The 113229-nt window shown below is 61.4% G+C and carries 113 protein-coding genes, 3 pseudogenes and 2 riboswitches (1 of these 118 only partly in view); of the genes and pseudogenes, 44 read left to right on the top strand and 72 right to left on the bottom strand.

What is annotated here, in order from left to right:
* On the top strand, positions 1-1936 hold the 3' portion of the coding sequence (locus tag QM600_RS06820) for an ATP-dependent Clp protease ATP-binding subunit (RefSeq protein WP_283260705.1). 488 nt of this gene lie to the left of the window's left edge; 1936 of the gene's 2424 nt are visible here — the last part of the coding sequence; its start codon lies beyond the left edge, outside the window; the stop codon is at positions 1934-1936.
* A 103-nt stretch (positions 1937-2039) separates the two neighbouring features.
* Here the strand turns inward: QM600_RS06820 and QM600_RS06815 are convergent, their stop codons facing one another.
* The 6 genes from QM600_RS06815 to QM600_RS06790 form a co-directional block, all read right to left on the bottom strand.
* Complete coding sequence (locus QM600_RS06815) at positions 2040-2528, bottom strand: nuclear transport factor 2 family protein (RefSeq protein ID WP_283260704.1); 489 nt, start codon at positions 2526-2528, stop codon at positions 2040-2042.
* Between the two features lie 31 nt (positions 2529-2559).
* Positions 2560-3873, bottom strand: coding sequence for an MFS transporter (locus QM600_RS06810; RefSeq protein ID WP_283260703.1), 1314 nt, complete (start codon positions 3871-3873; stop codon positions 2560-2562).
* 64 nt (positions 3874-3937) lie between these two features.
* On the bottom strand, positions 3938-5395 hold the full coding sequence (locus QM600_RS06805) for an FAD-dependent oxidoreductase (protein WP_283260702.1): 1458 nt from the start codon (positions 5393-5395) through the stop codon (positions 3938-3940).
* The gene (locus QM600_RS06800; RefSeq protein ID WP_283260701.1) at positions 5392-6174 is read right to left on the bottom strand and encodes an SDR family NAD(P)-dependent oxidoreductase; all 783 of its coding nucleotides are present in this window, start codon (positions 6172-6174) and stop codon (positions 5392-5394) included. The genes QM600_RS06805 and QM600_RS06800 overlap by 4 nt, the downstream gene beginning before the upstream one ends.
* Positions 6167-7003: an SDR family NAD(P)-dependent oxidoreductase gene (locus QM600_RS06795; RefSeq protein ID WP_283260700.1), complete on the bottom strand. Its 837-nt coding sequence runs from the start codon at positions 7001-7003 to the stop codon at positions 6167-6169. The genes QM600_RS06800 and QM600_RS06795 overlap by 8 nt, the downstream gene beginning before the upstream one ends.
* Positions 7004-7051: 48 nt before the next feature.
* Positions 7052-7531, bottom strand: coding sequence for a nuclear transport factor 2 family protein (locus QM600_RS06790; protein WP_283260699.1), 480 nt, complete (start codon positions 7529-7531; stop codon positions 7052-7054).
* A 143-nt stretch (positions 7532-7674) separates the two neighbouring features.
* Between QM600_RS06790 and QM600_RS06785 the strand changes: the two genes are divergently transcribed.
* Positions 7675-8397 (top strand): IclR family transcriptional regulator, encoded by a 723-nt coding sequence (locus QM600_RS06785; protein WP_283260698.1) that lies wholly within the window; start codon positions 7675-7677, stop codon positions 8395-8397.
* Positions 8398-8506: 109 nt separating this feature from the next.
* Here the strand turns inward: QM600_RS06785 and fahA are convergent, their stop codons facing one another.
* From fahA to QM600_RS06765, 4 genes are all read right to left on the bottom strand, one after another.
* Positions 8507-9700, bottom strand: coding sequence for a fumarylacetoacetase (gene fahA / locus QM600_RS06780; protein WP_283260697.1), 1194 nt, complete (start codon positions 9698-9700; stop codon positions 8507-8509).
* A complete protein-coding gene (locus tag QM600_RS06775) occupies positions 9697-10566 on the bottom strand; it encodes a hypothetical protein (protein WP_283260696.1) in 870 nt (289 codons plus the stop codon). Before QM600_RS06775 ends, fahA begins: the two co-directional genes overlap by 4 nt.
* Positions 10563-11762, bottom strand: a complete 1200-nt coding sequence (locus QM600_RS06770; protein WP_283260695.1) for a homogentisate 1,2-dioxygenase — start codon at positions 11760-11762, stop codon at positions 10563-10565. Before QM600_RS06770 ends, QM600_RS06775 begins: the two co-directional genes overlap by 4 nt.
* A 109-nt stretch (positions 11763-11871) precedes the next feature.
* Positions 11872-12408, bottom strand: a complete 537-nt coding sequence (locus QM600_RS06765; RefSeq protein WP_283260694.1) for a MarR family winged helix-turn-helix transcriptional regulator — start codon at positions 12406-12408, stop codon at positions 11872-11874.
* A 185-nt stretch (positions 12409-12593) separates the two neighbouring features.
* Between QM600_RS06765 and QM600_RS06760 the strand changes: the two genes are divergently transcribed.
* From QM600_RS06760 to QM600_RS06750, 3 genes are all read left to right on the top strand, one after another.
* Positions 12594-13361, top strand: coding sequence for an NAD(P)-dependent oxidoreductase (locus QM600_RS06760; protein WP_502942903.1), 768 nt, complete (start codon positions 12594-12596; stop codon positions 13359-13361).
* A 129-nt stretch (positions 13362-13490) separates the two neighbouring features.
* On the top strand, positions 13491-14084 hold the full coding sequence (locus QM600_RS06755; protein ID WP_283260760.1) for a TetR/AcrR family transcriptional regulator: 594 nt from the start codon (positions 13491-13493) through the stop codon (positions 14082-14084).
* Positions 14085-14330: 246 nt separating this feature from the next.
* Entirely contained in the window at positions 14331-15929 is a 1599-nt protein-coding gene (locus QM600_RS06750; RefSeq protein ID WP_283260692.1) for an ABC transporter substrate-binding protein, read from the top strand.
* A 60-nt stretch (positions 15930-15989) separates the two neighbouring features.
* Here the strand turns inward: QM600_RS06750 and metE are convergent, their stop codons facing one another.
* From metE to QM600_RS06720, 6 genes are all read right to left on the bottom strand, one after another.
* The gene (gene metE / locus QM600_RS06745) at positions 15990-18254 is read right to left on the bottom strand and encodes a 5-methyltetrahydropteroyltriglutamate--homocysteine S-methyltransferase (RefSeq protein WP_283260691.1); all 2265 of its coding nucleotides are present in this window, start codon (positions 18252-18254) and stop codon (positions 15990-15992) included.
* A 133-nt stretch (positions 18255-18387) separates the two neighbouring features.
* Positions 18388-18596: riboswitch (cobalamin riboswitch) on the bottom strand.
* A gap of 103 nt (positions 18597-18699) precedes the next feature.
* Positions 18700-19134 (bottom strand): helix-turn-helix domain-containing protein, encoded by a 435-nt coding sequence (locus QM600_RS06740; RefSeq protein WP_283260690.1) that lies wholly within the window; start codon positions 19132-19134, stop codon positions 18700-18702.
* A 206-nt stretch (positions 19135-19340) separates the two neighbouring features.
* Positions 19341-19949 carry a response regulator transcription factor gene (locus QM600_RS06735; RefSeq protein WP_283260689.1) on the bottom strand — a complete coding sequence of 203 codons (609 nt, stop codon included), beginning with the start codon at positions 19947-19949 and terminating at the stop codon, positions 19341-19343.
* Positions 19946-21070, bottom strand: coding sequence for a sensor histidine kinase (locus QM600_RS06730; protein ID WP_283260688.1), 1125 nt, complete (start codon positions 21068-21070; stop codon positions 19946-19948). Before QM600_RS06730 ends, QM600_RS06735 begins: the two co-directional genes overlap by 4 nt.
* Positions 21071-21865 carry an ABC transporter permease gene (locus QM600_RS06725; RefSeq protein WP_283260687.1) on the bottom strand — a complete coding sequence of 265 codons (795 nt, stop codon included), beginning with the start codon at positions 21863-21865 and terminating at the stop codon, positions 21071-21073.
* Positions 21865-22803 carry an ABC transporter ATP-binding protein gene (locus QM600_RS06720; protein WP_283260686.1) on the bottom strand — a complete coding sequence of 313 codons (939 nt, stop codon included), beginning with the start codon at positions 22801-22803 and terminating at the stop codon, positions 21865-21867. The genes QM600_RS06725 and QM600_RS06720 overlap by 1 nt, the downstream gene beginning before the upstream one ends.
* A 146-nt stretch (positions 22804-22949) precedes the next feature.
* On the opposite strand from QM600_RS06720, the gene QM600_RS06715 reads away from it, so the two are divergent.
* Positions 22950-24044 (top strand): DNA alkylation repair protein, encoded by a 1095-nt coding sequence (locus QM600_RS06715; RefSeq protein ID WP_283260685.1) that lies wholly within the window; start codon positions 22950-22952, stop codon positions 24042-24044.
* 130 nt (positions 24045-24174) lie between these two features.
* Here QM600_RS06715 and QM600_RS06710 read toward each other — a convergent pair whose 3' ends face one another.
* Together QM600_RS06710 and QM600_RS06705 are read right to left on the bottom strand one after the other, a co-directional pair.
* On the bottom strand, positions 24175-24597 hold the full coding sequence (locus QM600_RS06710; RefSeq protein WP_283260684.1) for a DUF2752 domain-containing protein: 423 nt from the start codon (positions 24595-24597) through the stop codon (positions 24175-24177).
* A complete protein-coding gene (locus tag QM600_RS06705; protein WP_283260683.1) occupies positions 24594-24887 on the bottom strand; it encodes a CD225/dispanin family protein in 294 nt (97 codons plus the stop codon). The genes QM600_RS06710 and QM600_RS06705 overlap by 4 nt, the downstream gene beginning before the upstream one ends.
* Positions 24888-25276: 389 nt before the next feature.
* Here QM600_RS06705 and QM600_RS06700 point away from each other — a divergent pair, with 389 nt between their 5' ends.
* A complete protein-coding gene (locus tag QM600_RS06700; RefSeq protein WP_283260682.1) occupies positions 25277-26365 on the top strand; it encodes a 3-deoxy-7-phosphoheptulonate synthase in 1089 nt (362 codons plus the stop codon).
* Between the two features lie 56 nt (positions 26366-26421).
* On the opposite strand, the gene QM600_RS06695 is transcribed toward QM600_RS06700, so the two are convergent.
* From QM600_RS06695 to QM600_RS06660, 8 genes are all read right to left on the bottom strand, one after another.
* Positions 26422-27225: a sugar phosphate isomerase/epimerase family protein gene (locus QM600_RS06695; protein ID WP_283260681.1), complete on the bottom strand. Its 804-nt coding sequence runs from the start codon at positions 27223-27225 to the stop codon at positions 26422-26424.
* Complete coding sequence (locus QM600_RS06690) at positions 27222-28949, bottom strand: FAD-dependent oxidoreductase (protein ID WP_283260680.1); 1728 nt, start codon at positions 28947-28949, stop codon at positions 27222-27224. Before QM600_RS06690 ends, QM600_RS06695 begins: the two co-directional genes overlap by 4 nt.
* On the bottom strand, positions 28946-30040 hold the full coding sequence (locus QM600_RS06685; RefSeq protein WP_283260679.1) for a Gfo/Idh/MocA family protein: 1095 nt from the start codon (positions 30038-30040) through the stop codon (positions 28946-28948). Before QM600_RS06685 ends, QM600_RS06690 begins: the two co-directional genes overlap by 4 nt.
* Complete coding sequence (locus QM600_RS06680) at positions 30040-30864, bottom strand: aldo/keto reductase (RefSeq protein ID WP_283260678.1); 825 nt, start codon at positions 30862-30864, stop codon at positions 30040-30042. Before QM600_RS06680 ends, QM600_RS06685 begins: the two co-directional genes overlap by 1 nt.
* Entirely contained in the window at positions 30861-32819 is a 1959-nt protein-coding gene (locus QM600_RS06675; protein ID WP_283260677.1) for an oxidoreductase, read from the bottom strand. The genes QM600_RS06680 and QM600_RS06675 overlap by 4 nt, the downstream gene beginning before the upstream one ends.
* 62 nt (positions 32820-32881) lie before the next feature.
* Positions 32882-33763: a shikimate dehydrogenase gene (locus QM600_RS06670; RefSeq protein ID WP_283260676.1), complete on the bottom strand. Its 882-nt coding sequence runs from the start codon at positions 33761-33763 to the stop codon at positions 32882-32884.
* A 63-nt stretch (positions 33764-33826) separates the two neighbouring features.
* Entirely contained in the window at positions 33827-35203 is a 1377-nt protein-coding gene (locus tag QM600_RS06665) for an MFS transporter (protein WP_283260675.1), read from the bottom strand.
* A gap of 139 nt (positions 35204-35342) precedes the next feature.
* Complete coding sequence (locus QM600_RS06660) at positions 35343-36260, bottom strand: LysR family transcriptional regulator (protein ID WP_283260674.1); 918 nt, start codon at positions 36258-36260, stop codon at positions 35343-35345.
* A 137-nt stretch (positions 36261-36397) separates the two neighbouring features.
* On the opposite strand from QM600_RS06660, the gene QM600_RS06655 reads away from it, so the two are divergent.
* Entirely contained in the window at positions 36398-37090 is a 693-nt protein-coding gene (locus QM600_RS06655) for an SDR family NAD(P)-dependent oxidoreductase (RefSeq protein ID WP_283260673.1), read from the top strand.
* Between the two features lie 38 nt (positions 37091-37128).
* Here QM600_RS06655 and QM600_RS06650 read toward each other — a convergent pair whose 3' ends face one another.
* The gene (locus tag QM600_RS06650) at positions 37129-37923 is read right to left on the bottom strand and encodes a hypothetical protein (RefSeq protein WP_283260672.1); all 795 of its coding nucleotides are present in this window, start codon (positions 37921-37923) and stop codon (positions 37129-37131) included.
* Positions 37924-38007: 84 nt separating this feature from the next.
* Here QM600_RS06650 and QM600_RS06645 point away from each other — a divergent pair, with 84 nt between their 5' ends.
* Together QM600_RS06645 and QM600_RS06640 are read left to right on the top strand one after the other, a co-directional pair.
* A complete protein-coding gene (locus tag QM600_RS06645) occupies positions 38008-38832 on the top strand; it encodes a crotonase/enoyl-CoA hydratase family protein (protein WP_283260671.1) in 825 nt (274 codons plus the stop codon).
* Positions 38829-40364, top strand: a complete 1536-nt coding sequence (locus QM600_RS06640) for a class I adenylate-forming enzyme family protein (protein ID WP_283260670.1) — start codon at positions 38829-38831, stop codon at positions 40362-40364. The genes QM600_RS06645 and QM600_RS06640 overlap by 4 nt, the downstream gene beginning before the upstream one ends.
* Before the next feature lie 46 nt (positions 40365-40410).
* Here the strand turns inward: QM600_RS06640 and QM600_RS06635 are convergent, their stop codons facing one another.
* From QM600_RS06635 to pcaH, 6 genes are read right to left on the bottom strand one after another with little or no spacing between them, the layout of a single operon-like run.
* Positions 40411-41622 (bottom strand): acetyl-CoA C-acetyltransferase, encoded by a 1212-nt coding sequence (locus QM600_RS06635; protein WP_283260669.1) that lies wholly within the window; start codon positions 41620-41622, stop codon positions 40411-40413.
* A gap of 25 nt (positions 41623-41647) precedes the next feature.
* Positions 41648-42466 (bottom strand): IclR family transcriptional regulator domain-containing protein, encoded by an 819-nt coding sequence (locus tag QM600_RS06630; RefSeq protein WP_283260668.1) that lies wholly within the window; start codon positions 42464-42466, stop codon positions 41648-41650.
* Positions 42463-43644, bottom strand: a complete 1182-nt coding sequence (gene pcaDC, locus QM600_RS06625; protein ID WP_283260667.1) for a bifunctional 3-oxoadipate enol-lactonase/4-carboxymuconolactone decarboxylase PcaDC — start codon at positions 43642-43644, stop codon at positions 42463-42465. Before pcaDC ends, QM600_RS06630 begins: the two co-directional genes overlap by 4 nt.
* Positions 43641-44969 (bottom strand): 3-carboxy-cis,cis-muconate cycloisomerase, encoded by a 1329-nt coding sequence (pcaB, locus tag QM600_RS06620; RefSeq protein ID WP_283260666.1) that lies wholly within the window; start codon positions 44967-44969, stop codon positions 43641-43643. Before pcaB ends, pcaDC begins: the two co-directional genes overlap by 4 nt.
* An 11-nt stretch (positions 44970-44980) precedes the next feature.
* Positions 44981-45631, bottom strand: a complete 651-nt coding sequence (gene pcaG, locus QM600_RS06615) for a protocatechuate 3,4-dioxygenase subunit alpha (RefSeq protein WP_283260759.1) — start codon at positions 45629-45631, stop codon at positions 44981-44983.
* Positions 45632-45641: 10 nt separating this feature from the next.
* Positions 45642-46361 (bottom strand): protocatechuate 3,4-dioxygenase subunit beta, encoded by a 720-nt coding sequence (pcaH, locus tag QM600_RS06610; protein ID WP_094271333.1) that lies wholly within the window; start codon positions 46359-46361, stop codon positions 45642-45644.
* A gap of 83 nt (positions 46362-46444) precedes the next feature.
* Here pcaH and QM600_RS06605 point away from each other — a divergent pair, with 83 nt between their 5' ends.
* Positions 46445-47191, top strand: a complete 747-nt coding sequence (locus QM600_RS06605) for a CoA transferase subunit A (protein ID WP_283260758.1) — start codon at positions 46445-46447, stop codon at positions 47189-47191.
* Positions 47188-47835, top strand: coding sequence for a CoA transferase subunit B (locus tag QM600_RS06600; RefSeq protein WP_283260665.1), 648 nt, complete (start codon positions 47188-47190; stop codon positions 47833-47835). Before QM600_RS06605 ends, QM600_RS06600 begins: the two co-directional genes overlap by 4 nt.
* 43 nt (positions 47836-47878) lie before the next feature.
* Here the strand turns inward: QM600_RS06600 and QM600_RS06595 are convergent, their stop codons facing one another.
* The 9 genes from QM600_RS06595 to QM600_RS06555 form a co-directional block, all read right to left on the bottom strand.
* On the bottom strand, positions 47879-48631 hold the full coding sequence (locus QM600_RS06595) for an IclR family transcriptional regulator (RefSeq protein ID WP_283260664.1): 753 nt from the start codon (positions 48629-48631) through the stop codon (positions 47879-47881).
* Between the two features lie 42 nt (positions 48632-48673).
* Complete coding sequence (locus QM600_RS06590; RefSeq protein ID WP_283260663.1) at positions 48674-49864, bottom strand: 4-hydroxybenzoate 3-monooxygenase; 1191 nt, start codon at positions 49862-49864, stop codon at positions 48674-48676.
* 255 nt (positions 49865-50119) lie between these two features.
* A complete protein-coding gene (locus tag QM600_RS06585; protein ID WP_283260662.1) occupies positions 50120-51409 on the bottom strand; it encodes an MFS transporter in 1290 nt (429 codons plus the stop codon).
* Between the two features lie 229 nt (positions 51410-51638).
* Positions 51639-52271: an alpha-ketoglutarate-dependent dioxygenase AlkB gene (locus tag QM600_RS06580; protein ID WP_283260661.1), complete on the bottom strand. Its 633-nt coding sequence runs from the start codon at positions 52269-52271 to the stop codon at positions 51639-51641.
* An 83-nt stretch (positions 52272-52354) separates the two neighbouring features.
* Positions 52355-52822 (bottom strand): VOC family protein, encoded by a 468-nt coding sequence (locus tag QM600_RS06575; protein WP_502942897.1) that lies wholly within the window; start codon positions 52820-52822, stop codon positions 52355-52357.
* Between the two features lie 45 nt (positions 52823-52867).
* Positions 52868-53008 (bottom strand): hypothetical protein, encoded by a 141-nt coding sequence (locus tag QM600_RS06570; protein ID WP_283260660.1) that lies wholly within the window; start codon positions 53006-53008, stop codon positions 52868-52870.
* Between the two features lie 179 nt (positions 53009-53187).
* Positions 53188-54306 (bottom strand): Nickel transporter NicT, encoded by a 1119-nt coding sequence (nicT, locus tag QM600_RS06565; protein WP_502942896.1) that lies wholly within the window; start codon positions 54304-54306, stop codon positions 53188-53190.
* A gap of 139 nt (positions 54307-54445) precedes the next feature.
* Positions 54446-54775 carry a branched-chain amino acid transporter permease gene (locus QM600_RS06560; RefSeq protein ID WP_283260659.1) on the bottom strand — a complete coding sequence of 110 codons (330 nt, stop codon included), beginning with the start codon at positions 54773-54775 and terminating at the stop codon, positions 54446-54448.
* Positions 54768-55520 (bottom strand): AzlC family ABC transporter permease, encoded by a 753-nt coding sequence (locus tag QM600_RS06555; RefSeq protein WP_283260658.1) that lies wholly within the window; start codon positions 55518-55520, stop codon positions 54768-54770. Before QM600_RS06555 ends, QM600_RS06560 begins: the two co-directional genes overlap by 8 nt.
* Before the next feature lie 76 nt (positions 55521-55596).
* On the opposite strand from QM600_RS06555, the gene QM600_RS06550 reads away from it, so the two are divergent.
* On the top strand, positions 55597-56037 hold the full coding sequence (locus QM600_RS06550) for an Lrp/AsnC family transcriptional regulator (RefSeq protein WP_283260657.1): 441 nt from the start codon (positions 55597-55599) through the stop codon (positions 56035-56037).
* 112 nt (positions 56038-56149) lie between these two features.
* Positions 56150-56575, top strand: a complete 426-nt coding sequence (locus tag QM600_RS06545) for a VOC family protein (RefSeq protein WP_283260656.1) — start codon at positions 56150-56152, stop codon at positions 56573-56575.
* Here the strand turns inward: QM600_RS06545 and QM600_RS06540 are convergent.
* Positions 56572-57582, bottom strand: a complete 1011-nt coding sequence (locus tag QM600_RS06540; RefSeq protein WP_283260655.1) for an AraC family transcriptional regulator — start codon at positions 57580-57582, stop codon at positions 56572-56574. The two genes, QM600_RS06545 and QM600_RS06540, sit on opposite strands and share 4 nt — an antisense overlap.
* On the bottom strand, positions 57579-58769 hold the full coding sequence (locus tag QM600_RS06535) for a pyridoxal phosphate-dependent aminotransferase (protein ID WP_283260654.1): 1191 nt from the start codon (positions 58767-58769) through the stop codon (positions 57579-57581). Before QM600_RS06535 ends, QM600_RS06540 begins: the two co-directional genes overlap by 4 nt.
* A gap of 242 nt (positions 58770-59011) precedes the next feature.
* Between QM600_RS06535 and QM600_RS06530 the strand changes: the two genes are divergently transcribed.
* The 6 genes and pseudogenes from QM600_RS06530 to QM600_RS06505 all read left to right on the top strand — a co-directional run bounded on the left by QM600_RS06530 (position 59012) and on the right by QM600_RS06505 (position 63558).
* Positions 59012-60235, top strand: coding sequence for an RNA-guided endonuclease InsQ/TnpB family protein (locus tag QM600_RS06530; protein WP_283260652.1), 1224 nt, complete (start codon positions 59012-59014; stop codon positions 60233-60235).
* A 41-nt stretch (positions 60236-60276) separates the two neighbouring features.
* Positions 60277-60387: pseudogene (locus QM600_RS06525) on the top strand (carboxymuconolactone decarboxylase family protein); the annotation flags it as partial.
* A gap of 99 nt (positions 60388-60486) precedes the next feature.
* Positions 60487-60882, top strand: coding sequence for a TOBE domain-containing protein (locus tag QM600_RS06520; protein ID WP_283260651.1), 396 nt, complete (start codon positions 60487-60489; stop codon positions 60880-60882).
* 8 nt (positions 60883-60890) lie between these two features.
* Positions 60891-61670, top strand: a complete 780-nt coding sequence (gene modA / locus QM600_RS06515; protein ID WP_283260650.1) for a molybdate ABC transporter substrate-binding protein — start codon at positions 60891-60893, stop codon at positions 61668-61670.
* Positions 61670-62476, top strand: a complete 807-nt coding sequence (locus tag QM600_RS06510; RefSeq protein WP_283260755.1) for an ABC transporter permease — start codon at positions 61670-61672, stop codon at positions 62474-62476. Before modA ends, QM600_RS06510 begins: the two co-directional genes overlap by 1 nt.
* The gene (locus QM600_RS06505) at positions 62473-63558 is read left to right on the top strand and encodes a sulfate/molybdate ABC transporter ATP-binding protein (protein WP_283260649.1); all 1086 of its coding nucleotides are present in this window, start codon (positions 62473-62475) and stop codon (positions 63556-63558) included. Before QM600_RS06510 ends, QM600_RS06505 begins: the two co-directional genes overlap by 4 nt.
* On the opposite strand, the gene fadD11 is transcribed toward QM600_RS06505, so the two are convergent.
* From fadD11 to QM600_RS06470, 7 genes are read right to left on the bottom strand one after another with little or no spacing between them, the layout of a single operon-like run.
* Positions 63534-65336, bottom strand: coding sequence for a fatty acid--CoA ligase FadD11 (fadD11, locus tag QM600_RS06500; RefSeq protein ID WP_283260648.1), 1803 nt, complete (start codon positions 65334-65336; stop codon positions 63534-63536). The genes QM600_RS06505 and fadD11 overlap by 25 nt on opposite strands.
* Positions 65333-66271, bottom strand: a complete 939-nt coding sequence (locus QM600_RS06495) for an SDR family oxidoreductase (RefSeq protein ID WP_283260647.1) — start codon at positions 66269-66271, stop codon at positions 65333-65335. Before QM600_RS06495 ends, fadD11 begins: the two co-directional genes overlap by 4 nt.
* A 4-nt stretch (positions 66272-66275) precedes the next feature.
* Positions 66276-67691 carry an aldehyde dehydrogenase family protein gene (locus QM600_RS06490; RefSeq protein WP_283260646.1) on the bottom strand — a complete coding sequence of 472 codons (1416 nt, stop codon included), beginning with the start codon at positions 67689-67691 and terminating at the stop codon, positions 66276-66278.
* Positions 67688-68191 (bottom strand): SRPBCC family protein, encoded by a 504-nt coding sequence (locus QM600_RS06485; protein ID WP_283260644.1) that lies wholly within the window; start codon positions 68189-68191, stop codon positions 67688-67690. Before QM600_RS06485 ends, QM600_RS06490 begins: the two co-directional genes overlap by 4 nt.
* On the bottom strand, positions 68188-69270 hold the full coding sequence (locus QM600_RS06480) for a PDR/VanB family oxidoreductase (RefSeq protein WP_283260643.1): 1083 nt from the start codon (positions 69268-69270) through the stop codon (positions 68188-68190). Before QM600_RS06480 ends, QM600_RS06485 begins: the two co-directional genes overlap by 4 nt.
* A gap of 13 nt (positions 69271-69283) precedes the next feature.
* On the bottom strand, positions 69284-70201 hold the full coding sequence (locus QM600_RS06475; RefSeq protein ID WP_283260642.1) for a metal-dependent hydrolase: 918 nt from the start codon (positions 70199-70201) through the stop codon (positions 69284-69286).
* On the bottom strand, positions 70201-71847 hold the full coding sequence (locus QM600_RS06470) for a flavin-containing monooxygenase (RefSeq protein ID WP_283260641.1): 1647 nt from the start codon (positions 71845-71847) through the stop codon (positions 70201-70203). Before QM600_RS06470 ends, QM600_RS06475 begins: the two co-directional genes overlap by 1 nt.
* Before the next feature lie 172 nt (positions 71848-72019).
* Here QM600_RS06470 and QM600_RS06465 point away from each other — a divergent pair, with 172 nt between their 5' ends.
* The 3 genes from QM600_RS06465 to QM600_RS06455 are packed head-to-tail and all read left to right on the top strand — an operon-like array spanning position 72020 to position 73280.
* On the top strand, positions 72020-72676 hold the full coding sequence (locus QM600_RS06465) for a TetR/AcrR family transcriptional regulator (RefSeq protein ID WP_283260640.1): 657 nt from the start codon (positions 72020-72022) through the stop codon (positions 72674-72676).
* Positions 72673-72939 carry a TetR/AcrR family transcriptional regulator gene (locus QM600_RS06460; protein WP_283260639.1) on the top strand — a complete coding sequence of 89 codons (267 nt, stop codon included), beginning with the start codon at positions 72673-72675 and terminating at the stop codon, positions 72937-72939. The genes QM600_RS06465 and QM600_RS06460 overlap by 4 nt, the downstream gene beginning before the upstream one ends.
* Positions 72936-73280, top strand: coding sequence for a hypothetical protein (locus QM600_RS06455; RefSeq protein WP_283260638.1), 345 nt, complete (start codon positions 72936-72938; stop codon positions 73278-73280). The genes QM600_RS06460 and QM600_RS06455 overlap by 4 nt, the downstream gene beginning before the upstream one ends.
* Positions 73281-73286: 6 nt before the next feature.
* Here the strand turns inward: QM600_RS06455 and QM600_RS06450 are convergent.
* A pseudogene (locus QM600_RS06450) lies at positions 73287-73379 on the bottom strand (acyl-CoA dehydrogenase family protein); the annotation flags it as partial.
* Positions 73380-73662: 283 nt separating this feature from the next.
* On the opposite strand from QM600_RS06450, the gene QM600_RS06445 reads away from it, so the two are divergent.
* Genes QM600_RS06445 through QM600_RS06435 form a run of 3 tightly spaced genes read left to right on the top strand, consistent with a single transcriptional unit; the run spans position 73663 to position 75030 of the window.
* On the top strand, positions 73663-74385 hold the full coding sequence (locus QM600_RS06445) for a helix-turn-helix domain-containing protein (protein ID WP_283260637.1): 723 nt from the start codon (positions 73663-73665) through the stop codon (positions 74383-74385).
* Positions 74351-74704, top strand: a complete 354-nt coding sequence (locus QM600_RS06440) for a zinc ribbon domain-containing protein (RefSeq protein ID WP_283260636.1) — start codon at positions 74351-74353, stop codon at positions 74702-74704. Before QM600_RS06445 ends, QM600_RS06440 begins: the two co-directional genes overlap by 35 nt.
* Complete coding sequence (locus QM600_RS06435) at positions 74701-75030, top strand: hypothetical protein (RefSeq protein ID WP_283260635.1); 330 nt, start codon at positions 74701-74703, stop codon at positions 75028-75030. Before QM600_RS06440 ends, QM600_RS06435 begins: the two co-directional genes overlap by 4 nt.
* Here QM600_RS06435 and QM600_RS06430 read toward each other — a convergent pair.
* On the bottom strand, positions 75006-75953 hold the full coding sequence (locus tag QM600_RS06430) for a sigma-70 family RNA polymerase sigma factor (RefSeq protein WP_283260634.1): 948 nt from the start codon (positions 75951-75953) through the stop codon (positions 75006-75008). The genes QM600_RS06435 and QM600_RS06430 overlap by 25 nt on opposite strands.
* A gap of 60 nt (positions 75954-76013) precedes the next feature.
* Between QM600_RS06430 and QM600_RS06425 the strand changes: the two genes are divergently transcribed.
* Positions 76014-77000, top strand: a complete 987-nt coding sequence (locus tag QM600_RS06425; RefSeq protein WP_283260633.1) for an LLM class F420-dependent oxidoreductase — start codon at positions 76014-76016, stop codon at positions 76998-77000.
* A gap of 12 nt (positions 77001-77012) precedes the next feature.
* Here the strand turns inward: QM600_RS06425 and QM600_RS06420 are convergent, their stop codons facing one another.
* From QM600_RS06420 to QM600_RS06400, 5 genes are all read right to left on the bottom strand, one after another.
* Positions 77013-77675 (bottom strand): DUF3239 domain-containing protein, encoded by a 663-nt coding sequence (locus QM600_RS06420; protein WP_283260632.1) that lies wholly within the window; start codon positions 77673-77675, stop codon positions 77013-77015.
* A 70-nt stretch (positions 77676-77745) separates the two neighbouring features.
* Complete coding sequence (locus tag QM600_RS06415; protein WP_283260631.1) at positions 77746-79833, bottom strand: amidohydrolase family protein; 2088 nt, start codon at positions 79831-79833, stop codon at positions 77746-77748.
* A 100-nt stretch (positions 79834-79933) separates the two neighbouring features.
* Positions 79934-81592 carry a DNA repair helicase XPB gene (locus QM600_RS06410; RefSeq protein ID WP_283260630.1) on the bottom strand — a complete coding sequence of 553 codons (1659 nt, stop codon included), beginning with the start codon at positions 81590-81592 and terminating at the stop codon, positions 79934-79936.
* A gap of 606 nt (positions 81593-82198) precedes the next feature.
* Positions 82199-82324, bottom strand: a complete 126-nt coding sequence (locus tag QM600_RS06405) for a hypothetical protein (protein ID WP_254922770.1) — start codon at positions 82322-82324, stop codon at positions 82199-82201.
* A gap of 76 nt (positions 82325-82400) precedes the next feature.
* Positions 82401-84725, bottom strand: coding sequence for a helicase-associated domain-containing protein (locus QM600_RS06400; protein WP_283260629.1), 2325 nt, complete (start codon positions 84723-84725; stop codon positions 82401-82403).
* A gap of 60 nt (positions 84726-84785) precedes the next feature.
* Here QM600_RS06400 and QM600_RS06395 point away from each other — a divergent pair, with 60 nt between their 5' ends.
* Positions 84786-84974, top strand: a complete 189-nt coding sequence (locus QM600_RS06395) for a hypothetical protein (protein WP_283260628.1) — start codon at positions 84786-84788, stop codon at positions 84972-84974.
* Positions 84975-85075: 101 nt separating this feature from the next.
* On the opposite strand, the gene QM600_RS06390 is transcribed toward QM600_RS06395, so the two are convergent.
* The 3 genes from QM600_RS06390 to QM600_RS06380 form a co-directional block, all read right to left on the bottom strand.
* Positions 85076-85642, bottom strand: coding sequence for a transglycosylase family protein (locus QM600_RS06390; protein ID WP_283260627.1), 567 nt, complete (start codon positions 85640-85642; stop codon positions 85076-85078).
* Positions 85643-85649: 7 nt separating this feature from the next.
* Positions 85650-85835, bottom strand: a riboswitch (cyclic di-AMP (ydaO/yuaA leader).
* 264 nt (positions 85836-86099) lie between these two features.
* Positions 86100-86489 carry a YccF domain-containing protein gene (locus QM600_RS06385; protein WP_283260626.1) on the bottom strand — a complete coding sequence of 130 codons (390 nt, stop codon included), beginning with the start codon at positions 86487-86489 and terminating at the stop codon, positions 86100-86102.
* 34 nt (positions 86490-86523) lie between these two features.
* Positions 86524-86751 (bottom strand): hypothetical protein, encoded by a 228-nt coding sequence (locus QM600_RS06380; protein ID WP_283260625.1) that lies wholly within the window; start codon positions 86749-86751, stop codon positions 86524-86526.
* A gap of 223 nt (positions 86752-86974) precedes the next feature.
* On the opposite strand from QM600_RS06380, the gene QM600_RS06375 reads away from it, so the two are divergent.
* Entirely contained in the window at positions 86975-87388 is a 414-nt protein-coding gene (locus tag QM600_RS06375; protein ID WP_283260754.1) for a cold-shock protein, read from the top strand.
* Between the two features lie 71 nt (positions 87389-87459).
* Here QM600_RS06375 and QM600_RS06370 read toward each other — a convergent pair whose 3' ends face one another.
* The 3 genes from QM600_RS06370 to QM600_RS06360 all read right to left on the bottom strand — a co-directional run bounded on the left by QM600_RS06370 (position 87460) and on the right by QM600_RS06360 (position 90552).
* Positions 87460-87945 carry a DUF2771 family protein gene (locus QM600_RS06370; protein WP_283260624.1) on the bottom strand — a complete coding sequence of 162 codons (486 nt, stop codon included), beginning with the start codon at positions 87943-87945 and terminating at the stop codon, positions 87460-87462.
* Positions 87946-87947: 2 nt separating this feature from the next.
* The gene (locus QM600_RS06365) at positions 87948-89645 is read right to left on the bottom strand and encodes an MFS transporter (protein WP_283260623.1); all 1698 of its coding nucleotides are present in this window, start codon (positions 89643-89645) and stop codon (positions 87948-87950) included.
* Positions 89646-89715: 70 nt separating this feature from the next.
* Positions 89716-90552, bottom strand: a complete 837-nt coding sequence (locus QM600_RS06360) for a glutaminyl-peptide cyclotransferase (RefSeq protein ID WP_283260622.1) — start codon at positions 90550-90552, stop codon at positions 89716-89718.
* 38 nt (positions 90553-90590) lie between these two features.
* On the opposite strand from QM600_RS06360, the gene QM600_RS06355 reads away from it, so the two are divergent.
* The 3 genes from QM600_RS06355 to QM600_RS06345 all read left to right on the top strand — a co-directional run bounded on the left by QM600_RS06355 (position 90591) and on the right by QM600_RS06345 (position 94745).
* Entirely contained in the window at positions 90591-91418 is an 828-nt protein-coding gene (locus QM600_RS06355; protein ID WP_283260621.1) for a DUF3027 domain-containing protein, read from the top strand.
* A 176-nt stretch (positions 91419-91594) separates the two neighbouring features.
* Positions 91595-94159 (top strand): ATP-binding protein, encoded by a 2565-nt coding sequence (locus QM600_RS06350; protein WP_283260753.1) that lies wholly within the window; start codon positions 91595-91597, stop codon positions 94157-94159.
* A gap of 7 nt (positions 94160-94166) precedes the next feature.
* Positions 94167-94745: a phosphatase PAP2 family protein gene (locus tag QM600_RS06345; RefSeq protein ID WP_283260620.1), complete on the top strand. Its 579-nt coding sequence runs from the start codon at positions 94167-94169 to the stop codon at positions 94743-94745.
* 1 nt (position 94746) lies between these two features.
* Here QM600_RS06345 and QM600_RS06340 read toward each other — a convergent pair whose 3' ends face one another.
* Positions 94747-95004 carry a DUF2530 domain-containing protein gene (locus QM600_RS06340; protein WP_283260619.1) on the bottom strand — a complete coding sequence of 86 codons (258 nt, stop codon included), beginning with the start codon at positions 95002-95004 and terminating at the stop codon, positions 94747-94749.
* 102 nt (positions 95005-95106) lie between these two features.
* Here QM600_RS06340 and QM600_RS06335 point away from each other — a divergent pair, with 102 nt between their 5' ends.
* The 3 genes from QM600_RS06335 (at position 95107) to QM600_RS06325 (ending at position 98454) form a co-directional block, all read left to right on the top strand.
* Positions 95107-96561, top strand: a complete 1455-nt coding sequence (locus QM600_RS06335) for an NCS2 family permease (RefSeq protein ID WP_283260618.1) — start codon at positions 95107-95109, stop codon at positions 96559-96561.
* Positions 96562-96624: 63 nt separating this feature from the next.
* The gene (locus tag QM600_RS06330; RefSeq protein ID WP_283260617.1) at positions 96625-97056 is read left to right on the top strand and encodes an Rv0880 family HTH-type transcriptional regulator; all 432 of its coding nucleotides are present in this window, start codon (positions 96625-96627) and stop codon (positions 97054-97056) included.
* Between the two features lie 90 nt (positions 97057-97146).
* The gene (locus QM600_RS06325; RefSeq protein ID WP_283260752.1) at positions 97147-98454 is read left to right on the top strand and encodes an MFS transporter; all 1308 of its coding nucleotides are present in this window, start codon (positions 97147-97149) and stop codon (positions 98452-98454) included.
* Here QM600_RS06325 and QM600_RS06320 read toward each other — a convergent pair.
* A complete protein-coding gene (locus QM600_RS06320) occupies positions 98438-98986 on the bottom strand; it encodes a hypothetical protein (protein ID WP_283260616.1) in 549 nt (182 codons plus the stop codon). The two genes, QM600_RS06325 and QM600_RS06320, sit on opposite strands and share 17 nt — an antisense overlap.
* A gap of 79 nt (positions 98987-99065) precedes the next feature.
* On the opposite strand from QM600_RS06320, the gene QM600_RS06315 reads away from it, so the two are divergent.
* Genes QM600_RS06315 through QM600_RS06305 form a run of 3 tightly spaced genes read left to right on the top strand, consistent with a single transcriptional unit; the run spans position 99066 to position 100756 of the window.
* Positions 99066-99662 (top strand): TetR/AcrR family transcriptional regulator, encoded by a 597-nt coding sequence (locus tag QM600_RS06315; RefSeq protein WP_283260615.1) that lies wholly within the window; start codon positions 99066-99068, stop codon positions 99660-99662.
* A 30-nt stretch (positions 99663-99692) separates the two neighbouring features.
* On the top strand, positions 99693-100499 hold the full coding sequence (locus tag QM600_RS06310; RefSeq protein WP_283260614.1) for a TrmH family RNA methyltransferase: 807 nt from the start codon (positions 99693-99695) through the stop codon (positions 100497-100499).
* On the top strand, positions 100499-100756 hold the full coding sequence (locus tag QM600_RS06305) for a DUF2537 domain-containing protein (protein WP_283260613.1): 258 nt from the start codon (positions 100499-100501) through the stop codon (positions 100754-100756). The genes QM600_RS06310 and QM600_RS06305 overlap by 1 nt, the downstream gene beginning before the upstream one ends.
* A 25-nt stretch (positions 100757-100781) precedes the next feature.
* On the opposite strand, the gene QM600_RS06300 is transcribed toward QM600_RS06305, so the two are convergent.
* The 5 genes from QM600_RS06300 to QM600_RS06280 all read right to left on the bottom strand — a co-directional run bounded on the left by QM600_RS06300 (position 100782) and on the right by QM600_RS06280 (position 105816).
* Positions 100782-101741 carry a DUF6928 family protein gene (locus tag QM600_RS06300; protein ID WP_283260612.1) on the bottom strand — a complete coding sequence of 320 codons (960 nt, stop codon included), beginning with the start codon at positions 101739-101741 and terminating at the stop codon, positions 100782-100784.
* An 87-nt stretch (positions 101742-101828) separates the two neighbouring features.
* Positions 101829-102758: a septation protein SepH gene (gene sepH / locus QM600_RS06295; RefSeq protein WP_283260611.1), complete on the bottom strand. Its 930-nt coding sequence runs from the start codon at positions 102756-102758 to the stop codon at positions 101829-101831.
* Between the two features lie 113 nt (positions 102759-102871).
* Positions 102872-103336, bottom strand: a complete 465-nt coding sequence (locus QM600_RS06290) for a DUF4234 domain-containing protein (RefSeq protein WP_283260610.1) — start codon at positions 103334-103336, stop codon at positions 102872-102874.
* A 169-nt stretch (positions 103337-103505) separates the two neighbouring features.
* A complete protein-coding gene (gene serC / locus QM600_RS06285) occupies positions 103506-104627 on the bottom strand; it encodes a phosphoserine transaminase (RefSeq protein ID WP_283260751.1) in 1122 nt (373 codons plus the stop codon).
* Between the two features lie 61 nt (positions 104628-104688).
* Complete coding sequence (locus QM600_RS06280; protein WP_283260609.1) at positions 104689-105816, bottom strand: citrate synthase 2; 1128 nt, start codon at positions 105814-105816, stop codon at positions 104689-104691.
* 245 nt (positions 105817-106061) lie between these two features.
* Here QM600_RS06280 and pdxH point away from each other — a divergent pair, with 245 nt between their 5' ends.
* The 5 genes from pdxH (at position 106062) to QM600_RS06255 (ending at position 111110) form a co-directional block, all read left to right on the top strand.
* Entirely contained in the window at positions 106062-106775 is a 714-nt protein-coding gene (pdxH, locus tag QM600_RS06275) for a pyridoxamine 5'-phosphate oxidase (RefSeq protein ID WP_283260750.1), read from the top strand.
* Entirely contained in the window at positions 106772-108037 is a 1266-nt protein-coding gene (locus QM600_RS06270) for an MFS transporter (RefSeq protein ID WP_283260608.1), read from the top strand. Before pdxH ends, QM600_RS06270 begins: the two co-directional genes overlap by 4 nt.
* Positions 108038-108078: 41 nt before the next feature.
* Positions 108079-109026: an aldose 1-epimerase family protein gene (locus QM600_RS06265; protein ID WP_283260607.1), complete on the top strand. Its 948-nt coding sequence runs from the start codon at positions 108079-108081 to the stop codon at positions 109024-109026.
* Positions 109027-109382: 356 nt separating this feature from the next.
* Complete coding sequence (locus QM600_RS06260) at positions 109383-110681, top strand: citrate synthase (protein ID WP_283260606.1); 1299 nt, start codon at positions 109383-109385, stop codon at positions 110679-110681.
* A 66-nt stretch (positions 110682-110747) separates the two neighbouring features.
* Entirely contained in the window at positions 110748-111110 is a 363-nt protein-coding gene (locus tag QM600_RS06255; RefSeq protein ID WP_003940440.1) for an FKBP-type peptidyl-prolyl cis-trans isomerase, read from the top strand.
* A gap of 231 nt (positions 111111-111341) precedes the next feature.
* Here QM600_RS06255 and QM600_RS06250 read toward each other — a convergent pair whose 3' ends face one another.
* On the bottom strand, positions 111342-112325 hold the full coding sequence (locus tag QM600_RS06250) for a sugar-binding transcriptional regulator (protein WP_283260605.1): 984 nt from the start codon (positions 112323-112325) through the stop codon (positions 111342-111344).
* A gap of 238 nt (positions 112326-112563) precedes the next feature.
* On the opposite strand from QM600_RS06250, the pseudogene QM600_RS06245 reads away from it, so the two are divergent.
* Positions 112564-113175 (top strand): annotated as a pseudogene (locus QM600_RS06245) (MIP/aquaporin family protein); the annotation flags it as partial.
* Positions 113176-113229: the final 54 nt, after the last annotated feature.

The following is a 113229-nucleotide window of genomic DNA, read 5'->3' as shown; positions in this document are numbered from 1 at the left end:
CACTACGCCGATGCTCGACAAGTTCGGCGTCGACCTCACCGACCGCGCACGCAACGGTGGTGTCGATCCGGTGATCGGCCGCGCCGACGAGATCGAGCAGACTATCGAGATCCTCTCGCGTCGTACCAAGAACAACCCTGTTCTGGTTGGCGAGGCGGGCGTCGGTAAGACCGCCATCGTCGAAGGCTTGGCTCAGCGCATCGTCGACGGTGAAGTGCCGGATTCCTTGGTGGGCAAGAGAATTGTCCAACTCGAGCTCTCCAGTATGGTCTCGGGTACTCGCTACCGCGGTGATTTCGAGGAGCGACTCACCAAGGTCCTCGACGAGATCACGGCGCACTCCGGCGAACTGATCGTCTTCATCGACGAGATGCACACCATCGCTGGTGCCGGCGGCGGCGCTGAAGGTGCGATGGATGCCGGAAACATCCTCAAGCCCAAGCTCGCTCGCGGTGAACTGCACATTGTCGGTGCCACCACGCTCGACGAATACCGCAAGCACATCGAGAAGGATCCCGCGCTCGAGCGGCGCTTCCAGCCTGTTCAGGTGGGGGAGCCGTCGATCGAGGACGCGATCGCGATCTTGAGTGGTTTGCGCAGTCGCTACGAGGATCACCACAAGGTTCATTACACCGACGAGGCGATCACCGCTGCGGTAGAACTGTCTGCACGCTACATCGGCGATCGGTTCTTGCCGGACAAGGCAATTGACCTCATCGACCAGGCGGGCGCACGATTGCGGCTGAAGACCGCGACCGTCGATACCGCAGCGCTGCAGCAGCGTCTCGAGCAACTCGAAGCCGACAAGGAGAAAGCCGTCGCCGACGAGTTGTACGAGAAGGCTTCCACTTTGCGTGACGAAATCAACGTCGTGACGCAGCGCCTCGAGAAGGCAGGATCCGCGGCTCCGGCCGAGGAGGCACCTGACGTGACTGCCGAGCAGATCGCCGAAGTTGTCGCCCGCGCAACGGGTATCCCGGCCAGCCAGATGACTCAGGCAGAGAAGGATCGCTTGCGTCGTCTGGAAGAGGAACTGCACAGTCGTGTCGTCGGACAGGACGATGCTGTTCGCGCGATTGCGCGGGCAGTGCGTCGTAGCCGCACCGGCATGAGTGACCCGAATCGTCCGGTGGGTAGCTTCTTGTTCCTGGGTCCGACCGGTGTGGGTAAGACAGAGCTTGCAAAAGCTTTGGCCGCTACACTCTTCGGCGACGAGAACAAGATGCTGCGGTTCGACATGAGTGAATTCGGCGAAAGGCACACGGTCAGCAGGTTGGTCGGTGCACCTCCCGGATACGTCGGATACGGCGAGGCCGGACAGCTCACGGAACAAGTGCGTCGTAACCCGTACTCGGTGATCCTGCTCGACGAGATCGAGAAGGCGCACCCGGACGTGTTCAACACCTTGCTTCAGGTGCTCGACGACGGACGTCTGACCGACGGTCAGGGTCGCACGGTGGACTTCAAGAATGCCGTTGTGATCATGACCAGTAATCTCGGCTCGGACATCATCTCGAGCAAGTCCGGTGGGCTCGGCTTCATTACCGGCGACGCGGAATCGGCTGAAAAGCCTTTGCGTGATCGTGTGATGGCGCGCCTGCGTGAGTCGATGCGTCCGGAGTTCCTGAACCGGATCGACGAGATCGTGATCTTCCGCAAACTCGATGCCGAGCAGTTGCACCGGATCACGGACTTACTGCTCGACGACAGCCGTAAGCGCTTGCAGTCCAAGGGTATCGAGATCGAGTTCACGGCTGATGCTGTGGATTGGATTGCCGAACATGGTCACCAGCCAGAGTTCGGGGCGCGTCCGTTGCGTCGTTCGATCCAGCGGGTAGTCGACGACAAGATCGCCGACATGCTGCTCGACGATCTCCTCGAAGAAGGCGGCAGCATTACTGTTGGCGTCGACGAGGGTGAGTTGGTGTTCAGCTAGTTAGGCACACAGAATCCGAACGAACGTACCTTTCGACGCCTTAGATGCGACGGAAGGTACGTTCGCTCGGATGGGGGTGGTGAAAACCCATTCGCGTCGAGGCTCAGGGGACCCTTGTGTACACCGGGTCCTCGGAGGATCGGCGTGACGTGACCCAACCCAGGGGGAGGATGTTCTCGATCACATCTTCACGTGACTCGTCGAAAACCACGATGCGATCGGCAATTCGCCATTCGCCTTGTCGTCTTTCGAACCGGTCGACGTAACGGCACTTGATCGTGGCAAGTGTCTGCGCGGTGTTCGTGCTCGAGCGTTCTTGACGCAGGTAGCACAGACAGTACGACTCCGCTTGCGCGACATCGCCGTTGACGTCGATCAAGATGTTGGAAATGACATGCATCGACGAGTCGATGGTCTTGTGGCGGATCTTCATGTCTTCGATCAGGCCGTCGACGGTTCCGATGTAACCACCGTGATTGTCGATCGCGTCGTCGAAGTAACAGAGGGCGACGCTGTCGAAGTCCTTTCGATCGACCGCTCGGGCATACCGGTACAGAACTTCGGTGATTGCTTGCTTGTCAGCGAAGGTCACAGTGAAATCTCCTGTCCTGGAATCGGTGTGATCAGTCGACCTGCAGGGCAATGCCCTTGGTTTCCTTGATGAAGAACACGGTGACGAAGGTGATCACGGCACAGAATACGAAGTATCCGGCCGGGGCGAGCGAGTTTCCGGTCAGGCTGATGAGGTACGTCGCAATGAAAGGTGCAGTGCCGCCGAGGAACATGTTGGTGACATTGTTGCCGAGTGCCAGACCGCTGTATCGCACAGAGGCTTTCAGCATTTCCACGTAGGTCACGTACGAGGCTCCGTTGACGACAGAGACGCAGATGAACAGAACGGATTGCCCGACCACGGCCTGCCAGACGCTTCCGCCGGCCATCATCATGAACATCGGGATTCCGAGCAGTACTGCTGCGGCGCTACCGGCGAACAGCACCGGACGGCGTCCGTACTTGTCGGCCAGGTATCCGGAGGTGGGCAGCGTGATGACACCGAGTACCAGTGCGAGAGAAGTCGAAAGGAATGCGACTCGCGAGGAGTGACCGCCGGTGGTCTGGAGGTAAGTAGCCGCGTAGACGGATGCGATGTAGTAGCCGCCGGTGATGAGTGCGCCGAGCAGAATGATCTTGACGACGCTGCCGCCGGAGGTGCTGAGCAGTTCCCGGATGGGGAGCTTCTTCGTCTCACCCTTGTCCTGGAGCTCTGTGAACTGCGGGGTGTCTTCCATCTGGCTACGGATCCAGATGCCGATGCCACCGATCAGGAGGCTGAGCAGGAACGGAATGCGCCAGGCCCATTCCAGGATCTGCTCGTGGGTGAAGACGGACGTCAGGCCAAGTGCCATCAGCGATGCTGCCAACGAACCCAGGTAGGTTCCGGTGTTGACCATCGAGGTTTGCGTGGCGCGCCAGCGGGCGGGTGCAGATTCGGAGACGAAAGCGTTGGCGCCACCGAGTTCTCCGCCGGCTGCAAAACCCTGGAGACAGCGAGCGAGCACCAAAATCGAAGTCGCCCAGACGCCCAACGTGGCGTACGTCGGCAGTAGACCCATGCCTGCGGTGGCCAGCACCATCAGCAGAATGGTCCACGATAGGGCGTTCTTTCGCCCGTACTTGTCACCGATGTGGCCGAAGAAGATGCCACCGGGAACGCGTAGGAAGAATGCGACGGCAAACGCCGCGAACGTGCCGAGGAGCGCAGCGTTCGGGTCATGCGATACGAAGAACAGTGCCGCAATGGTTGTCGCCATGTATCCGTAGATGCCGAAGTCGTAATACTCGACGACGGTACCGACCACAGCCGCGCGAATGACCTTCGTGGTCGACTGACCCAGAGGTGCCGCTTCGCTGATCTCGCTGTCCTCGGCTCGCGCCATGGTCTCATTCTCTAACATTTTGGTCCCTACTGACTTGGGTTCGGTGCTGCGCAGACGATGACCGTCAGGCGTGAGCAAAGGAATGGACTGCTGCGTCGGAAACGCTGGTCCGGGTGAATTTCGCCGCATTACGTCCCGCGATGCGGCCCATGGTCAGAGCGTTGGCAACTGCGTTGCCCCCGCCTACATATCGCAATCCGAGGATTCCGGCGCCGGCCTCACCGGCTGCATAGAGACCCTCGACGGGGTTTCCCTCCCTGCCGAGTACAGCCGCATTAGAGTCGATTTCCATACCCGCGTGAGTGCAGACCAGCTCTGCGGGAAGGATTTTCGCCGCATAGAACGGCGCTGCCGAGATGCTGTCGGGATTACCGATCGCACCCTTGTTGCGCAGCGTCCGATGACGAAGGTAGTCGTCGTCACGGCCATTCGGGAGTTGTTGGTTCCACTTGTTCAGTGTCGACGCCAGCGTCTCGACTGGGACGTCGATCAGTGCAGCAAGTTCTTCGATGGTGTCGGCACGATAGGTGTTACCGGCGGCAACTTCCTGCTCGACGCGTTCGGGGTTCCAATCCGCGTATCCGGGAGCAAGACCGACGCGAGCAGTCTCGTCGAAGATCATCCAGCCGTAACCACCCTGTTGGTCGATGATTCCGGTGGAGACCGCATACGATGCGTCTTCGTCCATGAACCGGCGACCGTTCTGGTTGACGTAGATGCGCGACTTCGGTGGGAAACCGGACTGCCAGTGATGGAACCGCTGGAAGTACACGGTGGGCATGATCAGGCCCCAGTCGTCGCCGATGACGGGCGCATCCAGTTCACGCGCGAACCGAATATGGTCTCCGCGACTACCTTCCGCCGCGACGACGAACAAGGCGTCGCCCGCTTTGTTAGCGACGGGGAAGTACCGATCAACCAGTTCTGGGTTCTGCGCGAATCCGCCCGTGGCAACCACGACGGCTCCGGCGTGAACCTCGATGTCGTCGGCAACGACACCGACAACTCGACCGTCTTCCTTGATCAGCTTCTGCACCCGCGTGCCGAGGATGGCTTCGATACCGTGCTTACGACGCGCCCGGTCCAGTGTCTGAACAAGGCCATAGCCCTGGTCTTTCGGGACGTGGCCACGCCAGACATCTTCGACGCCGGCTTGCGCAAGCCCAGGTTGGTGAGCATTGCCGGAGATCGAGGTGGGGATCTCGACGCCCAGTTCGATGAGCCATTCCAGTGTCGGACCGGCATTTTCGCAGAAGGCGCGGATCAGTCCAGGCGCGAGGAGCCATTGGTTGAGGTCCATGTAGTGCTGGAAAAACTTCTCCGCGGAGTCCTCGATGCCGAGGCCGGCCTGCACGCTGGTGCCTGCTGCGGTGAAGATTCCGGCAGAAAGTTGTGTGGAGCCGCCGAGTTCGGTTTCGGACTCGAACAGGAGCACCGACGCGCCTTCTTCGGCGGCCGATACGGCAGCCGCCAGTCCGGCCCCGCCGCCACCGATGACAATGACGTCCCAGTCGTCACTCATGAAAGTTCTCCAGTCTCCGCAATGACGCGGTGGTACAAGCCATTCGAGACCAGTCCGCCGTCCACCGTCATTCCCGTTCCGGTGGTGTACGTCGACTTGTCCGACAGCAGAAAGAGCACGGCTTCGGTAATTTCATCCAGGGTTCCCATGCGCGCGAGGGGAACTGACTTCAGCGACGCGTCGATGAAGTCGCTCGTGGTACCGAGCAGTGCGGTTCCGACCATTCCCGGGTGTACCGAGTTGACGCGGATGCCCCACTGGGCGAAGTTGCCGGCAGCCGATTTCGACAGGCCGGTGAGGCCCCACTTGCTCGAGGAGTACGCGGGTGAGAAGTAACCGATCTGACCGGCGATGGACGAGATGTTGACGATGGAACCGCCACCGCTCTCGCGCATCAACGGCGCCACGGCCTTCATTCCGTAGAACGGCCCGAACAGGTTGATCTTCATGGTCAGTTCCCAGATGTCGTCCGGGGTGTCCATGAAGTCGAGTCGACGGGAGATGCCGGCATTATTGACCAAGCCGCCGAGTTCGCCATGGGTGGTACGGATGTCGTCGACCAGACTCGTCCACGCTGCGGCGTCGGTGACGTCGAGGGCATGTCCCGAAGCTGATCCGCCTGCGGCGGTGATCTCTTCGATCAGTTCCGAAGAATCGGCAACGTCTGCAACACAGACGTGCGACCCACGCGCTGCGAGGGTGCGCGCATGATGCGCACCCATGCCGGCAGCGCCACCGGTGACGAGAACAACTCCGGGGTAAGACGTTTGATCAGACATGCCGTGAACCGCCGTCGACTGCGATGCTGTGGCCGGTGACGTAGCGCGAGCTGTCCGAGAGCAGGAACAGCAGCGGGCCGAAGACTTCCTCGGGCGAGCCCAGGCGGTGCAGCGGCACTGCGTCGAGAGCGTTGGCGAGTGCGATCGGGTCTTCCTGTACCCACTTCGTCATGGCGGTGTCGATGTAGCCGGGAGCGATGGAGTTGACACGAATTCCCTTGTCGCCGAACTCTACTGCCAGCGATTCGGAGAGGTGCGCGACCGCCGCCTTGGAGGTGCAGTACGCACCGCGACCCTTACGCACACGCAGAGCGGACACGGAAGACATGTTCACGATGGCGCCGCCGGGCTTGATGTGGCGGGCCGCAGCCTGAGCGCCGTACAGCACGCCTTCGACGTTGACGCTCAGCGTTGCGCCGATCTGTTCGGGAGTGATCTCCTCGGCGAGTGCAAACGGGAAGATGCCCGCGTTGTTGATCCAGAAGTCCACCTGGCCGAATTCCTTCAGGGCCAGCTGGGCGAGCAGTTCGTGCTCGTCGGGCTTGGTGACGTCGACGCGAGCGCCGACTACACGGCCGGGCTTGTCTGCCAAGGATGTCGAGGCCAGGGCCGCATTGATGGTTTCAGCGGTGGCGAGCATCTGCTCTTCGTTGATGTCGGCGCCGACTACGTTGATGCCGCGCGTTGCCAAGCCTTCGGCGAACGTCGCGCCCATACCTTGCGCCGCACCGGTCACGACGGCGACCTTGCCGGCCAACTCGGGATACAGCACCAACAGTGGGGTGGCGACGGTACGGCCGGGATTGGACTGGTCAGCAACTGCGGTCATGATTGATTCTCCTACTGAAAATGGTCATGTACTAAAAGTTTTGGTTGCTCAGGAATGGGTCGAAGAGCGCGGTGCGTGTGCAGTGATGCTGTGCTGCGCAACAGTGTCGTCGCGGGAGACGACGCGCCGGTCAATCCGCCACCCTTCGTTCACTCGGACCACCCGATCGGTGATCGTTGTCATCCGCACCAATCGCGATTCGCCGCCGATGGCGGTTGCCACGATCTGCAAGTAGCCCCGCACAGTGACGACGCCGGGTTCGTGCGACTCGATCGCCAGGTTGGTCAATACGTGCCGGTGAACTTCACCCGCTGCTGATGCTCCCGAGAAGAAGCGGTCGGCAAAGGCTGTCAGCTCCGCGAATCCGACGACCGGTTCGGGATAGCTGGGTGAATGGAACTCGCCGTCGATTGTGAAAGTCTTTGCCCAGGAATCGGACTGACCGGTATCGATGAGGTGGCTCTGCATTCCGTAGAGCTGGTGAATCGAGGTAACGACCTCTGGTGCCAAGGAGCAGTGATCACTCATCAGACAAACTTCTTTCCGGACACGATTCGCTGCATTTGCCGAAACATGTGCAACTCGTTCGTTGGTGTGCGATAATCGCACGTGGTGTGCGATATAAACAAAGCGTAGGTGGCACACCTCACATACGTCAAGAAGGGGATTCCATGTCGGAACTCAACGAGGAGCATCGACCGCGCAAAAGCGCAGTTCAGGTGGACTCGAGCATGTCGAAAACGCTGCATCACGGACTTGCGGTTCTGGAGCTCTTGACGTCGTATCCGCATGGTCTCTCGGTCACCGACATCGCGGACGGCATCGGTGTTCACCGCACCGTGGCGCACAGGCTGATTCGCACGCTCGAGGCTCATCACCTGTGCCGCAAGGACTCCTTCAAGCGCGTCACGCTGGGCGCCGGGCTGGTCACTCTGGCGGAACCTGTCGAGCAGGATCTGCGGACCCTGGCTCGCCCCGTCCTTGAAGCGCTCGCCGACGCCACCGAGGCCACTGCTCACCTCGTGGTCCGTGAGAGCGAGGGGGTGGTGCGCGCACTGATGGTTGTCGAACCGCGCCGCGCCAAGGTTCATGTGGCGTTCCACCCAGGTCAGGTCGACCCGATCAATCGGGGGTCGGCAGGCCTGTCGATCCTTGCCTCGCTGCCACCCGTCGACGGGGAGCGTCAAGAGATCACTGCGGCGCGTGCTCGCGGCTACGCGATGACCGACGGGGAGGTCATTCCTTCTGTGCTTGGCATTTCGGCCGTTATTCCCGGCCGGCGCGGTGACGCTCTCGCCAGCCTCGGAATCTCGGTATTCGACACGGATGACCGCGAGGCTTTGGGTGCAGAGGTCGTCGCGGCGGCGCGCAACCTCGGCAGCATGTTGCGCTGATATCGTTGTGTGTCAATAATTTTCAGTTCTTCGGCTCTGGGCACGACAATACGGACCAACGCCCTCATCGCGTTGGTCCGCATTGTCGTGCGTAGGCCTTTCGGGCGTCTCAGTGAGTCGCTGAGAACCTCGCGGGCAGGATGCCGGCCGTAACCTCGCCGAACCCGATACGCGATCCACCGATGCCCGGTGCGGTCGCCGAGATGGAAATGGTGTCGCCGTCCTCGAGGAAGGTGCGCGTCTCGCTGCCCACTGCGACGGGTTCCTTTCCACCCCAGGTTAATTCGATGAAGGCGCCGCGCTGATTCTTCTCGGGACCGGAGATCGTTCCGGAAGCGAAGAGATCACCGGTGCTGGCGGTGGCTCCGTTGACGGTGGTGTGGGCAAGCATCTGTGCCGGCGACCAGTACATCTGTGCATATGGCGGCCGTGAGACTACGTGGCCATTCCACTCGACGGCCAAATTGATGTCCAGGCCCCACTTCTCGTTACCGCGCAGGTAGGGCAGAGGTTCCGGATCCTGGATGGGGGTATCGATCCGTGCCGCCTCGAGGGCGAGAAGCGGCACGACCCACGGGGAGATTGACGTCGCGAAACTTTTGCCGAGGTTGGGGCCGAGTGGGACGTATTCCCACGCCTGAATGTCGCGGGCAGACCAGTCGTTGACGACAACTGCGCCGAAGACGTGCTCGGAGAACTCGTCCGGAGTGATGCGATCCCCCATTTTCGACGGAGTTCCGACGATGAAACCCATCTCGGCTTCGATGTCCAGTCGACGGGACGGTCCGAAGTCAGGGTTTTCCTGATCGGGCGCCTTGCGCTGACCGCACGGACGGATGATGTCGGTGCCGGAGACGACGATGGTGCTCGAACGACCGTGGTATCCGACGGGGAGGTGCTTCCAGTTGGGCATCAGGGGAGCGGCGTCCGGGCGGAACAACCGTCCGAGATTGGTGGCGTGGTTCTCCGACGCGTAGAAATCGACGTAGTCGGCAACGGAGATGGGGAGATGCAGCGTCACGGTATCGACGGAAAATACTGCTTCCGTGGGGATTTCACCGGATACGAGTTCCGTGATCTGCTGGCGTACGGACACCCAACGTTCCCGGCCCTGAGCCATGAAGGCGTTCAAGGTCGGCTCCGCGAAGACGGAATCACCCAGCGCTACAGCCAGATCGATGACCACCTCGCCTACCCGCACGCCGACGCGCGGCGCTCCGCCGGCAGGCGAGAACACTCCGTAAGGAAGGTTGTTGATACCGAACAAGGAGTCGGCGGGAATGTCGATAGTTGTGGTGGTCATACGAGTGTTCCTTCTGTCTTCGGGCCGACGGAGATCAGTCCGAGGCTTTCGAGTTCGGTCAGGGGGTCCGTGATGCTGCAGGTGCCGAACGAGAGGAAGCGTCGACGGACGTCCACGGCGGCGTCGTTGGTCACATCGCTCAACGCGCTGGCGATCTTTGATTCGTTCCGCTCGGCAAGTGCTGCAACGACATCCGACCGCTCACCGCCGGCGGCTGCGACGGTGACAGCTGTCAGGATGTTGAGGAAGCCGTGTTGCTCGAATCCTGTTTCGGGATCCGTATTGCGTACGGCATGGTGTAGTCCGGCAGTTGCCTTGAACGGAATGCCCGCGCGGACAACAAAAATAATGGCGTCGGCAAGCTCGTCCTCATCCGGATACGCCTCGGCGACGATGCCTCCGGTCCGAAACTTTGCGGAGTATCCGGCCGCCGTCAGCGCGGCAAGATAGTCACCGCGCCGATCGTCACGTGGAACTTCCACAAAAATCTCGATGTCGGGATATGTGGAACGAATGCGTGCGAGTTCCGCGAAGGCCTCGGCGGCGTCGACACCGGGAGGTGTTCCCACCTCGACGGCGACAACACGAACACCGGGGAGTTCGACTGCGCTCGCCAGCGCGGCCGCTGTGTCGGCCGGACCCGTCGGAACCGTGAGACTCAAAGATAAGGAACTGTCTCCGGACAGGTGATCAGCCAGTTCGCCCAATCGCGGTGCCGGAAAGATGAACGGACCGACAAGCTCGGCGTAGTCGGCTCGGCGGTAGGCCGCGTGAGCCGGAACCGCGTCGGCCAGAGGCGCATTACCTGGCGGGAACAGGGCGGCATCGTCGCAGAGGCCTTGTAGGAGTGGGGAAATCACCGTCATTTCTGCGGCCCCCTTCCAGCCCAACTCCACGCGTACGAGTCGTCCTCGCACGCGAGTGCGCCTTCGCCGAGCTCGAGCGGTCTGAACGTATCGACCATCACGGCCAGCTCGTCGAAGAACTCGGCGCCGATGCTGCGTTCGTATGCACCCGGCTGCGGGCCGTGCGCGTGGCCACCGGGGTGAACCGAGATGGAACCCTGGCCGATCCCGGATCCCTTGCGCGCCTCGTAGTCTCCACCGCAGTAGAACATGATCTCGTCGGAATCGACATTCGAGTGGTAGTACGGAACCGGGATCGACAGTGGGTGGTAGTCGACCTTGCGGGGGACGAAGTTGCAGATCACGAAGTTGTTGCCCTCGAACGCCTGATGTGCCGGCGGCGGTTGGTGAACCCGACCCGTGATGGGCTCGTAGTCAGAGATGTTGAACGTGTACGGGTACAGACATCCGTCCCAGCCGACGACGTCGAAAGGATGGGTGGGATAGACCATTCGAGTCCCGACTATGCCCTGTGAGGTGCGGTGCTTCACCAGGACCTCGACGTCTGTGCCTTCGGCAATCATCGGCGCAGTGGGTCCGTGAAGGTCTCGTTCGCAGAACGGCGCATTCTCGAGCAGTTGGCCGAACCGTGAGAGGTACCGCTTGGGCGGAACGATGTGACTGTTGGCTTCGATCGCGTATGCCCGCAGCGGCTTGTCGCCCTTGGGGATCCAACGATGGGTGGTGGACATCGGAATGAGGACGTAGTCGCCTTCGCGTGCTTCGAGTGCGCCGAAGACGGTTTCGACGGTCGCCTCACCTGATTCGATGTAGACCATCTCGTCGCCGATTGCATTGCGGTACAGGGGAGATGCGGCGGCTGCGACGACGTAGGACAGTCGAACATCGGCGTTACCAAGGATCAGTCGACGGCCGGTCACGACATCGGTGTGTTCCCAGGCGCTTTCGGGAAACAGGGTGTGCAGTTTCAGGTGTCGCGGCTTGAGCGGGTGGTTGGGAGTGGTGCTCTGGTCGCGCAGTTCCCAGACTGTGGCATCGACGATCGACGACGGAATCTCGCGGTGGTAGAGCAGCGACGAGTCGGAGGAGAATCCCTCTTCGCCCATCAGTTCCTCGAAGTAGAGGTTGCCCATCTCGTCACGGTGTTGGGTGTGACGCTTCGGTGGGATGTTGCCGAGTTGTCGGTAGAACGCCATGACTGGGCTCCTTCTGTGGTGTTTCCGTCTGACTCACATCAACTAGATAGTAAATACATTAACTAAAATGATGTGACAGGCGCAACCGTTGAAGGCGATCGGATCTATGTCAGTTGCGTCCGCGGACGTCGAACTGGCTGCGATTGGTGATCAGTTTGTCCAGGAGCATGACAAGGATGCGCTGCTCAGCCTCGCTGAGCACGCTGACCCAGGCGTGTTCACGTTCGTTCTGCTCGCGAAACGCCTCGACCATGGCTTCTCGGCCCTTGTCGGTCAGGTAGAGCTGGACGGATCGGCCGTCGTTCTCGGTGGGGCGTCGGTCGATCATGCCGTCGGTGACCAGTGACTTGGACAGATTGGAGACCGCGGCCCGGCTCATTCCGGTGAGCTCAGCAGCGGCTTTCGGTTCGATCGGCCCGGCCAGCCAAGTCACGAACAGTAGGCGGAACGACGACCACGACCATCCCCGCGGCCGATGGATCGACGACTCGAGATCGTAGGTGACCACGTTGGATGCGCGATTGAGCGTCAACAAGACCTCGGTGGCCATGTGATGGCGAAAGCCGTGTTCGTCAGCGAGTCGTTTGTTCGCCAACTCGATGAACGACCAAAAGTTGAGTTCGCCGGTGCTCTCCTGGGCTTTCATCCCGTCACTCTATCTCGACCGGAAGGCGATCTTTGTACATCAGTTAATTAACTTGTGTACTAGTTTGTGGGTTTGCGAACGCCCGGTACCTCGAAGTGGCCCCCCTTGTGTGTGGCAGCTCAGTCGCTACGGTGGAAGAGGTGTGAACGAATGCAGCATGAGCCGATTGCGGCCGGGCTACGAGCATCGTCGAATGCGGTGGCACAGAGGTATTCGACGCATCGGAAGCATTGGCGAATGACATCGTGATGAGCATGCTGGCCAACGATCATGCCTTCGAAGACAACGTCTTGAACGAGCAGGCGTTGGGCACGCTGCCGGCAGGCGCTGTCTACGTCAATCTCGCTACTGTGAGCCCGGCTCTAGCTCGCACGGCGGCAGCAACTCTTGCGGTACACGGGGTGCAGTATCTGTCCGCGCCGGTTTTCGGGCGGGCCGACGCAGCGGACGCTGCTGCCCTCACGGTGCTGGTGGCGGGAGATGTAGGTGCGATCGCCAAGGTCGACTCGCTGCCCGCAGTTATCGGACGCCGGATGTGGAATGTGGGTGATGAACCAGCGCAGGCCAACGTATTCAAGATTCTCGGAAACTATCTGATTGCCAACGCGATTCAAGCGATATCCGAAGCAACTACGTTGGCCGAGAAGCTCGGGGGTTCACCGGAGATGTTAATGGAGATCATGAACGACAGCCTGTTTCCCGGCGCGGTCTACGGCGGATACGGATCGATGATTGCCAAACGTGACTACGAGCCGGTCGGATTCAGTGTGGAGTTGGGTCTCAAGGACGTAAGACTCGCGCTCGCGGAGGCGCGAGATCAGCAGGTACCAATGGCGTTCGGTTCCCAGTTGGAGAATATATTTGTCGACGCTTTGGCTCATGGTCACGGTGCGCTCGACTGGGCATCGGTGGCCGAGGCGACGCGTCGTCGCGCCGGTGTCGACCCGAAATAGGATTTGGCCTCACGAATCGACAGAGCGTCGGATCTCCGGATCGCTGCGACGAATATCGCTGGTTCGCCACCGATCAGCAATTTTGTGAATTATCGTGACTCCGTGATTTCACATAGCGATGAACTTCCGATGGGTGTGGAACTCATGAACGCCGGTCAACTAGAGCGGCGTCATCGCTTGACGTGCAACGTAATCGAGATGCTGACGCAAATTCCTTCGGATCGTATTCAGATGAAGGACGTATCCGAGCGGTCAGGCGTGGCTCTCGGAACTCTGTACCGCTACTTTCCGAAGAAGCAACAACTGCTCGCGGCGGCAATGGTCGAGTGGAGTGGTCTTCACGTGGAACGTCTTGTGGTGCAGGAGGACCCCCGGATGCGCCAGGTCGGCGTCCGCGAGCGTGTACTTCTCTTGCATCGCCGTGAAATGAAGGCATTTCAACGTCGGCCGAACTTTGCGCGGCTGGAGATCGAGCTTCATTCGTCAGCAGACGATTTTGTGATCGAGACGTTGGATCAACGTGCGGCAGCACATCGAACCGTGCTGTTCGAACTGATGGATGGTATTCCAGCTGAAGTTGCGCGGGTTACGTCTCTGGCGGTGGGCGGCACGATGTTGACTGCGCTGGCGCTGTGGAGCAGTGGGCGAATCGGATTCGCCGAGGCGCAGCGCAATGTCGAAGACGTCATCTCGCTGGTTCTTCGCGACTGCCAAAACTTTTAGAATTTGATTTCATTTTTTCGAAACGCTCCTTGATGACGATCGTTGCCGAGTCGACCGATATTGGCTGCTAGCAGGATCTTGGCACAGTGTTTCCTGGCGTGTTGGCCGTCGGGCTGGATCTGCACGATTTGGCCAGCTTTTAGAATTCGTATACAAAAACTGCGTTGGTCGTCTATCAATGGACTGATGACCAATTGGGGTGGACGGCAGTGACGAGCCGAAATCCGGGAAGTGAAAGTAGGTCGAATGAGAAGCTCGTACGGGGTTCGTGCTCGAATCTGGATGGTCGTACTCGCGTCGGCGACACTCGTCGTGACGTCTTGCGCCGGCAACAGTGACGGAGAGACGACAGATGCGTCTGACGTCACGATCGGTGTCGTCGGCAATCAAGGTGACGGCGGGGATCCGAAGTCCGGTGGCGTGGTGTCCTTTGCGACCTACAACGGAATCAGTAGCCTCGATCCTGCAGACAGGCAGGACGGTGGGGCCTCCGGCGGCAGTGAAATGGCTGCAATCTACGACCTCTTGATGCGCTTCGATACTGAAGCTGGACAATATGTTCCGCAGTTGGCGCAGTCTTTGTCCGCGAACACCGACAACACCGTGTGGACGCTGAAGCTTCGAGACGGCGCCACGTTCAGTGACGGTACCCCGGTGGACAGTGCAGCTGTTCTCTGGAGCATCGACCACTACCTGCAGAAGAAGGGCACTCACTCGCAGGTCTGGAAAACGACTGTCCGAGAGACGAATGCACCCGATTCGAGCACGATCGTGTTCACGCTCGTGCAGCCGTGGGACGAGTTCCCGATCATGTTCACCACCGGTCCCGGCATGATCGTTGCGCCGTCGTCGATGGCTACCGGTACCTTTGTTCCGATCGGAGCCGGTCCGTTCACTGTCGAGAAGTTTGCGTCTCAGGACGAACTCGTTCTTGATGCGCGGCCGACGTATTGGGACGGCGCACCGTATCTCGAGAAGCTTCGCTTCCCGGCAATCGTGAACGAGCAGGCCAAACTTGAAGGCCTGCATACGGACGGACTTCAGGTCGCGTATCTGCGATCACCGGACTACATGCACGAAGCTCTCGAGGCCGGCGATCCAGGATTTGTGACGTCGGCGAGCATGGCCGGTGCGTTGGCCATCAACCAGCGCGAGGACCGCGCGGCGAAGGACGTGCGTGTCCGTCAGGCGATTGTTGCTGCAGTGGATCCGAATTCGTTCAACGAGCGAGTTCAAGGCGGATTCGGGGCTCCGGGAACCGACATGTTTGCGCCGTGGTCCAAGTGGCACGGATCCGTACCGGGCAACGGCTACGATCCCGAGGCCGCAAAGAAGTATCTGGCCGAGGCGAAAGCTGACGGTTACGACGGCAAGCTCACCTACGTCGGGATGAATGATCCAGGGACGCAACGAAGTGCGCTGGCTTTCCAGTCGATGTTGCAGGCAGTCGGTTTCACCGTCGACATCTCCTATGCCACCAGCATCAACGATTTGATCTCGCGACAGTTCGCAAAACACGATTTCGACATCTCGTACACAGGGTTCAACGTCTTGGAGCAGTCGCCCTACACGCGGATGTACGGCAACCTGTTCAGTGAATCACCGTCAAACATCCTGGGGTACAAGAACGCTCAGATGGACGAGTTGTTGGGCAAGTTGCAGGCAGCAGCGGGTGTCGAGCAACGTACGGCTGTCCTCGACGACATCCAGAAATTGGTCAACGACACGGCTCCGATGGCAGTAGTCAACTCCAGCAAGGTGTTCATTGCGTGGGGACAGAACGTCCATGGTGTGACACCGAGCGTGGACGGCATCATGCTCTTCGGTAATACTTGGTTGAACTGACCACCATGCGCCCTTGTGGTAGTGCGAACCACCACAAGGGCGCACCGTGGCGTAGCCCCCCTACAGTTCTGCTCGGACCAGCTTTGCTGCCTCGACGAGGTTACGAAGAGACGCTTCCACTTCGAGAGGTCCGCGCGTTTTCAGTCCGCAGTCCGGATTGACCCACAGTCGCTCTACCGGAACGGCGTTGAGTGCTTCGCGCAGGGAACCTGCAATTTCGTCGACGCTCGGGACGCGCGGCGAATGAATGTCATAGACACCCGGACCCACACCCAGATCGAATCCGACGGCACTGAGGTCGTCGAGTACCTCCATATGTGAGCGGGCGGCCTCGATCGAGGTGACATCGGCATCGAGGCTGGCGATCGCGCTGATCACTGCGCCGAATTCCGAATAGCACAGGTGCGTATGGATAGCGGTTGAATCCGCTACGCCCGAGGTGGCCAATCGGAATGATCCCACCGACCAGTCGAGGTATGCGGGCCGGTCGGCGGCACGCAGCGGAAGAAGTTCGCGCAGGGCGGGTTCGTCGACCTGGATGATTCTGATTCCGGCAGCCTGCAGATCGATTGTCTCGTCTCGAATCGACAGTGCTACTTGGTTTGCCGAGTCCGAGAGTGGCTGGTCGTCACGAACGAACGACCATGCCAGAATGGTGACGGGTCCTGTGAGCATTCCCTTGACGGGCTTGTCGGTCAGAGACTGCGCATAAGTGATCCAGTCGACGGTCATCGGCTTCGGACGAGAAACGTCGCCGTAGAGGATCGGCGGTCGCACGCAGCGCGTCCCGTACGACTGAACCCAGCCACTGGCGGTTGCGAAGAATCCTTCGAGTTGTTCGGCGAAGTACTGAACCATGTCATTGCGTTCAGGTTCACCATGGACCAGTACATCGAGGTCCAGCTTCTCCTGCAGAGCAACAACGTCCGCGATCTCGGCGCGCATACGGGCAACATACTCGGTCTCGCCGATCTCCCCCTTTCGTAGCGCTGCCCTGGCCACTCGAATCTTCGACGTCTGCGGGTATGAACCGATCGTGGTCGTGGGAAGCGGAGGGAGGGAGAGCAATTCGGCTTGGATCTTGCGTCGCTGCGCTGCCGGAGCGCGACCGGTGGCTGAACGGAGAACCGCATCGAGGCGCCCGCGGAGTGCTGCGTCGTTGAGTCGTTTGTCGTTCCCGCGGGTCGATGCAGCGGCACGCGCGAGCCCGAAATCGTCCTCGACGGATTCGCGACCCTGAGTCAGAGCAGTCGCCAGTGTGACTACCTCCCGAACCTTCTCGGTGCCGAAGGCAAGCCAAGAACGCAGGGCCTTGTCGAGGCCGGACTCGGCAGCCAAGGTGTAAGGAACGTGTAGGAGTGAGCATGACGAGGAGACTGCGAGCGTGTCGACGCTGCCGAGTAGCGATCCCAACGTCGACAATGCGGAATCGAGATCGGTTCGCCAGACGTTCCGTCCGTCTACGACACCGGCGACCACGAACTTGCGAGCCAGGTCCGGCACCGAACCGATTGAATCCTGTCCTGCGACAAGGTCGATCGCAAAACCTTCGACATCGGTGGACGCGAGTGCTGGCAATGCGTCGCCCAGAGAACCGAAGTACGAGGTCAAGAGGATCGCCGGGCGGTGGCCGAGTGACGAAAGATGTTCGTACGCAGTCCGTGCAGCTTCGATCTCCTCGTCGGTGCGATCACAGACGAGTGCGGGTTCGTCGATCTGGACCCACGATGCGTCGGCGTCGGCAAGCTTGCCGAGCAGATCGCCGTAGAGCGGTAGGAGTTCGTCGAGACGTGTGAGAAGCGGTTCGTCCGTTCCGATGGCCTTCGAGAGCAGGAGGAAGGTGACGGGTCCGATGAGGACCGGGCGTGCCGGGATGCCGTCGGAGTGTGCTTCTGCCAGTTCGGCGAGCACCTTCGAGGCGTCGAGCGAGAAGGTTGTCGACGGCGAGATCTCGGGAACCAGGTAGTGATAGTTGGTGTCGAACCACTTGGTCATCTCGAGGGGCGCGATCGTGTCAGTGCCGCGGGCGGCGGCGAAGTAACGATCCAGTGGGTCGGGAACGGACGCCACTCGATCGGGGAGCGCTCCGAGAAGCACTGCAGTGTCGAGCATCTGATCGTAGAAGGAGAAAGTGTTGACCGGGATCGAATCGAGCCCCTGGCTATGTAGATCAGCCAGGCCCTGGCGTCGGAGGTCACGGGCCACACGCTGCAGAGCATCGGCGTCGATACGCCCTGTCCAGTAGCTTTCGGTTGCCCGCTTGAGTTCGCGATGAGGACCAATGCGCGGTGAGCCCAGCACGGTCGCGGTGAATGTGGTTGTCACGGAATTTCTCCAGATTGCCAATGCACTGATGGCCACTGCCGGCAGACGGGTACACCTCACCGGGCCGCATTAAACGTGCGGCCTCTCTGAGATCTACTCGCCCATTCCTCGAGGCGGTGGACCGTCGGGCACGGCGTGCCCGACGCAGCCGGCAGGTCTTCGGACTCGCGGGCTCTCGATCGACAATGATCGAACCTACTGGCCGTCGCTTCCCAGGCAGATGCCCAGTGCATGTAGACGGCGGTCGTTCCTGCTTACCGCTGCGGGACAGTCCCGGATTTTCACCGGGTTCCCTCTCACTCCGTCAGCGTGAGCTGATGAAGCTTCGACGCCGGGAACGGTCTTCGGGGCTCCTCATTACCGTGCCAGGCGAACCAGCTGCATCGCCCAGCATAGGACACCGTAGCGGGAAGGGAGTGTTCGCACGTCGTGCGAGTGAAAGCGACTACGTTCGCCAGGTGTATGCGCTGGAGTCCGGTGGTACGCGCGGCAGATTTTCGGATGATCGGAGGTTTTCTGCCATCTCGACGAGCAGAGCCTGCGACGCGGGAGACAAGTCGATGACGCGCGACGCAAGGTTACGCAGACGATCGTTGTGAAGCTGTTCCAGCAATGAGTGATCGGCATCGCCGCTGGAGATGAACGGAAATTGCTGTGATGGGCTGAAAAAATAGTCCGGGTTTACGTCGAAGAATTCGGCGAGGGCGGCAACGACTTCAGGTGACGGATTGGTACGGACGCCTGTTCGGAGTTGTGACAGGTAGGGCGTCGAAATACGGCAGCCGTGTTCGGTCATGCTTCGCACCACCAGTGCATTGGTGACGTGGCTGGGAGCGGATTCGAACAACGAATTCAATCGTTGGCTGAACCTGTGCGCCATTGCCCCGTCCCTCCCGTATCGCCCGCCCCGGACCTGATGGTAACTGTAAAATAACCAGACTTTGAGTCAGCCCTTCCTTGAACGGCAATGTCTTGTTAGTTCGCAGAACCAGCTTGAGGATACGTGAATTTCTGGCTGTCGTTGGACGGGGGGATCGCCCACCAGTCAATTGCGACGGAATTGCTCGATCATTTGAGCGGGTCTGATCAAAGCCATCCGTTCGAGTTCGCAATCCGAACGGACTCCCCGCGCGTGGTGCCACCGGTTTTGCCCATCGCCGACGACAGGTGATTGCGAACGGTGCCGGCAGTGAGAAAGAGTTCCGCAGCGATGGCGGCTACGGGCGCGCCGGTCTGTGCGGCGCGAAGGACCTCGGTCTCGCGATCGGTTAAGGGAGACTCTCCACTGACCAGGCTGTCTGCCGCCAGCGTCGGATCGACGACGCGTAATCCTGCGTGCACACGTCGTACAGCGTCTGCGAGTTGTCGCGCGGGAGTGTCCTTGACGACGAACCCGGCGGCCCCGGCTTGTAGCGCCTTCCGCAGGTACCCCGGGCGCCCGAAGGTGGTGACGATCAGGACGCGGGTCGTCGGTACCGCGTCGCGCAGTGCCGCAGCGGCTCCAATGCCATCCAACCCCGGCATTTCCACGTCCAGCAACGCCACATCCGGTTGGTGCTCGAGCGCTGCTGCTACCACCTCGTCGCCGCGGCCGACTTCGGCAACTACCGTCAGATCGGATTCGAGATCGAGAAGAGCGGCAAGCGCTCCTCTCACCAGAGCTTGGTCGTCTGCGAGCAGTAGGCGGATGGTCACGTTGTCTCCTGTTTCCGAACCTGTAGCGAAAAACCGTGTGGCGGAAGGCTCGTGACGATGACGCGTGCTCCGGCGGCCGCTGCGCGTTCACGCAGGCCGGTCAATCCATTGCCGATCGTCGCACGGCCCGAAGCGACACCGTTGTCGGTAATTTCAACGCTGTTTGCATCCACTGTGATTGTGCATTGTGTTGCGGCGCTGTGGCGTACGACGTTGGTGATACCTTCACGAATTGTCCAGGCGAACAACTCTCTCAGGTGACCGGGAACCATTTCCGTGCTGTTCGGAGTGTGATCCTCGATGCCGGCGGCCCGTAAGGCCTCGCGAGCACGGGCTATCTCCATCGGAAGCGAGATAGTGCGAAAACCGTCGACTGCCGATCTCACATCGGCCAACGCATCGCGGGAAAGGCGCTCGAGATCGTCGAGTTCGCTTCGGGCCCGGTTTATGTCGATGTCGAGCAATCGGTTGGTCAGCTCGGCTTTCACGGTGATGACGGTGAGTGAGTGCCCGAGGATGTCGTGAAGATCGCGCGCCATGCGGGTGCGCTCGTCGGCGATCGCTCGTTGTTCGCGTGCTTCCCGTTCTCGAAGGATCTGATTGTTCCTCCCGATCAGTGACTGAACGCCCCACATGGCAAACGCAGCGGCGCAGACAGCGAGCGAGAGCCCGGAGTAATTGCCCCAACCGGATGAAATGCTGATGACCTCCACCGAGCCCGCAAGTATCAGCGTGAGGATGCCACCGGCGGCAGCGGGCAGCAGCATCACCGACGTGACCGCGAGAAATGGGGCTGCGGTCAGGCCTGTCGGGCCGAGGCACACGATCATCACGGAGGCCAGGGCTATCAGCGCGCCTAGCCGCAGTGAGGCATCCCGAATATTCGGAATTGCCGACGGATTCCGGTGGTGTCGCTGTATCCCGTCGAAGATGAGCACGTAAAGCGCCCCGAATGCGACCGTAGCGATCATGCCGACCACACCACTCGCTTGATCGCGCATGTTCCAGCCGGCTATCAGTGGTCCGCCCAGGAACACCAACCACACGACGGCAAAGAGAAGACCTAAACGATTCGGTCGAGGCCTGGCGGCAGAATCGTTTCGGCTCTGGTTGTCCGTCAACTACACACGCTCCGTATCTCGTTGGAATCGCCAGATCGCGCCGAGCGCGAAGATCGCGAACCAGACCAGGATATTGGCGATCCAGGTCCAATGAAGGGAATTGCCGGTCAGTGGTGCGTGTGCCAGAGCGTTGATGCCGAACATCGGAGTGAATTGAGCGACGGTTGCCCAGACCGAACCGTCTTGCAAGGGCACGAAGAGTCCGCCGCCGAAGGCCAGCAGCGCCAAACCGGGGCCGAGAAGCTGCATGACGTTTTCACTGGGCAATAGATAGCCCATGAACAAGCCGAATGCAGCAAAGATGGCAGAACCTAGCCACGCGATCAATGCTGTTGTGAACCAGAGCGATCCGTCCATCTGCGCGCCGGTGAACGAACCCGCGAGATACACGACGAGAATGGAGATCAGCCCTAGTGTCATCGCCATGATCAGTTTGACGACGATATAAGCCACCGGTGTCAGTGGGGTCAGCCTGAGTTGGCGACTCCAACCCGACGCGCGCTCGATAGACACCATTGCGCCCCCGCTGGTCGTGGCCAGCATCGCACCGTACAGCGCCATGCTGATCATGATGTACGCAGCTACATTTCCGTGTTCGATACCGTGGTCGTCGTTTCCCTGACCGACACCGAAAACGAGGTAGAACACGACCGGCATGATCAGGGTGAAGATCATCGTCCGTCGGTTGCGGGTCAAGCGCCGAAACTCGATGCGCAGCAAGGTGGTATTGAAACCGCCGAGCGGTGCAACGGCGCGATCTTCTCGGTAAGTGGGGGTTTCGGTAACTCGGGTCATCACAATTGTCCTTCGGTGGTGTCGGAGGTAAGCGCGATGAACGCGTCTTCGAGTCCGCGGGAGATGATTTCGAGGTCGTGGGCTTGCGTGTGTGCGAGCAGGTAGCGTGCGACGGAATCGGTGTCGTGGGAATGGACTACGAGAGTGTCTCCGTTCAGCTCGATAGAATCGCAGTTCGGAATCGATTGCAGGGCTTGCTTGTCCATGTTCGGGATGTGCGCTCGCAGCGTCCTCCCTGCGACCATCGACTTGATCTCGGATGTTGTTCCGTCCGCAACGATCCGGCCGTGCCGAACAAGAATGATTCGGTCGGCATACGCGTCGGCCTCTTCGAGGTAGTGCGTTGCAAACAGCACGGTGCGACCTTGGTCGGCGTCTGCCCGGATTGCCGACCAGAAGTCTCGTCGACCTTCCACGTCCATTCCGGTCGTCGGTTCGTCGAGAATCAACAACCGCGGATCCGACAGAAGTGCCATCGCAAACCGGAGACGCTGCTGCTGACCGCCGGAGCACTTCTTCACGAGTCGTCCGGAGATATCGAGAATTCCGGCCCGGTCGAGGACGTCGTCGACCGGACGCGCGTGGGCGTACAGGCTCGCGGTCAGGGCGACGGTTTCGGCAACGGTCAACTCGGGGAGCAATCCGCCGCTCTGCATGACAGCGGAGACGAGTCCCCGCGCGATGGCGGCACGAGGTGGCATCCCGAAAACGTCAACCTCGCCCGATGTGGGCCGAGACAGCCCCAGAATCATATCGACCGTGGTGGTCTTCCCGGCGCCGTTGGGACCGAGGAACGCAACGATCTCGCCGGGTTCGATGCTCAGGTCGATACCGTCGACGGCGACAACGGAACCGAACTCCTTGCGGACTCCGGTCAACCGGACTGCGTCACCCGCCGAGACTCTCGACTGTGTCTGTAGTGCGTGTGCTGAGGTCATAGATTCAATCTGCCGCCTCGGGGAGAGTTGTTCCTCGGCTGTCCGTCACCTTTTACCCATGACAACTGTCATGGGTTTACGGCGAAGGTTGTCGGACCTGGGAAGTACTCTGCCCGCATGACCGACCAACTCACGGCGTGGTGCTGATGCCCACCGCAGATGAACTACTCGGAACGGCTGTCGTCGCGGACTTGGCACGTTGTCTCGAACGCGCGACGGGTCGCAGACGTCTGGACGGCGTGCGAGGCTCGGCCGCGGTTTTCGAAGGATTGAGCCTGAGCGAGCGCACGCGAGTTGTCCGGGATGCGATGCTGAACGAGCTTCCCGACGACTATTCGGCGTTCGCGCAGGTCATTCGCGCAGCCTTGGTCGAGGACGCGTTCACCGGGTGGATGATCTGGCCGGTCACAGAAGCCGTCGCAGTGTCGGCAACACAAGATCCTGAGGGATTCGACGACGGAATGGCGTTGCTCGCCGAGCTGACTTCTCGTCTGACCGGTGAATTCGCGATTCGAACGTTCCTCGACGTGGATCTCGAGCGAGCGTTGGAGATAGTGCTCGGATGGACTGATCACGAGGACGAGCATGTTCGACGCCTTGCCAGCGAGGGAACGCGGACACGGCTGCCGTGGGCTCGGCGAGTGAAGGCACTGACAGCGCGGCCCGAGTCCACGATTCCGATTCTCGACGCGTTGTACCGCGACGAGTCCGAGTACGTGAGGCGATCGGTCGCGAACCATCTCAATGATCTGAGCCGTGCAGATCCGGCACTGGCAGTTGCGACGGCGAAGCGTTGGCTGCAGGAACCCAACTCCGATATCCCCAAGCTCGTTCGGCACGCCCTACGGACATTGGTGAAGTCCGGTGACCCAGATGCACTGTCGCTCTTGGGGTTCGCGCCGCCGGCCAACGTAGTGGTTTCGGAATTCGTGATCGATCGTGACGTCGTCGATGCAGGTGGTGAACTTAACTTCGACTTCGCCGTCACGAATAACGGCAGTGAGTCGGTGACCGTGGTGATCGACTACATCGTTCATCACGTCAAGGCCAACGGGCAGACCACGCCCAAAGTCTTCAAGCTGACTACGCGAACGCTTCCGCCCGGAGTCCCCACGCTCATCGCCAAGAGACATTCATTTAGGCCGATCAGCACCCGTAAGTACTACGTAGGTGAACACGCCGTCGAGGTGCAGATAAACGGCGTACGGCAAGTACGCAGCGCGTTTCGGTTGGAGGCGTAGTCGGGGAGGGCACCTTGGGTTGCGGAGGTGACAGAGATCCGCACCTTCGCGACTTTGTTGTGCTGAATCCAAGTTCTGAGTCGTGGACAGGATGTTCGGGCGCTTGCCGTGGATTTGGGTTAGACGTGGGTTAGACGCGAAGCTCCGCCAGTGAGGGGATCGGGATGATGCGTACCGCTGACCAGATCAACACGAGGGTAAGAATAATGACGGGCGACCAGCGCATCTGATGCCACATCACTGCCGGTTTTCGTCGTATCCGTGCGCTGGTCCACGATACGTAGGTGAAGCCGAGTGCAACGAGCATTGCCAGGCCGAAGGCATTGAAGTGCGCAGCACCGACTACGTCGCCGTGTATGAGGCTGTACAACATTCGTGTACTACCGCAGCCGGGGCAGTTGACGTTGAACAGAGCTTTGGTCGGGCACACAGGAATGACCCCACCAGGTGTGGTGGGGTCACTCCAAGAGATGAAGGCGCACACCGCGATTGCGGCTATTGCTACTCCGAGCGGCGCTTTGGCCGATGCGAGAGTTGTTGTGTCAGAACTCAAAAGTTACTGGAACCGGCGAGAGCCACGACGAACACGAAGTACAGAACGGCGACGGCGACACCGGCGCCGACCGACCACAGTGCAAACTTCTTGGCATCGTCGGCAGATTTACGTGCCGCATCGAACTGGCCTTGTGCCCACAACGAGTTGACCTGGCTGGATTTCACGATTGCGACGATGCCCAGCGGCAGACAGCAGAACACGGTTACCAGGATCGCCCAGACCAGGTTGTTGTCCGGCGGCGGACCGGCAGGCTGCTGTTGCTGGCCGTAATAGGGATTCTGGGTCATGTGTCACCTAAGGATCTGTAAATGTCGCGAGTATCAGCATGGGATAACTTATGGCAACGCCTGGCGGAGCAATATCCTTCGTTTGAATGACACGGACGCCGCTTGTGACAGCCAGCCCGAGACCATGCGCAACGCTCGGTCTCATCGAGTCGAACTGAAACTACGTGATCCAGCCGGCAACTTCAGGGGGCTGAATTCATTCGCGCAGAACTCGAGGTATGGTGGCCGACATGCAGCGCGTGTATTTCTGGTTTAGCAGGCCGGCCCCGGGTGGGCCTGCCAGCGTAACCATGCGCTGACAACCTCCACCCAAGAGCCGGATTACAGACCGGCTCGCTGGAGTTCATTTCACCTCTGGGGTCGGCCTGAGAACAGGAAACCGAAACCCCATGACTGTCACCATCAACACCACAGCCACATCGGACAGCCTCGATGATCAGCGCACTGTCAGTATCAGTCCGCTCGTCTCACCGGCGACTATCCGTGCTCAGCACGCTCCCGACGAGGTCGCGGCCGCAACTGTGCGTACCGGTCGCGCCGACACCATCAACATCCTCAACGGCGATGACGACCGACTCATCGTCGTAGTGGGCCCGTGCTCGGTGCATGATCCCGAAGCTGCCATGGATTACGCCCGTCGGCTCGCCGCCAAAGCCGAAGAATTGCGCGATGACCTGCACATCGTCATGCGCGTCTACTTCGAAAAGCCGCGTACGACGCTGGGCTGGAAGGGTCTGCTCAACGATCCGCACCTCGACGGCACGTACGACGTCAATACCGGTCTCGGTATCGGCCGCAAGCTGCTTCTCGACGTGTCCAGTCTCGGATTGCCGGTCGGCTGCGAATTCCTCGACCCGATCATGCCGCAGTACATCGCAGACCTCGTGAGCTACGGCGCCATCGGCGCCCGCACTGCGGCCAGCCAGGTGCATCGCCAGTTGTGCAGTGCACTGTCCATGCCCGTCGGTATCAAGAACTCCACCGAAGGTGACGTGCAGGTTGCCGTCGACGGAACCCGCGCTGCGGCAGCAAGTCACGTCTTCCCCGGCACCGATCTCGATGGCCAAGCCGCGCTGATCCGCACCGCCGGAAACCCGGATTGCCACGTCATCCTTCGCGGTGGCAGCGACGGACCGAACTACGACGCCGAGACCGTCGCCGATACCCTTGCGCGACTGCGTAAGTCGAATCTGCCCGAGCGTGTGGTCATCGATGCGAGCCACGGAAACAGCAGCAAGGATCACGAGCGTCAGGTCATCGTGCTCGACGACATCGCTGCTCGTCTCGCCGAAGGTGAGCAGGGGATTGCCGGCGTCATGTTGGAGAGCTTCATCGAAGCCGGCCGTCAGGACCTGACGTTGGGCAAGGCAGACGAGCTCACGTACGGACAGTCCATCACCGACGCGTGCATCGACTGGTCCACCACGGCAGCGCAATTGGATCGTCTGGCGCAGGCTGTTGCGACTCGTAGGGGCTAAAGCCCCCTGTGCGCCTTTTCGGTAATGGGCGCTACCGAAAAGGCGCACAGCAGGTACTACGCCAGAACTTCCCGCGTGGCCGTGACCAGGCGTTCCAGCCAGGCGTCCGTGCCGACTGCCTGGCGCAGCGGTTCGTTGGGCAGCTCGATGCTGACCGGTAGTCCGGCAGGCAGGGTTGACCAGATATCGGCCAGCGCAATGCCTCCGGTGCCGGGCACCAGACGCTCCTCGCGGGCGTGACGGATCAACTCCGCGTCGTCTGTGGGAGCGGGAGTGGAACCGTCGCACATCTGGGCGTAGTGCAGCCACTCGCGCGGAATGGACGCAAGGTCTTCCAACGTCGTCGTCGAGCGGTCCGTATGCAGGGCATCGACGAGGACGCTGCGGGCCGGACCGTCTGCGGCAGAGACGATCTCGATGGCTGCACGGGCATCGGGAACCGCGGTCCACGGCATGAACTCGAGTGAAGCGACGATTCCGTAGTTTGCACACAGTTCTGCGAGGCGAGCATAGGAGTCCGTGAGGCGAGCGCGATCGCGGTCGTCGCCACCGACAAGAACAGCCTTGGCGCCCAACTGCGCCCCCGCTTCGAGAAGGGGAACATAGTTCGCGGGATCGAAGTCGGCGGCAAGACGGATGATTTCGAGGTCGAAGACCTCTACCGAAGAATCGTCGAGTCTGCGAACCAACTCGTCCAAGCCTGCTTTGTCTTCGTGCAGTGGGTACGCCGTTGTTCCGGGCGCGGCCGGCATGAGCCGAATGCCGATGGTGTCGAAGCCGTGCTTCTCGGCCAGATCGACGTGCTGCATCGGAGCCGTGTCCAGCACTGTGAGGGCTGCAAGCCCGAGTGAGAGCGTCATGCGTGCGCTCCAACTGTCTTGGCGGCAGCCAGTTCCCGGCCTGCCAGGTAACCGAAGGTCATGGCCGGGCCGAGGTTGATGCCGCCGGACGGGTAATGACCACCCATCACGCTGGCCTGGTCGACGCCCACCGCGTGCAAGCCCTCGATAGGACGGTCGTTCTCGTCGAGCACGTGCGACGACGAGTCGGTGACAAGTCCGGCGAAGGTGCCGAAGCTGCCCGGGACAACTTTCACTGCGTAGTACGGGCCCTTCTGCAGCGGTGCGAGTGACGGGTTGGGCCAGGGGTTGGAGGTATCACCCGATCCCTTGTTGAACGGTGTTGTGCCTCGGCTGAATTCGGGGTCCTCGCCGTTGCGGGCGCCGGCATTGAATGCCGAGACCGTGTTCTCCAGCTGCGCGGGATTAACGCCGATCTTCTCGGCCAATTCCCGAAGGGTACGTCCACGGGTGAGGTAACCCGAGCGCAGGTACGGTTGGATCGGGATCGGCAGTGGCTTGGCCATGCCGAGGGGGAGATAGCGCACGTACTGCTGATCGGCGATCAGCCACGAGCACACCTCGTCGCCTTCCGGAACCTGCTCCATCATGGCCAGGGTGTAGTCGTGGTAGCCGAGCGCTTCGTTGACAAACCGCTTGCCGTTCGCGAGAACCCCGATGACGCCGGGCTTTCCGCGATCGAGAATATGCGGGAATACGCCTTCCTTGCCGTTGCGGTAGCGAACAATGGAGACGGGGCAGTACGCGACGGGGGACGCGAGCGTGCGGTCGAGACGGCCGCCCACGGATTCGCCGAGAGTGATGCCGTCGCCCGTTGTCGTCTTCGGGGTGAGCGACCAGTGCTCGTTGCCGGTCGGTGTGCGCGGGAACAGTTCACGTCGTCGGTCGATATCCTGCGCGAAGCCTCCGGTGGCCAGAACGACGCCGCGCCGTGCGGAGACCGAGTATGCGCCGTCCGAGCCTTCGAGGCGGACGCCGACAACACGGCCGTCGGCGTCGGTCTGCAACGCCGTTGCCGAGGTCTTGACCCGGAAGTCGACCCCCAGGTCCAGTGCGGAGCGAAGGAGCATGCCCACCAGAGCAGTACCGTTGACGAGTTGCTGCCCTCGCCTCTTCGTCACGAGGTCGATCATGTGCTTGGTGACGCGAACGCCGCAGTGTACAAATGCTTTCGGTGATCGCGTCGAGTGCAGGAATGCCTGCAGATCTGGGCCGGCCATGATGCCCATACCCAGGAACGACGTCTCGTACAACTGACGGCGGAGCAGTGCCGCAACGTCCGGGCCGAGCTTACGCAAGCTCACCGGCTTCGGTCCGACGGAACGGTGGCCGGTTCCGGCACCCGGGGTGTCACCGTGGATGTCGGCGATCTTGGCGCCGGGAACGAACTTCAGTGCGGTCTTCCGCTCGAAGAACTCGACCATTTCCGGTGCTCCGTCGAGGAGTGCGTCCACCTTGGCTGCGTCGAAGTTCTCGCCCAGGCGGTTCTCGAGATAGGTGCGGGGAGCCGAGCGGTCTTCGAAAACTCCGTCGGCATGCGCAAACATGTTGCGCGGGGTCCACATCCAGCCACCAGACCAGGCCGTTGCGCCGCCGCAGGTATCGGCTTTCTCGACAACCAGAACGGAGGCGCCGCCATGTGCCGCGGCGATTGCCGTGGAGAGTCCGCCTGCGCCGGAGCCTACGACGACAATGTCGTAGGTGAGGGGGGTACTGCTGCTCATTTCTGCTCCTTGGCAGTTGTTGCGAGAGTCGGCGTCGAGGTCAGTTCGACAACCTTCCCAGTTCGTGACGACTCGTAGATTGCGGCGATGATCGCGAGCGATGCGCGCGCGTCCCGTCCGGTGACGGCAGGTTCGCGTCTGGTCAGTACGGCGTCGGCGAAGTCCTGCACCTGCAGCGTGTGGAAGTCGGTGAGTGCCGCGTTGACTGCTCCCACATCGAGATTGGCGTCGATATCGGCGGAGTACGGCGATTGGAATTCCACTTCACCTGGCACGGTACAGATTTCGTTGACGCCTTCGTGCCCTTCCGGGAATTCGAGGACGCTGGCGACGGTGCCGCTGCGGCCGATCACGGTGACGCGGTTGCCCAGATAGTGATTGGCACCCGTGGTCGCGGTAATGGTTGCGGTGCCGCCCGAAGCGAAGGAGACGACCGCCGACGCGCTGTCCTCGGTCTCGATGTGCTCACCGTGCGTGTGGGTGCGGATGAAACCGCTGACAGAGACGGCTTCGCCCATGAACCAGGCCAGCATGTCGATCTGGTGTACGGCCTGCGTCATGAGTACACCGCCGCCGTCGGTGTCCCAGCGTCCGCGCCATGCGTCGGCGGAATAGTAGCTCGAAGGACGGTGAAGGATCACCGACGCCTCACCGAGGGTGGGCAGTCCGATCCGGCCGTCGTCGATCGCGTCGCGAATGCGGCGGGCGGCCGGCCAGAAACGGCGTTGGAACAGCACGCCGAAGGTAATACCGGCACGGTCCGCAGCTTCGATCATGCGATCGGCAGCGGCAACATCCACCGCGATGGGCTTCTCGCACAACACATGCACACCGGCTTCGGCAGCGGCGACGACTACCTCTTCGTGTACCGGGTGTGGCGTGCAGACGGTGCAGGCGTCGAGTCCGAGGGCAAGTAGTTCGTCCACTGAACTCACGGCTGCGGGGATGCCGTGGGCGCTCGCGAATTCCTGGGCACGTGCGAGATCGGGGTCGCAGCAGCCGATCACCTCGACGCCGGGTACCTGTTGCAGGGCGCGGGCGTGGTTGCCGGCGATCTTGCCGCAGCCGACGATTCCAACTTTCAACGTCATCAGAAATGTTCCTCTGCTTCGACGTCCCGTGCCGCGGACTCACCGCGGTCGAGACTGTTCAGTGCTTCGATATCTTCGGCCGTCAGCCTCACGTCGAGGGACGCCAGGTTCTCGGCCTGGCGAGCCGGATTCGCGGACCGAGCGACCGGGACCACACCCTGCTCGATATGCCACGCCAGAACGACCTGCGCTGCCGTACAACCGATTCGGTGGGAGATGGCACCCACAACTGCGTCGTCGAGCACGTCACCACGGCCGAGGGGACTCCACGACTGGGTGAAGACGCCGAGTTCGTCGTTCGCGCTCCGCACCGGAATACGGGCGATGGACGGGTCCATCTGAATCTGGTTGACGGCCGGGGCCTCGCCGGTTTCGTCGACGAGACGGCGCAGGTGGTGCCCCAGAAAGTTGGACACGCCCACGTACCGAACCAGTCCGGCATCGCGGCACGCCCGCATCGCTTCGAACGTAGCGACGTAGCGATCGATTCGCGGCAGGGGCCAGTGGATCATGAACATGTCGAGTTGCTCGAGTCCCAACCGCTGCAGGCTCTGCTCGAGTGCTCCGCGGATGTCGCCGGAAACCTGGTCGTTTCCACGAAGTTTGGTCGTGACGAACAGATCTTCACGCGGCACGCCAGACTGCGCCAGCGCGACTCCGACAGCGTCCTCGTTGCCGTAGATCGCCGCGGTGTCGATAAGGCGGTATCCGGCCTCGATGCCGCTCAGTACTGACTTCGTGGCTTCGGCACCGACCAGAGGCCAGGTTCCGAGACCGATGGGCGGCAATGCAGTTGCCACCGGTGCGGTTGCCGATGTGGTCATGCGTGTACCTCCAGTCGAGCGACTGCGGCTGCGGCTGCGGTGATCGCGACGGCGACATCGGCGGCAGTGACGAGTGCTGCGTGAATGGACCCGCCGTCACCGCTCGCGTCACCGACGGTGTGAACACCGAGTCGTGGTGCCAGCGAACGTAGTTCGGCAAGGAGTTCCGAACGAGGCTCGACGCCTTGTGAGATCAGCAGTTCGCCGGGAGCATCAACCTCGGTCAGGACACCAGCCGTCGAGATCGTGACCCGGTCGGCGTCGACCTTGGTGACGATCGAACTCAGGTGCGTCGTGAGGTTCTCACTCGCGGCCAGGCGCGGCAGCAGGACGATCTTGCCGCGTCGGCCGACGTCATGCGCAATGGTTTCCTGCGGGCCGATCAAGACAACCTGCGTGCCCTGAAGGAGCAGTTCGTCGGCAACAGCAGCGGCTTCGCGGTCGGCGCCGAAGATCGTGATGGCAGCGGGTGCCGGTTCGCCGGAAACCAGGAACTCGCGGATGTCGCGAACGGTTCGCGTTGCTGCTCCGGGGAGATCCACCGCGGGGCCGACGCCGCCGGCAGCGAGGACTATCGCATCGAAGTTGCCGTCCGCGAGCAGGGCGGCATCCGCCCGGGTCGAGGTATGGCACTGCACTCCGAGTTCGGCGATCTCGGCGAGGTACCACTCCACGATCCGTCCGTACTCGGGGTATTCGTGCAGCTTGGATGCCAACGCGAAATCGCCGCCGAGGCTGGGACGTTCGTCGTAGAGATCGACGGCGTGGCCGGCAAGAGCGAGGTCGCGGGCAGTGGCCATTCCGGATGGGCCGGCGCCGATGACGGCGATGCGCACGGTGGCGTCAGCCGGCTTTGCAGGCTGGTCCGATTCGCGTCCGACCCACGGGTTCACGGAGCACGGGATGGGTCCGGCGGCGAGGCTGTCGATGCAGTAATTGCAGGCGATGCACGGGCGGTAGCGTCCTCCGTCGATCGCGCGATTCGGGAAATCCGGATCAGCGTGCAGGGTGCGTGCCATGCTGACGAAGTTCGCCTGCCCGGATTCGATGATCTGCGCGGCGATCTCGGGTGACGTGATGCGTCCGGCCACGCCGACGGGGATGTCGAAGTCGCGCTGGTACTGCTCGGAGTACGGCGCCAGGAGTCCGCGAGCCCATTCGCCGGGCTGGATGATCCACTGTCCCGCTTCGTAGTTGCCGGCCGAGACGTCGAGGAAATCCAGTCGGTCGGTGTCGATGGCGTCGATGCGGGCGCGAGTCATCTCGGCGTCGAGTCCGCCGTCGACACCCTCGAAAGCCGAGAAGCGAAGGCCCAGGGTAATTCCCGGAGCATGCTCGTGGACGGCTGCGATGACCTTGTTGACGAACAGGGTGGGGTCCGCCCATTCGTCGTCGCGGTGATTGTAAGCCGGGGAGAGGAACTGGTGGATCAGGTATCCATGTCCGCCGTGTAGGGAGATGACGTCGATGCCGGCCTGTTGGCAACGAGCGGCCGCCTCACCGAAGCATTCGATGATGTGCTCGATGTCGTCGCCGTCGAGTTGCTCGGGCATTTCGCCGCCGACAACCATGCACGGAATCGGCGTCGGCGCAACGGGAACGAAGCCACTGACCGAACCCTGAGCGGTCCGACCGCCGTGGTTGAGTTCGACACCGACAAGGGCACCGTGCGCGTGGATTGCATCGGCCATCTTTTTGATACCGGGAATCCGGTCGTCGTCGTCGACGCCCATCTGCCGGATTCGCCCCTTGCCGTCGGCACGCACGTAGCTCGCCTCGGTGAAGATCAGTGCCGCACCACCTTCGGCGCGTCGGGCGAGGTATGCGATGTACTCGTCGGTCATCGTGCCGTCGACTTCGCAGTAGTTGCGTTCCATCGGGGCGGACACGAATCGGTTCCGCAGACGGACGCTGCCCATGTCGAGAGGTTGCGCAAACGGCGCGGCCGTGTTCATCAGTGCTCCTGGTAGGACTGGTAGGACTGGTACATCTCGAGAAAGTGTGTGTTCGACGGTGCTCATGCGTGTGCCGTTTCGGCGAGCATCTCGCTCAGGTGACTACGCATGCGATCTGTATCGGCTGTAGTTCCGGTCAGGAGAGTGAAGGTATCGGAGGCCTGAGCTACGAGCATCTGGCCTCCGTCGAGCACTCGGCACCCGAGAGCAATTGCAGCATCGAGCAATTCGGTCTGCATTGGCCGATACACGATGTCTGCTACCCACAGAGCGGAATGGAGTGCAGCGGGGTCGAAGGGGGTCCCGGGATGCCCGACCATACCGATGGGAGAGGCGTTGACGACGCCGTCGCACGTAGCCAAGTTACCGGTGATGTCATCGATCGCCAGGACCGTGGTGTGCGTAGACGGGAAAGCCGACGAGACGCGAGCACACACGTCCGCAGCGCGTTCGGGATCTACGTCGGCGATTCGCAAGTCCGTAGTACCGGCTGCGGCCAGTGCATAGGCGACGGCTGAGCCTGCTCCGCCGGCGCCGGCAAGCGTAACGCGGCCCAAGGTGGCGTCGGGCAGTCCGCGTCGGAGCGCGGTGAGGAATCCGCTGTGATCGGTGTTGTGCCCGATCAGACGGCCGTTGTCGACGACGACGGTGTTGACCGCACCGAGAAGGCGTGCGTTGTCGGAGAGTTCGTGGAGAGCATCGATGACAACCTGCTTGCACGGGTGGGTGATGTTCAGCCCGGTGAAACCACCAGCGACGGCTGCCTGCACCAACTCTCCGGTCTTTTCGACTGAGACGTTCCGCGCTTCGAGGTCGATCAACTCGTAGCTGTAGTCGGTGAGTGAAAGGGCTGCTGCCTCGCGAGAGTGCAACGCCGGCGAGAGTGAGGTTGTGATTCCCGCTCCGACAAGGCCGATTCGGTGGTGGGTGGTTTCGGAAGGCATGAAAGTTTCTCCTGCATAAGTGGGTACGGCCCCTCGCGGCACAACAGCGAGGGGCCGGTCCGGTCAAGCGTTGTTACGGATGAGCTCTGGGCTCTGCTTTGTGAGAGACGATTTCGGTTCGCCGAGTTCTGACGTGGGTGTGCGGTACGTCTCCGGTCCGGTCATCGCGGCAATGGCGGACAGGAGTGCGAAACCGAGACACATCCAGGCGACAGGCGTCCAGTTGGCCTTGTTTCCGGCGGAGATCGCCTGAGCGATTGCCGGGGTGAAGCCGGCTACCAGGAGCCCGAGCATGAGGCTCACAGCCATGCCCGTATAGCGGACTTTGGCCGGGAATTGTTCGGGGAAGTATGCCGGGTAGACGCCGTTCGGCATAGCATAGAAGATTCCGATCATCACGATGCCTGATGCGAATATCAATGGCGTGCTGCCGGTTCCGATTGCATGGAAGAATGCGAATACCATGCCGCCGGCGCCGATGGCACCGACTACGAAGACGGGCTTTCGGCCGACTCTGTCGGCAAGGATTCCGAACAACGGCTGGGTCAGCACTGCCACGAAGTTGGCGGTTGCGATTGCCCACAGCATGGTCGAGCGCTCCATGCCGACAACCTGTACGGCGTATGCCAGTGCAAAGACGTTGACGATGGTGTTGATCATCGCGAATGTGGAACACATGCTGATGCGGAGCACGGTGCGCCAGTGCGAACGGAACATCTCGACAACGGGAATCCCGGCGGTGTCGTCGTTCTCCTTGAGCTCTTCGAAGACCTCGGGTTCGTCGAGTTGACGACGCAGCCACAGCGCGACGACGGTCACGACGATGCTGAGCAGGAAGGGCACTCGCCAGCCCCACGAGTAGAGGTCCTCGTCCGGCAGCTTCGCTACCGGGATGAACACCAGGCTCGAGATGACGATGCCGAACATGATGCCGCTCATGGTGAATGCGGTGAAGAACGAACGGCGATGATCCGGTGCATGTTCGAGCGTCAGGGCCGACGAACCGGGAGATTCACCACCTGCCGAAAGTCCCTGAAGCAGCCGCAGCAGTACCAGGATGATCGGAGCGGCGATGCCGATCTGATCGTAGGTCGGCAGGCAGCCGACGATGACCGTGGAGACGCCCATGAGGAGCAAGCAGGCAAGCAGGGCGTTCTTGCGTCCGTATCGGTCACCGAGGTGGCCCCACAGAACCGCACCGAGCGGGCGGGCGATGTAAGCGACACCGAGCGTGCTGATGGAGAGCAGCGTCGCGGTGGATCCCCCGCCGGGGAAGAAGATCTTGGGAAACACGAGCGCTGCGGCAGAGCCGTAGATGAAGAAGTCGTAGTACTCGAGCGTGCTGCCGAGGAAGCCGGATACAGCGGCTCGACGGGCATTCGCGTTCGGATGTTCGGCGGCCACGGCGGCAGAGGCAGCGGATGGAGGCGGAGGCGCCATGAGTATTCCTTTCGTCCCGATTCGCCGAGTTCGGTGACACGCTTCGTGATGCGCCAAGCATCGGTGACGTCTCTCACCTTTCGGCGGCAGGGACGACCATGCCATGAGTAACTATGGCACGTCCAACACTAAATACGTCTCAGATAATGACGGTATTTGTCTCAATGGCAGGGGTTGGAAGTATTTCTTCCGAGATATCGAGGGCGACGGCAAGGGCGTCGGTCATGCGTCGCGGTGACCAGGCAATTCCGTGATTCATGTAGGTCGGGTCTCCGGTGAGCGGAATGAACGTGCTCCCCGGAGGGGTAATGCTGGCCATCCCCGAAGGCATCAGTGCGACGCCGACACCGGCGGCTACGAGCATCAGGATCATGTACGGATCCGTAATCTCCTGAACGACCCGCGGACGAAAGCTGGCGTTCATGCATGCCCGCATTGCCGTCTCCTGCAGGGCCGACCCGGCGGACAGCGGAGTGGTGACAAATCCGTCGTCGGACAGGTCGCGTAGATCGATCTCGGTTTCCGTGGCAAGGCGATGGTCGATCGGCAGCACGGCTCCGAATGGTTCACGGCGGATCAACCGAGTGGAGAGGGGTGCCGCTCCGACGGGTAAACCCACGAACGCCAGGTCGAGCGCGCCGCTTTCGAGTTGTGTGACGGCGTCGCGGGTCATGATGCGGCCCAGGAGCGTCAGTTCGATCTCCGGATAGCGCTGACGCAATGCTCGGGTCAACGGTGGAAGTGCCTGATGATTCAGGACGCCGGTGAACCCGATCGTCACTCGGCCGTATATGCCTCCGGCCGACGCGCGAGTCGCGTGCCGCGCGGTCTCCATGCTTTCGAGTACGCGGTACGCGTGGGGAAGAAAAGCATGTCCGCCGGAGGTGAGTGCAACGCTCCGGGTGCTGCGCTCGAACAGTGGCACGCCTATGTTCTTTTCGAGCTTGCGGATCATCTGACTGAGTGGAGACTGTGCCATTTGGAGTCGTGACGCTGCTCGGCCGAAATGAAGCTCTTCTGCGACTGCGACGAATGCATGCAACCAGCGAGTTTCCATCAGTGTTTTCCTCCGGGGAATTTGACGGTCGTACGACACGTCATATATTCAGAAATCGTACACAGTATGGCGCGAATTATATTCATTCTCAACTTAAATTAAGTCTGAGATGCACATGAACTCCAGGAGTGATGTTGATGCAGGGCTATCCAGAAGGTGCCACGGCACTGATTACCGGTGGGGCAAGTGGAATTGGTGAGGCATGTTCAAAGTTATTGATGCAGAGGGGTGTTCGAACAATAACTGCAGATATTTCCGGGGGTGCCGATGAGCGAGTCGACGTGACCGACGCTGCCGCAGTCGAAGACTTGTGCGCGCGAATCGGCAAGATCGATATCTTGATCAACAGCGCCGGCATCGTGGGTCCGTCGGCGCCACTGACGGACGTCTCGCTCGCAGATTGGCAGCGGACCTTCCGGATCAACGTCGACGGGACGTTCCTCATGTGCCGCGCATTTGTGCCAGGCATGGTCAAGTCCGGTTGGGGTCGTGTGGTGAACCTCGCGAGCATTGCGGCCAAGGACGGAAACCCGAATCAGAGCGCGTATTCGGCATCGAAAGCTGCTGTCATTGCCCTGACGAAGTCGTTGGGCAAGGAAATCGCCACCAGCGGTGTCCTCGTGAACGCCGTTGCTCCAGCCGCGGTCGAAAGTCCGATGAATGCCGGCACGGACCCGGCAATTCTTGCCCGCTCGCAGAGTCTTACCCCGATGGCACGGATGGGAAAGTCGGATGAAATCGCCGAACTGATCGGATGGCTGTCCTCGAATGCCGTGAGCTACTCGACCGGTGCGGTCTACGACGCCAGTGGAGGTCGTGCAACGTACTAGTGGGTGACCTTGAATGATCGGATGGATCCTTCTGTCGATCAAAATTGAAGCAATGACCGCCATAAATCGCGTGAGGCGACCTGATACTCCAGCATGTGAGCGATCAGGATCCTCAGTGGTTGCTGGGGTTCGAGTTCTTCAGGTAGCAGCGGATTTCGGATGATCACCGCGATCACGGCGCTACCGAGGACCAGTGATTCGCGAGCAGCTTCCTCGCGGCTGACCGAAGATCTGCGTACTTCCGCGCGGGTGAGTGCTTCGCGGGCATCGGCGATCTCGGCGAGCAAGGTGTCGGAATCCCACAACCCGCGCACGATTGAATCGTCTTCGGGTGTCAAGGAGTCGACGCGTATGACCATGGACTCCGGTGCCGCGCCGAGTCGGTGCAGTGCCGATCGAGCGTTGTCGACGCCGCCGTCGAGATTGTTCGGACGTACCGACAGCGTCGGTGTCCATTCTGCGTAGCCCGCCAGGCGGAGTGCTTGGTCGTGTCGACGAGTAGCGGTACGGTCGCTTCGCTTCAATGCTGATTGTTCGACAGCGATCCATGACCCATCCCAGGTCCGGAGTCGATCCATGCGCGTACGCCAGCCTTCTACCTCGCCGTAGGTCGGAAATCCCTCAGGGTTGAGGGTGTAGGTTCCGCGGGCTGTACGACGTAGCTTTCCTTCTTTGCACAGGCGTCCCGCCGCGACTCGGACGCTCGACGCGGTGACGCCGATCAATTCGCCCGCTCGGGTCAACATTGTCGTGCTGAATTCGGTCTCCGGGCTTGCCGTCGCCAGATCCAGGACAATTCGGCCGGCGGACAGCACTCGATCAATTTGTAACAACTTTTCGACAACTCCTGACATATCTTGTTACAAGTGGCATGGTGGGTACTGGGAAACCTTAACCGTGAGAAGTGAGGAAGTATCGTGACTGACTCCGATCAGCCGGGCAGAGATGTCTACGTCGAGCGAGACAACGGCGTCACCACCATCGTCATGAACCGTCCGGATCGCAAGAATGCGGTGGACGGGCCGATGGCAGCGCAACTGCGAGATGCATTCCTCGAGTTCGAGGTCGATGACGCCCAGCGAGTCGCGATACTCTGGGGATCGGGTGGAACATTTTGCGCCGGAGCAGATTTGACTTCTGTCTCAGATCCGGCACGCGTGCATGAACTGCACCCCGAGGGCGGCGGCACCGGGCCGATGGGCCCTACCAGATTGGCGCTGTCCAAGCCGTTGATCGCGGCTGTAAGTGGGTATGCGGTGGCCGGGGGATTGGAACTGTCATTGCTCGCAGATCTACGAGTGTGCGAGGAAGACTCGGTTTTCGGAGTTTTCTGCCGACGTTGGGGAGTACCACTGATCGATGGTGGGACGGTGCGACTGCCCCGGATCGTCGGGCAAGGCCGCGCACTCGACATGATCTTGACCGGCCGCCCGGTTGATGCGCGGGAAGCGCAGTCCTTCGGACTCGTGAATCGTGTTGTTCCGGTTGGTGAGTCCTTGGCTGCGGCACAGGAACTCGCGCGTCAGTTGACGGCATTTCCTCAGCTCTGCATGCTGGCTGACCGCGAGTCGGCCTATCGATCCTTCGATCTTCCCCTGGTGGAAGCACTTCGGGCTGAAGGTGTTGCCGGCAATCCGATCGTCACTGCCGAAGGCGCACGCGGCGCCGCTGAATTTGCTGCCGGTGCCGGACGCCACGGCCGCTTCGACAACAACGATCCGAACGAGGAGAACGCCACATGATGCCCATCACCCGAGATTTGATCGTCCGAGGCGCCCGTCAGCACGGACCACGCACGGCAGTCGTGTTCGGCGATCAGTCGATGACCTTCACCGAAGTGGATGAACTCAGTAGTCGGTTGGCGCACGCGCTGATTGGGCTGGGCGTTGGACGTGGTTCGCGAGTTGCACTGTTGGTCAACAACTCTCTTTCCAGCGTGCCTACGGATTTTGCGTGTGTGAAGGCCGGAATCAATCGCGTTCCCTTGAACTCGAGGCTCTCGTTCGACGAGCACGCGAGGATGCTCGACGACACCGACAGTTCCCATATCGTGTTCGGCCCCGACCTCGCAGACCGGGCATCAGAACTCGCGGACCGTTTCCCCGGCCGGATGTTCATCGGACTCGAAACATCGAGTGGGGGAATGGATTCTCTACTAGATCAGGCTCGACGTCTGCCCTCGACCATTCCGGATATCGAAGTGGCTGCCGATGATGTGATTCTTACTCTCTTCACCTCCGGGACCACGGGAACGCTCAAGGCCGCGCAGCACACGCAGAGTAGTTACGCCGGAATCTGCCGAAACGTGTTGCTCAATCTTCTGCCTGCAGCACAGGACGACACGATGCTGCATGCAGCGTCACTGATTCACGCCAGTGGCGTCTTCGTTCTTCCGTTCTGGCTGCGCGGCGGTAAGACTGTGATCCTTCCGGGATTCGATCCGTCGACGTTCCTGACTTCGATTGTCGAGCATCGCGCGACCGCAATCAATCTGGTACCCACAATGATCCAGATGCTCGTCGAACGGCCGGACTTCGCGACGGCGGATATCTCCAGTCTGAAGTCGGTAATTTACGGGGCTTCCCCGATGCCGCTCGCCACCATTGAACGTGCGATGGAAGTTTGGGGGCAACATCGGTTCCTGCAGTACTACGGGCAGACCGAAGCGCCGCTGTGTATTGCTGTTCTGCGACCCGAAGATCACACCCCGGAACGGTTGCTCTCCTGCGGACAACCAGCCGTCGACGTCGAGATCAGGCTGCTTGATTCCGAGGGTAACGAAGTGCCGCAAGGGGAACCGGGTGAAATCGTCATCCGTTCGACGTCAGCGATTTCCGGTTATTTCAATGCTCCCGAGCTCAATGCCGAGACGTTCACCGAAGACGGCTGGGTGCACACCCGCGACATCGGAGAATTCGACGCCGAAGGTTTCCTGTTTCTCAAGGACCGAGCTTCGGACATGATCATCAGTGGTGGTTACAACGTTTACCCGCGTGAGGTCGAAGACGCGTTGCTGACGCATCCGGCGGTGCGCGAGGTAGTGGTGGTCGGTACCGCAGATGCGAAATGGGTGGAAGCAGTGACGGCTGTGGTGGTCCTGAAGGAAGGGGTGACTGGGGATGACGCACTGCATGCGGAATTGGTAGCTCATGTCGGGGAGCGTCTGGCGTCGTACAAGAAGCCGCGACGGGTAGTTTTTGCCGCCTCGGTTCCGAAAACAGCAGTGGGCAAGCTGAACCGAAAAGCGCTGCGGGACAGTCTCCGCGACTCATGACCTGTGGAGAGCCGTTGCAGGTTCGGTGGCGGCTCTCCTCGGTTTGTCAGGTGAGGCGTTCGAACACTGCAGCCAGTCCCTGGCCGCCGCCGATGCACATGGTCTCGAGGCCGTACCGCGCTTCGCGCCGATCCATTTCGCGTAGCAAGGTCGCCAGGATTCGTCCACCGGTTGCGCCGACGGGATGCCCGAGCGAGATGCCGGAACCGTTGGGGTTGATCCGGGGATCGTTGGCTTCGAGTTTCCAGGTGCGGAGAACTGCAAGTGCCTGTGCAGCAAAGGCTTCGTTGAGTTCGATGACGTCCATATCGGCCAATGTCAGTCCGAGACGACCTAGTGCTTTCTCCGAGGCTGGGACCGGGCCGATTCCCATGGTGCGGGGAGGAACACCGGCGACGCTCCAACTGGCCAGGCGGGCAAGGGGGCGCAGGCCGAGTGCACGTGCCTTCTCCACGGTGGTGACGATGGCCAATGCCGCGCCGTCGTTCTGGCCACTGGCATTTCCGGCCGTGACAGTGGCATCGGGATCGATCTTGCCGCGCATGGGACGAAGGCGGGCAAGCGATTCCATCGACGTATCAGCACGCGGGTGCTCATCGGTGTCGACGAGGAGGGCGTCGCCCTTGCGCTGTGGAACGGAGACCGGAACGATTTCTTCGGCAAAGATGCCGTTCTTCTGTGCGGCGACGGCGCGCTGATGAGACTGCACTGCCAGTGCATCCTGATCCTCACGGCTGATGGCGAACTTGGCGCGCAGGTTCTCGGCCGTTTCGATCATGCCACCGGGAATAGGGAAGTCGCGGCCGCCGGCAGTGACGCGGGCGCGGGCCAACCGGTCGCTGAGCGCAACGGCTTCTCCCTTGACGCCCCAACGCATTCCGGTGGCGTAGAACTCGGCCTGGCTCATCGATTCGGCGCCGCCGGCGAGAACGAGATCGCTGCCGCCGGACTGAACCTGCATGACGGCCTGGATAATTGCCTGCAGACCGGAGCCGCAGCGCCGATCCACCTGCATCCCCGGAACGTCGATTCCGAGTCCGGAGTTGAGTGCGGCGATGCGTCCGATCGCGGGGGCCTCGCCTCCGGGGGAGGCTTGTCCGAGGATGACGTCGTCGACGTCTGCGCCGGAAATTCCGGTGCGCGAGACGAGTTCGGCGATCAGGGTGGAGGCGAGGTCTTCCGGGGCGATATCACGGAAGACACCGCCGAAACGGCCTACCGGTGTGCGGAGGGGTTCACAGATAACAACGTCAGGCACGATTGTTCCTTGCGGTATGTCTCGATCAGCGAGTCGCGGTCGAGTGATTGTTCGAGGTCTGGGTGCGGCCGAGGTCGATGGAAATGGCATCCGCCGTCGCGATGGCTGCCGGAACCAATTCGGTGAGAACGGCCTCGGCGGAGTATCGGGCGGCCTGGGTCGAGATATTCACTGCCGCAACCACATCGCCGGTTGTGTCTCGAATGGGAGCGGCGAGCGAACGCAAGCCTTCTTCGAGTTCCTGGTCGACTACGGCGAAGCCGTCGGCACGAATCTTCTGGAGTTCGGCGCGTAGGTCTACAGCAGTAGAGACTGTCTTGCCGGTGAGCTGTGTAAAGGAAACCCGAGTCAGGTACGCATCGAGTGCGGCGTCGGATAGCCCGGCGAGCAGTACCCGGCCCATGGATGTTGCGTAGGCCGGGAAGCGAGTGCCGATGGTGATCGAGACTGTCATGATGCGACTGACCGGAACACGAGCCACGTACACGACGTCGTCGCCGTCGAGGATGGACACGGAGGTCGATTCACGGACCTTGGCAGACAACGCTTCCAGATGTGGGCCCGCGATTTCGGGCAGGGACAAACTCGACAGGTAGCTGTAGCCGAGTTCGAGAACGCGCGGTGTCAGCCAGAACACCGAACCATCCGTACGCACGTACTCGAGTTCGACGAGAGTGAGCAGGAACCGACGCGCAGTCGCACGTGTGAGATCGGTGTGCCGGGCAACATCACTGAGCGTTTGACGCGGATGCTCGGCGTCGAACGCCTTGATGACGGACAGTCCGCGGGCCAGCGACTGGACGTAGTCGGGTGACGGTCCCGGTGACTGCTCGTTCTCGCTCATGATGTGGTGTTCTCCTCGGGCTTCGGCGTGAGATCGGCGAGGGCCTGCTTTCCCAGCGCAAAAGCCTGATTGCTGTTCGGCACGCCCGCGTAGACCGCGGTATGGAGAAATACTTCCACGAGTTCGTCGGGATCCGTTCCGGCGCGCAGCGCGGCACGGATGTGCATGTCGAGTTCGTGCTCGTTGCCGACAGCGGTGAGGATCGCCAATGTCAGCAGTCGGCGGGTGTGGTGATCGAGGCCGGGGCGCGACCAGATGTCACCCCACGCTGTGCGGGTGATGAAGTCCTGGAACGGTGTGGTGAACTCGGTGGACCCGGCGATGGACCGTTCGACGTGGGCATCACCGAGGACCTGACGACGGACGCTCATTCCGGCCTCGATGGCTGCGTTGCGCTGAGCTACAGCCGGTGTATTCGAAGCAATATGTGCAGCAATGAGTTTGGTGACGCGTCCGGCCTGCTCGACATTGGCGAGGTGTGCGCCGGGGTTGACGACGTGCATGACGGAATCGGCTATACCGTCGGCAATTGCCGCCACAGTGGCCGGGGGAGTGGGCACGTCCTGCTCTCCGGCGATGAGGAGCGTCGGAGCTACGATGCGGGCGAGGTCGGCGCGACCGTCCCAGACCGAGAGTGCTTCGCAGCAGGCGGCGTAACCCTCGTCGGGGGTTGCCTTGACCATCGCAATATGGCGGGCGACCAACTCGGGATCATGCTCGGCAAGCCCGGCGGTGAACCAGCGTCCCACCACGGCCTCCGCGATTGACGCAATCCCGTCGGTACGCACGGCCTCGGCGCGATCGATCCACGGCTGGGCGGGGGCGAACTGCGACGAGGTGCAGAGCAAGGTCAGGGTGTCGACGCGAGTGGGGTGGTGCGCGGCAACCCATTGGCTGACGGCGCCGCCGAGGGAGAGTCCCACCAGATGTGCCGACTCGAGTTCGAGGTAATTGAGCAGCGTGATGACGTCTCCACCGAGATCCGCGACGGTGTACGGACCGGCCGGCACCGGCGACTGGCCGTGGCCACGATGGTCGACCGCAATGACCCGGAACCGATTCGACAGTGCATGAATCTGCGACTGCCACATGGAGAGATCGGAACCGAGCGATCCGAGGAAGACCACTGCGGGAGTTGCCGGATTGCCGTACTGCTGAAAGTTGAGGGCGACGCTCATCGTGATTCTCCTGTGGGACGCCCCGCCAGCGCTCTGTCGACCAGATCGGTGGCGTGGCCTAGATAGTGTGCTGGATCAAGAAGTTCGGAAAGCTCTGCGACGTTCAGATGTTCGGTGATTGCCGGATACTGATCCAGACGAGTGCCGGAAGCGGCTGCAGCCGTGACGATGTCACGTGCGCGATCGGTGTGCGCCGAGAGTGCTTTGGTGACACGCTCCGCCAGGATCAAACCGTCGGTGATGTCGAGGTTGCGTGCCATTGCATCGGGATGCACTTGCAGGCCGGTGAGACTGACTGACAGTTGGTGCGCTGCACCGCCGGCCAGTCGGAGGAGATCGGTGACTGTCTCCCACTCGGCATGCCAGGGACCAGCGGCCCGCGCGAACTCATGGTCCATATTGGACAGGGCGGTGGCGACCAATGCGGGAACGCGTCTCGCTGCGGCGCGCGCGGTGATGGCGGCAACGGGATTCTGCTTGTGCGGCATGGCAGACGAGCCGCCGGGAGCATTTTCGGCTACTTCGGACAACTCGGTGGAGGCCATCGTGGTGATGTCGATAGCGGGCTTGGATACTGCGCCGGCCACAATACCCAGGGCAGTTGCCAACTCGGCGATGGTCACGCGATCGGTATGCCACGGCACAACCTGCCGGGCCAGCCCGAGTTCGTCGGCAAACGCGTCGGCCAGGGTGAGACCGTCCGGATACGACGCGGCGAGTGTGCCTGCCGCGCCACCGAATTGAACGGGAAGTGCCGACAATACGGCGTCTAGTCGGACAGCCGCAGAGTCGAGTGCAGTGAACCAACTTGTTGCGAGCAAGCCGAAGGTAGTCGGAAGTGCCTGTTGTCCCAGGGTTCTCGCCACCATCGGCGTGGATCGGTAAGCCTGGGCGAGATGTGCTGCGGCGTCGGCGGCCCGGGTCAGATCTGCGAGCACGACAGAACCGGCCCGTCGTGCCAACAACATCAGCGCGCTGTCCATGATGTCCTGGCTGGTAGCGCCTGGATGCACAACCTTGCCGGGGACCCCGGCTTGCGCAGCTCTCTCCCGCAGAATCTTCACCAGCGGAATAACGGGATTTCCGCCGGCAGCAGAGGCACGCCCCAACGCCGCGATGTCGAGGCCGCCTGGCTGTGACAACTCCGCAGCAGCCGAAGCTACGGCAGCACAGTGCTCACCGTCGGCCAACCCGAGCGTGGCGGCTGCGCAACTCAGTGCAGCCTCCACGTCGAGCAAGGCGGTGACCCATGCCTGGTCGGACAGGTGCTCGGCCACCTGGATGGCTCCGAACACCGGATCGAACAAGTCGCCGCGGGTGGGCATGTGTACTCCTCTTACAGTTCGAAGAACGGCGTTTCGACACCGTCTGCGTTGGCATCCTGAACATAGACCGTCCAGGAGTACCCACCGTCGACCTTGGTGGCAACCAACTTTGCGCGTTCGGCTTCGGTCAGTGAATTCAACACAGGATCAATCGCATGCGCGTCGGTGTCCTCGGGGAAATACAGCCGAGTGACAAGGCGGTCGAGCATGCCGCGGGCGAATACCGAGACGTTGACGTGCGGAGCTTCGTCCACCTCGGATTCGGTGGGTAGTGGGCCGGGCTTGACGGTGTAGACCAAGGCCGTTCCGGTGGAATCGGCTGCGCTACGGGCAAATCCACGGAAGCCTGGCGGAGTGAGCTCGACTGCGCCACGCGGGTCATCGGGATGGTTGAAGCGGCCGAGAGCATCTGCCTGCCACGTTTCGATCATCGCGTCGGCTACCGGCGAGCGGTTGCCGTCGATCACGGTGATGGCCAATGTGATTCTGTCGGGAGCATCGTCAGGAGTCGCGTCGGGACCATCCGTCCAGGGAAGGCCGATATGCCAGTACGGCCCGACGGTTTGCGAGGGGGTCAAGCCGAAGGGAACCGTGGTGAAATCACCGGGTATAACGGGGTAGATGGGTGCCGGCTTCTCGGTCATCGCGGCCTTCTCGGTCATCGCGGCCTTCTCAGTCATCGTGGTCTTCCTCGTTCTCGAATACGGATGCATTGCGGCCGCGTAGGACGATGTCGAAGCGGAAGCCCAGAGCCCAGTTGGGGACGGTGGCGTCGTAGTCGAAGACGCTGACCATGCGGTGGCGTGCCTCTTCGGGAACCGCGTTGTAGATCGGGTCCTGGAAGAACATCGGGTCGTCCGGGAAGTACATCTGCGTCACGAGGCGCTGGGTAAAGGCGGTGCCGAACAACGAGAAGTGGATGTGTGCTGGACGCCAGGCGTTGTCGTGGTTCATCCACGGGTAGGCGCCGGGCTTGACGGTCGTGAACGAGTAGTGCCCGTTGGCATCAGTCACGCAGCGACCGAGACCGTTGAAGAACGGGTCGAGCGGAGCGGGCCAGTTGTCGCCGGTGTGGCGGTAGCGTCCACCGGCGTTGGCCTGCCACACCTCGAGCAGTGTGTGGGGGACGGGCTTGCCGTCACCGTCGAGAACACGGCCGTGAACCACGATGCGCTGGCCCTGTGCTTCGCCGCCGTTGGCGATGGTCAGGTCGTTTTCTCCCGCACCGACGCGGTCCTCGCCGAATACCGGCCCGGTCAATTCGGTGAGGCGCTGGGGGAGCAGCTTCAGCGGCTGCTTGGGGTGACGCAGGGAGGTGGTCTTGTAGTCCGCGAAATCGGCCGGGGCATTGACGCCAGTCGGCCGCTGGTACCTCGGCGGTAGATGCAGCATAGGGAACCTCGTCGTTCGGTATGTGTTCGCAATACGTACTAGGGTTCACAATACGCACACTTCGCGCTACTGTCATCAACATGATGGACAAAGTCATTCCCACTGCAGCCGAGGCCGTCGCGGACGTGCCGGACGGCGTCACTATTGCTGTCGGAGGATTCGGGCTCGTCGGAGTACCGGAAATCCTCATCAATGCGCTTCTCGCGCAGGGCGCAACCTCACTGGAAACGGTGAGCAACAACTGCGGCACCGACGGCTTCGGGCTTGGTGTGCTTCTCGAGCACGGGCGAATTCGCCGGACAGTCAGCTCGTACGTCGGCTCCAACAAGGAGTTCGCCCGCCAGTACCTCGGCGGTGAACTGGAAGTCGAACTGACGCCGCAGGGCACACTGGCCGAGCGCATGCGCGCCGGCGGTGCCGGTATCCCCGCGTTCTTCACCCCGGCTGGTGTCGGTACTCAGGTTGCCGACGGCGGCTTGCCCTTGCGCTACGACGGTAGCGGAGGCATCGCAGTTGCCAGCCCGCCCAAGGAGACTCGTGAGTTCGACGGCGTCACCTACGTGATGGAACGCGGCATTGTCGCCGACTACGCGCTCGTTCACGCCTGGAAAGGTGACCGGCACGGCAACCTCGTCTATCGCGCAAGTACTCAGAACTTCAATCCGGCGGCGGCAACTTCCGGTCGGATCACCATCGCTCAGGTAGAGCACCTCGTGGAGCCGGGCGAACTCGACCCCGCCGAAATCCACACCCCCGGCATCCATGTTCAGCGAGTGGTCCACGTCGGCCCCGTGAGCGTCGGCATCGAGAATCGGACGGTACGAACATGACCGCAGGGACACCCACCAAACTCACCCGCGAAGAGATGGCTGCGCGAGTAGCGCGCGAACTCGGTGACGGTCAGTACGTGAACCTGGGTATCGGCATGCCGACACTGGTTCCGAACTATCTTCCGACTGACATCACCGTCGTATTGCATTCGGAAAACGGCGTTTTGGGTGTCGGCCCATACCCGACCGAGGACGAACTCGATCCGGAACTGATCAACGCGGGCAAGGAAACCATCACGGTTCTCCCCGGTGCATCGTTCTTTGACTCCTCGGCCTCGTTCGGCATGATCCGCGGCGGTCAGGTGGACGTTGCTGTGCTCGGCGCCATGCAGGTCAGCGCAACTGGTGACCTCGCGAACTGGATGATTCCCGGCCACATGGTCAAGGGGATGGGCGGCGCGATGGATCTTGTCCACGGTGCAAAACGCGTCATTGTCATGATGGAACACGTATCCAAGAAGGGTGAGCACAAGATTGTCGAAGAGTGCTCACTGCCGTTGACCGGCAAAGGGTGTGTGCAGCGGATCATCACCGATATGGCCGTCATCGACGTGACTGCCGACGGTCTGGCTCTGGTCGAAACGGCGCCGGGTGTGAGCGTCGACGACGTAGTTGCTGCGACCGGTGCGAAACTGATTCTCTGACAGAGGTTGATCCGGCGCGGGTTCGGCTAGTTTCCCGCGCCGATCAGTCGAGGGATGCCAGATCGATTCTTCGTGAGATTCCGCGTGCCGCAGCAATCAATGCCGGGACCAGTGGAGCCGGATCATGCTCTACCGGAACCACAATCGACACGGCCGCGACGACGGACCCTCGACCTTTTCGGATCGGTGCGGCCAAGGCGAGTGTTCCGGCGTTCAAATACTCACGGCACGTGACAAAGCCGGTGCGGCGGATGTCGTCGAGTTTGGCGCGCAGGATGCGTTCGGAGGTAATGGTGTGGGGTGTAAACGAGTCCAACCCGCGCGCGAGTATCTGCTCGAGTAGTTCGGTACCGCCGTGGGCAAGGAGAATTAATCCTCCGCTGGACGCGTGGAGGGGCAATCTCCCGCCTGCTCTGCCGATCACCGAGACGGCAGAGTGTGCCGACAAACGCTCGAGATACAAGGCCTCGACGCCCTCGCGAACTACCAATTGCACATTCTCGTGAGTGGCTTCGTAGAGGTCTTCGAGGAAGGGCAACGCCACTTGCCGCAAACCGTGAGCGCCCGGCGCCAGTGCTCCGAGTTCCCATAGACGCACACCGATTTCGTACTTACCGTCATCCATTCGCTCGAGTGCGCGATGGGCGATCAGTTGCCCACACAACCGGTGAACAGTCGGTAGCGGCAGGCCGGTACGCCGGCTGATCTCGGATTGACTCAACCGGTGCGAGGTCGCGTCGAATGCGCCGAGCACAGTAAATGCACGGCCGATGAGAGAACGGTCGTCGGCTGTCACCCATTCATTGTGACTGACAGTCGACGACCGCCCCAATCAGTTCTAGAAGATCAACGGGGTGCCGACGTAGTTCTCGGCAATCAGTGTGCGGCCCGCGACAGAACGGGTCACCATGTCGAGTTCAGCCAACTGGCGGCGGTGGCCGAAACCTGATTCTTCCGGCAGGCGATGAAGCATCGACGACATCCACCAGGAGAAGTGCTGCGTTCGCCAGATTCGAGGAAGGACCGTCGAGGTGTAGGCCTCCAACAGCTTTCGGTCCGAGTTCGCGAAGAAGTGCTTCATTGCCTTCGAGAGCACGAAGACGTCTGCGATGGCAAGGTTCATGCCCTTCGCGCCGGTCGGCGGCACGGTGTGTGCGGCGTCGCCCGCGAGGAACAGATTGCCGTGCTGCATCGGCTCGCAGACGAAACTGCGGAACTGAAGGATCGACTTCTGAAAGATCTCGCCGTCCTTGATCTCTGCGCCTTCACCGTCGACACGCTGATGCAGTTCGTCCCAGATTCGATCGTCGGACCAGTTGTCGACGGAATCGTTGGGGTCGACCTGAAGGTAGTGGCGCTGAACGTCGGGAGTGCGAGTGCTGATCAGTGCGAAACCGCGCTCATGATTGGCATAGATCAGTTCGTCCGATGAGGGCGGTGCTTCCGCGAGGATCCCGAACCAGGCGAATGGGTACTGGCGGAAATGATCGGTCCGTACCGTGGATTCGGGGATGAGTTTGCGTGTTTCGGTGCGGGAACCGTCGCAACCGGCGACAAGAGCGCAATCGAGTTTCTGCTCGTTTCCGTCGGAATCGACGAAAGTGATACTCGGGGTATCTGATTCGTGGTCATGGACGAGGGCTCCGGAGACACCGAAGCGAATGTCGCCGCCATCCGCGAGGCGACGTTCGATCAGATCCTTGAGCACCTCATGCTGGGGGTAGACCGTGACCGCGCGACCATCTGTCAACTCGTCGAACGCGATGCGATGTCCACGACCACCGAAACGCAATTCGATTCCGTGATGCTCCAACCCTTCTCGCTTCAGTCGGTCCCCGAGACCGGTGTCCACCATGAGATCGACCGTGTTCTGCTCGAGTACGCCGGCACGGATAGTGCCTTCCACCTCCGCGCGGGTGCGGGATTCGAGTACCACGGAATCAATGCCCTGCAGATGCAATAGGTGCGAGAGCATGAGGCCGGCCGGGCCACCTCCGATGATTCCGACCTGGGTGCGCGTGGTGGCCATGTGAAAACTCCTGGTTGTGCTGAGGATTGGTGAGACGATGCCACTACCTTCGCCTCTCACCTCATCGCCTAGCTAGTACTAATTTCACTGAGTGAAAGTTTGCTTTTTCGCACCCGCGAAATCGTCCCCGGCGTTTCGAACTATGCAGTGCTTACCCGAGGTGAAACTCGCACTCGAGGTTAAATCTCGTTCGGATACAAGAAAAGTCGGTAGACGAGAATGTCTCGTCTACCGACACTTGCCTACCGATGAACGTCAGGGGCTGTCAGTACCGATGTTGCGGGTCGAGGAGATTGCAACCAGACCGATCAGGCCGACCAGTGCAAAGGCGTAGAAGCCCCACGGCACTGCGTATCCGGCGCCGAGCAGTGCGCCGCCGAGGATCGGGCCGCAGATTGCGCCGAGACGTCCGACGCCGGCCGACCAGCCCAGGGCCGTCGCGCGAATGTTCGCGGGGTGGTTGGCGCTGGTGAAGGCGTACACGAGCACCTGGGCGCTGAAGACGAAGCAGCCTGCCAGGAACACCATGACGTAGATGGCGCCCCCTGCCTTGACGCTGAGCAATGCGAGGAAGATGGCTGCACCGGTGAACCACACGATGGCGGCTGTGCGGGGGCCGACCTTGTCAGCGATGCGGCCCGCGACGAGCAGTCCGACGACGGCGCCGGCATTGAGGATCAGCAGGAACGTCAGAGCTGCGCCGAGTTCGTAACCGGCCTCACGCATGATCGTCGGTAGCCAGGTGTTGAGGCCGTAGACGAGCAGCAGACCCATGAACGAAGTGACCCAGATAGCGATGCTGTTCCGCAGGAACTTCGGTGAGAAGAGCATCTTCACCGGATTCGTCGCAGTGGCTGCGGGTGCATCGGCGGACGGTGCAGCCTCGAGCACTAGCCCGTACTGCGTGGCAATGCTCTCGGCCTCGTCACGACGGCCGTGGGCGAGCAGGTAAGCCGGCGACTCCGGCAGGTACTTGATCATGAGCGGAATCAGAATCAGTGCGGGTGCTGCGCCGACGACGAACATCGAGTGCCAGCCGAACGGGTCGATCAGCACGAGAGCCAGGGCTGCGGTGGCGACGGCGCCGACGTGGTAACCGGTCATCAGCATCGTGGAGGCGGAGCCGCCGCCCTGCTTCTTCGAGAACTCGTTCACCAGTACCAGCGCGGTGGGCAGTGCGCCACCTAGGCCGACGCCGGCGAGGAAGCGGAGCACTCCGAAGATGAACGGGTTGGGGGCAACGGCACACAGCAGAGTGAGCAGCGAGAAGGCCGCGACCGAATAGATCAGTGCCTTGCGTCGACCGATGATGTCGGTGAGGGTGCCGATGGCCAGTGCACCGATCGTCATACCGACGAGGCCGAACGTCGAGATGATCGTGATCGCGCTTGTGCTCAGATTCCAGTCGCCGTACTCGCGCAGTGAGGGGATGACAGCACCCAGGACCACGAGATCGAATCCGTCGAGGAGGACGGCGATCCAACACAGTGGGGCGACCCACATCGCGGCGCGAACGCGTGTCGCGGGTCGTTCGATGGTGCTCATTGCTTTCTCCAGGATGTAGACGGAAGAGCGAGTGTTCGCATGACGGACACGTGTTCATTATGTTCTTGCATGATTGTTGGGTGGCTCACATACGAATGTCAAACCGCCCATATGCAGGGAAACCGGTCAGTTTCTTAAGGGGGCTGGAGGTGCAAAGTGCATACGTGGCCGCCGCCCGCGTCTGGCGGGCGGCCTCCTGTGACTGACCGCGTCTATCTGGACAGTGCCGTTATCTAACTCCGCGCGTGCGGAACTGAACGCTGATTCTGGGGCCGAGTGCGCGGGCGCTCTTGGGTACGCAGTGCTCCCAAGTTCGTTGGCATGAACCGCCCATGACCAGAAGATCGCCATGTCCGAGGTTGAATCGGATCGATTCTCCACCGCCGCGTGGACGAAGCAGGAGCGGGCGGGCAGCGCCGAGCGACAGGATGGCCACCATCGTGTCCTCTGTGCGACTGCGTCCGGTGTCATCGCCGTGCCAGGCGACGCTGTCGGAGCCGTCGCGGTAGAAACACAATCCTGAGGTCGTGAACGGTTCGCCGAGTTCGTCTCGGTAATGCCGGCTCAATGCGCTTTTCGCCTCGGTGAGTAGGGGATCCGGCAGAGGTTCGTTCTTGTTGTAGAAACACACCAGACGAGGGACATCGACGACGCGGTCGTACATCTGGCGTCGTTCGGCACGCCAGGGTACAGATTTCTCGAGGTTGTCGAACACTGTCGCCGACCCGGTCAGCCAGGCCGGCCGGTGGTCGACCCAGGCGCCTGCCGTGAGGCGGCGTCGCTGCATGGTGTGGTCCAGATCGGCTAGCGAGACGCCGAGGTCACCGTTGTCGAAGAGTGACGGTTGCATCATGGCGGTCATGGGTCCACCGTACGCCCGTTATCGAACACATATTCGATGAATTTGGTGTCCAGGTCTGCCAGGGGAGAGTCTCGAGGTGTCGTTTAGTGGAGTTCCTCGACCAGTCCGATGATGACGCCGTCGGGGCCGCGGACATAGCAGTACCGACAGGCGTCTTTGTATTGAGCTACCGTGCCCACGAGTTCGGCGCCATGGGCGCGCAGGCGGTTGAGGACGTCGTCAACATCGTCGACGACAAACGTCAGTCGTGGGATGCCTGGGGTGTTCACCGGTGCCTTCGGTGCGGTGTTGGTGGCCGTCGGCGAGTGGAACGTCGAGAGTTCTACCCGGCCCTGGCCGTCCGGAGTCCGTACGACGGCGATGTCTGCTCGGACGCCGTCCAGTCCGAGGAGGTCGTCGGCCCATTGGCCACCGACTGTTGCTTCGCCCTCCAGTTCCAGGCCCAGTTCGACAAAGAACGCGATAGCAGCCGCGAGATCCTCGACCACAATGCCGGCGTGATCCATCCGGTGGACCGTCATGATGTTCTCCTCCGGTTCGCTACGGTCCATTCTGGTTTGGTTGCTCGGTTCAGGCGCGCTGGCACTCGCCCGGAATCAGCGTTGTCGTGGATTCTCCGCGACGGGGCCGCCTTCGTTTTCCCAGCGATCAAGTGCGCGTTTTTCCTGCTTGGCGGCGGTGTCTTTGCGTGATCCGAGTGCTTTCACGGACTTGAGTAGTTCGGTAAGTCGGCCCATGACCGGACCATACGCGCTTTTCCGACAATGCGGACGGCGGTCAAAGTTTCGATCGGCGACTTGGAGGCCGGTCCACCTCCCGGCGAGTGACAGCCGGGCGGCAGACCTTCTGCGGCAGACCCCTCGCTCCGAAATTGCGGCCGCTCTCGGACTGTACCCACGAAGTTCGGCGGCGAAACCTACGCAGATTCAGCTGCCGCCGCAGATTGCGCTTGCCAACGCTCCTCGATACGGCCAAACTTCCACACCGCGACGGCTACGAGCCAGGTGACGACGAACAACCCGACGATGACGAAACCCATCGCACCCAAATCGAGGTTCCCGATGGCACCCAGAATCCCGGTATCGATATCGAGTTTCTCGGTGAAGATCGAGATGATCTCCTGTGTTCCGATGAGCAGAGCGACTGCGACGGACAAGCCGGTGATCACCATGTTGTAGTAGATCTTTCGGACCGGCTGCGCAAAGGCCCAGCCGTAGGCGAAGTTCATGAACGATCCGTCGATCGAGTCGAACAGAGCCATGCCTGCGCAGAAGAGAATTGGCAGGACCATGATCGAGTACCAGGGCAACCCTGTCACGGCGGCGCCGCCGGCTATCACCAGGAGGCCGACTTCGGTGACGGTGTCGAAGCCCAAGCCGAAGAGTAACCCGACGGGGTACATGTGCCAGGGTTTGCGCACCATTTTCATGACCGGTCCCAGAATCTTGTTCAGGGCTCCGCGGTTGTCCAACTCCTTCTCGAGTTGTTCCTCGTCGAAATTTCCCGCCGTGTATTTGGTGTAGACGCGGTGAATCCCGATGAGAGACACAAGATTCAGGACGCCGATCAGGATGAGGAAAGTCCCGGAAATAGTCGTTCCGAAGAGGCCGGTCCACTTTGCGAGGTCGGAGTTGTCGTCTGAGAGGCTCGACGCCAACTGGCGGACGCCCAGCGCAAGCAGGGCTACGAGAACGAAGACGATCGTTGAATGCCCGAGTGAGAACCAAAACCCTACGGACATAGGTTTTTTGCCGTCGGCCACAAGTTTGCGTGTGGTGTTGTCTATGGCCGCAATATGGTCGGCGTCGAATGCATGCCGCATTCCGAGTGTGTAGGCAGTGACACCGAGTCCGATGCCGAAAACGCTGCCTTCGATTGTGTGGTGACCCGGAACCACCAGTCCGAGGAGGACGCCCCAACCGAGGGCGTTGAGCGCCACTACTGTGACAGTCATTCCGATGATGCTGCGACGCTGGGGGCGGTCCAAGCTCCGCCACGCGCCGATGATTCTTGATCCTGTCGTGTTCGTCGTCATCGAGCACCACCGATTTCGTATTGTGAGTCGGCTTGCACCACTAAAATCGTATAAGTGTTCAGCTGTTCAGATAAGGGTATCTAGGTTACAAATTGCCCATCCGGAGGTAAAGGCGCTGCGCTTCCGGATGGGCAATGAGTCACGCAAAAACGGTATTGACCATGCCCACGTACAGGGCGGTGCCGACGACGATGCTCAGGACCGCATTCTTGCGCCACAAGTGGATTCCGGCGGTGACCGCGACGGCAACCAGCTCCGGTATCCCGTGCGACGGGCCGGTGACCGAGACATTTTTCAGCGAGTACATCACCAGAATCAGCATGATTCCTGCTGGCATGTAGATGCCGAGGTAGGCAACGAGCGCCGACGAACGGAGGGGCTTCAACACTGCAAATGGTATGGCGCGCAAAGCGAATGTGACGATCGCCATCGTGGCGACAGCGCCGAAGATGTACGTGGTGTCAGGCATCGGTGCGCGCCTTTTGCTGGATTGTTCGCTGGTTGACGACGTAACGGACGATCAGGAACGCAACAAACCCGCCCATTGCGATCGGCAGGACGTGTTCGGGTGCGATCAGACGAGCCAACAGGGCACAGGTTACTGCTGCCGTGGGAATTACGAATCCACTCTGGGCGCGCATTGCCTCGATCGACAAGACAACGAACAGCGCTGTGAGCGCAAAGTCCAGGCCGACAAGGGAATCGGGAATCCACTGCCCGGCCGTAGCTCCGAGGATTGCGCCACCAACCCAGTAGCTGTGCAGGAAGAGTTGTGAGAAGACGATGACGCGGCCCGACAGCGCTTTCGGGTCGGTGGTGACCGACATTGCGTAGGCCTCATCGGTGAGGGCGAACATGCTATAGAAGCGCGCGAGGGGATTCTGCACCTTGTTCAGCGGAAAGCTCAACGCGTAGAAGATATGTCGAAAGTTGACCAGCAATGCCGTCAGCGCGATGTACGGCAGTGGGGTCATCGCGGCAACCATGCCGACCGCAATGAACTCGAGTGATCCAGCGTAGATTAACGAGGTGAAAACCATTGCCCACCAAGGGTTCAGGCCTTGCTGCACGACAAGTATGCCGAGGGCAATGCCGAGCGGCAACAGGCCGATGCCGACTGGCAGTGACAGCTGAAAGGCGCGTCGCCACGCCGGGCTCTGAGTGTGGGCATCGACGGCAGTTGTGTCCGCCGATGTTGATGATTCGATCACCATGAAAATGTAGTACAAAATGCGAGGTTTACGATTGCACAGAATGCGCATATTTCGAATTCTGCGCAATAATATCTGCATGGATGCCATGGATGACGCAATTTTATTCCACCTCCGTCAGGACTCCAGTCTGACCAACACCGAATTGGCAGATCTGGTGGGGCTGACGCCTTCGCCGTGCCTGCGTCGGGTCAAGAAACTCGAGGCGGACGGAATCATCACCGGCTACCGGGCCGTGGTGAGCCCGGAAGCCCTCGACCGAGGGTTCCAAGTGATCGTGACCGCGGAGATCAGCGTCAACGACCAGGCCACCATCGAGGACTTCGAATCGCGTGTTGCAGCATTCGACGAGGTGATCGAATGTCGACGACTCTTCGGGATCCCCGACTACTTCATCCGCGTCGCAGTCAAGGATCTTGCGACGTACGAACAATTCCTGGCCACCAAACTCAGCGGCCTGCCTGCGGTGTCGAGGGTGACCTCGCTCATCACGATGAAGACGATCAAGAGTGTGGACTGACGCTCAAGCCCCTTTTCGGTGCGAACGGCACTTTCGTCGTCTCAGATCGACTGAACGTGGCGTTCGCTCTGGCAGGGACACGATTGTCGGTGGGCAGCGTTAACGTCAGAACATGGGATACGAATTTCAAGTCACAGTAGATTCTGCACACCCGCATGAGCAGGCTAAATGGTGGGCCAGTGCACTCGGATGGGCAGTTGAGCCGAGCGATGAGGGCTTCATCAGAGGCCTCGTTGCAGCGGGTCACGCTCAGGAATCCGACACTACGATGTTCGAGGGCGTGCTCGTCTGGAGAGAAGGCGCGGCCATCAGCGATCCTGAGCATCCGGAACGGCCGCGGGTTCTCTTCCAACTCGTGCCGGAATCAAAGACCGTGAAGAACCGCCTTCATTTCGACATCCGGGTGGGGGACAACCGCGAGGAGGTGGCCGCCCAGTTGGAAACAGTCGGCGCGAAGGTTCTGCACCGTGGACGTCAAGGCCCCAGTGTGTGGATCACCATGTCAGACCCGGAAGGCAACGAGTTCTGCGTCAGCTAGCGGTAGGAGCTGGGAGTATTGCCGGTCCACCGCTTGAAAGCGCGGCGGAAGGCACTGGGTTCGGAAAATCCGAGGCGGGAGGACAGTAATTCGACTGACTCACCGCGTCCCAGTCCGGCGATAGCAACATCTCGGAGCACTTCTTCGCGTAGTTGATTCAGTGACGTACCTTCGCGGCGAAGCAACCGTCGCAGGTGAGGCACGCTGATCGAGAGCATCTCGGCAATCTCGTCTGCCGTCGAGGTGCGACCCTTCACGCCGAGTTCGATGACTCGACGCACTTGTGCTGATGCTGTGCTGTCGTAGTCGCGCTCAGACATCAGCTGAATCGGAGATTCGCGTAGGTACTCTTCGAGGGATTCCTCAGTCTGGATTATCGGTGCCCGCATAGCGGAGTTGTCGAATTCCAAAGCGGCGCACGATGCACCGAACGTGACGGGCGCACCGAAGATGTAGTCGTAGTCCTGAGCCAACCGGGCGTCCGGGGCTGAGTAAGGAAATTCGACGGCACGAAGTCGGACGCGTTTGCCGATCAGCCAGGCCGCAAAACGGTGAAGCAGGATGAGGACAAAATCGGTTGTAACACGTTCTGCCACATCAGGTTCGGAAATTTCAGCCCTTGGTTGGACGGAAAAACTGATGCGGGTGCTGTCCTCGCCTGTCTCGATCGACAATGGTGCCAGGCCGGGCAATGCCCGGATCACGTCAGCCATCCGGGCGAAGGCGGTACCGAGATCACGGCAGTGAATCAATGTCAGGCAGATCAGCCGAAATGTTCCTCGCGGAACCGGAGCGCCGCCGAGGCCGAACAATTCGTCGTCGGTGAGCTGCCAGGTGGTTTGAACGAAGATTGTCACCTGGGCGGGGGTCAGGCGTGCCCGCGGATCGGACAGTGTAGCGAGGTCAATCCCGGCCGCCCGCAACGCATTTGACAGATCGATGTTGTTGTCGGGCGAGAACATGAGGTAGCGCTGGACAAATGCTGTGGGGATGGTCCGGGCGCTCATGGGTGAGCGGCTCCCTGCAGCAGATGGAGGCGGCGTGCAGCTTCGGAGAGAATGTGGTCTTGCTTGCAGAACGCGAACCGCACCAGGTGTTTCCAGTTATCACGGTTGTCGGCAAACACGTCGACCGGGACGGCAGCGACTCCGATGCGTTCCGGAAGAGCACGGCAGAATTCTCCGGCATCGGTTTCACCCAGGGGGCGAATGTCCGCGAGGAGGAAGTAGGTGCCGCCGCCGGAATGCACGGTGAATCCCGCGTCGGAAAGGGCGTCGCCGAGCACGTCACGCTTGGATTGCAGGCTTGTTCGGAGGTCTGCGACCCACTGTTGTTCGTTGGTCAATGCGTAGGCCACCGCAGGCTGGAACGGAGCGCCCGCAACAAACGACATGAACTGCTTGGCCGCGCGCACTCCGTCGATGAGCTCGCGTGGGCCCATCGCCCATCCCGTCTTCCAGCCGGTGACGTTGAAAGTCTTTGCAGCGCTGGACACTGTGACCGTGCGTTCCCGCATTCCGGGCAACGACGCCATCGGGGTATGCGTGAGATCGTCGAACACCAGATGCTCGTATACCTCGTCGCTCAACACGATCAGATCGCGTTCGCACGCAATCTCAGCGATTGCCCGCAGTTCTGCCTCGGTGAATACAGTTCCCGTGGGGTTGTGTGGGCTGTTGACTACCAGCATCTTCGTGTTCGGGGTGATCGCTGCCTTGACCGCATCGAGGTCGACCACAAACTTGTCACCCGACGCGACCAGCGGAACAGTGCGCCGAACCGCGCCGGCCAGTGCCACCGATGCGGCATACGAGTCGTAGTACGGCTCGATGAGAACTACTTCTTCTCCCGGTTCGACCAGCCCCAGGATTGCCGCACTGATTGCTTCGGTGGCACCCACCGTGACCAGCACTTCGGAATCGGGGTCGAAGCCCTGGCCGCAACGAGCAAGTCTGTCGGCAGCGATTGCCTGGCGCAGGACCGGCATACCCGGGCCGGGTGGATACTGATTGACGCCTTCGGCGATTGCCCGCCTGGCTACCTCGAGCATCGCAGCGGGGCCATCGGTATCGGGAAATCCTTGACCCAGGTTGACGGCGTCGTGAAGAGTCGCCAGCGCCGTCATCTCAGCGAAGATCGTGGACGCGAACGGTTGCAGACGCGAGACAGTGCGGTTGCGGGGCGTCGAAGGCATCCCTGCAGCTTAGTCGGCCAGAGTTGCATCTACACATCGCCGCCGGGGGCTGCTCTGTCACGTTTAGAGCCGCTTCCTCGTCCAACTCTGTAGACGGCGTCGAATTACGGCGGCCGAGGACACATCGAGGTTTGTGATGACCTGAGTGCCGAGCGCAAGCCTCGTCTGTGAGGGCGGGGTTAGCGAGAGCCTGTTGTCGGAGTGCGCCGAGTGTGTCGTAGGGGTGTGGGAGTCTCTCGGGTATGAGCATCGTGCAGCGCGTCTACCCCGCCGAGGGTGCGCAGCTCGATGCGCTGACCATGCACTGCGATCACGCCCGCTACGTCTACAACCTGGGGTTGGAGCAGCGTTCGTGGTGGACCCCCTCGCGCCGCCATTTCCGGCAGAAGATCACCGTCGCCTCGCAGATGCGGGACCTGACCGAAGCCAGAGCTGAATTCGACTGGCTCCGCGCCGGTTCCACCGTCGTGCAACAAGGCACCCTGCGTGATCTCGATCGGGCGTTCACCAACTTCTTCGCCCGCCGGAGCGGGTACCCGACGTTCAAGAAACGGTCCGGTGCCCGGCAGGGATTCGTGGTGCGTGATCTGGCGGTGCGGCGCATCAACCGGAAGTGGGGCGAGATTCTTGTCCCGAAGGCCGGGTGGGTGCGGTTCCGCATTTCCCGCGCCTGGGCGGATATCCGTGCGGCGACGTCGGCTCGGATCGCACTGGCGAACGGTCGGTGGACGGTGAGCCTGACAACGCCGCCCGCACCTCGCCGGGAAACGTCCACCACAGCGGTGGTGGTGGGGATCGATCGGGGCGTGGCGAATTCGATCGCCACGAGTGACGGCCGCATGTTCCATGCTCCCGGATTCTCTGCCGGAGAGCAGGGTCGGTTCGTGGCCTTGCAACGCCGCTTGTCCCGTCAGCAGAAGGGTTCGGCGAACCGGGAACGGACGAAAGCGAAGTTGGGGCGGATGCGACTGCGTCTGGCCGATCGACGCAGCGACTGGATCGAGCAGACCACCACCGACATTGCCAGCACCTACGCGGCGGCGACGATCGAGAATCTGCCGATCCGAAACATGACCCGCCGTGCGAAACCGAAACCGGACCCCGACAACCCGGGAGCTTTCCTCCCCAATGGTGGGCGGGCGAAGTCCGGTTTGAACCGGGCGATCCTCGCTTCCTGTTGGGGGAAGTTCGCGCAGCGTCTCGACCACAAGATGTCGGTCGTGACAGTGTCGGCCGCGTACACGTCGCAGGAGTGCTCGAACTGCGGTCATATCTGTCCGGAGAATCGCGAGAGTCAAGCGGTTTTCCGGTGTCAGGGCTGCGGTTTCGAGCATCATGCGGATATCAATGCTGCGATCAATATTCGTGATCGTGGGTTCAATCTCGAATATCAACCCGGGGGCATTCTGGGGGATCGGGTGTGTCAGTCACGGAAACGTGCCGCATCAACCGTCTCGGTGGCGTGAGCTGTCGGGGAATCCTCGTCTGTGAGGGCGGGGAGGATGCCAACTACCAGATCGGCCTGGAGAACATGCGTTCCCGGATGTACTCCGCGCTCGGGATTACCGAGCAAGGCTTCAGCACCGATTCCTGTCGCGTCCCGTGGGCGGAGGACTGACACTGATATATCCGCAGGTGCGTTTCAATTTACCTATCTGTGACGCATTTGCGGATGCTTTGTCTTGTTTCGCGCAGCGCCGCACCCTACGATCACGTGGTGCCCAACATTCGAATCCGGGAAGCCGCCGGCCTGCTCGGTGTCAGTGACGACACCGTCAGGCGCTGGGTCGACGGAGGTCAACTGAGCGCCTCGACGGACGACGTGGGCCGCAAGGTCATCGACGGCGCCGAGTTGGCTGCGTTTGCTCGCGCCAACTCCGCGCCCGCTCCTACTGATCCACTGAGCGGTGGGAGTTCGGCGCGCAACAGATTTGCGGGCCTCGTCACCAAAGTTGTCACCGACAAAGTGATGGCGCAGGTCGAGATGCAATGTGGTCCGTTCACCGTGGTCTCGCTCATGAGTACCGACGCAGTCCGTGAACTCGGTCTCGAAGTCGGCAGCATCGCCGTTGCCGTCGTGAAAGCCACGACCGTCATCGTAGAAACGCCGTAGGGGAAACAGTGAAAAGAATTCTCGGAATCGTTGCCGCCGGTGTACTTTCGCTTGCTCTGGTGACGGGATGCAGCAGTCCGGACAGTTCAACGAAATCGACGTCGACGAGAGCAACCGGCAACATCACAGTCTTTGCGGCAGCGTCGTTGAAGGGAACTTTCACCGAACTCGGTAAGGAGTTCGAGTCCGAAAATCCCGGCACAAAAGTAACTTTCAGTTTTGCCGGCTCCTCCGACCTTGTTGCGCAGATCATCGCGGGCGCTCCGGCCGATGTATTTGCCTCAGCGGACGCCGCGAACATGAAGAAGGCTACCGACGCCGGCGTCGTAGAAGGAACGCCTTCGGACTTCGCGAGCAATACCCTCGCGATTGTCGTTCCGCCGGGAAACCCGAAGGGCATCAACACGTTCAATGATTTGGCACAAGGGGGAACACAAGTGGTGATCTGTGCCCCGCAGGTTCCGTGTGGCGCAGCCACGAAGAAGGTCGAAGACGCTACCGGTCAAACACTGAAGCCGGTCAGCGAGGAATCGTCGGTGACCGACGTGCTGAACAAGGTCACCTCAGGTCAGGCTGATGCCGGAATCGTCTACGTCACGGACGCGAAATCGGCCGGCGACAAGGTCGAGACCATCGCATTTCCCGAAGCCGCCACGGTGGTCAACCTGTACCAGATTGCGGTGCTGAAGGATTCGAAGAATGCGTCAACCGCAACAAAGTTTGTTGATCTGGTGAAGGGGTCTAAGGGTCTTGCCGTCCTGAGTGACGCAGGATTTGCCGCTCCGTGATGCGAATCAAACCGGCAACCCGCGCTCCGCTCGGGTTGCCGATCTGGATTTATTTCCCCGCACTGATCGGCGGGGCCTTTGTCATAGTCCCACTGATAGCGATGATGTCGACCGTTCACTGGTCGGAGTTCTGGCAACTCGTGACCTCGGAGTCGTCGATTGCCGCATTGACGCTGAGTGTGAAGACGGCTGCCCTGAGCACGATTCTCTGCATTCTCTTCGGCGTCCCGATGGCTGTGGTTCTGGCGCGCAGCAGTTTTCGGGGTCTGTCGGTTCTACGGTCGCTGATACTCCTTCCTCTTGTTTTGCCACCGGTAGTGGGCGGCATCGCATTGCTGTACACCTTCGGCCGTAAAGGACTGATCGGTGAGCAGTTGGAGGTGCTCGGAATTCAGATCGCATTCTCGACGACAGCTGTCGTGTTGGCACAAACCTTTGTCGCTCTGCCCTTTTTGGTGGTGAGCCTCGAAGGTGCGCTGCGTACGGCAGGGGTTCGCTACGAAGCAGTAGCCGCGACGCTCGGTGCCAGACCGACGACAGTGCTTCGCAGAGTGACTCTTCCGCTGGTGCTGCCCGGCCTCGTTTCCGGTGCGGTCCTGGCGTTTGCCCGAGCACTCGGAGAATTCGGTGCGACGCTGACGTTTGCCGGCAGCCTCCAAGGTGTGACCCGCACCCTGCCGCTGGAAATTTATCTGCAGCGCGAGACAGATCCGGATGCAGCCGTGGCACTTTCGCTGGTGCTCGTTGTTGTCGCAGTGGTGATCGTCGTTGCAGTTCGCGGCCGTGGAACGGCGGGATCACTGTGAGCGGACTACACATCGACATCGAGATACCGGAACGCGACGTTATCGCCACGTTCGACGTCGTGGCCGGAGAAGTGACGGCGATCCTCGGACCCAACGGTGCCGGTAAATCCACAGTGCTGGCTGCTGTTGCAGGACTACATCATCCGCATCGCGGGATGATCGAACTCAACTCGCGAGTGCTGACGGATACTGCTGCCGGAATCGCTCTGCCGCCGCACAAGCGCGGTACCGCGCTTCTGGCCCAGGACGCATTGCTCTTTCCTCATCTCACTGTGGCGGACAACGTTGCGTTTGCGCCTCGCAGTGCCGGTCGAGCGCGGCGCGAATCGGCGGAGATTGCCCGCCGCTGGCTCGACGCCGTCGATGCCGGTGAACTCGCAGAACGGAAGCCGTCGCAGTTGTCCGGGGGACAGGCACAACGGGTTGCCGTCGCGCGGGCGCTGGCGGCGGAACCGGAGTTGCTGCTCCTCGACGAGCCGATGGCTGCACTGGACGTTGCCTCGGCACCCGCCCTACGGTCGTTGCTGCGCCGGGTATTGCGAACGGGCGAGCGCACAGCCGTTCTGGTCACTCATGATGCTCTCGACGCTCTCGCTCTCGCGGATACCGTCGTAGTTCTCGATGGTGGGAGAGTGGTGGAACGCGGCGACGTCCGAACGGTTCTGACGCGTCCACGGAGCGCCTTTGCTGCGAGGATTGCCGGAGTCAATCTCCGGACCGGAGATATGCAGGGGGACGGAATGATTCGCACTCCGTCCGGAATCGATATCTACGGGATCGCCGAGATCGATGAGCCACGAGGCAGCTCTGCCGTCGCCGTATTCGAGCCTCGTGCGGTATCCGTCTATCTCGAACCCCCACACGGAAGCCCACGAAACGCCTTCACCGTGACGGTCGCGGAAATCGAGAACCGCGGAGCCATCGTTCGGGTACGAGCCGAGGACGAAGAAGGGCAGCCCGGTCTGTCGGCCGATATCACCGCAACCGCAGCGGCCGAGCTCGATTTGATTCCGGGCTCAGCCGCTACGTTTGTCGTGAAAGCTACCGAAACATTGATCTACGCGCAGGGCGCCGGTTCATAGAAGTCGCCCGTCATGGAATCCGTGTAGAGAACGGCGATTTCGATAGAGTACTTCTCCGCGATGGGCTTGCGGCGCAGCTTCATCGTCGGAGTCAGTTCGTCGCTTCCCGGCTCCCAGAACGTCGGAAGTATGCAGAATCGTTTGATCTGCTCCGCCCTCGACAGTCGTGAATTCCCCTCTCCGACAGCAGTAGCAATGGTGTCGACGATCCGGGAGTCCTTGGCGAGCACGGCAGCATCTGCCGCAAGCCCCAGCGTGCGCGCGATATGCAGGGCAGCTTCCGCGTTGAGTGTGATCAGTGCAGTGTTGAACGGTCGGCCGTCACCGATTGTGACTACCTCGCCGATGAGCGATGATGATGTCTTGACGGCAGTTTCGATCGCGGCCGGAGACATGTTCTTACCCGACGCGTTGATGATCAATTCCTTCTTCCGATCGATCACCGTCAGGTATCCGTCGGAATCCGTGGTAACGATGTCACCGGTCGAGAGCCAACCGTCGGAACTCAGGGCCTCAGCAGTCTTTTCCGGCTCGCCGCGATAGCCCTTCATCACCAGCGGGCCGCGTACGAGCAATTCACCGTCGGACTCGATACGCATTTCCATGCCGGGGAGAAGTTTTCCGACCGTCCCGAGCTTGGTCGGATCAGCCGGCGCGGTGCTGGCGATGCAGGTCAGCTCGGACATACCCCAGATCTCGGAAATCTGAATACCCAGCGCGGCAAAGAACGCCAGCGTGTCCGGTGGAATCGGGGCGGCACCGGAAATGGCCCATTTCAATTCGGTAAAGCCGAGCCTTGCGCGCAACGCGGACAGGACCATTGAATCTGCCTTGGCGTACTCCGCTTCCAGTTCCGGGGGAACGGCGTCGCCGGTCCGCAAGAGCGCGAGACGCTTACCTCCCACGGCCAGTGCCCACTGGAGCGCTCCGCGACGTGCGTCGTCGGGTTCGTTGGCGACCGCCAATTCGACTGCAACCTTGAGCTTCTCCCACACCCGGGGAACACTGCCCCAGATGGTGGGTCGGCAGTCCGGAAGCGCGGCCGCGACCATCGAGGGGTCGGGTACCACAGTGATTTCCGTTCCGAACACCATCTGCATATACAGACACGTCATCCGATCCGCGATGTGTGCGGATGGCATGTACGACGTGATGCGGTCACCGAATTCGACGGGAAGGACTTTGCTGACCGCGTTGGTTTCGAACAGCATGGCGGTATGCGTCGACTCGACGCCCTTGGGATTTCCGGTGGTTCCGGACGTGTAGATCAAGGTCGCGACGTCACTGGGTTGTACTGTGTTCCAGGTTGATTCGAAGTCGAATGTCTCCGGAGCCTCGGACTTCAGCTGATCAAGCGTCAGGATTCCGTCCGGAAGATCGGCGGGATCGGCATCGATGACGACAATAGTTTCAACCGGTGCCCCTGATTGCCCGACCTTCTCCAAGTATTTCGCTTCGCAGACAAGAACCCGCGCACCCGAGTTGGTGAGAATGTAGCTGATGGCTTCGGGCGAAGATGTGTTGTAGATGGAGAAAGCGGTGGCTCCGACGTGCTGGGCACCCACGTCGATCGGATAGAACTCGATCCGATTGCCCATCAGCAGGGCAACGGTGTCGCCCCGTTTGACTCCGATCCCGGTCAATCCTGCTGCAACGTCACGGACCTGATCGGCGTAGTCGCGCCACGTCAAAGTTTGGGTGCCACCGATGGTTCTCACTGCGACGGCGTCGGGCGCCACGGCGGAGACTCGTTGGAAGGCTGAACACAGTGTGGTCATGAGGCGCTCCTGGATCTGGTGGTGGTGTTGTCGGTTCTTGTCTCGAGTTCGCGAATGAGCTTCTGTGTCTGCGTATCCCGCGCCAGATAGCTGTCGGCGAGAATGTTGATGAAGCCGCGCCCCCACGCCCACGGCTCCCACGCAGCGGGCGCCAGCGTTCTGCCTGCCCGGCGTGCAATGGCGTCGGCGATCACTGTTGCCGCGCGCTCCGGGGAGATCCGGTGACGCAGTGGACCGGGAAGCATCGCGTCGAGCTTGCGTCCGATCTCGTCGTCGTCGAGCGTTGCCCGCGCCAGTTGTGTGTCGACCATTCCGAAGTAGGCAACCCCAGCAGTGGCGCCGCGACCGGCCACTTCCAAACGCAGTGCGCGGCCGAGAGCTTCGACACCGGCCTTGCTGATCATGTACGACGCGCCGCCAACCCCCGGCGCAAACGATGCCGCCGACGACACGACAACAATGTGCCCGCGATTGCGAATGACCTCGTCGATCAGTGGATGCACGGTGTTGAACACGCCGATCAGATTGACGTCGATGACCCGGTCGAATTCAGCTGGGTCGATCTGCCTCAATGTTGCCGGGGGAGGGGTGATTCCGGCATTGGCCACCACCACATCGACTCGTCCGAGGTGGTTCACTACTGAATTCGCGGCTGCCCTCATGGCTTCCCGATCGCGAACGTCAGCCGTCGCCGTCACCACGCGCTCCGAGCCCAACGCGGTCTTGGCTGCAGCGAGCGACGATCCATTTACGTCGACGAGCGCCACAGTTGCGCCGCGCGAGTGCACTGTGCGAGCCAGGGCCAATCCGATGCCGTCCCCGCCCCCGGTGATCAGGACAACCTTTCCGGAGACGTCGTAGTCGACTCGTCGACCCGGCAACGGAATGCCGAGATCCCGGACCGTGCCCGTCACTGCTGACCAACGTCCTGTCATCTTTTCAGTGCCTTCCGTGTAGTGCGCGTATGAGAACCCTGACCAGCGAATCGATTCGGGCGGTACGACGGAATGTCGTCAGCGGCAGCAACGAGGGGAATCGCTGGCGACTCAGGGCCCGCGCGTAGGTGAATTCCTTGAGTCCGTCGGCGCCGTGGACACGTCCGAATCCGGACTCGCCGACACCACCGAGCGGAAGGTTGGGAATTGCGGCATACATGACGTATGAATTCACCGAAGCCCCTCCGGAACGAATCCGGTCTGCGATGGCAACGCCGTTCTTACTGAATACGCTGAGCCCTAACGCATATCGCGACGCGTTGGTGTGCATGATCGCCTCGTCCATAGTGCGGACTTTGGTGATGGTCATCGTCGGGCCGAAGGTTTCTTCGGTGACCGCGAGGCTGTCTTCGGGTACGTCGACCAGAATTGTCGGCTGTACGTATTGCCCTGAGATGGCATCCGGTCCGCCGAGGACTACTCGTCCGCCCTTGGCAACCACGTCTGTCATATGACGGCGGATGATGTCTACCTGCGAGGGCATCGTTATGGGGCCGATCTTGTCCTGCGCACCCGAGCCCGCGCGGATCTTCGACGCCAATGCGATTGTCTTGTCGAGGAACTCGTCGTAGACGTCTTCGTGCACGTATACGCGCTCGACGCCGAGACACGTCTGACCCGAGTTGGACAGTGCGCCCCAGACTGCGGCGTCTGCCGCAGCATCGACGTTGCCGGTCGAGTCGAGAATCAATGCGTCTTTCCCGCCGCACTCCATGAGCACGGGAGTGAGAGTCTCGGCGCAGGCTGCCATAACCTTTTTGCCGGTCGCCGTAGATCCGGTGAAACCGATCTTGTCCACGCCGGACCGACATAACTCGGCTCCGACAGATCCGTCACCGGTAATCACCTGCAGTACCGAATGCTCGGGCACGACCTCTGCGAAGGCGCGTCCCAACCACTCGCCGACGCCCGGTGCGAACTCGCTCGGCTTGTAGACCACGGCATTGCCGGCAGCCAGAGCAAACGAAATTGATCCCAGCGGAGTGAAGATCGGATAGTTCCACGGGCCGATCACTCCGACCACACCGAGTGGCCGGTACTCCAGGCTCGCAGCCTGATTGATCGTGAGCACGCTGGATCGGACCGACCGTCGACCGAGTACCTTGCCCGCATTCTTCGACGCCCAGGCGAGGTGCTCGATAGCCATCGCAATTTCGAGCATCGCGTCGGGGTGCGGCTTACCCATCTCGAGATGAATGACCTCCGCGAGTTCCGGTGCCCGGCGTGCGATGATTCCGCGCCACCGGTCCAGACGGTGAGCACGCTCGTCAAAAGCCAGCCCGGCCCACCAAGTAGCAGCGACACGAGCAGTGCGGACGGCGTCGGCCACTTCGGCACCGCGCTCGATTGTTGTCTTCATCTCCGGACTCCTTGGCGTGTGTCGTCAATGGCGCCTTGCGCCCATCCCTTGGTGACGCGTTGGAGGACCGGCCGTGAGAGTGCGAGCGCCGGAGCGAACCATCGCTGTGGTTCTACGGCAAAGGTCCAGGTGAGGCGACTTCCGCCCGGAATCCGTTGCACCAGGATATCTTCGGCGAACCTGCGCAGTCCGGGAAGCGAGGCAGCCTCGACATAGAATGACATCTGCGTTCCGTCGTCCCAGCGAAAGAACCTTTCCTGCAAGGAGGCAACGCCGCCGGCGGCTTCGACGACGCGAGTCGAGCCCACCCCGAACGGCCTGGTGGAGGTCCAGTCAGCACGTGTGAGTCCACGGGCCCAGGACACCAGTGCGTCATCGGCAGTCAATGTGCGCCAGAGGCTTTCGGGATCCACGTCACTCTCGATCGCGTGAACGATCTTGATCGGTGCCGATGGGAAGAATGTGGCATCGGCCTGTTCGAGAGCGTAGGAGCGCTTCACAGGTCCAACACCAGACTTCCACCGGTAGAGCGTGATCGGCAGGTCAGCATGAAATCGCTCCGTTCGCTGTCGGTGAGCAATGTGTCGCGGTGGTCGATGTTTCCGGAGAGAACGTGCACTTTGCATGTCCCGCAGAATCCCTGCTGGCAGGAGTAGGCAACACCCGGGAGTGCGCGTCTGACGGCCGCCAAGGTGCTCTCCTTGGCGCCCACGTCGACGGTGACACCAGTTTTGGCCAGGTGCACCGTGAACTCATTTCCGTCCGCCACCGGCAGCGGGGAGAAACGTTCGCTGTGTAGGGAACCGGTGGGGTTGACGGCCACCATGACCTCACGTGCCGAGGACATCAGCGGCGTCGGACCGCAGATGTACACCGCAGCGCCCGGCGTGGAAGCGGAGACTATCGATGCGATATCGGGTAGTCCGAACTTGTCGTCGGGTCGAATCGTGACCTGTCCGCTGGTGAAGCCCACGATCTCGTCCAGGAACGGCATCGTGGCCCGAGTTCGGCCGAGATAGTCCAAACTCCACGGTATTCCACGCTCGTGGCAGCGCCGAATCATGGGGAGAATTGGTGTGATGCCGATTCCGCCGGCAATGAAGAGATACGACGGTGCCTCGACGAGGGGGAAGGCGTTTCGCGGTCCGCGCACATTCAATTGAATACCGGACGCAGCGTCGTGGTGAATCTCGCGTGACCCGCCGTTGCCGTCCGCGATGCGCCGCACCGCAATCCGATAAGAAGACAGATCGCCGGGATCTCCGCACAGTGAATACTGCCGCTGCTTGCCGGAGGGCAGAAAGACGTCGAGGTGTGCTCCGGGAATCCACGCCGGAAGGGCCTCTCCGTCGGGAGCAGTAAGGGTAATGCTGACAACGTCCTCGCATTCCAACTGCACCGACGACACGTCGAGCAACATGTCGAATCCGCTGTAGCGAACGGGTTTCGGGCGGGAAAGCAGCGGCGCCGCAGCACTGGCGGCAAAGATGCGTCGGTAGGCGTCGGTCGCCTGAGCGGCCAGTCGAAGCGACCGGGGCGGGTCGAAGGACGCGGCATGGTCAGCCTTGGTCTTGTTCATCCGTAGACCCTTTTCAGGAGGAGTGATTCGCGGCAGGCGAACGTGCGAGATAGCGCAGAGCGACGTCCATGTCGCCGATCTGTGACGGGTGAAAACTCGGTCGCAAGTACGGAGGCATTTCGGTGATCAAGAACTTGAGATTGGGCACCAGGCCGCGACGCGTCGCGCTGATCAATTGCAGAGGCCAGAAGCGGCCCTTGGCTTTTGACGGATCCTGGCGGAAGAGATAGTTCATCGATGCACCGAACAGCACGATCAGGGTGAAACTGGCGAGCAGTGCCGTTCGGACACGTCGCGCGTAGCTGCCGTCGACGTACATGTATGCGTCGAAAGCGACGTTGCGATGTTCCACTTCTTCGGCGCCGTGCCATTTGACCATGTCCAGCATCATCGGGTGCATGCCGGCGTTTTCCAATGCGGGATCGGTGAGCAGCCATTCGCCGAAGACCGCGGTGAAGTGCTCCATCGCAGCGAACAGGCCTAAGCGCTCACATAGCCACGCGTGCTTGGCTTTTCCGCTTAAACCCTTGTCGCCCAGGATCTTGTCGACGAGCCAATCCATGCGGCTCGACATCGGTTCCATGTTCATGCCGAGTTCGGCAAGGTGCTCCCGTGCGCCCTTGTGCGACGTCGCGTGGGTTGCTTCCTGGCCGACGAAACCCACTACTTCCTCGTGTAGCCGAGGGTCTTCGATGAGCGGTAGGGCTTCGGCGAGAGTGGCGGACATGGCGCGCTCGCCCTCGGGGAGGACCAGATGCATGAAGTTGATGACGTGGGTGACCATCGGTTCGTTCGGAACGTAGTGCAGCGGTACACCGTCCCAGTCGAATTCGACATCGCGCGCGGCGATTGCGTGAGCCTCGTCGGTATAGCGGCGGGCCCCGGTCGCGGCTACGACGGGCTTGCCTCGAAAAGTTTTGATTCCGAGCATTACTGGCTCCTCACGGATTCTCTGGAATTCCCCGTCGCTTCGCTCGCCCGGTCGACATTCCCCGTCGCTTCGCTCGCCCGGTCGACATTCCCCGTCGCTTCGCTCGCCCCGTCCTCGGCACGAATCGATGATTCGACGACCGGCCATCGGCGCTCGTAATGCGTCAGATCGGCTCGTCGGGTTCGGGCGCGGAATGAACGGTTGAATCCGCCGTAGAACGTGAAGTTGCGGCCGCCCTCTACCAGGTAGTAGCTGCTGCATCCGCCGGTGTTCCACACACTGGTCGCGAGCCGCTGATCCGTCTCGTCCACGAACTCCTGCTGGACGTCGGCACGTACCTCGATAGTGAGAATTCCCTGCTCGTCCATCTGTTGTACGCAACTCGAGATGTACTCGACCTGAGCCTCGATGGTGACGACCTGAGAGGTGTACACCACGGAGTTGGGGCCGAGGATCATGAAGAAATTGGGAAATCCGTTGATCGTCGTGCCGAGGAACGCCTCGCCGCTCCCGTTCCACGCCTCCGCGATGCTGCGTCCGTTGCGGCCCTTGATGATGCCGAACGATGGGTTGTCGCCCATCTTGAAGCCGGTGCCCATGATGATGGTATCGACTTCGTGCAGTCCTCCGTCGGTGGTGACTATGCCGTTCGAACGAACCTCGGCGATGCCGTCGGTCACGACCTCGACATTACTTGAAGCCAGAGCGGGATAGTAGGCATTGGAGAAGGTCGGGCGTTTGCAACCGAATGCGAACTGCGGGAGGAGCTTTGCGCGTAGTTGGGGATCTCGGACTTGACGACGCAGATGTGCGCGGCCCAGGGCGCCCAAACCCTTCAGCAATGCAGGTTTGTACACAAACCCCGGAACCATGGCTTCTTGCAACAGGTCGAGGCTCTTACGGGCGATGCGCTGGGCAGCCGGCACTCGCTCGAACAGGGTGCTGGGCCAACCGGTCATCGGCTGATCGGGATGCGGCAGGATCCACGTGGGTGTTCGCTGGAAGACGGTTAACGTCTGGGCGATCGGTTGTAGCCGCGGAATGATCTGAACTGCAGAAGCGCCGGTGCCTACTACGGCGATGCGTTGACCGTTCAAATCATGGTCGTGGTTCCAGTCTGCTGTGTGGAATACCTCGCCTTCGAACGAATCGAGACCCGGCAGGTTCGGCACAGCCGGGGCGCTGAAAGGGCCGGTGGCACCAACCAGGAACTGTGCTTCCCAGATGCAGTCCTGAGTTTGTACTCGCCAGAGTTGCTTACCTTCGTCCCACGATGCGTCGGTGACCTCTTGACCGCAATGCAGTCGGTCTGCGAGACCGAACTTCCGCACGCAATCGCGGAGATAGTCGTAGATCTCCGGTTGCAGCGGGTACAGGCGGGTCCAGTTGGGGTTGGGGGCAAACGAGAAGGAGTAAAGAATGGACGGAATATCGCACTGTGCGCCCGGGTAGGTGTTGACCTGCCATGTTCCGCCGGGCTCCTGTGCACGTTCGAGGATGACAAAATCGTCGATCCCCGACTGTGTGAGGCGAACAGCCGTGCCGATCCCGCCGAAGCCGGCTCCGATAACGACGACTCGGGTGCGGCGAGTTCTCGAGTCGTCTCGAGGAGCAGCTTGCTTCGAGGTTGTGTCGATCTCAACCATGTGTGACGCCTCCTGATTGGTGCGCGAACAACTGAACGAAGAGTAAGTCTGACATCAGATGATGTCAACAGCGGTTGATGTCAGAATTGGAATTGTTGACATACGGTGATGTCAGTTGCGAAATGGATAACCTGAGGTCCTGGCTATCGCGCCCGAGTGAGAGCATGGAGACATGACGGACACCGAGACTGCACGCAGTGGCCCGCGACGGTGGCGTGGTCTGGAACCGGAAGATCGACGTGCTGCCCGGCGGTCTCAGCTTGTCGAAGCCGGAATGCAGATCATGGGCACCGAAGGCGCCGCTGCGGCCACCATGCGCGCGACGTGCCGCGAAGCTGCGCTGACCGAGCGGTACTTCTACGAGAGCTTCGGTAGCCGAGACGAACTGCTGGTCGCGGTACTCGACGAGGTTGTTCTCGCCGCGCGAGACACAATTCTTGCCGCCCTCGAAACCGCACCGACCGATGCTCCGTTGCTGATTCGCCATGTCGTGAAAGCCTTTACCGCCTACGTCACCAAGGACCCGCGGCGCGGCCGCATCATGTTCGTGGAATCCCAGTCCGAACCTGCCCTGTGGGACCGAGGCCGGGAGTTGATGGCAGAGTTCACCAACCCGATTTCCTTCGCGCTCGAAGCGATGTACGGCGGCGAGAAGCGCGATGCCGTCAACTCCGAACTCAACTCGGTCGGACTGTTCGGGGCACTCGCATTCATCTATCAGGCGCACACTCAGTCCTCCAAGATCTCGCGTAAGCGTCTGGTGGAGCACATCTCGCTGATGATCGAGGCGCAGGCGAGGGTGAACAGCACTCCGGCGGGCAAGGCGTGACCGGAAAACGGCTGGGCCCGCAAGACCGGCGCGAACAGATCATTGTCAGCGCCGCAAAGGTTTTCGAGAGCAAGTCATACGCCGACGTGTCGATGACGGAGTTGGCCAAGGCTGCCGGCGTCGGACGTCCCTGCTCAATCACTACTTCGGCTCCAAACGCGACCTCTACCTGGACGTCGTACGACGGTTTGTCTTCATCCCCGAATTGGCGGTCGAACGCCTTCCTCGCTCCGCAAGTGCCGAGAAGCGGATCGATGCCGTGATCGATCGCTGGCTCGACGTTGCCGGGCGGCACCGCGGCATGTGGATGTCCACAGTGATGTCCGAGGATCTCCGGCGTGACCCGGAAATGGACCAGATTCTGCAGGACGCGGATTCTGTTGCCGCGCAGCGCATGATGGATGCCCTCGATCTTCGTCCGAGCGACGAAGATGCTTCCGCAGTTCGCGCTGCCATCGTCGCGTACGGCGGATTGGCGAAGGCTGCCAGTAAGCAGTGGCTGGTCACCGGGGCGTTGGAACGCAAACAAGTGCACACGTTGTTAGTGGTCAGCCTGCTCGCCATCGTCCGAGACGTAATCCCCACTCTGGCAACAGAAACATGACCGTCACTACAGCGATCTTGCGATGAGATCCTTCATCGTCTCGTTCGATCCGACATAAATCCGGGAGATGCGTGCGTCGGCGTACATCTGCGCGATGGGGTTGCGAACTGTTGGTCAATGAAGACCGTTTTGTGTCGTTTGATGCAGTTTTATCCCGTGATGGCCAGGCCAAAAGAGCTGACCTGGAACAGCAGCGGGATCGAACGTGACACTTCGGCAGATTTGGTCCGAGTCCGTCCCAGATCCGGTTTTCGGCCGTAGAGACATAGGCACCGCACTTCGTGATCTGTGTGTAGAGCGCCCCGGACAGTAGCCGGGTCGGTTGCGACAGCGATGACGCGTTCCTGTCGGTGTGTCGTTGTATGTTTTCTGTTGTCGGGCGATGGCCGACAACAGGCGGATTCCGGGGGGAGCTGTTGTGCTGGTGAAGGACATGACTATGGATGCGACGTTCGCCTCCGATATTGCGGTGGTGAATCCAGCCAGGTTGGTGATCCGGGCGTTTGTGTACGTCCTCGATCCCACCCCGGCTCAGGCCGAGATGTTGCGTTCGCACTGCGGGGCGCAGCGTTACGCCTACAACTGGGCACTGGATCAGGTGAAAGCGAACCTCGCTCAGCGGACTGCCGAAAAGTCATACGACATCCCGGATTCGGAGTTGACTCCGCCTGTGTCGTGGTCGGCGTACAGCTTGCGCAAACAGTGGAACACCGTCAAAGACACGGTTGCGGTCAACCGGGAGACGGGTGTGCCGTGGTGGCCGGAGAATTCGAAGGAGTCCTACAGCAGCGGCATCGCGAACTGCGCGACTGCGTTGTCGAACTGGTCCGATGCGCGGAGCGGGAAACGTCAAGGTGCGATGGGCTTCCCGAGGTTCAAGAGAATGCATGCCGTGCTCTCGTGCCGCTTCACCACCGGCGCTTTCGGGTTGGTCACCGGTGGTGGGGATCGTCGCCATGTGCAACTGCCGCGGATCGGGGTCGTCAGGACTGCCGAATCGACTCGTAAACTGGCCCGCAAAACGGCGGCGGGAACAGCCCGGATCAGGTCGGCGACGGTCTCGTTTCGGCGTGGTCGGTGGCAGGTGTCGTTTTCCGTCGAGTAAGACCTGCTCGAACTGTTCGGTAGTGAAAGCCAAGCTGCCGTTGAAGGTTCGGGTTTTCGTGTGCGGTGCGTGTGGTTTCCGTGCGGATCGTGATCACAATGCTGGCCTCAACCTTGCTGCGCTTGCTGCGAGTGTTGAGGGTGGCGCGTCTTCGGCGAGTTGCGGACGAGACGGTAATAAAGATGCCCGACAGAAACCAAACGTAAGACCTGCCTCTGTGCGGGCTGACGGTATTGCTGCGGGAACTCCACATGGTGGTGAACGTGGCCGGGGCAATCCGGGCACTCATGGCGAGTGTATTAGTCAACATTCATCGTGAACGGTATTCGAGGATGTAGCCGTATCCGCCGTGCAATTGGACGCATCGGTCGATTACCGCGCACTGCTGATAAAGGTGCTGTCGTCGTAAACCGCGAGACCGGACGGCTGTGGTGGCAGCAGAATTCGAAAGAGTCCTACAGCTCAGGGATCGCGATCGATGCTGCGCACAACGAGCCGGAGTGGGCTACGCAGCGGTGGGCGGAGCACACCGATCTCCATCATCTCGGATCCGATGTGCTGCACAGACTCTGGTTCGGAACGCAGGTTTCCAAACTTCACCTCGAGGAATGGGAATCGCGTTACTTACGTTCGGAGTCCGTCTGATCGATAACCCGCAAGCCGCTGAGTTTGTCCGGATTGGCCAGATCGTAGGCCGCGCACACGACACCGCCTCGAACCGTGAATCCTGCAACGCGCATCGGGAACGGCGGGTGGGCGTCGTCGCCGGGGGAGTCGGCGATGACGCAGCCGAGTTGACCGTTGACCAGGGCCGGCGAGATCGCCATCAACGCGTTCAGTCCGTACTTGCGTACCAGTCCCAAGTAGAACCGTGCGACCCGATCGCTGCCCCGCACGATATTGACTGCGGTTCGGGTCTTTCCGTCGGCGTCGCCGATCAATACGGCATCCGGGTCGAGTGCAGCGATGACATCATCCAAGTTTCCGCCGGCGATGGCTGCGACCAATCGTTCCACCGCTGCCGAATGTTCCTCGCTCCCTACCGGTTCGGGAGCCGCGGACGCGGACTTGCGTGCGCGTGACGCCAGTTGACGAGCGGCAGCGACTTCGATTCCCAGGATTCGGGCGATATCGCCGAACGGCACGTCGAAGCCGTCGTGCAGGACAAACGCAACTCGTTGCGTGGGCGTGAGGGTGTCGAGAACGATCAGTGCGGCTAGCCGGTTCTCTTCCTGCTGCACGACGTAGTCGAGTGGATCGGGAGGCGAGGATGCCGAGATCGACGTGACGATCGGTTCTGGAAGCCACTGTCCCACATAACTTTCTCGACGAACGGCCGCGGATTTCAGGCGGTCGAGGCAGATTCGTCCGACCACGGTGGTGAGCCACGCGCGTAGTTCACGAATCTCGTGCCCGGCAGTCTTCTCGGATTCTGCATTCTGTAGCCGTATCCACGACTCCTGCACGGCGTCCTGGGCATCGCTGAAACTACCGGTCAGGCGGTACGCGACGGCCATCAGATGGCCGCGGTGGGATTCGAAGGCCTGCGTAGTAGTCGGCATGCACATTCTTCGAGTCTAGTGAGATTCCACGCGCACAACCTGCCCGGAGATAGGTAGTCTCGCCACATGCGATTCGGACTGTTCGTACCTCAAGGCTGGCGTCTCGACCTGGTCGGCATCGACCCCGCTCAGCAATGGGAGGTTATGCGTGATTTCACGCTGCGTGCCGAAGCGGGCCCGTGGGAATCGGTCTGGGTGTACGACCACTTCCATACAGTCCCGGCTCCGACGGAAGAAGCCACGCATGAGGCGTGGACTCTGATGGCTGCGCTTGCCGCATCGACGTCGAGCATCCGGCTCGGCCAGATGTGTACGGCCATGGGTTACCGCAACCCGGCCTACCTGGCCAAGGTTGCCGCCACTACCGACTTGATCAGCGGTGGTCGCGTCGAGATGGGAATCGGTGGCGGCTGGTACGAGCACGAGTGGAATGCCTACGGCTACGGGTTCCCTTCCGCCGGTGAACGTCTCGGTCGGCTTGACGAAGGCATTCAGATTTTCCGTCAGGCGTGGTCTGCGGGCACTGCGACGCTGGACGGCAAGTACTACCAGGTTGACGGCGCCATCTGCCGTCCACTTCCGTTGCAGGAGGGAGGAATTCCCTTGTGGATCGCCGGTGGTGGCGAGAAGGTCACGCTGAAGATCGCGGCAAAGTACGCGCAGTACACTAACTTCGACGGCACACCTGAAGTTTTTGCCCGCAAGTCGGAGATCCTGAAGAAGCACTGCGACACAGTGGGTACCGATTTCGACGCCATCGTGCGCTCGGCGAACTACAACGTCGCCATCGGTGCAACGGAGGCCGAAGTAACGCAGCGACTGGAAACGCTGAAGTCTCGTCTGACGCCGCTGGTCGGTGAGGCCGCGGCCGACGCGTCGCTGGACGCCTTCCGCGGTATGCCGGCAGTGGGAACTCCCGAACAAATCATCGAGAATCTGTCGGTACTCAAAGCGCAAGGGCTCGAATACGGAATCTTCTACTTCCCCGAGGCTGCCTACGACACATCGGGCATCGAATTGTTCGAACGCGAAGTACTGCCGGCCCTCCGCTAGATAAAAACAGCGTTAGCGCAGGTTGTCCGGGAGGTCGGCCGGATCGACCAGGACGCGGCGTTCGGGGTGGGTGCGAACTTCCTCGGAATCAGAGATTCGGCTCTGGAGGAAGTTCCACTCGCTGTCGCTGATCGCTGCCACCGCTCGGGCGAGTACTGCGGAGTCTTTGGTTCCCCATTCGATCGGCATCGGGCTGACCATCTCCCAGACGGCGTCCTTGCTCCGAGTGGAACGATCGGAGCGCAGGGCTACCGACGGAATGCGATTGCCGACTTTCCACTTCGGGTTGAGCCGGACATTGCGGCTGACCAGTGCGTACTGGGGGGCTTTCGCAGACGGCTTCGCGATGTCGATCAGCGCGGTCAACGTCGCAGCTCGGGGGTGGATTTCGCTGACGATCGCGGGAACAAGCGGATTTTCGCGATACAGCTTTTCGGCGTTACCGACCTTGCGAGGAGCCCACAACGCAACGCCCAACGAACTGAGGGCGCCGATGACCAATACAGCGCCGACGATGATGGACCAGACGTCGCCGATGAGGATCAGCCAGGTTCCTCCGGCAGCCAGCAACACGGCGAAGATCACCGCAGAAATCTGCAGACGACGAACATCGGCCAACGTGTCGTTGACGGACCTCGCGTGAGCTTTGTCGACGGTGAACTCGAAATCAGCCACTGATGTATTCCTTCGAAGGTGGAACTGCGGTGGTGGTCCCCGAGATTTTCAGGGACCACCACCAGCGTAGCTAGTTCCGCGCTCGCTCCCACATCTGCAGGTAGGCCTCGGCGCCGCGGCTCATATCGTCGATGATCGTGTCACCGTCAGGCCCACCCGCGATACGCATGTCGGCAATCCAGTCGGGAATCAGTCCGTACTGCGCGACACCGTCGGTATTGACGTCGAAGACGCGGGTTCCGGCACGCTGCTTGTCCATGACGGTGCCGTCGAATGCGGTGTACGGGTACTGAAGGGGATTGACGTCCGCATCGCCTCGTGGCGCGGCCTGGGGCCCGAACCCGTTGGTGTCGGCGCCGTATCCGAAACCGAAGTAGTAGTCGTCACTACGCATTGCCCGAGCTTCTCGCCACTGCTCGATGAAGCCCTTTTCCTTGGATTCTGGATCGGACGAATCGAGTTGACCGGCATAGAGCGCTACGAATCCGCCGAGCGCGTAGATCCTCTTGTAGTAGCTGGAGTCACTCCAACTGTGGCTCGACACGACACCCGAGTAGTGGGCAGCTTCGAGCATGGTGAGGGCGTCGTCAGCAGCCTTGACACTCAAATGGTCGATGTCGACGATCATTCCGCGGTCCATCAAACCCTGGATCATGTGCTCGCCCAACGAGGTCAGTCCGCGTGAATTACATTGCGGGCCGGCCGGGTACACCGGGAGGGTCACGCCGGGCGGAAGCATCCCGATCAGATTTTGGGCGCCGTCCACCTTGGTGGGCAGCTCGTTGTCCTCGGCGACACCTTGGCACGGCTCGGACTGCCAGAACTCTCCGGTGCCCAGGTAGTTACCGATATTGACGGCAACTCCGGTAATGCCTCCGTCGAAGCGAGTACCACCGAGCGCATTGTCGAATTTGTGCGTCACGATCATCTGCCGGACACCCAGATCGTAGAGTTCGTCCAAACCTTGGTCGATGTCGTTTTCGTCGCACTGCGCTACACCGTTGCGGAGGGAACAACCGAACGGCTCCGAAATCTCGACGCCCAATGTGACGGCAAGCTTTCCGTCGGCGGCAACCTGCCTGGCCTCGGCAGGGGAGCTCACGATACGGAACCAGCCGCGTCCTGGCCCGCCGTACTGCGCGTCGATGTAGTCCTGGAGTTCACGGGTCTGCTCGGCCTGAATGCGTACCGTTTCCATCTCGTTACACGGATTGCGCTTACTGGGATACAGCTCGCACAGAACACGGTTGGCTACAAAGAGATTGGTGAAGATACGCAGTCCGCCGCGCCACGCCCGCTCGACCCACTTGTAGTACGTCTGCTCGTGGGTCAGCGAGTCCTGGGCCGGCCAATCCGCGAACGTAGGCCAACCGGTGGTGTCGTGGGTTTCGAACGGGTTGCCGTAGGAGAGAACGTTTTCCAGGAGAGCGGGCAAGCCGTTGGGCTGGTGGTCCGGGCAGTCGACCAGTGCCGCGGTAACACCCTGAGGATCGAAAGGCCTTCCGCAGTGCAGGTTTCCGCCCATGAACTCGGAAGCATTCATGTGTACGTGTGTGTCGATGAATCCGCGTACTTCGCCGTTGGGGCCGATCTCGGAAGGATTGCCGGTGGCATTGACTTCGGATTCCGGGAAATCGGCACAGCCGGTACGAGGAACCAGGGTGAACGAACCGGTATCCGGTTGGCTGCCGGGTTCGGTCATCGCCAAGGCATTGTCACGGCTGACCAGCTGTCGGCCGTTGGTGGTGGCGGTGAGGACAAAGTTTTCGTCGCTGGACATCACCGTCCAGTCCGTCATCGGAGTTGCGGCCGCAGTGGCGACCACAGTGTCGGCTCCGTCGTGGGCCAGCATCGATCCGTCTGTGCCGTAGAACATGAACCGGCCGAGTTGCGCCGCGTGGAGTCGGAACGGTTCAGCCTCGTCGGCGGACGCTCGATCCGCCCGGTACCCGGCGGCGTCGCGTCCTACGAAGTCGCCGGACGCGCTCTGCACGGCGTAGCAGCCGTTGGCCAGCTGATACACCGTGTTGTCCGGGGCGCTCGGGGCTGCGGTGCCGACGCCGGTGACCGCGACGAGCAACGTCGTGGTGAGCAGCGAAGCCGTCAGAAGTGCAACGACTCCGCCCGGTCGACCACGTAGACGTGTAATTGAGCGCATGCATGACTCCCGGCCGTTGAACACAACTGTGACACGGGGCACCATACCGACAAATGGACGTACGTCCAGCTAATTGCTGAAACTCGTTACAAAACCGTGTTTATCCAATGGCCGGACCCAGCAGGTCGTCGGCGTCGGTAATTCGGTAGGCGTAGCCCTGCTCCGCGAGGAAACGCTGACGGTGCGCCGCGTACTCGGCGTCGAGAGTGTCGCGTGAGATCACCGAATAGAAGTGAGCCTGTCCGCCGTCGTGCTTGGGGCGCAACAGTCGGCCGAGGCGCTGTGCCTCTTCCTGGCGTGAGCCGAAGGTTCCCGAAACCTGAACGGCAACAGATGCTTCCGGAAGGTCGATCGAGAAGTTGGCGACCTTGCTCACCACCAGGGTCTGAATCTCCCCGTTGCGGAACTGATCGAAGAGGATCTCGCGTTCCTTGTTCTTGGTCGAACCCTTGATTACCGGAGCGTTCAATTCCTCGCCGAGTTCATCGAGCTGATCGAGGTACGCACCGATCACCAACGTCGGCGCGTTGGGATGCTTGGCCAGAATCGACTTCACGACAGCAACTTTGGTGTGCGCTGTCGAGCACAGCTTGTACCGTTCCTCGGGCTCGGCGACCGCATACGCCATACGCTCGGCATCGGTCATCGTCACACGCACCTCGACACAGTCAGCCGGAGCAATCCACCCCTGTGCCTCGATGTCCTTCCACGGAGCGTCGTACCGCTTGGGGCCGATCAGTGAGAAGACGTCGCCCTCGCGGCCGTCCTCACGCACCAACGTCGCGGTCAGGCCGAGGCGTCGACGCGACTGTAGATCCGCCGTCATGCGGAACACGGGGGCGGGGAGGAGGTGCACCTCGTCGTAGATTACCAAGCCCCAGTCTCGGGAGTCGAACAGTTCGAGGTGCTTGTACTCACCCTTCGTTCGACGCGTGATGACCTGGTACGTCGCGATCGTGACGGGTCGAATTTCCTTGCGCTCACCCGAGTACTCGCCGATTTCTTCTTCGGTGAGTGACGTCCGTGCGATGAGCTCACGCTTCCACTGACGCCCGGCGACGGTATTGGTGACCAGGATGAGAGTGGTTGCCTTGGCCTTTGCCATGGCAGCCGCGCCCACCATGGTCTTGCCTGCGCCACAAGGGAGTACGACGACGCCCGAACCGCCGGCCCAGAACGAATCCGCAGCCATCTGCTGGTAGTCGCGCAGCTCCCAATGGCCTTCCTCGAAGGCAAGCTCGATGGGATGAGCCTCGCCGTCGACGTAACCGGCGAGGTCCTCGGCGGGCCAGCCCACCTTGAGCAACATCTGCTTGAGGCGGCCACGTTCACTCGGATGGACGATGACGGTGTCGTCGTCGACCTTCTCGCCGAGCATCGGCGCGATCTTCTTGTGCCGCATGATCTCGGTGAGAACTGCGCGGTCGAGGCTGATCAAGATCAGGCCGTGGACCGGGCTCTTCACCAACTGCAGACGGCCGTACCGGGCCATCGTGTCGACGATGTCGACCAGCAGCGGCTGGGGAACCGCGAAGCGGGAGAACGACACGAGCGCATCGACAACCTGCTCGGCATCATGTCCGGCAGCGCGCGCATTCCACAGCGCCAGGGGGGTGATCCGATAAGTGTGGACGTGCTCGGGGGCTCGCTCGAGCTCAGCGAAGGGCGCGATAGCCTGCCGGGCCTCGCCCGCGCGCTCGTGATCGACCTCCAAGAGCAGAGTCTTGTCGGATTGGACGATCAACGGTCCGTCGGTCACGAAATCCTCCTGGTGTAGCGGATGTGGCGGTGTCGCGATTGCTGCGCGCAGCACGTACTGCGCGCAGCAACCCTGCCATTGTCCTGGTAACGCGGTGCATACGCCAAGTGACAGGCAAGACACCGCGCGAAATAGGGGTGCCCGTTTCCGGACACCCCTACGTCAACGTGGCACAGTTGACGACTATTCCTCGCGGAGGAGATTATTTATTTCTGGGCCACTGCTGTCTTTCGCATTTCCATGACGTGAGTTATCGCCTCCGAAATTCCGGATCGATAACCGATATTCTTTTCGCTGTCGCCTGGCGTCGAATCAAGTTCCGATTCGAGTCGAGTTTGAATTCGATCGAGGGCATGGATAGTTCTTTTCACAGCAGAAATCCTTTGTGCTACGAACGGCCCGATAACAGGATTCCGGGCCGTCGAGCGTTCTCGTCGAGGACGCAGACCGCAGCCAGTGTCATCCCGGCAGCGTATCCACGTGACCGGGGATCTGCGCCGCGGCTACTGGACCTGAACTGGTCGAACGTTTCGTGTAGGTGGTTGAGCGTGTCAGTTTCGGAATGCATGATGGAATCTGTCGTCAGTAAAAAAGGAAGGGCTTTTTTTAGCTCCGCTTTCTCTTGCGAATTAATTCCGAAGAATCCGCAGCTTTTTCGCGCTTTTCTGCGCGGCGTTCCTTGATCGACTGGGCGGGTTTCTTCATGTTCTTACCCGGCGCCTTGTCAGCCATTGTCGCTCCTCAGTTTTTTGAAGTGTGGCAATCACAAACTGACCACGACCATACTTCATTTACAGAAAAAAGCCAGTCACGACTTTTTTTCGTCGATCGGGGTCACCGAAGTAATTCGGTGAAGTGTGAACCGGCGCACTGCGCCACTCGCCGGATCGAAGGCATCCAACTGTCCACCGCCCACGCTGACGGGATCGACGATCCGATGCGTAGCCACTCCTTGGGCGTCGACGTAGCCGATGTTGACGCTCTTGCCCGCTCTCGCGGCCGAGGACAACAGCGCGATGGCGGCGGCGCTGCTTTCCCTCGATCCGTCCGCTCGAACACCGCCACGGCCGGGGCTGGACGCCCGGTCGCCGGCGCGCAACGTTCGTATCAGCGATTCGAGTTGTTCCGGCGATGGACTCGACTGCGTTCGCGTCGTTTGCCGCAAACGGCGATTCTGTATCCGGGCACCGCGTGGTCGCAGATCGACCAGGGCTCCGGACGAATCCTCACCGGCCGGCGCAAACCCGGCGGCTCGCAACTCTGCGAGTACTTCCCGAAGTGGAGCCTGGGATACGGCGACAGTGGGGGCGAGTGCCCGCAGGGCCAACGATTCCGCGACAGCGGACGCCAGTACTTCCGCCAGGAGGGAGGCGTCCTCGCATCGGATGAACGACGCCGCGACTCCGGCGCGCAATCGGCCGTGCCGACGCGCGACGTCGTCGATGAGATATGAAAGTGATTGAGGGACAGGTGTTTTGGATTTGGTGCTGAACATCGTCTGTAGTTCTGTCGCAGTCAACCCGGCATCGAGTGCCCGCCGGATGCTGCCCTCGGTGATGCGATACATCGATGCCGAGCCAGCCGATTCGATATCCGCTACCAACGTCACCTGCTCGAGCAGGTCCGCCACCAGCGGGCCGGGGGCCACCAAGGTCAAGTCCGCTTGGACGAGGAAGTAATCGATGGGCTTGGGCAACACTGCCGCCATCTCGGCTTCGGCGTCGCCGCCATGGAGCATTGCGCGACCCGGCGAACTCAGGGCACCCCGAGCGACCAATCCGAGCGCCGACGCCTCGGCCAGTGTGTTCTCGACGGCCAACGTCCGAAGGCGTCCGCTCCGCCGCGGATGCCGCCACGCCAGCAGACGACTGACCTCGGCGGGCGACGCGCTCTGGCCGCTGTCGAGTTCGGCCAACAACCCCAGAACCGACGCACGGTCGCGAGGTGCGGAAGGCGCGCGGCCTTCTTCGGCCAGCGCCGCTATCGGCTTGTCTGACGGATCACGCATCCCGATCATCCAGGGAACCCGGGCAACGTCGATCCAGGCAGACGCCAGGACCTCCCACCGGCGCGCCGTAGTGGCGTTGAGCCAGCCGTCCACAGCCACCGTCGGCGTCCAGTAGTCGTCCGAGGTGTCGACGCTCGGAGTCGGGTCGGGTGTCCCGCTGGCGATTAGCCCGGCTGCCGAGAGAAGCTCGACTACCAAGTTGACGCGGCTCTCGTCGAGTTCGGCAGCCTTCGCGATGCGACGGAGTTCGCGTACGCCCAGACCACCGGCCCGCAATGCGGGAGCGGGTGCCGCGCCGAGCACGGCAACAACCTTTTCGCTCTGGCGAACCAGTTCGAGGGCCTCGCCGGCTGCCGCAGCATTGACGTCGGCCGGCTTGAGCTTGTCGCCCGTGATGACCGGCGCAGTGAGGGTGGTCGGATCGAAGACAGGTTCACCGCGGATCGCTTGACGCACAGTTGCCGGTAGTTCCACCGTCTGCTCGTCCAGCCAGCGGAGCAAGCCGGCTGCAAGTAACTTCTGTACCGGGCGGTCTGCGGGGGTCTCCGGAGCGGCGTCGCGGGTTCTGCCGATGGGGCTGGAATTGGCCAGAGTCTCGAGCAGGTCGCGCTCACGCTTCTCGAGCGCGTTCAGTGCCGCGGTGATCTCGGCTTCCGACATGGACTCGACGGGTTCGAGAGCTCGGCCGACCCTCCACGGAATGCTGTCGATGACAGCCGGGACCATGCTGATCGGATCCGTGCCCCAGATCAGCGCAGCCGCGCGCATCTTCGCGAGAGAAGCGTCGACGGCCTTCTTGGTGACCTTGCCCTTGCCGGTGAGGGCGCGTTCGGCGAGAGCGTCGTTCAACTCCTTGCGCGACATCGGCGTTTCCTCGGCCCCGGCCAGAGCCATCAGTTCGAGGATCCCGAAATCGAGCGTGTCCAGCTCGTCAGCTGCCCGACTGACCGACGCACGCTGCTGCGCACGCCCGCCGAGAACCACCATTGTGCTGGGCGGAGGTACCGCGAGGTCGGGCCGCAGACGTAGCAGTTCCGTCAACTCGGCGTCAGTGCGGGCCGACAGCCATTCGGTCAGGCTGTCAGCTCGGGAATTGCTCGTCGAGGTGCCACGTATTTCGGTCATCGCCTATCAGATTAGAGACCTGGTATGTACTGCGTAACGGCGTCCTGTCAAAATGGCTTCGTGGCCAACAATTCGAAGCAGCACTATGTAGATCCAGGATGGCCGGAAACTGCAGACGGAGATCACGCAGTGACCGAATTGTCATCGACCCGCTCAGGTGGACTTTCACCGTTCGGCGACGACACCACCTTCCCCGTGCCGGTGGAGTCACTTCCTTACGTGCACCCGTACACCGTCATCAACCGCTAACGACCAACCACGAAGAAGGCCCGCACCAATCGGTGCGGGCCTTCTTCGTTGCTGTGTCTTCGTTGCTGCTGTGCGTTCGAGCGGAACGCGAGATCGCGGTCCTACTTGAGGAAGGACTTCGCGGTATCTGCAGCTGCGAGGATCTGAGGATCGATGGCGATGCCGTTGTCCTTGGCGAACGCGATGGCCTGATCAATGGCCTGAGAAACCGGGTGTGCGACGGCCTGAGCGGCCTGCGCCGGTGCGGGGGCCTGGGTGGCCGGTGTGGTCACGGTGGCCGGAGCGGAGCGCTGCGTTGCGCCGCTGTTCAGGCCGAGGCTCGAGGAGCAGGACGGCCAGGCGCCCCATCCCTGGTTGGCGAGAACGCGCTCGGCAACAACGATCTGCTGCTCGCGAGAGGCGTTGTTGGCGGTGGCGGCATATTCTCCGCCGCCGTGTGCGTTCCAGGTGCTAGGGGAGAACTGCAGTCCACCCTGGTAGCCGTTGCCGGTGTTGATTCCCCAGTTGCCGCCGGCTTCGCACTGTGCGAGGCGATCCCAGTCGGAATCAGGCGCTGCGCTGGCGGTACCCGCGGCTGCGAGTCCTGCTACGCCCATGATGGCGCCGGTGACGGCGACCTTGGCGACAGTGCGGCCTGCAGTGGTGGGTTTGCGATGGCGTCCGCTCATGATCGTGAATTCCTCTCCACACGCGCCTGCGAGGTCAGCTGTCGGGTTCGGGCTGAGAGGTTGCCCGGCCTCGCCTTTCCTGGCTGGAAAGGGTCTGGCTTCACCCCAAGATTCGACTGCGAAAACAACCGAACCGGTGTCCGAGAGGACTTTGGGTCCCCCGTCCTCGTCCCTGGAATGTCTGTTTAGGAAATTCCGGTACCCGCGGGACAAGGCTTGGCGCGGCGGGCCGGAGGTGGCCGAGTTTCCCGGCCGAAATTCACGGTAACGGCTCGGCCCGCCCGTGTCACCATTTGATAACGCGGCGCGTCGAACGGGATACAGAGCATGGGGCAAATGCGCAGGAGACTCTGCCCAGGTAGTGGGGGGTTCTGCAGTGACAGCTCTCCTGTGGCTATTCCGTTATCGATCCGTAATGTGATTAAGGTCACACTGTTATCTGGAACAGCTGCGGGGCTTATGCGTAGCTGACGCGGTCTACGTCGACGATCTCCTTGCCCAGGGGCATCAAGCAGATCGGAATCATCTTCAGATTCGCGATGGCCAGGGGGATTCCGATGATCGTGATTGCCATCGCGACAGCAGTGACGATGTGCCCGATGGCTAACCAGATACCGGCGACGATGAACCAGATGACATTGCCGATCATCGACCCGACACCGGCCGTCGGCTTGTCGACGACGGTCTTGCCGAACGGCCAGAGGGCATAGATACCGATACGGAAGGCCGCGATGCCGAAGGGAATCGTGATGATGAGAATGCAGCAGATGATGCCGGCGATCAAATATCCCAGCGCCAGCCACAGACCGCCGAGGACCAACCAGATGACATTCAGAATAAATCTCATGGTCAGTGACCTTTCGGTAGGTATGTGAGGGAATTCAGCGTGCGCGTCGACCGGACGTCAACGTGTAGACGATGGCCAGGAGGAAACCGACCGGGCAAGCCAACGCGAACAGGTACAGCACCAATCCCGGAGGAGTGTCGCTGAAGATTTTGACCGCGAAGATGGCCACGATGGCGAGTAACCCGACAAGAAACAGGCCCATCGCGATTCGAAAGAGGCCGTTTCCGGTGCCGGAAGTGCTCGGGTTCGGTTGAGAGTCCACAGCTACAAGGGTAGTGCCCGTAAACGCGAGTGCCGATACCGGTTGCTCACAGGTAGACTGTGGAGTGACTGCGCGTCCCGTCAAGCAAGTTCGGGGCGCGTTCTTTTGCATTCTTCGGTCGAACCTCTCGATCGAAGCTGAGCAGGACCATGGGGCTCGTACTCGAGCCTCCCGAGAATATTGGGGCGACAAGCCCCAGTCGAGTGATGAGCGGGTGAACGCGGTGCCGACCGGCAAGGTGAAGTGGTACGACGTCGAAAAGGGTTTCGGCTTTTTGTCGCAGGAAGAAGGGGAGGACGTCTACGTACGGGCCTCTGCCCTTCCTGAAGGTGTGGAGGGTCTGAAAGCGGGCCAGAAGGTCGAATTCGGCATGGCGGCCGGCCGACGCGGTCCGCAGGCACTGAGCCTGAAGGTTCTCGAGCCTGCCCCGACTCTGCGCGGTGCGTCGACGCAGCGTCGTGAGCCTGTTGTCCGCAAACACACGCCGGACGAACTGCACGGCATGGTCGAGGACATGATCACGCTGCTCGAAGCCAAGGTTCAGCCTGACCTGCGCAACGGAAAGTATCCGGACCGCAAGACTGCTCAGCGGATTTCCGAGGTTGTCCGTGCGGTGGCCCGCGAGCTCGACAGCTGATCAACCAGCGAAGCAAGAAAAATGCCCTGCACGCCGATTCGGTGTGCAGGGCATTTTTTGTACTGGGTGGGTCAGCTGGTCTTGATCGACCAGATCAGGAGTCCCTGTTCGCTGCCTTCACCGACAGCAAGGTGAATCTCCACTCCCACAAGTTGCTTCTGTGGCTGCGCTTCGACGGTGACTGCCATCGCCTCGTCAGCCTTGAAGAAGCGAGGTTCGCCGGACTGATTGCCGTCCGCGTCTTCGTAGACGGCGAGCATCGCCCATTCCGCAGACGAGACGTCCTTCGACAACGACAACTGCAACGCGGATCCCTGCGGCACGTCGAGCTCGTAGATATCGCCGATCTGTGCGCACTGCGACAGGTCGATCGTGCAGAAGCCCGCCGGCTGGGTTTCGATGGTCCGACCGTGAGCGTAGGCAGTGATCTGCGGGAGCTTGTCGGGCTCGTCGTTGATGTTCTTGATGATCACGAACAGAACCGAGACGTAAGCAACTAGTGCCACCACCATCAGGACACTGATCGCAGCCACGATCTTCTTTGTTCTTGTACGCATGATCACTGCGGAGTACTTCCTTGTCCTCGATCGGATTTGCCGGTGTAGATCACTTCTGTCACTTCTTGCTCGGCCAAGTCGGGTCGCTTGCCGCCCAGTCCGGGCAGAAGTGAGCTGCCTCGGTAACACAGGAACGTCTGCAGAAGACCGATCGTCAAGAACACGGAAACGACAGTGAACCCGATCCAGTATTCAGTAGGCAGCAGAACGCCCAGCGCGCCACCCAGTACCCAACTCAGCTGAAGGACGGTTTCGGATCTACCGAATCCGGAAGCGATCGATTCTTCGGGCAGATCGTGCTGCAGTGACGCGTCGAGTGAAACCTTTGCCAAAGCGCTGGCAGCCGACGCGATCAGAGTGGCCAGAGCGGCTGTCATCAGGTTGTCGGTCAGCGCTGCGATGACCGCAATGATCCAGACGGATGCAGTGCATCGAAGAACGACGACGGCCGGTCTGCCCAGTTTGAGTCGTGCGCCGGCCGCGTTGCCGCCGAAGTTGCCCAAGCCTGCAGCGGCGCCGACCAAGCCGAGCATCATGGCCTGCTGCAGAGGTTCGTGGTCGGTTCGAGATTTGGCGACAAACGCGATGTACAGCGTGAGGAAACCGGTCAGAACACGAATTGTTCCGTTGCCCCACAAACCGATGATGACGGCGCGTCCGAGTGGCTGGCGCACCTTGGCGTTCTTGATGCCAGGGACACGTCCACTGCCGGCGTGATGTGTCTCGTCCGGGTGGTAGGTGATGGTGGCGGGAACTTCGCCTTCGGTGACTTCGACCCACGACGGAATTCGCATACTCAGATACGCGCCGAAAATGGTGACCACCACGGCGAACCACAGTGCTCCGGGGGATTTGAACGCCAGAGCCAGTGCGCCCGCGACGCCGCCGGCGCAGATAGTCCCACCGATCAATCCGAAAACCGTGAGCCGAGAATTGACTCTGACCAGGTCTATCTCGGGCGGGAGCACACGTGGAGTGACTGCGCTCTTGAGTACCGAGAACGATTTACTCAGAACCATCATGCCCAGCGCGGCCGGATACAGGATCCAGCTGTCGAAGTTGAACACCAGGATCAGTGCCAACAACGTTCGAATGCCGAACGACGATGCCAGCGCGATTCTGCGCCCGCGCTGCAACCGGTCCAGCATTGGTCCGATGAGCGGTGCGATCACTGCGAACGGAGCGATGGTGATCAGGAGGTAGAGAGCGACCTTCGTTTTGTCCTCGCCGGTGGCAGCGGAAAAGAACAACGTATTTGCCAGGGCCACAGCGAGAGCGGCGTCGGTCGCGTTGTTGGTCATCACCGCGTACGTCAAAGCAGTCAGGCCGGACTTGTCGGCGCCGTCGGCCTTGGCCGCACGCTGGAACGTCGCAATACCTTTGTTGGTCAGTTCTCGACTGCGCATCGCCGCGACTCGGGTGACCGTGAGCTTGCGCGGCATCGGCGGGGCCTTGGGAGCGTCGGCAGGATCGCCTTTCGAGCCGGAACCCTTCGAATCGGACGTGTCAGAAGCTTTGTCACGGGATTCGGAAATGGGGTGCAGCGGAGGCAACGGAGCACGTCGGCCGGACGGACGTGCAGCCGGTGGGTAGTTGTCGTAACCCGGGTGGACAGCCTGACCAGAGGAGTCGGTCTGCCTCGTGGACTCGTTCGGAATTCGCCGAGTATCGGGGTCGTAGGGTTCGCGCGGTCCGGTCACCACTCAATTCTGTCCTAGTACTGCGGAGGCGACCACGCACACCCCTGACGAGTTGTGCGGCAAAGTCGATTCAGGCCACAAATCGCACGTCGAATATCTGTGGCCAGTACTTACCGGTGAGAAGAAAGCGGTCGGTTCCGGGTATCTGCGCGATTCCGTTGAGAACATCGACGGGGCGAGTAGACCCATCGGTGTTCAGTCGGGTGCGCAGGGCCGACGCGTCGATCACGCTGGTCACCTGACCATCTTCCGGATCTATCGACACGATCGTGTCCGTCTGCCAGACGTTTGCGTAGACGGTTCCGTCGTCGGTGCATTCCAGTTCATTCAGATTCGCGAGCGGTTTACCGTCGCGAGTCACCTCGACGGAACCGATTGCGTCGAAAGTATCCGGATCGTGGAACGTCAGGGTGGACGATCCGTCGCTGGTTACCAACCGATCCTCGAGCGAGCAGATGCCCCAACCTTGGGTGGTGAGCGGAAATCTGCCACGTTCGACGAGAGTGTCCTTGTCACGGACGATTGCGACGCCGTTCTTCCACGTCAATTGCCACAGTGAGTTTCCGGAGACGGTGATGCCTTCACCGAACAACGGTGGCGCCAGATCCGCTCGGGCGATTTCGGGGCCGGAACCCGGGACACTACCGATCTCCGTCGAACGCACCCACGACTCGCCGACGCGCCCGGTGCTTTCGTAAAGTCTGTCGCCGTCGATCTCCAAGCCTTGGGTGAAGGCGTCGGCGTCATGCGGATAGACGTCGACGACCTCGACGGACAAGGTCGGTACCGGCCCGTTGTCGCCTACAGCAGGGGTTCCGGGACCCGTCGGCGAGCAGCCCGTCACGACCGAAGTGATCACTGCGAGTGCTGAGACGACAGCTGCGGAACCGGCGCGTGACCTACTCATCTGTCCAGCATTGCAGCCCAGTGCGTTGCGGACTTCTAGTGGTGCGGCAAACTGGAGGAGTGAGTGTTGCTACTTCTCCAGAGCGTGCAGTGCCGCGCCCCGTACTGGCCGATGCCGTCGAGCTTGCCCGAGCAGCTGTTGTAGAGCTGCACGAGGGTGGCGTCGGCGCATACCTCGGCGTCACGGCGGAGGATGAATTTGCCGCTACCCATCGATTCGCCGCAGACATTCCCGGTTACAACGGGTGGCAATGGGCCGTTGTCGTAGCGGCCGGTCCGAACGATCACCGGGCCACCATCAGTGAACTCGCTTTGTTGCCCGGCCCCGATGCATTGGTGGCGCCCGCGTGGCTGCCCTGGGATCAGCGGATTCGTCCCGGAGACTTGTCGGTCGGCGATCTGTTGGCTCCGCCGGCGCAGGATCCGCGTCTTGCCCCCGGATATGTCGCCACTGGTGATCCCGAGGTCGACGACGTTGCACTGGAACTCGGTTTCGGACGCAAGAAGGTCATGAGCCGCGAGGGTCGACTGGAGGCGGCTCAGCGCTGGTTCGAGGGAGACTTCGGGCCTGAATCGGAAATGGCGAAGGCAGCTCCGTCCACGTGTGGGCTGTGCGGCTTCTTCCTTCCGCTGGCGGGATCGTTGCACGCTGCATTCGGTGTGTGCGGCAACGAACTTTCCGCTGATGGCCGTGTAGTGCACGCCAATTACGGCTGCGGCGCGCATTCCGACACCACCCTCCCGCTTGGTGCCGGTTCACCGGCGTTCGACGCCTATGACGACGGGGCTATCGAGATGACTGTCATGCCGGCACAGGCCGCAGACGATGCAGTCGCCGAAGATTCGGATTCGGTATCCACCGAGTAGACGACCCGTTCGCGGCGGCGGCGCTCCGCGAGGCCACGCTACGGGCGTGGGCGGATTCGCCTACCCGATTACGTGAAGACGCGGCCACCGAATCCGATTTGGCCGCAGCGGGTTACCGCGACCGGTTGCTGACGGAGTTGGCTCAGAATGCTGCCGATGCGGCGTCGAGAGCAGGCATGCCGGGATCCTTGAGTGTTGTGTTGGACGGTGAGGTTCTGACCGTCGCCAATACCGGCCGGCCGCTCGACGAGGACGGTGTTCACGCACTCACCGCGCTCCGGGCTTCCGGCAAGGTCGACGCCGACGATGGCGTCGTGGGTCGATACGGTGTCGGATTCTCGGCGGTGTTGTCAGTCAGTGACGAGCTCGAGTTGCGGTCGACGACCGGTTCGATTCGGTTCTCCGCCAAGAGGACTCGTGAAGAGATCGAGAAAGCCGGCCTGCGAGTTCCGGACTCGGGAGTGCCCGTGCTGCGGCTCGTGTGGCCGTCGGCCGAGAGGCCCGGTGCCGGCGCCGATTCCGAGGTGGTGCTGACACTTCGCGATGATGTCGACGGTGCCGCCTTGGTGTCCCGGATGGCTGCCGAGGCAGTTGATCTGCTGCTCGAACTTCCCGGATTGTCTTCGATTCGTCTGGGCGACAAAACTTTTGAACGAACCGAGCGAGTCCTGGAATCCGGACTGATCGAAGTCTCGATCAATTCCCAGGTGTGGTGGCAGTACCGAACGGCCCGTGCTCGCTGGATTGTTCCCGTCAAGCACGGAGTGGTCGCGCCGGTTGGTGACGACGTTCTCCGGGCACCGACGCGATCCGATGAAGAACTGTCCATTCCGACGCTGGTTGTCGCAGACATCGCGATGCAGCCGGATCGGCGACGAATCCTGCCCGGTGCGCCCATCGCGCCGCTCGCAGAGGGATATGCAGAGTTTGTTGCAGCGTTGCCGGTCGATCAACGAACCGCGCTCGTCCCGGTGCCGGCCTTTGCGCGAAGTGAGACGGATTCGCTTCTGCGCGAGGCACTTCTGAAGGAGCTGCAGGAAAATTCCTGGCTTCCCGTCGTGGGTGAGCCGGACCGGGCGCCGCAGCGTGCGTCCGTGGTTCCGGGGCTCAGTGACGAGTTGGCGGAGTTGCTCACCGATATCATCGGCGGCTTGGTCGTGTCGGAGCTTTCGGGTCCGCGCCACGAACGTGCTCTAGCCGCAGTGTCGACACACCGAATCGGGCTGGCGCGAATCGCGGAACTGCTCAGCGGACTCGAGCGGGAACCGTCGTGGTGGTGGCGTCTCTACGGCGCTCTGGAACCGCTGGTCGTCGACGCCCTGGCGGTGGAAGAGCTTGGTACGCTGCCGGTCCCGTTGTCGGACGGGCGAATTGTCACCGGTCCGCGAACAGTAGTTCTGGGTACCGAACTCGGTGATTCCGTGCCGCCGGTGCCGTGGACACGGCTGGTTCACCCGCAGGCATCGCACCCGTTGCTCTCGCGGTTGGGTGCTGTGGGCGCGACTGCAACGGATTTGCTGTCCGACCCCGCACTGCACGCACTCATCGAAGACGCCGCCGATCAGGATGATTCCGTCGCAACGGAATTGGCGGCGACGGTGTTGGCTTTGGCCGCGCATGTCGCGCCGGGTGCGTTGCCGTCGTGGATCGGTGAAGTGTTGCTTCCCGACTCTGACGGAGAACTGCGCTCCGCCGATCAGTTGTTGCTGCCGGGAGCGCCGTTGGCGACCGTGCTGGTTGACGATTCACCGTTCGGCACCGTGGACCCGAGTTTTGTGGAACAGGTGGGGGAGCAGGCACTTCGAGTAGTCGGCGTCGGTTGGGGCTTCACCGTCTTCCGGGAAGAGTTGCCGTCCGGACCGGATCACGATCTCGATTCCGAAGATCAGTGGTGGGACACTCTGGACGAGGCCCCCGAGCATATCGAGGCTGTGCGTGACCTCGATCTGGTCGACGAAAACCGTTGGGCGGCAGCATTGTCGCTTCTCATGGAGTCTCCCGCGACGCGCCCGTTGCTGGGTGACCGCCGCGGGTACACTGCGTGGTGGCTGCGTTCGAATGCCGAACTGGGCGGCGAGACACTGGGCTTGCTGCGAGCACCCCACGACCGCACGTTCGAGGGATTGCTCGACGCAGCAGACCACTCGGAAGCTGACGATCTGCGCGGAGTGTTGGCGGCGGATACCGTCGACGACCCGGAACTGGCTCAACTCCTCCTCGACCGACTCGCGGATCCCTTGCGGATGCCCACACCGGCCGTCGTTGCACGCGCCCATCGTCTACTGGCCGATGCCGCCCGGCGTCGCGTTCTCGATCTGGACGAGTTGAGTCTGCCGAGCTTCGTTCGCGGACTGTCCGGTGACCTCGTCGAACCCGGCGACGCCCTGGTGCTCGATCGGCCGTGGTTCGGTCCGGCGTTGCCCGCGCAGCGAGTAGTCCTGGGCAGCTTCGAGACCGCGGAAGCGTTGGCTGATCTGCTGGACATCGCGACTGCGTCGTCGGCCGTCGACGGTCAGGTCACGAGTAGTGGAGTTACCCGGTTGTGGGCCGAGGAACCGCGGGCCGTCCTGGCATTTGCCGCGCTCGGGCGCGAGGTGCCCGAGGGCGAGGTGATGATTCACCACGAGCTCACGATCCGGTTGAGCGGCGCGGCCGAGGGAACCGTGACCGTGCCCTGGTGGGTTGACGGCGACGGTGTCCATCACGTCATGCGCACGTGGGCACAACCGCAAGAGACGTGAGGAAACAGTGTCGTTCGATAGTTGGGTACTCGACAGCGCCGTAAGTGCGCGCACACCGTGGCTGGTCGACGTGGTGGACGTCATCACCGACAGCGGCGGAACCCTGGCCGCGTGGTCGATCGCGAGCGTTCTGACGATCACACTTCTGATGCGCGCCCGACGCGTCGACGCTGTGCAGATGCGCGCCCGACGCGTCGACGCTCTACTGGTCGCGGGTTCCATGCTCACCGGGTTGCTGGTGATGACGCAACTCAAACACATCTTCACGCGTACCCGTCCGCCTATTCCCGAGCGGCTCGTCGACATCGATTCGTATTCGTTCCCGTCGGGGCACGCGATGATGACGGCGATTCTCGCGACGGTAGTGGCCGCCGTGATCATTCGGCTGACATTGCCGAGGCTCACAAAAGTAACCATGCTCGCGGTGCTCGCGGTCTATACCGTCGCCGTCGGGTTTTCTCGTGTCTACCTGGCCGCACACTGGATGACGGACGTCCTGGCCGGTTGGGCTTTCGGCGTCATCTGGGCGGGGCTGTGGATTTGGGGCACGAGCCGATTGCGGCGACGGCAACTACAGCCTGCCTGAGCTAGTCGGTCAGACCCGCACCTTGTTGGGCGCCTTTGCTACCTCGCAGCGCTGCTCGGCGCTGAATCCAGAACAAGCCGTACCCGATGAACCCGACGCCTATCCCGGCGTAACAGACGGGCAGGGCGCTGGACCAGCGGTCACCACTCAGAAGGACCACGACGGTGGCGACCACCCACACCGCAGTGCCGATGACGAGAGCTGGTGCCGGCGCTGACAACCGCTCGATCAGATGTGTTGTGTTGCGAGTCTCGTTCACAGAATTAACGCTACCTGGGCCCTCGTGCCTTACTCTCCCTAGTGCGACCGGCCTTCACGTGCGCCGGCACAGGCGACCTCTGAAGCGATGGGGAAAGAAAACATGGCGGCACCCGGGATAATTCTCGACACGTATTTCAAGATCAGTGAACGTGGGTCCACGATCTCCACCGAGGTTCGCGGCGGTGTGGTCTCGTTCTTCGCGATGGCATACATCGTGGTGCTCAACCCACTGATCCTCGGTAGTTTCTCGGCGGATGACGCCGTCGCGAAGGTCGACGTGTTGGGAAACATCCTGCCGGTCAACCAGGTGGCTGCTGTCACCGCGCTGGTCGCTGGACTGATGAGCATCGCATTCGGTGTCATCGCCAACTATCCGTTTGCCATCGCGGCCGGTCTGGGTATCAACAGCCTGCTCGCCGTGACGATCGCCCCGCAGGTCACGTGGCCTGAGGCGATGGGCCTCGTGGTCCTCGACGGCATCATTATCGTGGTGCTGGCGCTCACCGGTTTCCGAACCGCAGTGTTCAATGCGATTCCGAACGCGCTCAAATCGGCGATCGCAGCCGGTATCGGTATGTTCATCGCCTTCATCGGCCTGGTCGACGCCGGATTCGTCCGTCGTATCCCCGACGCTGCCGGCACCTCGGTTCCGGTCGGCCTCGGCATCAACGGTTCCATTGCGTCATGGCCGACTGTGGTCTTCATCTTCGGTGTTCTGTTGATGGGCGTTCTGGTCGTACGTAAGGTCCGCGGTGGTCTGCTCATCGGCATCATCGTGACGACCATCCTGGCCGCGATCATCGAGGCTCTTGCCGACGTCGGACCGTCACTCGGAACCAACCCCAAGGGCTGGAACCTGAGTGTTCCCGCGATCCCCGACATGTTCGGCGGTATGCCCGATCTGAGTCTGGTCGGTGAGTTCAGTCTGTTCGGCGCGTTCACCCGAATCGGTGTTCTGGCCGCCAGCCTGCTGGTGTTCACCCTGGTTCTCGCCAATTTCTTCGACGCTATGGGCACGATGACGGGCCTCGGTAAAGAAGCCGGCCTGACCGACAAGGACGGCAACCTTCCCAACATCGGTAAGGCGCTTGTCGTCGAAGGCGCCGGTGCCATCGTTGGTGGTGGCGCGTCCGCGTCGTCGAACACCGTGTTCGTGGAATCGGCTTCGGGTATTGCCGAGGGTGCCCGCACGGGTCTGGCGAATGTCGTGACAGGTTTGCTGTTCCTGGTCGCTATGTTCCTGACGCCGCTGTATTCGGTGGTGCCGATCGAGGCAGCAGCGCCGGCACTCGTGATCGTCGGTGCACTGATGATCGGGCAGGTTCGTGACATCGATTTCACGAAGTTCTCGGTTGCACTTCCCGCTTTCCTCACCATGATCGTGATGCCGTTCACGTACTCGATTGCCAACGGCATCGGCGTCGGATTCATCTCTTGGGTGGTACTGAACGCGGCCAGCGGTGGGGCCAAGAAGATTCATCCGTTGCTGTGGGTTGTGTCAGTTCTGTTCATGGCTTACTTCACGGTCGGACCGATTACCGACGCACTTACGTGAACGCGCAACTAGTCGGTATCCGATAACCCGGTTACCGGCTAGTTGTTGACGTATTGTTCTCGCGTGACCCCCGAAACCCGTGTGCTGGCCAGTGATCTGTCGTTGGCTGTAGTGCGTCTCAGTCGGCACCTGCGAGGTCGAAGGGCCGATGCGCAGGTATCTCTGACGCAGCTTTCTGCTCTGGCCACTCTGAGCCAAGACGGGCCGATGACGCCCGGGGCACTTGCGGCTCGCGAGAAGGTTCAACCACCTTCGATGACCAGAGTTGTTGCATCCCTCGCCGAATTGGGGTTGGTGGAGCGTTCGTCCCACCCCACCGACGGGCGTCAGATCATCGTGACGTTGTCCGGCGCCGGCCAGGCTTTGCTGGCCGACGAGACTCATGCCCGTGAGGCCTGGATGAACGAGCAGCTTTCCGGCTTGAGCGCTGACGAACTCGCGACGCTTCGCGGAGCTGTCGGAATAATCACCGCTATGGTGAACGCGTCCGAGTAACCTCGCTGCATCATTTCGGTTCGAGATAATTACCGGAACGAACGATCGTAGGGGCAAGATGGGGTCGTGTCCCGTGATCCCGACTCCGGCATGTTTGCCGCACTCCGCAACCGAAACTATCGGCTCTGGGCGTCCGGGCAGATCGTTTCGCTTGTCGGAACGTGGATGCAACGCATCGCCCAGGACTGGCTGGTACTGACGCTGTCCGACGGCAATGCGTTGGCCGTGGGCATCGTGATGGCGTTGCAGTTCGGGCCCACCCTGTTCCTTTCGGTGTGGGGCGGCGTCCTCGCCGATCGGTACGACAAGCGTCGAATCCTCATCTTCACCCAGTGGGCGAGTGCGTTGTGCGCGCTGGTGATGGGACTGCTCGATGTGGGCGGAATCGTCGAAATGTGGCACGTCTTCGTGATTGCGTTCGCCCTCGGATGTGCCTCTGCGGTCGACGCTCCCGTGCGGCAGTCGTTCACCATCGAAATGGTGGGCAAGGAAAACCTGTCCAACGCAATTGCGTTGAACTCCATGACTTTCAATACCGCCCGCATTATCGGCCCGGCAATTGCCGGTGTGCTGATCAACGTCATCGGCACCGGGTGGGTGTTCCTGCTCAATGTTGCGACGTTTGCCGGCGTTCTCATCGCGCTCTCGCTCATGAACACCAAGGAGTTGACGCCGTCGGAACCTGCTCCCCGGGCCAAGGGACAGGTACGCGACGGATTCCGGTACGTGTGGGGTCGCAAGGATTTGCGCGTGATCATGCTGACCGTCTTCATGGTCTCGACGTTCGGACTGAACTTTCCGATCAGCCTCGCGGTGATGGCTCGAACCACATTCGATCGAGGCGCCGACGCCTACGGACTGCTCTCCACCACGCTGGCGGTCGGCACGTTGGCGGGAGCGGTGTACGCCGCGCGGCGCAAGGACCCACCACGCTTGCGCACGTTCCTCTTTGCCGCGACGGGCTTCGGCGGCTTCGAAATAGCCGTCGGTCTGATGCCGACCTATCCGTTGGTGGCATTGATGCTGATACCCGCCGGCGCACTCACATTGACCTTCAGTACGTCGGCGATGAACATCCTGCAAATGTCGGTGCCTTCGGAGATGCGAGGACGGGTCATGGGCATCTACATGCTCAGTTTCCTCGGGGGAACACCGCTCGGAAGTCCCGTACTGGGTTGGGTGGCTGACACTGTTGATCCTCGTGCACCGCTGATCGTGGGCGGAGTCATCTCACTGTTGGCGGGCGCCTTGGCCGGCGTGTATCTGTTGCGCAGCGAGCGCCTGAAATTACGACTGAAGATGCCCGACGGCGGCGGTAGGTTGCCAGTCTTCGACGTGCGACCCGCTGTTGTCTGTGATGCGGCAGAGCAAGCGGTGGAAGCTAACCGCGTGCCGTGAGCTTTTCTCGTTTGGGAAACAGCGTGTAACTCAGCGCGATGACGCCCCAGATTCCGAGGACCAGCGTCAAGTTGCTGATCCAACCTTCGAGCGCTTCGGTGCGACCGGAGTCGTCGACGAGGAAGATTGCGACGGTCAGTAGGCCGCACGAGATGGCCCAGGCCAGAGTGGCTTTTCCGAATTCTCGCCACTCTCGCAGTGCCCGCGGGGTGCCGTACTTCGGCGGCGCACCGGGCCGGGGACCGCCGGCAAATCGGTAGGAGAACTGGGCGTCGGCCCACGAGACGAGGCTGTGCCCGAACGCGACGGAGACGCCGATGTACGCGGCAGCGAGTCCGTGGCTGAAGTTCGCCTGGCCACCGCCGCGCAGATCGAGAGCTGTCGCGACCAGGAGTACAACATCGACCAGTGGCGCGCAGATCAACAGCGCAGCACCGAGCGTCGGCTTTCGGAGTAGATAGCGGGCGGCTAGTCCGGCAGCGATGAAGACCCAGAACATTATCTCGCAGGCAACGATCAGGTGGATGATCATGAGACCTCATTTCTAGTACGACTGTGTTAGTTACGGAAAACTAGCACAGTCGTGTTAGTTTTGTGAAGTGGTGAAACGAATGAGCGCTGAGATGCGGCGCGAGCAGATAGCCGAAGCCGTCTGGCGAGTCATCAGACGCGACGGGATCGCGGCCACCAGCGTTCGGACCGTCGCCGACGAGGCGGGAATGTCTACCGGTTCGCTTCGGCATTTTTTCGCGACCCAGTCCGAGCTGTTGGTTTTCGCCATGGAGTTGGTGGTCCTACGCGTCGAAAAGCGGATCGCTGCTATCGAATTCGACCCAGATATGCGGTGCGCCATCCGTCAGTTCGCGGATCAGTTCGTGCCCCTCGACGACGATCGCCGCGAGGAGATGCAGGTGTCCATTGCCTTTGCGGCCGCCGCCCAGACCGATTCTGCGTTGACCGCAGTACGTGATCGGACCGATCAAGTCTTGTTCGATCACTTCCGTCAGTTTGTCGCGGCACTGCAGAACGATGGATTCCTTCGGTCCGACGCCGTTGTGGACGTCGAGGCGATGCGTTTGCATGCCGTGGTCGACGGTCTCGCTGTGCAGGGCGTCAACGATTCACAGAGAGTGAATCCTGCCGCCATTGCGCAAGTTCTCGACGCCCATTTTGCTTCGATGTTCAGGGCGAATGGGAGCAGTGACTGACTGCCGTGCGCGATACGGCACGATAGAGCAGTGGTTCACGTTATCGATATTTCAGATCCCGCCGATCCTCGGCTGGATGACTTTCGCGATCTCAACTCTTCCGATCGCCGCCCGGACCTGCCGGAAGGCAAGGGACTGGTCATCGCCGAAGGAGTTTTTGTCACGCAGAGACTCCTCACATCCCGCTTCGAGACTCTCAGCCTGCTCGGCGTCGAGCGGCGACTCCTCGAGTTGGCCGACGATCTCGACGGCGTCGACGTGCCCTTCTATCGGACGACCGCTGAAGTCATGGCCGAAGTGGTGGGCTTCCATCTCAATCGTGGGGTGCTTGCCGCAGCCGGTCGGCCGTCGCCTTTGGCAGTCTCGGACATTTTGCAGGACGCAAAAACGGTAGCCGTTCTCGAGGGCGTCAACGACCATGAAAACCTCGGATCCATGTTCCGCAACGCCGCCGGTCTCGGTGTCGACGCGATCCTGTTCGGCAAAGGATGTGCAGATCCGCTGTACCGCCGTTCTGTTCGCGTCTCCATGGGCCATGTTCTTCGAGTGCCGTTCGCGCACGTCGAAAAGTGGCCCTACGATCTGGAAGAATTGCGCAGCAACGATTTTCAGCTCATCTCTCTGACCCCCAATCCTGAGGCCGTGACCCTGGCTCAGGCGATGACCGGAGAGAAAGTCGCGTTGCTGCTCGGTGCCGAGGGTCCGGGTTTGACCGAACATGCCATGCGCGCCACAGACATTCGCGCCAAGATTCCCATGGCGCCGGGAACCGACTCACTCAACGTCGCCACTGCTGCCGCGATGGCCTTCTATGAACGCGTCAGGACAATGCAGTAATGCCGAGCCGAACTCCCTGGGCTACCGGTGTCGTGGTTTCGATTTTCGCCGCGATGCTGTCCACAGTTGCCGTGGCCGCATTCAGCGAGGGGCTCGCCAACGTCAACGCAGTACTGGCGATCGTCGTCAACATCGTTGCCGTCGGCGGATTGGCGCCGACGGTCTGGCGGTGGCGAGCTGTTCCCGTGTGGCGGTGGGTGGTTTACGGTGCGGTAGTGGGCATTCCGTTGGGCTGGATCGCTGCGATAGCTGCCTGATCGGGTCCGGTTGTGCCCGATCGTGTCAGTGGAAACCGAAGTACCGTGCCAAGCGGCCACGCTTCTTCGGTTCTGGCGCCGAAGGTTCTGGGGCTGCCGCGTCGACAATCGGTTCCGCAGCTTCGGCAATCGGTTCCACAGTCTCGGTCTCGAGTTCTTCGATCGGGGGATGAAGTTCCTCGGTCGATTCTGGCTCTGGCGTCAGCTCCGGTGCGGGTGCGGGTGCGGGTGCGGGTGCGGGTGCGGGTTCCGGAATGGAAACCGTCTTGGGTTCAGGCTCTACCTTCGGGGCGGCAAGCTCCAACTTCACCTTCGGTGCCACAAGCTCCAACGTAACCTTCGGCGCTTCGGCCTTCTGGTGAATCTTGAAGCCCCACAACAAGATTTGTGTCTTGTCGAGGTCGTCGTCGTGAGGGGTGCCCGTGTACCGGAAGCCGAGCCACTCTGCATTGGCTGCTTCAGCGAACTGCTGGGGATGGAACGGCAAAGACTGCGGGTCGGGCAACACACCAGGGGGATAGCGCAACGGGTGCTCGCCGGCCCAGTACGGCAATTCCCAGGTTTCCGGGATGCCGATGTTCTCGACGATGTCGATCGGCAGTGCACTGAATGAACGCCGCAACTGGCCGTCTTCCCACAGTGCGAAGGAACCCTGAGCGCGGCCAGGCACAGAGCTGACCAGCAATGTGCGCGGCGCGTGGGGTGAAAGTAGCCATGTTGCAGGCAATTCCGAAGGGAGGAAGGAGCTCAGTTCGGTGCTGCAGACGACGCTGATGTTCTGGTACACCCCGATGAAGACATAGCCGGGTTGCACGGTGGCGGCCGTCGAGAGCGGATGTGGCCCGAGGGATTCGAAGTCCTTGCCGGGGTACAACCGCTTTGCCACCACGACCGCCGCGTTCTGGTCGGGCTGTGGGTACGTGCTCAGTTCGGCGCGCGCGTCACTGCTGTCGACAAACCAGATTGTTGATACCCGTGCAGCCACCGATCGCCCTTTCTCCTGTAATTAGCTGTTAAGAAGAATACGACGAATCGGCCGTCGGCTTGTCCGTCGGGGCGACGGGTTGCAGTGTCAGCGTCCGCTGCTACGTACGCCGAGGAGAACGTCGTCCCACGACGGGAGAGCAGGCTTTCCTCGCTTGTCCTTGGTGGATGGTTGCTGTGGTGCTGTCTTGGGTGTCGTCTCTGCCGCCGGTTCCGGAATTTCTTCGGAAACTACGGGTTCGGGCTCGATTTCGACTGGTGCTGAGATCTCGGCCGGAGCTGCGATTTCGGTGACCGTCGGGATTTCAGTGACAACCGCCACCTCGGCCTGGATGTCGATTTCGGTCTTGACTTCTTCGACCGGAACGATTTCGTTATCAACCCGTGACAATTCAGGCTTCTCGTCCACGACGGGTGCCAGACCACGTAGCGGGCGACCGAAATCCGGATCGATCAGATCGAATGCGGTGTCGTCGAGTGCAACGATCGTCCCGCCGTGTGCGTCCGGCTGGTAGCGCCAATGCGCAGCATTGGTGCTACGGCCGGCCTGCCACTGCAACTGGGCAACCCAGTGATTGTCTTCGTCGCGCCAGGCGTCCCACGTGGCGTCGTCGATGGTGTGTCCGCGGGCGCGAAATGCGTGAGTCACGATTTCTGCGAGCGTCGGCACAGTTGGGCCGTTATCGCGGATCGGGTGGCCGCCCTGCGCCATTTCCGCTGCACGGGAGCGTTCCAGAAGGACCGGGTAGGCGTATCGCTCGACCTTGCTGACGGGAATCCCGGCTTCTCTCGATACCTGCTCGACCGAAGCGCCGGAACGGATACGGGCCTGGATTTCCCGGGGGCGGAGTTGGCTGTCGGTCTCGATCTCGATCTGGCCCAGTCGAGCCACATCGCCCCGAGATGCTGCACGCAGTTTGTCATCGGCGGGGATGCGAAATTTCTCGCCGGTTTGGGCGTCCGCGCACACCACATGCGATCCATCGGGTTCAAGTCCGATCACTCGAAGCTCTCGCACATTGACCTCCCTTATCGCGTCGGCTCGCGACTTTGCGCCGCAATTTACTGTAATTCATTTGTGATCAGCGGTCCGGCAGGACACTCCCGAAGGGTATGCCGCTCGGATCTACGTCACACGTACAGCGGAACCGGCGTCTCCGGAAGTGCGCCGGGGTAGCGATCGACGATCTTGTTCAATTCGATCTGCAGGTACAGCGTGTTCAGCCCGAAGGCAAAGACCAGAATCCACGACAGTGTCGGAGAGCATGTCGGTGGCAGTCCCGCCGCGATCTGTGCGTCGCGGACACGTGCGCCGGCGTTGTGGAAACTGATGAGCGGTCCGATCACCGTCCAGCTGAGCAGAAGGAGGACAAGCATCGGCCCGGCGACGGGGATGTTGCGGCGATGATCGAATTCGGCCATCTCTTTGTGAATTTTGTAGTACCAGACGAATACGTAGATCCCGAGCGTGATGAGGGGCAGGCCGATCCACACTGCAAACGGGTTTCGCCGTTTCATTGCCAGTCCACTCGCGACCGGTTGTCCGTACGAGACGGAGGAATCGACGGATGCAGCATCGAATTCTGATTCGGACATGCGGTCCCCCGGTCTGATTGGCGGCAATAATCCCAGTTCAGTACAGAATTGGGATGTTAGTGCGCGTGGCAGCTGTTCAGTTCGGAATACGCCGGATTGGTCTGAAGACACTGCTGGCCCCGACTCGGAAAGAATCGGGGCCAGCAGATGGAACGAGTCGAGAATTGGCTCAGCCGAGCTGCGAGACGACCCAGTCGATGCTCTTGGTGAGCTGGGATACGTCTTCGGGATCGATAGCCGGGAACATGCCGACGCGCAGCTGGTTGCGGCCGAGCTTGCGGTACGGCTCGGTGTCGACAATTCCGTTGGCGCGCAGGATCTTTGCGACAGCAGCAGCGTCGACATTGTCGTTGAAGTCGATGGTGCCGACAACCTGCGAGCGGTGTGCCGGATCAGCGACGAACGGGGTGGCGAACTCGCTGGCCTCGGCCCAGTTGTACAGGCGCGAGGAAGAATCAGCGGTGCGCCCGGTGGCCCAGTCGAGGCCGCCGTTGCTGTTCATCCACTCGATCTGGTTGGCGAAGAGCAACAGAGTTGCCAGAGCCGGGGTGTTGTACGTCTGATCCTTGGAGCTGTTGTCCACAGCGATGGGCAGCGAGAGGAAGTCGGGGGTCCAGCGTCCCGAAGTCTTGATCTCCGCGACGCGCTCGAGAGCGGCCGGGCTCATCAGCGCGATCCACAGACCGCCGTCTGCAGCGAAGCACTTCTGCGGAGCGAAGTAGTAGACGTCCGAATCGGCAACGTTGACCGGCAGTCCGCCGGCGCCCGAGGTGGCGTCGATGGCGATGAGGGCATTCTCCGAACCCGCAGGGCGGGAGACGGGGATTGCGACACCGGTGGAGGTCTCGTTGTGTGCCCAGCCGATGAGGTCGACGGACGGGTCGGAGACCGGCACCGGTGCGCTGCCCGGATCAGCGGAAACGACGATCGGATCACCGATGAACGGGTTTGCCTTGGCAACCGAAGCGAACTTGGAGCTGAACTCACCGTTGGTCAGGTGCAGCGACTTCTCGCGGATGAGGCCGAATGCTGCCGCATCCCAGAACGCGGTGGTTCCACCGTTGCCGAGAACGACCTCGTAACCCTCGGGCAGTGAGAACAGATCGGCGAGGCCGGAACGAATGCTGGCGACAACGTTCTTGACCGGCTTCTGGCGGTGGCTGGTGCCGAACACCGAAGCGCCCACGTCGACCAGGGACTGCAGCTGCTCGGGGCGAACCTTGGAAGGACCGCAGCCGAAGCGTCCGTCAGCGGGCTTGAGATCGGCGGGGATGATCGGTGTGGAGGTCATCGCTTCTTTCTGTTCCTTCACTTATGTTCTGTACTACCGTGATTGGTGATTCGAGCAGGTGTTACGCGTGGCTGATCTGATCCCAGCCCTCGACGGACTCGGGGGATCGAGGTGCCGGACCGGTGTAGATGGCGGCCGGACGAACCAGTTTACCGAGACGCTTCTGTTCGAGGATGTGTGCACACCAACCGGCGGTGCGGCCACACGTGAACATGGCGGGCATCATGTGCGCGGGAACCTCGGCGAAGTCCAGGATGACAGCAGCCCAGAACTCGACGTTGGTCTCGATCGCACGGTCCGGACGACGTTCACGCAGTTCGGTGAGAGCGGCCTGCTCGAGAGCTGCAGCAGCTTCGTAGCGGGTGGCGTTGAGACGCTTCGCCGTGGCGCGGAGCACGCGTGCACGGGGATCTTCGGCGCGGTAAACCCGGTGCCCGAAGCCCATGAGCTTTTCCTTGCGGTCCAGGATGCCCTTGACCAGGGCACGGGCGTCGCCGGTGCGCTCGGTCTCTTCGATCATCGGGAGTACGCGTGCCGGTGCGCCGCCGTGCAGCGGGCCGGACATGGCGCCGATGGCACCGGAGAGGGAAGCCGCGACGTCAGCGCCGGTGGAGGCGATGACGCGGGCGGTGAAGGTGGACGCGTTCATGCCGTGCTCGGCAGCGGAGACCCAGTACGCGTCGATTGCCTCGACGTGGGCCGGGTTGGGCTCGCCCTGCCAGCGGACCATGAACCGCTCGGTGACGGTCTTGGCTTCGTCGATGCGCTTCTGCGGAACTGCGGGCTGGTAGATGCCGCGCGCCGACTGTGCGACGTACGACAGTGCCATGACGGATGCGCGTGCGAGCTGGTCGCGGGCAGTCTCGTCGTCGATGTCCAGTAGCGGTGCGTAGCCCCAGATGGGAGCCAGCATCGCGAGTCCGGCCTGGACGTCGACACGGACGTCACCGGTGTGGATGGGGAGGGGGAACGGCTCGGCGGGCGGCAAGCCTGCGCCGAAGCGTCCGTCCACGAGCAGTGCCCATACATTGCCGAAGGTAACCTTCTGGCCGACCAGATCTTCGATGTCGACGCCGCGGTAGCGCAGTGCGCCGCCGTCTTTGTCGGGCTCGGCGATGTCACTGGTGAAGGCGACTACGCCTTCGAGTCCGCTGACGAAATCGTCGGGTATTCCTGCGCTCACTGCCATTCTCGTGGACTCTCCTCGTTCGAGTGCGCCCGGTCAGAGTCGCACTGCCTCAGCCTTCAGCGATTGCGCGTCAAGTGCTTGCGGGATGAGCACGCACTTCAAGTTGTCTTGCGCAATCTTCTCGTCCCGATTCGGCTGCGGTCGCTGATGCGGCCTGCGATTCGAATCGGGTCTAGCCACGGCAAACTTTAGCGGGTGCCGCACGGCCGGTGACCGGTGAGTACCCGGGAGTAGCGTTCTGGGCTGTGTCGAAGGAACGTCAGGACCCGGTGGTAGTGAACAATGAACTGGCTGCGATGCGGGTGGGGTATCCGCATCCTGGCAGTGAATCAGGGGCTGTGCACGACCGGATGAGCGTCGAATTGGATGTGAGTCAGGTCGAGAACGGCTGGCTGCCGCTCATGCGTCAGTGGCTGCAGGACGCCGTCGAGGCCGAGGCACCCGAACCGAACGCGATGACACTGTCCACTCTCGACGAGCACGGGCACCCGACGTCCCGGACGGTCCTCTGTAAGGGCTTGTCCGAAGCCGGGGTTCTGTTCTTCACCAACTATCGCTCCGACAAAGCGCGTCAACTGGACGCCAATCCCTTCGCGTCGGTGAATTTCACCTGGCTGACGCTCGCCCGGCAGGTCATCGTGCGAGGCGCAGCCGAGCATGTGAGTGAGCAAGTGACACAAGAGTATTGGCGTACCCGGCCGCGGGGGTCTCAGCTCGGGGCCTGGGCGTCGTCGCAATCACAACCCGTCGAATCGCGGGCCGCGTTGGACGAACAACTCCGTGAAGTCGCTGCGCGCTTCGGCGTCGACGGCGAGATTCCGGTGCCGCCGTACTGGGGCGGGATCCTGATCCGCCCCGAGATCGTCGAATTCTGGCAGGGCCGCGCCAACCGGATGCACAATCGGGTCCGAACTGCCGTCGTCGACGGTCAGTGGTCCGCAGTTCGTCTCCAACCGTGAAGAGTGTTCTCGCGGACACGACTCCGCTCGAGAATCCTGATTACCGACGGTTGTGGACCGCCGGAATCGTCACGGTAATCGGCGCCCAACTCAGTGTGGTCGCAGTCCCGCAGCAGGTGTACGTCATCACCGGCAGTTCCGGCTATGTGGGTTTAACGGGAATTTTCGGCCTTGTGCCGCTGATCATTTTCGGGTTGTGGGGCGGCGCGCTCGCCGACGTGATGGATCGCCGACGGCTGTTGATGATCAGCTCGATCGGCCTTGGTGTCACGTCTTTGCTGTTCTGGATCCAGGCAGCGATGAACGTGAACAACGCCTGGCTTGTTCTCACACTGTTCGCGGTGCAACAGGCATTCTTCGCGGTCAACCAGCCGACCCGGGCCGCGATCATTCCGCGGTTGATTCCGGGAGCGCAGTTGCCGGCCGCGAACTCACTGAACATGACGGTGGTGCAGTTCGGTGCGATCGTCGGGCCACTGCTCGGCGGAGTCCTGATTTATCTGGTCGGATTGTCGCTGCTGTATTTGCTGGACACGATCTTTCTGCTGGCAACCCTGTGGGCCGTGTGGAAGCTCCCGGCGATACCACCGACCGGAACGTCGAGACGTGCAGGTATTGGCGAAGTCCTCAGCGGGTTTTCCTATCTCGCGACGCAGAAGGTACTGCTCGCGTCCTTTGTCGTCGACATCATCGCGATGGTGTTCGGCATGTCCCGGGCGCTGTTCCCGGAGATTGCGCATGAGACCTTCGGTGGTCCACCCCAGGGCGGCTTTGCGTTGGGCTTGTTGTTCGCGGCGATGTCGGCGGGTGCCGTACTCGGCGGCGTCTTTTCCGGGTGGTTGCCGCGAGTTCAATACCAGGGCAAGGCAATTCTGATCTGCATCGTCTTGTGGGGAGTGTCGATGATCGGATTCGGCGTGGCCGTGTACTTCGCGAGTCCGAGCTCCAGCGTGATTTATCTGTGGGCAGCGGTGGGGTTCCTGGCATTCGGCGGTGCCGTCGACATGGTGTCGGCAGCCTTCCGAAGCACGATGCTCCAACAAGTCGCGACGGACGACATGCGCGGACGGCTCCAGGGCGTCTTCATCGTCGTCGTGGCGGGTGGCCCGCGTATCGGTGACGTCCTGCACGGCGGCGCGGCGTTCCTGTTCGGAACGGGGGTGGCGGCGGCCGGCGGTGGTGTTCTGGTGGTCGTCGGGGTCGTCGTGGCGGCAATCGCCTTCCCGACGTTCGTTCGGTACAAGGTGGGACGCGCCGCCTGACGTCCTGGTTTGCGGACGGTTCGTGGTGGAAACTTAAGTTCATGACGCAACCGCACAGCACGGGTAGAGGTGGGTTCGAGATCCGTGGTGGCAGCTATCGGGCCGAGATCGCGGCGGCGGGAGCCGGATTGCGATTGCTCGATCACGAGGGTCCGTCGGGGCGTCGTGCGCTCACCGAAACCTGGGAGCTGGGTTCGAAACCGCCGTTGTCCGCCGGACTGGTGCTGGCGCCCTGGCCCAATCGGATCCGTGACGGCCATTTCATGTTCGACGGCATCGAACATCAGCTCGAGATCACCGAACCGGCTTTGGGGAATGCCAGTCACGGGTTCGTTCGTCGACGCAATTGGAGTCTCGTCAACCACACGTACAGTCGCGTCGAATTGTCCGTCGACGTGGGATTACACAAGGGTTGGCCGTACCCGTTGCAGTTGACGATCGTCTACGCGGTGGACGAGAACGGCTTGACCGTGACGCACACTGCGACCAACAAAGGTGCGACGCCGTCGCCGTTCGGGCTCGGAATGCACACCTTCATCCGGGCCGGCGATTTTCCGCTCGACGAATGTTCTCTTCATCTGGCTGCGGGGACACGACTGCCGATCGATCCGCAGCGGTTGCTGCCCAGCGCGTATTCGCAGCCTGTTGCGGGCACGGATTTCGATTTCCGGACGCCGCGTTCGCTCGAAGGTGTGCAGCTGGATACGCCATACAGCGCGTTGGACGTCGTCGACGGCAGCGGACGCACGCAGCACGAGTTGCTCGCGCCCGACGGCACCGGTACGGCACTGTGGACGACGCGTGAGTTCCCCTGGATTCAGGCCTTCATCGCAGATCCCGCAAACGACAAGGGGTATCCGGATCGCGGACGAGCGTTGGCCCTGGAGCCGATGACGTGCCCGCCCGACGCCTTCAATTCGGGAATCGACATGTTGGTTCTCGGGCCGGGGAAGACGTGGACGGGTATGTGGGGGATCTACGCGTTGTGAGCCCCATCCCAAATGCTGGGAGCGCGTAACGAAGCTGTGGACGGCCCCGATGGAGGTCACTTGTTGAACCTGGTTCTGCTGTGAGGCGGGTTTTATGGCGGGTCGATGTGGTGTGAAACGACAACCCTTCAGCAAACAAGCAGTTCACGGTAGGTTCGGGGGTGTGAACATCGGATCGTGCACGTCCGCGGCCAAGGCAGTGAAACATGTTTCAGTTTCGGGAGATGTGTCTAACTCCTAGCGGGCTGAAATCCTTCGAGGAGCTACCCTCCCTCGGCATGTTTTGTTCGGTGCGACTAGTTTCTAGTTGAATCGTATGAAGTTACTCGTTGGTTTGAGCTTGAGAGGGATCCTTCGTGCCCGCTGACAATGACACAAAGCCCACGCTTACTTACCCCGGTGGTGAGCACACGATGTCCATTGCCAGGGCAACCGAGGGCAATGACGGCATCGAACTGGGAAAGCTGCTGGCCAATACGGGGTACACCACCCTTGACCCCGGCTTTGTGAACACTGCATCCACCAGTTCCGCAATCACCTACATCGACGGCGAGAAGGGCATCCTGCGTTACCGCGGATACCCCATCGAGCAGTTGGCCGGTAAGTCGACGTTCATGGAGGTCAGCTACCTGCTGATCTACGGTGAGCTTCCTACCGAGGTCCAGCTCGAGTCCTTCACGGACCGCATCCGTCGCCACACACTCCTGCACGAAGACCTCAAGCGGTTCTTCGACGGCTTCCCGCGCAACGCACACCCGATGCCGGTTCTGTCCTCTGCAGTCAATGCGCTCTCGGCGTACTACCAGGATTCTCTGGATCCCGAGGATCCGGAGCAGGTGGAGCTTTCCACCATCCGTCTTCTCGCGAAGCTGCCGACCATCGCGGCGTACGCATACAAGAAGTCCGTCGGACAGCCGTTCCTCTACCCGGACAACTCGTTGAGCCTGGTCGAGAACTTCATGCGCATGACGTTCGGCTTCCCGGCCGAGCCGTACCAGGGTGATCCCGAGGTCGCCAAGGCACTCGACATGCTGCTGATCCTGCACGCGGACCACGAGCAGAACTGCTCCACCTCCACCGTGCGCATGGTCGGTTCCTCCGACGCCAACATGTTCACGTCGGTCTCTGCCGGTATCAACGCACTCTGGGGCCCGCTGCACGGCGGCGCAAACCAGGCCGTGCTCGAGATGCTCGACGAGATCAAGGCCAACGGAAGCACCGCAGCCGAGTTCGTCCGCAAGGTCAAGAACAAGGAAGACGGCGTGAAGCTCATGGGCTTCGGGCATCGCGTCTACCGCAACTACGACCCGCGCGCCGCGCTGGTCCGCGAGACCGCGCACAACATCCTCGGCAAGCTCGGCGGCGACGACGAATTGCTCAACATCGCAATGCAACTCGAAGAAGCGGCTCTCACCGACGACTACTTCATCGAGCGCAAGCTGTACCCGAACGTGGACTTCTACACAGGTCTGATCTACCGCGCGATGGGCTTCCCGCCGCGCATGTTCACCGTGCTCTTCGCCATGGGCCGTCTGCCCGGGTGGATCGCACACTGGCGTGAAATGCACGAGGATCCGGCCACCAAGATCGGCCGCCCCCGTCAGATTTACACCGGCTACACCGAGCGCGACTATCGGGATATGACTTCCCGCTAGTTTTCGCCCACCAAACAATTCGCCTCGACACCCGGACCCGTCCGGATCGTAGTTCAGGAGGACATCATGAGTAGCAAGCCCGTAATCGAATTCCAGGAAGGCCCCGCGCCGACCGATCTGGTCATCAAGGATCTGGTTGTCGGAGAAGGCGCCGAAGCCGTTCCCGGCGGAACCGTCGACGTTCACTACGTCGGTGTCGAGTTCGAATCCGGCGAAGAGTTCGACTCCTCCTGGAGCCGTGGCGAGTCCATCCAGTTCCCGCTCCGCGGCCTGATCAAGGGCTGGCAGGACGGCATCCCCGGTATGAAGGTCGGCGGACGCCGTCAGCTCACCATCCCGCCGGAGTTGGCCTACGGCCCGGCCGGTGCCGGACACCAGCTTTCCGGCAAGACCTTGGTCTTCGTGATCGATCTGCTCGACGCCAAGTAATTTACTGCGCGCCGTTATTACTCGCTCGCGATTGATTGAAGGCGCACAGCATGAGAGCCCCGCACCGAATGGTGTGGGGCTCTCCTTGTTGCGTCAGCGCGTCGTCTTTCGTCGGTAGAGCCAGTTCGACCCCCCCGAATCCCAGCGTCGACGGTATCGGCCAATTCGTCTTCCTTGTCAAGGTATTGGGTGGGTGAGGAAGATCGTGACATCGAGAAGCGGGTGCAGCGGTCAGGACACCAGTGCGGTGGCACTGACGTCGTCGATGATCAGGTCGGTGATCAGTCCGCCCCGTAGTGCTCCCTCCAGTGCGGGAAGTTTTGCTGTTCCGGCGACGATGCACACGCGCCTGGCTACCTTCTCGAAAAGGTCCAGTCGCGGACCACTCGCGCGTTCGTTGAGTTCGATGCCGCGATAGCTCCCGTCGGAACGGAAGAAGACGGTTGCGATGTCCCCGACCACTCCGTCACGTCGAAGTGCTTCGGCTTCATCGGGTTCGAGGTACCCAGCGGTGTAGACATGACTCGGTACGTTGCCACCCGGGACACCGATACTGAAGACCGCCAGGTCCATTCGCTTCTGCATGTCCAGTACTCGCTTGATGCTGCGTTCGCGCCACAACTGCTCCCGGGTATCCGGGTAGTCGAAGAATGCGGGTACCGGAAAGCCTTGTGGCAGAGCGCTGTACGCGTCTGCGATGGTCTTGATGATATCGCTGGCGTAGGAGATTCCCGTGGTACGAGTATTTGCCGCACCGTTGAGTTGTACGACGTAGGAGTTGTACGTGCGTTTGGGGGCGAGGTGCTTGCTGACCTCGCTGAGAGTGGTTCCCCAGGCGATCCCCATCACCATGTCGCTGTCGAAGAACGATGCCAACAGGCGGCCCGCAAAAGTTGCGACCTTCTCGAGACGTTCGAGATCTCCCACCAGTTCCGGCACGGTCACCACGTGTGCGCGCACTCGGTACCGTTCCGCGAATTCGCGTTCGATGCGAGGCGCCTGGCCATGCGGGGTGCTGATCTTGATCTCGACGAGTCCCGAAGTGCGCGCATAGGTGATCAGCCTGGAGACGGTAGATCGGGACACTCCCATGTCGCGGCCGATTGCGGCCATCGTCTGATCCTGGAAGTAGTAGAGACGTGCGGCTTGAACGGCGTCGGCGATACGTTGGTCCGCCGGATCGGAGGTTGGGGGGTCGGAAGTGGGAGTTTCCATGGTCTCGTCCTGTCTGCACGTACGTGCAAGAGCGCTGAACCGAATCTTATCGGGTTTGGCCCAGGCGGAGTCGCTCATCACGGAAAGCTCCGGGAGTGTGTCTGTTACCCGCGTTACGGTGCGTAAATCTGGAAGCTGCACATATGTGCAGATGCTATGCGTAAATGTGCAAATATCCTTACGCTACGGGTGTGGCAATTCAAACTATGAGATGAATCACAAAAAGGCTGGGGTGGGGATGGAGAAAGCCAAGCGATTGGGGCTTCCGGGAGAATTGGCGGCCGAGTTCGCGGGAACGATGATTTTGATCCTGTTCGGCGTCGGAGTCGTGGCGCAGGTGGTGTCCGGCGGGAGCGCCGGAAGTCTCGGTGGACACGACAGCATTGCGTGGGCCTGGGGACTTGGTGTGATGTTCGGTATCTATGTCGCCGGCCGGGCGACGGGTGCTCATCTGAATCCGGCAGTCACGTTCGCATTCGCGATTTTCCGGGACTTCTCTTGGCGCAAAGTGCTGCCGTACACGCTGGCGCAGACTGCGGGTGCCTTCGTCGCGGCGTTGATCGTTCGATGGAATTACAACGACATGCTCAATGCCATCGATCCCGAACACACCACGGCCACTCAGACAATCTTCTCGACGATGCCCGGAAACGGGACGCTCCCGGTCAGTCTCGGCTCGGCACTCATCGATCAGATCATCGGCACGGCGATCCTACTGTTCCTCATCGTTGCCGTGACGGATTCTCGCGGCACTCCGCCGCTCGCAAATCTCGCGCCGTTCGTAGTCGGATTGATCGTGGTGGCAATCGGATTCGCTTGGGCGACCAATGCGGGCTATGCCATTAACCCCAATACCGTTCAGTTAGTGGCTAGAATGGTGAATACCGGTGAATGAGTGGGCTGC

It is taken from the genome of Rhodococcus sp. IEGM 1379 (genome assembly GCF_030056815.1).
In the GTDB taxonomy this organism is placed as follows: domain Bacteria; phylum Actinomycetota; class Actinomycetes; order Mycobacteriales; family Mycobacteriaceae; genus Rhodococcus_F.
This window is presented reverse-complemented; position numbering and strand designations above follow the sequence as displayed.

What these genes read in the sequence shown, in the direction of transcription:
- QM600_RS06810 (WP_283260703.1), bottom strand. Translation starts at nt 3,873, where the DNA reads ATGGCGCGAGCCGAGGACAGCGAGATCAGCGAAGCGGCACCTCTGGGT.
- QM600_RS06805 (WP_283260702.1), bottom strand. Translation starts at nt 5,395, where the DNA reads ATGAGTGACGACTGGGACGTCATTGTCATCGGTGGCGGCGGGGCCGGA.
- QM600_RS06800 (WP_283260701.1), bottom strand. Translation starts at nt 6,174, where the DNA reads ATGTCTGATCAAACGTCTTACCCCGGAGTTGTTCTCGTCACCGGTGGC.
- QM600_RS06795 (WP_283260700.1), bottom strand. Translation starts at nt 7,003, where the DNA reads ATGACCGCAGTTGCTGACCAGTCCAATCCCGGCCGTACCGTCGCCACC.
- QM600_RS06790 (WP_283260699.1), bottom strand. Translation starts at nt 7,531, where the DNA reads ATGAGTGATCACTGCTCCTTGGCACCAGAGGTCGTTACCTCGATTCAC.
- QM600_RS06785 (WP_283260698.1), top strand. Translation starts at nt 7,675, where the DNA reads ATGTCGGAACTCAACGAGGAGCATCGACCGCGCAAAAGCGCAGTTCAG.
- fahA (WP_283260697.1), bottom strand. Translation starts at nt 9,700, where the DNA reads ATGACCACCACAACTATCGACATTCCCGCCGACTCCTTGTTCGGTATC.
- QM600_RS06775 (WP_283260696.1), bottom strand. Translation starts at nt 10,566, where the DNA reads ATGACGGTGATTTCCCCACTCCTACAAGGCCTCTGCGACGATGCCGCC.
- QM600_RS06770 (WP_283260695.1), bottom strand. Translation starts at nt 11,762, where the DNA reads ATGGCGTTCTACCGACAACTCGGCAACATCCCACCGAAGCGTCACACC.
- QM600_RS06765 (WP_283260694.1), bottom strand. Translation starts at nt 12,408, where the DNA reads ATGAAAGCCCAGGAGAGCACCGGCGAACTCAACTTTTGGTCGTTCATC.
- QM600_RS06755 (WP_283260760.1), top strand. Translation starts at nt 13,491, where the DNA reads ATGGGTGTGGAACTCATGAACGCCGGTCAACTAGAGCGGCGTCATCGC.
- QM600_RS06750 (WP_283260692.1), top strand. Translation starts at nt 14,331, where the DNA reads ATGAGAAGCTCGTACGGGGTTCGTGCTCGAATCTGGATGGTCGTACTC.
- QM600_RS06740 (WP_283260690.1), bottom strand. Translation starts at nt 19,134, where the DNA reads ATGGCGCACAGGTTCAGCCAACGATTGAATTCGTTGTTCGAATCCGCT.
- QM600_RS06725 (WP_283260687.1), bottom strand. Translation starts at nt 21,865, where the DNA reads ATGACCCGAGTTACCGAAACCCCCACTTACCGAGAAGATCGCGCCGTT.
- QM600_RS06720 (WP_283260686.1), bottom strand. Translation starts at nt 22,803, where the DNA reads ATGACCTCAGCACACGCACTACAGACACAGTCGAGAGTCTCGGCGGGT.
- QM600_RS06715 (WP_283260685.1), top strand. Translation starts at nt 22,950, where the DNA reads ATGCCCACCGCAGATGAACTACTCGGAACGGCTGTCGTCGCGGACTTG.
- QM600_RS06705 (WP_283260683.1), bottom strand. Translation starts at nt 24,887, where the DNA reads ATGACCCAGAATCCCTATTACGGCCAGCAACAGCAGCCTGCCGGTCCG.
- QM600_RS06700 (WP_283260682.1), top strand. Translation starts at nt 25,277, where the DNA reads ATGACTGTCACCATCAACACCACAGCCACATCGGACAGCCTCGATGAT.
- QM600_RS06695 (WP_283260681.1), bottom strand. Translation starts at nt 27,225, where the DNA reads ATGACGCTCTCACTCGGGCTTGCAGCCCTCACAGTGCTGGACACGGCT.
- QM600_RS06690 (WP_283260680.1), bottom strand. Translation starts at nt 28,949, where the DNA reads ATGAGCAGCAGTACCCCCCTCACCTACGACATTGTCGTCGTAGGCTCC.
- QM600_RS06685 (WP_283260679.1), bottom strand. Translation starts at nt 30,040, where the DNA reads ATGACGTTGAAAGTTGGAATCGTCGGCTGCGGCAAGATCGCCGGCAAC.
- QM600_RS06680 (WP_283260678.1), bottom strand. Translation starts at nt 30,864, where the DNA reads ATGACCACATCGGCAACCGCACCGGTGGCAACTGCATTGCCGCCCATC.
- QM600_RS06675 (WP_283260677.1), bottom strand. Translation starts at nt 32,819, where the DNA reads ATGAACACGGCCGCGCCGTTTGCGCAACCTCTCGACATGGGCAGCGTC.
- QM600_RS06670 (WP_283260676.1), bottom strand. Translation starts at nt 33,763, where the DNA reads ATGCCTTCCGAAACCACCCACCACCGAATCGGCCTTGTCGGAGCGGGA.
- QM600_RS06665 (WP_283260675.1), bottom strand. Translation starts at nt 35,203, where the DNA reads ATGGCGCCTCCGCCTCCATCCGCTGCCTCTGCCGCCGTGGCCGCCGAA.
- QM600_RS06660 (WP_283260674.1), bottom strand. Translation starts at nt 36,260, where the DNA reads ATGGAAACTCGCTGGTTGCATGCATTCGTCGCAGTCGCAGAAGAGCTT.
- QM600_RS06655 (WP_283260673.1), top strand. Translation starts at nt 36,398, where the DNA reads ATGCAGGGCTATCCAGAAGGTGCCACGGCACTGATTACCGGTGGGGCA.
- QM600_RS06640 (WP_283260670.1), top strand. Translation starts at nt 38,829, where the DNA reads ATGATGCCCATCACCCGAGATTTGATCGTCCGAGGCGCCCGTCAGCAC.
- QM600_RS06630 (WP_283260668.1), bottom strand. Translation starts at nt 42,466, where the DNA reads ATGAGCGAGAACGAGCAGTCACCGGGACCGTCACCCGACTACGTCCAG.
- pcaDC (WP_283260667.1), bottom strand. Translation starts at nt 43,644, where the DNA reads ATGAGCGTCGCCCTCAACTTTCAGCAGTACGGCAATCCGGCAACTCCC.
- pcaB (WP_283260666.1), bottom strand. Translation starts at nt 44,969, where the DNA reads ATGCCCACCCGCGGCGACTTGTTCGATCCGGTGTTCGGAGCCATCCAG.
- pcaG (WP_283260759.1), bottom strand. Translation starts at nt 45,631, where the DNA reads ATGACCGAGAAGGCCGCGATGACCGAGAAGCCGGCACCCATCTACCCC.
- pcaH (WP_094271333.1), bottom strand. Translation starts at nt 46,361, where the DNA reads ATGCTGCATCTACCGCCGAGGTACCAGCGGCCGACTGGCGTCAATGCC.
- QM600_RS06605 (WP_283260758.1), top strand. Translation starts at nt 46,445, where the DNA reads ATGGACAAAGTCATTCCCACTGCAGCCGAGGCCGTCGCGGACGTGCCG.
- QM600_RS06600 (WP_283260665.1), top strand. Translation starts at nt 47,188, where the DNA reads ATGACCGCAGGGACACCCACCAAACTCACCCGCGAAGAGATGGCTGCG.
- QM600_RS06590 (WP_283260663.1), bottom strand. Translation starts at nt 49,864, where the DNA reads ATGGCCACCACGCGCACCCAGGTCGGAATCATCGGAGGTGGCCCGGCC.
- QM600_RS06585 (WP_283260662.1), bottom strand. Translation starts at nt 51,409, where the DNA reads ATGAGCACCATCGAACGACCCGCGACACGCGTTCGCGCCGCGATGTGG.
- QM600_RS06580 (WP_283260661.1), bottom strand. Translation starts at nt 52,271, where the DNA reads ATGACCGCCATGATGCAACCGTCACTCTTCGACAACGGTGACCTCGGC.
- QM600_RS06575 (WP_502942897.1), bottom strand. Translation starts at nt 52,822, where the DNA reads ATGGACCGTAGCGAACCGGAGGAGAACATCATGACGGTCCACCGGATG.
- QM600_RS06570 (WP_283260660.1), bottom strand. Translation starts at nt 53,008, where the DNA reads ATGGGCCGACTTACCGAACTACTCAAGTCCGTGAAAGCACTCGGATCA.
- nicT (WP_502942896.1), bottom strand. Translation starts at nt 54,306, where the DNA reads ATGACGACGAACACGACAGGATCAAGAATCATCGGCGCGTGGCGGAGC.
- QM600_RS06560 (WP_283260659.1), bottom strand. Translation starts at nt 54,775, where the DNA reads ATGCCTGACACCACGTACATCTTCGGCGCTGTCGCCACGATGGCGATC.
- QM600_RS06555 (WP_283260658.1), bottom strand. Translation starts at nt 55,520, where the DNA reads ATGGTGATCGAATCATCAACATCGGCGGACACAACTGCCGTCGATGCC.
- QM600_RS06550 (WP_283260657.1), top strand. Translation starts at nt 55,597, where the DNA reads ATGGATGCCATGGATGACGCAATTTTATTCCACCTCCGTCAGGACTCC.
- QM600_RS06545 (WP_283260656.1), top strand. Translation starts at nt 56,150, where the DNA reads ATGGGATACGAATTTCAAGTCACAGTAGATTCTGCACACCCGCATGAG.
- QM600_RS06540 (WP_283260655.1), bottom strand. Translation starts at nt 57,582, where the DNA reads ATGAGCGCCCGGACCATCCCCACAGCATTTGTCCAGCGCTACCTCATG.
- QM600_RS06535 (WP_283260654.1), bottom strand. Translation starts at nt 58,769, where the DNA reads ATGCCTTCGACGCCCCGCAACCGCACTGTCTCGCGTCTGCAACCGTTC.
- QM600_RS06530 (WP_283260652.1), top strand. Translation starts at nt 59,012, where the DNA reads ATGAGCATCGTGCAGCGCGTCTACCCCGCCGAGGGTGCGCAGCTCGAT.
- QM600_RS06510 (WP_283260755.1), top strand. Translation starts at nt 61,670, where the DNA reads ATGCGAATCAAACCGGCAACCCGCGCTCCGCTCGGGTTGCCGATCTGG.
- fadD11 (WP_283260648.1), bottom strand. Translation starts at nt 65,336, where the DNA reads ATGACCACACTGTGTTCAGCCTTCCAACGAGTCTCCGCCGTGGCGCCC.
- QM600_RS06495 (WP_283260647.1), bottom strand. Translation starts at nt 66,271, where the DNA reads ATGACAGGACGTTGGTCAGCAGTGACGGGCACGGTCCGGGATCTCGGC.
- QM600_RS06490 (WP_283260646.1), bottom strand. Translation starts at nt 67,691, where the DNA reads ATGAAGACAACAATCGAGCGCGGTGCCGAAGTGGCCGACGCCGTCCGC.
- QM600_RS06480 (WP_283260643.1), bottom strand. Translation starts at nt 69,270, where the DNA reads ATGAACAAGACCAAGGCTGACCATGCCGCGTCCTTCGACCCGCCCCGG.
- QM600_RS06475 (WP_283260642.1), bottom strand. Translation starts at nt 70,201, where the DNA reads ATGCTCGGAATCAAAACTTTTCGAGGCAAGCCCGTCGTAGCCGCGACC.
- QM600_RS06470 (WP_283260641.1), bottom strand. Translation starts at nt 71,847, where the DNA reads ATGGTTGAGATCGACACAACCTCGAAGCAAGCTGCTCCTCGAGACGAC.
- QM600_RS06465 (WP_283260640.1), top strand. Translation starts at nt 72,020, where the DNA reads ATGACGGACACCGAGACTGCACGCAGTGGCCCGCGACGGTGGCGTGGT.
- QM600_RS06445 (WP_283260637.1), top strand. Translation starts at nt 73,663, where the DNA reads ATGGCCGACAACAGGCGGATTCCGGGGGGAGCTGTTGTGCTGGTGAAG.
- QM600_RS06430 (WP_283260634.1), bottom strand. Translation starts at nt 75,953, where the DNA reads ATGTGCATGCCGACTACTACGCAGGCCTTCGAATCCCACCGCGGCCAT.
- QM600_RS06425 (WP_283260633.1), top strand. Translation starts at nt 76,014, where the DNA reads ATGCGATTCGGACTGTTCGTACCTCAAGGCTGGCGTCTCGACCTGGTC.
- QM600_RS06415 (WP_283260631.1), bottom strand. Translation starts at nt 79,833, where the DNA reads ATGCGCTCAATTACACGTCTACGTGGTCGACCGGGCGGAGTCGTTGCA.
- QM600_RS06405 (WP_254922770.1), bottom strand. Translation starts at nt 82,324, where the DNA reads ATGGCTGACAAGGCGCCGGGTAAGAACATGAAGAAACCCGCCCAGTCG.
- QM600_RS06400 (WP_283260629.1), bottom strand. Translation starts at nt 84,725, where the DNA reads ATGACCGAAATACGTGGCACCTCGACGAGCAATTCCCGAGCTGACAGC.
- QM600_RS06390 (WP_283260627.1), bottom strand. Translation starts at nt 85,642, where the DNA reads ATGAGCGGACGCCATCGCAAACCCACCACTGCAGGCCGCACTGTCGCC.
- QM600_RS06385 (WP_283260626.1), bottom strand. Translation starts at nt 86,489, where the DNA reads ATGAGATTTATTCTGAATGTCATCTGGTTGGTCCTCGGCGGTCTGTGG.
- QM600_RS06370 (WP_283260624.1), bottom strand. Translation starts at nt 87,945, where the DNA reads ATGCGTACAAGAACAAAGAAGATCGTGGCTGCGATCAGTGTCCTGATG.
- QM600_RS06360 (WP_283260622.1), bottom strand. Translation starts at nt 90,552, where the DNA reads ATGAGTAGGTCACGCGCCGGTTCCGCAGCTGTCGTCTCAGCACTCGCA.
- QM600_RS06350 (WP_283260753.1), top strand. Translation starts at nt 91,595, where the DNA reads ATGCCGGGATCCTTGAGTGTTGTGTTGGACGGTGAGGTTCTGACCGTC.
- QM600_RS06335 (WP_283260618.1), top strand. Translation starts at nt 95,107, where the DNA reads ATGGCGGCACCCGGGATAATTCTCGACACGTATTTCAAGATCAGTGAA.
- QM600_RS06325 (WP_283260752.1), top strand. Translation starts at nt 97,147, where the DNA reads ATGTTTGCCGCACTCCGCAACCGAAACTATCGGCTCTGGGCGTCCGGG.
- QM600_RS06320 (WP_283260616.1), bottom strand. Translation starts at nt 98,986, where the DNA reads ATGATCATCCACCTGATCGTTGCCTGCGAGATAATGTTCTGGGTCTTC.
- QM600_RS06315 (WP_283260615.1), top strand. Translation starts at nt 99,066, where the DNA reads ATGAGCGCTGAGATGCGGCGCGAGCAGATAGCCGAAGCCGTCTGGCGA.
- QM600_RS06305 (WP_283260613.1), top strand. Translation starts at nt 100,499, where the DNA reads ATGCCGAGCCGAACTCCCTGGGCTACCGGTGTCGTGGTTTCGATTTTC.
- QM600_RS06290 (WP_283260610.1), bottom strand. Translation starts at nt 103,336, where the DNA reads ATGTCCGAATCAGAATTCGATGCTGCATCCGTCGATTCCTCCGTCTCG.
- serC (WP_283260751.1), bottom strand. Translation starts at nt 104,627, where the DNA reads ATGACCTCCACACCGATCATCCCCGCCGATCTCAAGCCCGCTGACGGA.
- QM600_RS06280 (WP_283260609.1), bottom strand. Translation starts at nt 105,816, where the DNA reads ATGGCAGTGAGCGCAGGAATACCCGACGATTTCGTCAGCGGACTCGAA.
- QM600_RS06265 (WP_283260607.1), top strand. Translation starts at nt 108,079, where the DNA reads ATGACGCAACCGCACAGCACGGGTAGAGGTGGGTTCGAGATCCGTGGT.
- QM600_RS06255 (WP_003940440.1), top strand. Translation starts at nt 110,748, where the DNA reads ATGAGTAGCAAGCCCGTAATCGAATTCCAGGAAGGCCCCGCGCCGACC.
- QM600_RS06250 (WP_283260605.1), bottom strand. Translation starts at nt 112,325, where the DNA reads ATGGAAACTCCCACTTCCGACCCCCCAACCTCCGATCCGGCGGACCAA.